92 protein-coding genes, 1 tRNA gene and 6 pseudogenes (1 of these 99 running past the window's edge) are annotated in these 93,477 nt (G+C 70.5%); 80 read left to right on the top strand and 19 right to left on the bottom strand.

The features are described from left to right. Both ACZ60X_RS29895 and ACZ60X_RS29890 read left to right on the top strand, forming a co-directional pair. Positions 1-95 (top strand): annotated as a pseudogene (locus ACZ60X_RS29895) (dehydratase); the annotation flags it as partial. Positions 96-893: 798 nt separating this feature from the next. After that, the gene (locus ACZ60X_RS29890) at positions 894-1,970 is read left to right on the top strand and encodes a UDP-N-acetylmuramate dehydrogenase (RefSeq protein WP_469604900.1); all 1,077 of its coding nucleotides are present in this window, start codon (positions 894-896) and stop codon (positions 1,968-1,970) included. Between the two features lie 185 nt (positions 1,971-2,155). Here ACZ60X_RS29890 and ACZ60X_RS29885 read toward each other — a convergent pair whose 3' ends face one another. Next, on the bottom strand, positions 2,156-2,788 hold the full coding sequence (locus ACZ60X_RS29885) for an NAD(P)-dependent oxidoreductase (RefSeq protein ID WP_469604898.1): 633 nt from the start codon (positions 2,786-2,788) through the stop codon (positions 2,156-2,158). Positions 2,789-2,892: 104 nt separating this feature from the next. On the opposite strand from ACZ60X_RS29885, the gene ACZ60X_RS29880 reads away from it, so the two are divergent. Next, entirely contained in the window at positions 2,893-3,504 is a 612-nt protein-coding gene (locus tag ACZ60X_RS29880) for a TetR/AcrR family transcriptional regulator (protein WP_469604895.1), read from the top strand. A 65-nt stretch (positions 3,505-3,569) separates the two neighbouring features. Here ACZ60X_RS29880 and ACZ60X_RS29875 read toward each other — a convergent pair whose 3' ends face one another. Next, on the bottom strand, positions 3,570-4,610 hold the full coding sequence (locus tag ACZ60X_RS29875; protein WP_469604892.1) for an adenosine deaminase: 1,041 nt from the start codon (positions 4,608-4,610) through the stop codon (positions 3,570-3,572). A gap of 134 nt (positions 4,611-4,744) precedes the next feature. Continuing rightward, the gene (locus ACZ60X_RS29870; RefSeq protein ID WP_469604889.1) at positions 4,745-5,971 is read right to left on the bottom strand and encodes a pyridoxal phosphate-dependent aminotransferase; all 1,227 of its coding nucleotides are present in this window, start codon (positions 5,969-5,971) and stop codon (positions 4,745-4,747) included. Between the two features lie 270 nt (positions 5,972-6,241). Here ACZ60X_RS29870 and ACZ60X_RS29865 point away from each other — a divergent pair. The 10 genes from ACZ60X_RS29865 (at position 6,242) to ACZ60X_RS29820 (ending at position 19,605) form a co-directional block, all read left to right on the top strand. Next, a tRNA-Trp gene (locus ACZ60X_RS29865) sits at positions 6,242-6,314 on the top strand. A gap of 108 nt (positions 6,315-6,422) precedes the next feature. Then, positions 6,423-6,710 carry a preprotein translocase subunit SecE gene (secE, locus tag ACZ60X_RS29860; protein ID WP_071385039.1) on the top strand — a complete coding sequence of 96 codons (288 nt, stop codon included), beginning with the start codon at positions 6,423-6,425 and terminating at the stop codon, positions 6,708-6,710. A gap of 80 nt (positions 6,711-6,790) precedes the next feature. Further along, positions 6,791-7,651, top strand: a complete 861-nt coding sequence (gene nusG, locus ACZ60X_RS29855) for a transcription termination/antitermination protein NusG (protein WP_469604886.1) — start codon at positions 6,791-6,793, stop codon at positions 7,649-7,651. Between the two features lie 170 nt (positions 7,652-7,821). Further along, positions 7,822-8,256 carry a 50S ribosomal protein L11 gene (rplK, locus tag ACZ60X_RS29850; RefSeq protein WP_037858373.1) on the top strand — a complete coding sequence of 145 codons (435 nt, stop codon included), beginning with the start codon at positions 7,822-7,824 and terminating at the stop codon, positions 8,254-8,256. A 101-nt stretch (positions 8,257-8,357) separates the two neighbouring features. Continuing rightward, positions 8,358-9,083, top strand: coding sequence for a 50S ribosomal protein L1 (gene rplA, locus ACZ60X_RS29845; protein WP_469604883.1), 726 nt, complete (start codon positions 8,358-8,360; stop codon positions 9,081-9,083). A 168-nt stretch (positions 9,084-9,251) separates the two neighbouring features. Continuing rightward, positions 9,252-10,187: an SCO4651 family lipoprotein gene (locus tag ACZ60X_RS29840; RefSeq protein ID WP_469604880.1), complete on the top strand. Its 936-nt coding sequence runs from the start codon at positions 9,252-9,254 to the stop codon at positions 10,185-10,187. A gap of 350 nt (positions 10,188-10,537) precedes the next feature. Next, entirely contained in the window at positions 10,538-11,068 is a 531-nt protein-coding gene (gene rplJ, locus ACZ60X_RS29835) for a 50S ribosomal protein L10 (protein WP_469604877.1), read from the top strand. Positions 11,069-11,178: 110 nt separating this feature from the next. After that, the gene (gene rplL, locus ACZ60X_RS29830) at positions 11,179-11,568 is read left to right on the top strand and encodes a 50S ribosomal protein L7/L12 (RefSeq protein WP_469604932.1); all 390 of its coding nucleotides are present in this window, start codon (positions 11,179-11,181) and stop codon (positions 11,566-11,568) included. Positions 11,569-12,117: 549 nt separating this feature from the next. Then, positions 12,118-15,603 (top strand): DNA-directed RNA polymerase subunit beta, encoded by a 3,486-nt coding sequence (rpoB, locus tag ACZ60X_RS29825; protein WP_469604874.1) that lies wholly within the window; start codon positions 12,118-12,120, stop codon positions 15,601-15,603. 102 nt (positions 15,604-15,705) lie between these two features. Then, on the top strand, positions 15,706-19,605 hold the full coding sequence (locus ACZ60X_RS29820; RefSeq protein WP_469604872.1) for a DNA-directed RNA polymerase subunit beta': 3,900 nt from the start codon (positions 15,706-15,708) through the stop codon (positions 19,603-19,605). Between the two features lie 56 nt (positions 19,606-19,661). On the opposite strand, the gene ACZ60X_RS29815 is transcribed toward ACZ60X_RS29820, so the two are convergent. From ACZ60X_RS29815 to ACZ60X_RS29795, 5 genes and pseudogenes are all read right to left on the bottom strand, one after another. After that, positions 19,662-20,900, bottom strand: coding sequence for a M48 family metalloprotease (locus tag ACZ60X_RS29815; protein ID WP_469604870.1), 1,239 nt, complete (start codon positions 20,898-20,900; stop codon positions 19,662-19,664). Between the two features lie 47 nt (positions 20,901-20,947). Then, positions 20,948-22,528: a hypothetical protein gene (locus tag ACZ60X_RS29810; protein ID WP_469604867.1), complete on the bottom strand. Its 1,581-nt coding sequence runs from the start codon at positions 22,526-22,528 to the stop codon at positions 20,948-20,950. Between the two features lie 44 nt (positions 22,529-22,572). After that, positions 22,573-24,852 (bottom strand): hypothetical protein, encoded by a 2,280-nt coding sequence (locus tag ACZ60X_RS29805; protein WP_469604864.1) that lies wholly within the window; start codon positions 24,850-24,852, stop codon positions 22,573-22,575. Next, positions 24,849-25,709, bottom strand: coding sequence for a hypothetical protein (locus tag ACZ60X_RS29800; RefSeq protein WP_469604861.1), 861 nt, complete (start codon positions 25,707-25,709; stop codon positions 24,849-24,851). The genes ACZ60X_RS29805 and ACZ60X_RS29800 overlap by 4 nt, the downstream gene beginning before the upstream one ends. A 1,096-nt stretch (positions 25,710-26,805) precedes the next feature. Beyond that, positions 26,806-27,519, bottom strand: a pseudogene (locus tag ACZ60X_RS29795) (Crp/Fnr family transcriptional regulator); the annotation flags it as partial. A gap of 464 nt (positions 27,520-27,983) precedes the next feature. Between ACZ60X_RS29795 and rpsL the strand changes: the two are divergent. From rpsL to ACZ60X_RS29770, 5 genes are all read left to right on the top strand, one after another. Continuing rightward, positions 27,984-28,355, top strand: a complete 372-nt coding sequence (gene rpsL / locus ACZ60X_RS29790; protein WP_003948652.1) for a 30S ribosomal protein S12 — start codon at positions 27,984-27,986, stop codon at positions 28,353-28,355. Between the two features lie 2 nt (positions 28,356-28,357). Then, complete coding sequence (gene rpsG / locus ACZ60X_RS29785) at positions 28,358-28,828, top strand: 30S ribosomal protein S7 (protein WP_009330725.1); 471 nt, start codon at positions 28,358-28,360, stop codon at positions 28,826-28,828. Between the two features lie 39 nt (positions 28,829-28,867). Continuing rightward, entirely contained in the window at positions 28,868-30,994 is a 2,127-nt protein-coding gene (gene fusA / locus ACZ60X_RS29780) for an elongation factor G (protein WP_469604858.1), read from the top strand. Between the two features lie 156 nt (positions 30,995-31,150). After that, entirely contained in the window at positions 31,151-32,344 is a 1,194-nt protein-coding gene (gene tuf, locus ACZ60X_RS29775; protein WP_469604856.1) for an elongation factor Tu, read from the top strand. A gap of 175 nt (positions 32,345-32,519) precedes the next feature. Next, positions 32,520-35,555 (top strand): glycosyl hydrolase 115 family protein, encoded by a 3,036-nt coding sequence (locus ACZ60X_RS29770; RefSeq protein WP_469604853.1) that lies wholly within the window; start codon positions 32,520-32,522, stop codon positions 35,553-35,555. Between the two features lie 6 nt (positions 35,556-35,561). On the opposite strand, the pseudogene ACZ60X_RS29765 reads toward ACZ60X_RS29770, so the two are convergent. Both ACZ60X_RS29765 and ACZ60X_RS29760 read right to left on the bottom strand, forming a co-directional pair. Further along, positions 35,562-35,846 (bottom strand): annotated as a pseudogene (locus tag ACZ60X_RS29765) (helix-turn-helix domain-containing protein); the annotation flags it as partial. Between the two features lie 126 nt (positions 35,847-35,972). Beyond that, positions 35,973-36,469 (bottom strand): annotated as a pseudogene (locus tag ACZ60X_RS29760) (ATP-binding protein). A gap of 138 nt (positions 36,470-36,607) precedes the next feature. Between ACZ60X_RS29760 and ACZ60X_RS29755 the strand changes: the two are divergent. The 3 genes from ACZ60X_RS29755 (at position 36,608) to ACZ60X_RS29745 (ending at position 38,968) form a co-directional block, all read left to right on the top strand. After that, on the top strand, positions 36,608-37,441 hold the full coding sequence (locus ACZ60X_RS29755) for a helix-turn-helix domain-containing protein (RefSeq protein ID WP_469604852.1): 834 nt from the start codon (positions 36,608-36,610) through the stop codon (positions 37,439-37,441). After that, positions 37,438-37,617, top strand: coding sequence for a DUF397 domain-containing protein (locus tag ACZ60X_RS29750; RefSeq protein ID WP_469604850.1), 180 nt, complete (start codon positions 37,438-37,440; stop codon positions 37,615-37,617). Before ACZ60X_RS29755 ends, ACZ60X_RS29750 begins: the two co-directional genes overlap by 4 nt. Positions 37,618-37,735: 118 nt before the next feature. Then, positions 37,736-38,968: a hypothetical protein gene (locus ACZ60X_RS29745; protein WP_469604847.1), complete on the top strand. Its 1,233-nt coding sequence runs from the start codon at positions 37,736-37,738 to the stop codon at positions 38,966-38,968. Between the two features lie 55 nt (positions 38,969-39,023). Here ACZ60X_RS29745 and ACZ60X_RS29740 read toward each other — a convergent pair whose 3' ends face one another. After that, on the bottom strand, positions 39,024-39,380 hold the full coding sequence (locus tag ACZ60X_RS29740; protein ID WP_469604844.1) for a hypothetical protein: 357 nt from the start codon (positions 39,378-39,380) through the stop codon (positions 39,024-39,026). Positions 39,381-39,611: 231 nt separating this feature from the next. Here ACZ60X_RS29740 and ACZ60X_RS29735 point away from each other — a divergent pair, with 231 nt between their 5' ends. The 34 genes from ACZ60X_RS29735 (at position 39,612) to truA (ending at position 60,479) form a co-directional block, all read left to right on the top strand. Beyond that, positions 39,612-40,001 carry a hypothetical protein gene (locus ACZ60X_RS29735; protein ID WP_469604841.1) on the top strand — a complete coding sequence of 130 codons (390 nt, stop codon included), beginning with the start codon at positions 39,612-39,614 and terminating at the stop codon, positions 39,999-40,001. Positions 40,002-40,049: 48 nt separating this feature from the next. Next, positions 40,050-42,212 carry a hypothetical protein gene (locus tag ACZ60X_RS29730; RefSeq protein WP_469604838.1) on the top strand — a complete coding sequence of 721 codons (2,163 nt, stop codon included), beginning with the start codon at positions 40,050-40,052 and terminating at the stop codon, positions 42,210-42,212. Next, entirely contained in the window at positions 42,212-42,751 is a 540-nt protein-coding gene (locus ACZ60X_RS29725) for a hypothetical protein (RefSeq protein WP_469604835.1), read from the top strand. The genes ACZ60X_RS29730 and ACZ60X_RS29725 overlap by 1 nt, the downstream gene beginning before the upstream one ends. Before the next feature lie 481 nt (positions 42,752-43,232). Further along, positions 43,233-43,541 carry a 30S ribosomal protein S10 gene (rpsJ, locus tag ACZ60X_RS29720; RefSeq protein ID WP_003948644.1) on the top strand — a complete coding sequence of 103 codons (309 nt, stop codon included), beginning with the start codon at positions 43,233-43,235 and terminating at the stop codon, positions 43,539-43,541. A gap of 16 nt (positions 43,542-43,557) precedes the next feature. Beyond that, on the top strand, positions 43,558-44,202 hold the full coding sequence (gene rplC, locus ACZ60X_RS29715) for a 50S ribosomal protein L3 (RefSeq protein WP_014674369.1): 645 nt from the start codon (positions 43,558-43,560) through the stop codon (positions 44,200-44,202). An 8-nt stretch (positions 44,203-44,210) separates the two neighbouring features. Continuing rightward, positions 44,211-44,861: a 50S ribosomal protein L4 gene (gene rplD, locus ACZ60X_RS29710; protein ID WP_469604832.1), complete on the top strand. Its 651-nt coding sequence runs from the start codon at positions 44,211-44,213 to the stop codon at positions 44,859-44,861. After that, the gene (rplW, locus tag ACZ60X_RS29705) at positions 44,861-45,280 is read left to right on the top strand and encodes a 50S ribosomal protein L23 (protein ID WP_030345427.1); all 420 of its coding nucleotides are present in this window, start codon (positions 44,861-44,863) and stop codon (positions 45,278-45,280) included. Before rplD ends, rplW begins: the two co-directional genes overlap by 1 nt. A gap of 38 nt (positions 45,281-45,318) precedes the next feature. Further along, entirely contained in the window at positions 45,319-46,155 is an 837-nt protein-coding gene (gene rplB, locus ACZ60X_RS29700) for a 50S ribosomal protein L2 (RefSeq protein WP_069779215.1), read from the top strand. Between the two features lie 12 nt (positions 46,156-46,167). Then, positions 46,168-46,449 (top strand): 30S ribosomal protein S19, encoded by a 282-nt coding sequence (gene rpsS / locus ACZ60X_RS29695; RefSeq protein WP_030601199.1) that lies wholly within the window; start codon positions 46,168-46,170, stop codon positions 46,447-46,449. 43 nt (positions 46,450-46,492) lie between these two features. Continuing rightward, entirely contained in the window at positions 46,493-46,840 is a 348-nt protein-coding gene (gene rplV, locus ACZ60X_RS29690) for a 50S ribosomal protein L22 (protein WP_019329637.1), read from the top strand. Beyond that, the gene (rpsC, locus tag ACZ60X_RS29685) at positions 46,840-47,658 is read left to right on the top strand and encodes a 30S ribosomal protein S3 (protein WP_055706471.1); all 819 of its coding nucleotides are present in this window, start codon (positions 46,840-46,842) and stop codon (positions 47,656-47,658) included. Before rplV ends, rpsC begins: the two co-directional genes overlap by 1 nt. A 5-nt stretch (positions 47,659-47,663) precedes the next feature. After that, complete coding sequence (gene rplP, locus ACZ60X_RS29680) at positions 47,664-48,083, top strand: 50S ribosomal protein L16 (RefSeq protein WP_009190136.1); 420 nt, start codon at positions 47,664-47,666, stop codon at positions 48,081-48,083. Beyond that, positions 48,083-48,307: a 50S ribosomal protein L29 gene (rpmC, locus tag ACZ60X_RS29675; protein ID WP_007494763.1), complete on the top strand. Its 225-nt coding sequence runs from the start codon at positions 48,083-48,085 to the stop codon at positions 48,305-48,307. The genes rplP and rpmC overlap by 1 nt, the downstream gene beginning before the upstream one ends. Next, positions 48,307-48,591 carry a 30S ribosomal protein S17 gene (gene rpsQ, locus ACZ60X_RS29670; protein ID WP_153539280.1) on the top strand — a complete coding sequence of 95 codons (285 nt, stop codon included), beginning with the start codon at positions 48,307-48,309 and terminating at the stop codon, positions 48,589-48,591. The genes rpmC and rpsQ overlap by 1 nt, the downstream gene beginning before the upstream one ends. A gap of 105 nt (positions 48,592-48,696) precedes the next feature. Then, the gene (rplN, locus tag ACZ60X_RS29665) at positions 48,697-49,065 is read left to right on the top strand and encodes a 50S ribosomal protein L14 (protein WP_003998823.1); all 369 of its coding nucleotides are present in this window, start codon (positions 48,697-48,699) and stop codon (positions 49,063-49,065) included. 2 nt (positions 49,066-49,067) lie between these two features. Next, positions 49,068-49,391, top strand: coding sequence for a 50S ribosomal protein L24 (gene rplX / locus ACZ60X_RS29660; protein WP_086726220.1), 324 nt, complete (start codon positions 49,068-49,070; stop codon positions 49,389-49,391). After that, a complete protein-coding gene (gene rplE / locus ACZ60X_RS29655; RefSeq protein WP_061920719.1) occupies positions 49,391-49,948 on the top strand; it encodes a 50S ribosomal protein L5 in 558 nt (185 codons plus the stop codon). The genes rplX and rplE overlap by 1 nt, the downstream gene beginning before the upstream one ends. A 5-nt stretch (positions 49,949-49,953) precedes the next feature. Beyond that, positions 49,954-50,139, top strand: coding sequence for a type Z 30S ribosomal protein S14 (locus tag ACZ60X_RS29650; protein WP_003948630.1), 186 nt, complete (start codon positions 49,954-49,956; stop codon positions 50,137-50,139). 209 nt (positions 50,140-50,348) lie between these two features. Then, positions 50,349-50,747 (top strand): 30S ribosomal protein S8, encoded by a 399-nt coding sequence (rpsH, locus tag ACZ60X_RS29645; RefSeq protein WP_043503329.1) that lies wholly within the window; start codon positions 50,349-50,351, stop codon positions 50,745-50,747. 23 nt (positions 50,748-50,770) lie between these two features. Next, positions 50,771-51,310 carry a 50S ribosomal protein L6 gene (rplF, locus tag ACZ60X_RS29640; protein WP_469604823.1) on the top strand — a complete coding sequence of 180 codons (540 nt, stop codon included), beginning with the start codon at positions 50,771-50,773 and terminating at the stop codon, positions 51,308-51,310. A 3-nt stretch (positions 51,311-51,313) separates the two neighbouring features. Then, the gene (rplR, locus tag ACZ60X_RS29635) at positions 51,314-51,697 is read left to right on the top strand and encodes a 50S ribosomal protein L18 (protein ID WP_070026312.1); all 384 of its coding nucleotides are present in this window, start codon (positions 51,314-51,316) and stop codon (positions 51,695-51,697) included. A gap of 36 nt (positions 51,698-51,733) precedes the next feature. Then, positions 51,734-52,339: a 30S ribosomal protein S5 gene (gene rpsE / locus ACZ60X_RS29630; RefSeq protein ID WP_030860989.1), complete on the top strand. Its 606-nt coding sequence runs from the start codon at positions 51,734-51,736 to the stop codon at positions 52,337-52,339. Positions 52,340-52,341: 2 nt separating this feature from the next. Next, the gene (gene rpmD, locus ACZ60X_RS29625; protein ID WP_003974250.1) at positions 52,342-52,524 is read left to right on the top strand and encodes a 50S ribosomal protein L30; all 183 of its coding nucleotides are present in this window, start codon (positions 52,342-52,344) and stop codon (positions 52,522-52,524) included. A 2-nt stretch (positions 52,525-52,526) separates the two neighbouring features. Further along, positions 52,527-52,982, top strand: coding sequence for a 50S ribosomal protein L15 (gene rplO / locus ACZ60X_RS29620; RefSeq protein WP_366015822.1), 456 nt, complete (start codon positions 52,527-52,529; stop codon positions 52,980-52,982). Positions 52,983-53,226: 244 nt separating this feature from the next. Further along, positions 53,227-54,540 (top strand): preprotein translocase subunit SecY, encoded by a 1,314-nt coding sequence (secY, locus tag ACZ60X_RS29615; RefSeq protein ID WP_469604818.1) that lies wholly within the window; start codon positions 53,227-53,229, stop codon positions 54,538-54,540. Next, positions 54,540-55,202, top strand: a complete 663-nt coding sequence (locus tag ACZ60X_RS29610; RefSeq protein ID WP_469604815.1) for an adenylate kinase — start codon at positions 54,540-54,542, stop codon at positions 55,200-55,202. Before secY ends, ACZ60X_RS29610 begins: the two co-directional genes overlap by 1 nt. A gap of 102 nt (positions 55,203-55,304) precedes the next feature. Then, complete coding sequence (gene map / locus ACZ60X_RS29605; RefSeq protein WP_469604929.1) at positions 55,305-56,141, top strand: type I methionyl aminopeptidase; 837 nt, start codon at positions 55,305-55,307, stop codon at positions 56,139-56,141. 167 nt (positions 56,142-56,308) lie between these two features. Beyond that, complete coding sequence (gene infA / locus ACZ60X_RS29600) at positions 56,309-56,530, top strand: translation initiation factor IF-1 (protein WP_003948620.1); 222 nt, start codon at positions 56,309-56,311, stop codon at positions 56,528-56,530. A gap of 62 nt (positions 56,531-56,592) precedes the next feature. Then, positions 56,593-56,706 (top strand): 50S ribosomal protein L36, encoded by a 114-nt coding sequence (gene rpmJ, locus ACZ60X_RS29595; RefSeq protein WP_003998809.1) that lies wholly within the window; start codon positions 56,593-56,595, stop codon positions 56,704-56,706. A gap of 192 nt (positions 56,707-56,898) precedes the next feature. Next, positions 56,899-57,279: a 30S ribosomal protein S13 gene (gene rpsM, locus ACZ60X_RS29590; protein WP_023547369.1), complete on the top strand. Its 381-nt coding sequence runs from the start codon at positions 56,899-56,901 to the stop codon at positions 57,277-57,279. A 65-nt stretch (positions 57,280-57,344) separates the two neighbouring features. Then, complete coding sequence (rpsK, locus tag ACZ60X_RS29585) at positions 57,345-57,749, top strand: 30S ribosomal protein S11 (RefSeq protein ID WP_003956432.1); 405 nt, start codon at positions 57,345-57,347, stop codon at positions 57,747-57,749. A gap of 151 nt (positions 57,750-57,900) precedes the next feature. Beyond that, positions 57,901-58,923, top strand: a complete 1,023-nt coding sequence (locus ACZ60X_RS29580; protein WP_003966937.1) for a DNA-directed RNA polymerase subunit alpha — start codon at positions 57,901-57,903, stop codon at positions 58,921-58,923. Positions 58,924-59,040: 117 nt separating this feature from the next. Then, entirely contained in the window at positions 59,041-59,541 is a 501-nt protein-coding gene (gene rplQ, locus ACZ60X_RS29575; protein ID WP_469604811.1) for a 50S ribosomal protein L17, read from the top strand. A gap of 74 nt (positions 59,542-59,615) precedes the next feature. After that, positions 59,616-60,479 (top strand): tRNA pseudouridine(38-40) synthase TruA, encoded by an 864-nt coding sequence (truA, locus tag ACZ60X_RS29570; protein WP_469604808.1) that lies wholly within the window; start codon positions 59,616-59,618, stop codon positions 60,477-60,479. Positions 60,480-60,617: 138 nt separating this feature from the next. On the opposite strand, the gene ACZ60X_RS29565 is transcribed toward truA, so the two are convergent. Further along, on the bottom strand, positions 60,618-61,490 hold the full coding sequence (locus ACZ60X_RS29565) for a hypothetical protein (RefSeq protein ID WP_469604805.1): 873 nt from the start codon (positions 61,488-61,490) through the stop codon (positions 60,618-60,620). A 298-nt stretch (positions 61,491-61,788) separates the two neighbouring features. Between ACZ60X_RS29565 and rplM the strand changes: the two genes are divergently transcribed. The 3 genes from rplM to glmM all read left to right on the top strand — a co-directional run bounded on the left by rplM (position 61,789) and on the right by glmM (position 64,297). Beyond that, positions 61,789-62,232 (top strand): 50S ribosomal protein L13, encoded by a 444-nt coding sequence (rplM, locus tag ACZ60X_RS29560; protein WP_014674395.1) that lies wholly within the window; start codon positions 61,789-61,791, stop codon positions 62,230-62,232. A 42-nt stretch (positions 62,233-62,274) separates the two neighbouring features. Next, complete coding sequence (rpsI, locus tag ACZ60X_RS29555; protein ID WP_067055812.1) at positions 62,275-62,787, top strand: 30S ribosomal protein S9; 513 nt, start codon at positions 62,275-62,277, stop codon at positions 62,785-62,787. A 151-nt stretch (positions 62,788-62,938) separates the two neighbouring features. Continuing rightward, a complete protein-coding gene (gene glmM / locus ACZ60X_RS29550) occupies positions 62,939-64,297 on the top strand; it encodes a phosphoglucosamine mutase (RefSeq protein WP_469604800.1) in 1,359 nt (452 codons plus the stop codon). 60 nt (positions 64,298-64,357) lie between these two features. Here glmM and ACZ60X_RS29545 read toward each other — a convergent pair. Beyond that, positions 64,358-65,280: pseudogene (locus ACZ60X_RS29545) on the bottom strand (DUF389 domain-containing protein); the annotation flags it as partial. A gap of 21 nt (positions 65,281-65,301) precedes the next feature. Further along, a complete protein-coding gene (gene coaA, locus ACZ60X_RS29540) occupies positions 65,302-66,285 on the bottom strand; it encodes a type I pantothenate kinase (protein WP_469604797.1) in 984 nt (327 codons plus the stop codon). Positions 66,286-66,697: 412 nt separating this feature from the next. Between coaA and ACZ60X_RS29535 the strand changes: the two are divergent. Continuing rightward, a pseudogene (locus ACZ60X_RS29535) lies at positions 66,698-67,157 on the top strand (ATP-binding protein); the annotation flags it as partial. 75 nt (positions 67,158-67,232) lie between these two features. Further along, positions 67,233-69,080, top strand: a complete 1,848-nt coding sequence (gene glmS / locus ACZ60X_RS29530) for a glutamine--fructose-6-phosphate transaminase (isomerizing) (RefSeq protein WP_469604794.1) — start codon at positions 67,233-67,235, stop codon at positions 69,078-69,080. 9 nt (positions 69,081-69,089) lie between these two features. Here glmS and ACZ60X_RS29525 read toward each other — a convergent pair whose 3' ends face one another. Beyond that, the gene (locus ACZ60X_RS29525) at positions 69,090-69,869 is read right to left on the bottom strand and encodes an SDR family NAD(P)-dependent oxidoreductase (protein WP_469604792.1); all 780 of its coding nucleotides are present in this window, start codon (positions 69,867-69,869) and stop codon (positions 69,090-69,092) included. 222 nt (positions 69,870-70,091) lie between these two features. On the opposite strand from ACZ60X_RS29525, the gene ACZ60X_RS29520 reads away from it, so the two are divergent. From ACZ60X_RS29520 to ACZ60X_RS29490, 7 genes are all read left to right on the top strand, one after another. Next, complete coding sequence (locus ACZ60X_RS29520) at positions 70,092-70,463, top strand: holo-ACP synthase (RefSeq protein ID WP_469604789.1); 372 nt, start codon at positions 70,092-70,094, stop codon at positions 70,461-70,463. 80 nt (positions 70,464-70,543) lie between these two features. After that, positions 70,544-71,974, top strand: a complete 1,431-nt coding sequence (locus tag ACZ60X_RS29515) for an NAD(P)H-hydrate dehydratase (protein ID WP_469604787.1) — start codon at positions 70,544-70,546, stop codon at positions 71,972-71,974. Between the two features lie 108 nt (positions 71,975-72,082). Beyond that, positions 72,083-72,985, top strand: a complete 903-nt coding sequence (locus tag ACZ60X_RS29510; RefSeq protein WP_469604784.1) for a L,D-transpeptidase family protein — start codon at positions 72,083-72,085, stop codon at positions 72,983-72,985. 47 nt (positions 72,986-73,032) lie between these two features. Beyond that, positions 73,033-74,202 carry an alanine racemase gene (alr, locus tag ACZ60X_RS29505; RefSeq protein ID WP_469604779.1) on the top strand — a complete coding sequence of 390 codons (1,170 nt, stop codon included), beginning with the start codon at positions 73,033-73,035 and terminating at the stop codon, positions 74,200-74,202. A gap of 149 nt (positions 74,203-74,351) precedes the next feature. Then, the gene (locus ACZ60X_RS29500; protein ID WP_469604776.1) at positions 74,352-75,620 is read left to right on the top strand and encodes an alpha/beta fold hydrolase; all 1,269 of its coding nucleotides are present in this window, start codon (positions 74,352-74,354) and stop codon (positions 75,618-75,620) included. Continuing rightward, entirely contained in the window at positions 75,577-76,098 is a 522-nt protein-coding gene (gene tsaE, locus ACZ60X_RS29495; RefSeq protein WP_469604773.1) for a tRNA (adenosine(37)-N6)-threonylcarbamoyltransferase complex ATPase subunit type 1 TsaE, read from the top strand. Before ACZ60X_RS29500 ends, tsaE begins: the two co-directional genes overlap by 44 nt. Before the next feature lie 135 nt (positions 76,099-76,233). Then, the gene (locus tag ACZ60X_RS29490; protein ID WP_469604771.1) at positions 76,234-76,410 is read left to right on the top strand and encodes a hypothetical protein; all 177 of its coding nucleotides are present in this window, start codon (positions 76,234-76,236) and stop codon (positions 76,408-76,410) included. A gap of 493 nt (positions 76,411-76,903) precedes the next feature. Here the strand turns inward: ACZ60X_RS29490 and ACZ60X_RS29485 are convergent, their stop codons facing one another. Beyond that, entirely contained in the window at positions 76,904-77,467 is a 564-nt protein-coding gene (locus ACZ60X_RS29485; RefSeq protein ID WP_469604768.1) for a hypothetical protein, read from the bottom strand. A 129-nt stretch (positions 77,468-77,596) separates the two neighbouring features. Here ACZ60X_RS29485 and tsaB point away from each other — a divergent pair, with 129 nt between their 5' ends. Genes tsaB through ACZ60X_RS29465 form a run of 4 tightly spaced genes read left to right on the top strand, consistent with a single transcriptional unit; the run spans position 77,597 to position 80,109 of the window. After that, positions 77,597-78,253, top strand: coding sequence for a tRNA (adenosine(37)-N6)-threonylcarbamoyltransferase complex dimerization subunit type 1 TsaB (gene tsaB, locus ACZ60X_RS29480; protein ID WP_469604765.1), 657 nt, complete (start codon positions 77,597-77,599; stop codon positions 78,251-78,253). A gap of 17 nt (positions 78,254-78,270) precedes the next feature. Then, positions 78,271-78,762 (top strand): ribosomal protein S18-alanine N-acetyltransferase, encoded by a 492-nt coding sequence (rimI, locus tag ACZ60X_RS29475; RefSeq protein ID WP_469604926.1) that lies wholly within the window; start codon positions 78,271-78,273, stop codon positions 78,760-78,762. Beyond that, complete coding sequence (tsaD, locus tag ACZ60X_RS29470) at positions 78,755-79,855, top strand: tRNA (adenosine(37)-N6)-threonylcarbamoyltransferase complex transferase subunit TsaD (RefSeq protein ID WP_469604763.1); 1,101 nt, start codon at positions 78,755-78,757, stop codon at positions 79,853-79,855. Before rimI ends, tsaD begins: the two co-directional genes overlap by 8 nt. Then, positions 79,852-80,109: a hypothetical protein gene (locus ACZ60X_RS29465; RefSeq protein WP_469604761.1), complete on the top strand. Its 258-nt coding sequence runs from the start codon at positions 79,852-79,854 to the stop codon at positions 80,107-80,109. Before tsaD ends, ACZ60X_RS29465 begins: the two co-directional genes overlap by 4 nt. A 214-nt stretch (positions 80,110-80,323) precedes the next feature. Here the strand turns inward: ACZ60X_RS29465 and ACZ60X_RS29460 are convergent, their stop codons facing one another. Together ACZ60X_RS29460 and ACZ60X_RS29455 are read right to left on the bottom strand one after the other, a co-directional pair. Further along, positions 80,324-81,217 carry a COG4705 family protein gene (locus tag ACZ60X_RS29460; RefSeq protein WP_469604758.1) on the bottom strand — a complete coding sequence of 298 codons (894 nt, stop codon included), beginning with the start codon at positions 81,215-81,217 and terminating at the stop codon, positions 80,324-80,326. Between the two features lie 140 nt (positions 81,218-81,357). After that, complete coding sequence (locus ACZ60X_RS29455) at positions 81,358-83,670, bottom strand: beta-xylosidase/alpha-l-arabinosidase (RefSeq protein ID WP_469604756.1); 2,313 nt, start codon at positions 83,668-83,670, stop codon at positions 81,358-81,360. 170 nt (positions 83,671-83,840) lie between these two features. Between ACZ60X_RS29455 and ACZ60X_RS29450 the strand changes: the two genes are divergently transcribed. The 5 genes from ACZ60X_RS29450 to ACZ60X_RS29430 all read left to right on the top strand — a co-directional run bounded on the left by ACZ60X_RS29450 (position 83,841) and on the right by ACZ60X_RS29430 (position 89,243). Further along, positions 83,841-84,863, top strand: a complete 1,023-nt coding sequence (locus ACZ60X_RS29450; RefSeq protein ID WP_469604754.1) for a LacI family DNA-binding transcriptional regulator — start codon at positions 83,841-83,843, stop codon at positions 84,861-84,863. Between the two features lie 102 nt (positions 84,864-84,965). Then, entirely contained in the window at positions 84,966-86,321 is a 1,356-nt protein-coding gene (locus ACZ60X_RS29445; RefSeq protein WP_469604751.1) for a glycoside hydrolase family 10 protein, read from the top strand. Positions 86,322-86,442: 121 nt separating this feature from the next. Then, a complete protein-coding gene (locus tag ACZ60X_RS29440; protein ID WP_469604923.1) occupies positions 86,443-87,450 on the top strand; it encodes an LCP family protein in 1,008 nt (335 codons plus the stop codon). Between the two features lie 102 nt (positions 87,451-87,552). After that, a complete protein-coding gene (locus ACZ60X_RS29435) occupies positions 87,553-87,909 on the top strand; it encodes a YciI family protein (protein WP_469604749.1) in 357 nt (118 codons plus the stop codon). Between the two features lie 44 nt (positions 87,910-87,953). After that, positions 87,954-89,243: an RNA polymerase sigma factor gene (locus ACZ60X_RS29430; RefSeq protein WP_469604746.1), complete on the top strand. Its 1,290-nt coding sequence runs from the start codon at positions 87,954-87,956 to the stop codon at positions 89,241-89,243. Here the strand turns inward: ACZ60X_RS29430 and ACZ60X_RS29425 are convergent. Then, the gene (locus ACZ60X_RS29425) at positions 89,240-90,457 is read right to left on the bottom strand and encodes a class I SAM-dependent methyltransferase (protein ID WP_469604744.1); all 1,218 of its coding nucleotides are present in this window, start codon (positions 90,455-90,457) and stop codon (positions 89,240-89,242) included. The two genes, ACZ60X_RS29430 and ACZ60X_RS29425, sit on opposite strands and share 4 nt — an antisense overlap. Positions 90,458-90,547: 90 nt before the next feature. Here ACZ60X_RS29425 and ACZ60X_RS29420 point away from each other — a divergent pair, with 90 nt between their 5' ends. The 4 genes from ACZ60X_RS29420 to groL form a co-directional block, all read left to right on the top strand. Then, on the top strand, positions 90,548-91,486 hold the full coding sequence (locus tag ACZ60X_RS29420; RefSeq protein WP_469604741.1) for a polysaccharide deacetylase family protein: 939 nt from the start codon (positions 90,548-90,550) through the stop codon (positions 91,484-91,486). A gap of 347 nt (positions 91,487-91,833) precedes the next feature. Further along, the gene (locus ACZ60X_RS29415) at positions 91,834-92,673 is read left to right on the top strand and encodes a polysaccharide deacetylase family protein (RefSeq protein ID WP_469604738.1); all 840 of its coding nucleotides are present in this window, start codon (positions 91,834-91,836) and stop codon (positions 92,671-92,673) included. A 213-nt stretch (positions 92,674-92,886) separates the two neighbouring features. Next, positions 92,887-93,195, top strand: a complete 309-nt coding sequence (gene groES / locus ACZ60X_RS29410; protein ID WP_067050959.1) for a co-chaperone GroES — start codon at positions 92,887-92,889, stop codon at positions 93,193-93,195. A 122-nt stretch (positions 93,196-93,317) separates the two neighbouring features. Beyond that, a protein-coding gene (gene groL / locus ACZ60X_RS29405; protein ID WP_469604735.1) for a chaperonin GroEL crosses the window boundary here: on the top strand, positions 93,318-93,477 show its beginning. 1,469 nt of this gene lie beyond the right edge of the window; the window shows 160 of its 1,629 coding nt (coding positions 1-160); it begins with the start codon at positions 93,318-93,320; the stop codon falls past the right edge of the window.

Raw genomic sequence — 93,477 nt, 5'->3', positions numbered from 1 at the left:
AGCTGGACGGCAACACCGTCCGCGTGGACCTGACGGCGACCAGCGGCGGCCAGAAGGTGCTCGGCATGTCCCGGGCGCTCGTACGACTGGCCTGACGGCGGCGAGAAAATCGCGTGCGGTGCTGGGGCAACCGGCACACCGGCACTGGACCGCTGCGGTAAGGGGCGCCCTCTTTGGTGGGGCGCCCCTCACCTGCATCCGGGTGTCCCGGCACGCGTCGGCGGCCGACCGGTCGTCGCCGCCGGACTGTTCCTCCAGGCGGTCGGACTCGGCTGCGTGAGGTGGGTGGCGCGCCGGGCATCGCCGTGATGTCGTCGGTCTCCTCCGCGCGGGGCGGCTACCAGAGCGCCCAGAGCTTCGTGGACGGCCCGCGGCCGCCCTGGTCACCGGCTCGGCGGTGGTCGCGGCCGCCGCGCCGGCGGCTCTGGTGATCCCGGCGCGCCGGGCTGTTCCGGGCGATGCGGACGACGAGGAGCGGGCGTCCGGCCAGGTCCCGGCAGCCGCCTTTCTGGAAGCCCCCGCCCCCCGACCCGGGACCGCACGCCTGAGGAGCCCGCGCTGCCCGTGTCTCCCCGGGCCACGCCGACCGAGTCGACCGCGGGGACCATGCCTCCGCGGGACGCCGACGCATACGTCTCCGCCTCTCTCGTCCGTACCCCTGAGGTATGGGTTCGGGGCCGCCACGCGCGCGGTGCCTACGGCGCCGCTCTCGGGGCACGGCCGCCGAGCCGTCGGCCCGGAGGGCGCCATGTGAACGGCGTGCGGACCGCACCGCGGGGCCCCGGGCCGAACCGGGCGGGCTCTCGCTGCCGACGTGACGTAGGGCGTGGGTGGCCGGTGAGCTTCCCGCGGCCCGTGCCGGGCTGTCCGGGGCGTCTCGTAGTCTTGGGCCCGTGCAGGTACTCCACGACGCCCCCCTTGCCCCGCTGACCACGTTCCGCCTGGGTGGTCCCGCGACGCGGCTGGTGACCGCCGAGACCGATGCCGAGGTGATCGACGTCGTCCGCGAGGCCGACGACAGCGGGACTCCGCTGCTGGTCATCGGTGGTGGGTCGAACCTGGTCATCGGAGACAAGGGCTTCGACGGCACCGCCCTGCGCATCGCCACGCGCGGTGCCGAGCTGCGCGGTACGACGCTGGAGCTGGCCGCCGGTGAGGTGTGGACGGACGCCGTGGCCCGCACCGTCGAGGCCGGGCTCGCCGGGATCGAGTGCCTGGCCGGCATCCCGGGCTCCGCCGGAGCCACCCCGATCCAGAACGTCGGTGCCTACGGCCAGGAGGTCTCCTCCACCATCACCGAGGTGATCGCCTACGACCGGCGCGCCGGCGAGACGGTCGCGCTGACGAACGAGGAGTGCGCCTTCTCGTACCGCCACAGCCGTTTCAAGGCCGACCCCGCGCGCTATGTCGTGCTGCGCGTCCGCTTCGGGCTGGAGGACGCCGACGGGCTGTCGGCGCCGGTGAAGTACGCCGAGGCCGCCCGCGCGCTCGGTGTCGGGCCCGGGGACCGGGTCCCGCTGGCCGATGCCCGCGAGACCGTGCTGAAGCTGCGGGCCGGCAAGGGCATGGTCCTCGATCCTGAGGACCACGACACCTGGTCGGCCGGGTCCTTCTTCACCAACCCCATCCTCACCGACGAGCAGTTCTCCGCCTTCCACGCGCGCGTGCGCGAGCGGTTGGGGCAGGGCGCCGAGCCGCCCGCGTACCCCGCGGGTGAGGGCCGTACGAAGACCTCCGCTGCCTGGCTGATCGACAAGGCCGGCTTCACCAAGGGCTACGGCACCGGGGCCGCCCGCATCTCCACCAAGCACACCCTCGCCCTCACCAACCGCGGCGACGCCACCACCGAGGACCTGCTGGCGCTGGCCCGCGAGGTCGTCGGCGGTGTCCGGGAGGCCTTCGGGATCACCCTGGTCAACGAACCGGTCACCGTGGGCGTCAGCCTCGATGGCTCCGGCGCAGGGGCCTAGTGCCCGGGCAGGCGACGTTCGCCGCGTCGCGACGCCCGGCACGCTCCCCCGCCGCGCGGGAGGTGCCCCTACTCGCCGCACCGGCCGATAGCCCAGGTACGCCCAGTACGAGGACTTCCGGCCGGCACGCCGACAGCACGCACCGGACGCCGCTCCTTGACGGGTAAGCGTTGCCTGCCGGGGCACTAGTAGGCCACGCCGACGCCCTGCTTCACCGTCCCTTCGTCGCGGATCATCGACAGCATCGCGTGCGCCACGTCCGCGCGCGCGATGAAGCGGCCGCCTCGCGGGAAGCCGCCGACGGCGGTGCGGTAGCGGCCGGTGAGCGGCTTGTCCTGCAGGCGCGGGGGCCGTACCGACGTCCAGTCCGTGCCGCTGCGGGCCAGCTCGGCCTCCATCGCGGTGAGGTCGGCGTAGACGTCCTTCAGGGCGGCCCTCACCAGGCCCCGCACGGCGCGGTCCAGGACGCCGTCGTCCACGGGCGCGGGGCCGACCGGGCCGGCGCTGACCACCAGCAGCCGCCGTACCCCCTCCGCCTCCATGGCGCGCAGGACCGTGCGGGTCAGCCGCGCGGCGACCCCGGCGTCCTTGCGGCTGCGCGCGCCCAGGCCGGACAGGACCGCGTCCCGGCCCGCGACGGCGGCACGCAGCCGCTCGGGGTCGCCCAGGTCGGCCTGGAACACCTCCAGCGCGCCGCCCGTGACGGCCAGCCGGGCAGGATCACGGACGACGGCGGTGACGCGATGGCCGGCGTCGAGCGCCTGCCGGACGAGCTCCCGGCCGATGCCGCCGGTGGCGCCGAAAACGGTGAGGTTCATGAGTGCTCCCGTACTCGGGATGGGTGGGTGAGTGTTCACTCACCTCTGTGTCCCTCTAGAGTGAGTAAGCACTCACCCACTCGTCAAGCCCGATAGGACGCCCCATGGAGCCCAAGCCGGCGCGCGTGCGCATCCTGGACGCCGCACACGAGCTGATGCTCACCGTCGGACTCGCCCGCGCCACCACCAAGGAGATCGCGCGCGCGGCCGACTGCTCGGAAGCGGCCCTCTACAAGTACTTCGACAGCAAGGAAGAGCTGTTCGTGCGCGTGCTCAGAGAGCGGCTGCCCCGCCTCACGCCGCTGCTCGGCAGCCTGGCCGCCGAACCGGGACAGGGCACCCTGGAGGGCAACCTCACCGAGATCGCGCGCCAGGCCGCCCTCTTCTACGAGCAGAGCTTCCCGATCGCCGCCTCCCTGTACGCCGAGCCCCAGCTCAGGGAGCGCCACTTCGAGGTCCTGCGCGAGCTGGGCTCCGGCCCGCACCGGCCCATCGAGGACCTGGCCGCCTATCTGCGCGCCGAACAGGCCGCGGGCCGGGTCCGCGGCGACACCGACACCTTCGCGGCCGCCTCGCTGCTGCTGGGGGCCTGCGCCCAGCGGGCGTTCGCCTACGACGCGACCGTCACGGGGGAGCGGCCCCCGGTCGACGACTTCGCCGCGCGGCTCGCGCGGACCCTGCTGGGCGGCATCGCCGTCGCGCCGGCCTCCGGATGAGCGACCACGGGCCACGCCGGGAACACGGCCGGTTCGCCGGGCCCCCGCGCCTCCGGGAGGGCCTGTCAGGTGGCCGGGCGGGCGAGCCAGTCGTCCACGCCGGCCAGCAGCCGTGTCCTGACGTCCTCCGGGGCGGCCGAGCCGCGTACCGACTGCCGTGCCAGCTCCGCGAGTTCGGCGTCCGTGAAGCCGTGCGTGTGCCGGGCGATCTCGTACTGGGCCGCCAGCCGGGAGCCGAACAGCAGCGGGTCGTCGGCGCCGAGCGCCATCGGGACGCCCGCCTCGAAGAGCGTGCGCAGCGGCACGTCCTCGGGCTTCTCGTACACGCCGAGCGCCACGTTGGACGCCGGGCAGACCTCGCAGGTCACCTGCCGGTCCGCCAGCCGCTTCAGCAGCCGCGGGTCCTCCGCCGCGCGCACCCCGTGCCCGATCCGGTGGGCGTGCAGGTCGTCCAGGCAGTCGCGCACCGACGCCGGACCGGTCAGCTCACCGCCGTGCGGGGCCGACAGTAGGCCGCCCGTGCGCGCGATGTGGAAGGCCCGGTCGAAGTCCCGCGCCATGCCGCGCCGTTCGTCGTTGGACAGCCCGAAGCCCACCACCCCCCGATCCGCGTACCGCACCGCCAGCCGGGCCAGGGTGCGCGCGTCCAGCGGGTGCTTCATCCGGTTGGCGGCGACCAGGACGCGCATGCCGAGCCCGGTCTCGCGGGCGGTGGTGTCCACGGCGTCCAGGATGATCTCCAGGGTCGGGATCAGACCCCCCAGCCGGGGTGCGTACGACGTCGGGTCCACCTGGATCTCCAGCCAGCCCGAGCCGTCCCGCAGGTCCTCCTCGGCCGCCTCTCTGACCAGCCGCTGGATGTCCTCCGGCGCGCGCAGGCAGGAGCGCGCCGCGTCGTACAGCCGCTGGAAGCGGAACCAGCCCCGCTCGTCCGTGGCCCGCAGCCTCGGCGGCTCGCCGCTCGTCAGCGCGTCCGTCAGGGCGTCGGGCAGCCGTACGCCGTACTTGTCGGCCAGTTCCAGCACGGTGCCCGGTCGCATCGAGCCGGTGAAGTGCAGGTGCAGATGGGCTTTCGGCAGCTCAGAGAGGTCACGTACACGCTCCATCCCAGGATCCTGCCGTACGCGGCCGTCCCACCGGTAGCCGTTTCCCCGTTCGTGGTCTTGCTCGCACACAGGAGCGGGCCGCCTCCCCGCAGGGAAGACGGCCCGCACGCGCGCGTGGAACGCAAAGACGGGACCTAGTCCCGGGCCTCCGCCAGCAGCTTCTGGATCCGGCTCACGCCCTCGACGAGGTCCTCGTCGCCGAGCGCGTACGACAGCCGCAGGTAGCCCGGCGTGCCGAAGGCCTCGCCCGGGACGACCGCGACCTCGGCCTCCTCCAGGATCAGCGCGGCCAGCTCGACGGTGTCCTGCGGACGCTTGCCGCGGATCTCCTTGCCGAGCAGGGCCTTCACCGACGGGTAGGCGTAGAAGGCGCCCTCCGGCTCCGGGCAGACCACGCCGTCGATCTCGTTGAGCATCCGCACGATCGTCCTGCGGCGGCGGTCGAAGGCCTCGCGCATCTTCTCGACGGCCGTCAGGTCCCCGGAGACGGCCTCGAGCGCGGCGACCTGGGCCACGTTGGAGACGTTGGAGGTGGCGTGCGACTGGAGGTTCGTCGCGGCCTTGACGACGTCCTTCGGGCCGATGACCCAGCCCACGCGCCAGCCGGTCATGGCGTACGTCTTCGCGACACCGTTGACCACCACGCACTTGTCGCGCAGCTCGGGCAGCAGCGCCGGCAGGGACACGGCGGCCGCGTCGCCGTAGACGAGGTGCTCGTAGATCTCGTCGGTCAGCACCCACAGGCCGTGCTCCACGGCCCAGCGGCCGATCGCCTCGGTCTCGGCCTCGGAGTACACCGCGCCGGTCGGGTTGGACGGGGAGACGAAGAGGACGACCTTGGTCTTCTCCGTGCGCGCCGCCTCCAGCTGCTCCACGCTGACGCGGTAGCCGGTGGTCTCGTCGGCGACGACCTCCACCGGGACACCGCCCGCGAGGCGGATCGACTCGGGGTACGTCGTCCAGTACGGCGCCGGGACGATGACCTCGTCGCCCGGGTCGAGGATCGCCGCGAAGGCCTCGTAGATGGCCTGCTTGCCGCCGTTGGTGACGAGGATCTGCGAGACGTCGGGCTCCCAGCCGGAGTCGCGCAGCGTCTTCGCGGCGATGGCGGCCTTCAGCTCGGGCAGGCCGCCCGCCGGCGTGTAGCGGTGGTACTTGGGGTTCTTGCAGGCCTCGACGGCCGCCTCGACGATGTAGTCCGGGGTCGGGAAGTCGGGCTCGCCGGCGCCGAAGCCGATCACCGGACGCCCGGCGGCCTTCAGGGCCTTGGCCTTGGCGTCCACGGCGAGGGTGGCGGACTCGGAGATCGCGCCGACTCGGGCGGAGACCCGGCGCTCGGTGGGTGGGGTTGCAGCGCTCATGCGGCCCATCGTTCCAGACCGGAAATGTCCCCGGCACGCGGGTTTCACAGACTGAACAGCCAGGGGTCGGCACGTGAACACGGGTCCGAATCCGGGTCCCGTCCGCCCTCCGGCCAGGACGATCTTCGGTCGTCCCACCCCGGACGGGCGCTTTCTGTTCGACGCCGGGCCGCGGACCACGTACACTCACACCTCGTTGGCCTTCAGCAGCCGCCGCCACCGGTGCACACCCCGCACCCGGCCGGATGCGGTACGTTGGGGGACACACAAAGGGTCGTAGCTCAATTGGTAGAGCACCGGTCTCCAAAACCGGCGGTTGGGGGTTCAAGTCCCTCCGGCCCTGCTACACACACCGCCAGGATGTGTGCGCATGTACGTACAGCAATGCACCGCCGTGCGGCTCCAGAAACCGGGCGCGGCACGGCCAGGACCCGGGACCAGGTGAGGATGCATGACGGACGCCGTGGGCTCCATCGACACGCCTGACGCCCAGGACGAGGTGTCCGAGTCCAAGAAGAAGGCCCGCAAGGGCGGCAAGCGCGCCAAGAAGGGCCCGCTGAAGCGCCTCGCCACCTTCTACCGCCAGATCATCGCGGAACTCCGCAAGGTCGTCTGGCCGACTCGCAACCAGCTGACGTCGTACACCACCGTGGTGATCTTCTTCGTCGCCATCATGATCGCTCTGGTGACCGTGATTGACTATGGGCTCAACCACGCGGCCAAGTACGTCTTCGGCTGAGCCAACAGCGAAGGGCGCCGTGGTACCGGCGCCCGTTTTCGCATGTTCCACCCCTATGTATCCAGGAAGAAGCAGCCACCGTGTCTGACCAGAACCTGAACGACGCCATCGAGCCCCACGGCCAGGACGTCGAGTCCGTGGACGACGAGCTCGACATCGTCGAGGGTGCGGACGAGGACCTGGACGAGGTCGAGGCTGCCGACGCCGAGGCGGGCGAGCCGGCCGAGGAGAGCGCGCTGCACGTCGAGGACGAGGACGGCGAGGAGGCCGAGGGCGGCGAAGAGCCCGTCGCCGAGGCCGCCGAGGAAGAGCCGGCCGCGCCGGTCGACCCCGTCCAGGCCCTGCGCGAGGAACTGCGCACCCTGCCCGGCGAGTGGTACGTCATCCACACCTACGCCGGTTACGAGAACCGCGTGAAGACCAACCTGGAGCAGCGCGCCGTCTCGCTGAACGTCGAGGACTACATCTTCCAGGCCGAGGTGCCGCAGGAAGAGGTCGTCCAGATCAAGAACGGCGACCGCAAGACGATCAAGCAGAACAAGCTGCCGGGTTACGTCCTGGTCCGCATGGACCTGACCAACGAGTCCTGGGGCGTCGTCCGCAACACCCCGGGTGTCACCGGCTTCGTCGGCAACGCCTACGACCCGTACCCGCTGACCCTGGACGAGATCGTCAAGATGCTCGCTCCGGAGGCCGAGGAGAAGGCCGCCCGCGAGGCCGCCGAGGCCGAGGGCAAGCCCGCCCCGCAGCGCAAGGTCGAGGTCCAGGTGCTCGACTTCGAGGTCGGCGACTCGGTCACCGTCACCGACGGCCCGTTCGCCACGCTCCAGGCGACCATCAACGAGATCAACCCCGACTCCAAGAAGGTCAAGGGTCTGGTGGAGATCTTCGGTCGCGAGACCCCGGTCGAGCTGTCCTTCGACCAGATCCAGAAGAACTAGCTCCTTCTGGAACCACCGCTTCCGAAACAGGTCAGGCGGGCTGCCTCAGCCCCGTCTGACCTGCTCGGTTTTAAGCCGTGCATCCATACCCGCTATCGTTGTGCGGTATGCCTGCGTCAGGATTCGCTCCGCGCGCGGGCATGGACCCGAATGAAAGGACCCGGAGAGCAATGCCTCCCAAGAAGAAGAAGGTCACGGGGCTCATCAAGCTCCAGATCAACGCCGGTGCGGCGAACCCGGCCCCGCCGGTCGGCCCCGCGCTCGGTCAGCACGGCGTCAACATCATGGAGTTCTGCAAGGCGTACAACGCCGCGACCGAGTCGCAGCGTGGCTGGGTGATCCCGGTGGAGATCACGGTCTACGAGGACCGCTCCTTCACCTTCGTCACCAAGACGCCGCCGGCCGCGAAGATGATCCTCAAGGCCGCTGGTGTCGAGAAGGGCTCCGGCGAGCCGCACAAGACCAAGGTCGCCAAGATCACCGAGGCGCAGGTCCGCGAGATCGCCCAGACGAAGCTCCCCGACCTCAACGCCAACGACCTGGACGCCGCGTCGAAGATCATCGCCGGCACCGCCCGTTCCATGGGCATCACGGTCGAGGGCTGACCTCACCCACCCAGCAGTCATGCGGCCGTGACCGGTCGCACGTGGCAGGGCCTGCTCGGCCCAGGGACCACGACTCCTTTCAGAACACACAGGAGCAAGTTGTGAGCAAGCGCAGCAAGGCTCTCCGCGCTGCGGACGCCAAGGTCGACCGGGAGAAGCTGTACGCCCCGCTCGAGGCCGTCCGTCTCGCCAAGGAGACCTCCACGACCAAGTTCGACGCCACCGTCGAGGTCGCCTTCCGTCTGGGTGTCGACCCGCGCAAGGCCGACCAGATGGTCCGTGGCACCGTGAACCTTCCGCACGGCACCGGTAAGACCGCCCGGGTCCTGGTCTTCGCGACCGGTGACCGTGCCGAGGCCGCGCGTGCCGCGGGCGCCGACATCGTCGGCGCCGACGAGCTGATCGACGAGGTGGCGAAGGGCCGTCTGGACTTCGACGCCGTCGTCGCCACCCCGGACCTCATGGGCAAGGTCGGCCGCCTCGGCCGCGTCCTCGGCCCGCGTGGTCTGATGCCGAACCCGAAGACCGGCACCGTCACCCCCGACACCGCCAAGGCCGTCACCGACATCAAGGGCGGCAAGATCGAGTTCCGCGTCGACAAGCACTCGAACCTGCACTTCATCATCGGCAAGGCGTCCTTCGACGACGCCAAGCTGGTGGAGAACTACGGCGCCGCGCTGGAGGAGATCCTCCGTCTGAAGCCGTCCGCCGCCAAGGGCCGCTACCTCAAGAAGGCCGCGGTCAGCACCACCATGGGCCCCGGCATCCCGGTCGACCCGAACCGCACCCGCAACCTCCTCGTCGAGGAGGACCCGGCCGCCGTCTGAGTCTCCCGCTCAGCCCGGTAGCCGCGTCACGGACGCGTCGAACAGAGGGCGGACCCCGCAACCTTCACGGTGCGGGGTCCGTCCTTTCTGTGTACGGCCTTGTCCGTGACTGTCAGTGCCCTGGGCTACGGTGCAGGGCACACGAAATCGCTCCAGGGGTGGGACCACATGAAGAGCACGATCGTCCGTCGTACGACCCTTTCCATAGCGGCTGCAGCCGCGCTGACCTCGGTGGCGGCCTGCGGCTCCTCCTCCGGCTCCGGCAAGGACGACAAGGCGGCCGGTGGCGGCGCGATCCACGTCAGCCCCGTCGCCGCCGTGCTGCGCACCGCCGAGCAGTCGACGGACAAGGCGGAATCGGCGAAGGTGCGCTCCACCATGTCCGTCGGCGACGTGATGACGGTGTCGTCGAGCGGCGCCGTGCGCTGGGGCAGTGGCCTCGAGGGTGACCTCACCCTCTCCTACACCGGCGGCACGCTGGCCGAAGCCATGCAGAAGGCCGGTGACGGGGCGACGATGCATGCCCGCTACCTGCCGGACGCCATGTACGTGAACATCGGCGGCACGTCCGCCGAGCACATGGCAGGCAAGCACTGGATCAAGTACGCGTACGACGACCTCGCCAAGTTCGGCGGCGCCTCCGGGGCGTACACGAGGGACCAGCTGCGCACCGCCACGCCCAACCAGTCCGTGAAGATGCTGCTGGCCTCCGGCGACGTGAAGCAGGTGGGCGAGGAGACGGTCTTTGGCGTCCACACCAGGCACTACTCGGGCTCGGTGAACGTCGCCGACCTCGCGGGCAAGAACAGCAACCTCAGCGCGGCCCAGCTGACGGCCCTGAAGGAGCAGCTCGACAAGGCGGGCATCACCACCGAGACCATCGACCTCTGGATCAACGACCAGAACCTGCTGGTCAAGAAGACCGAGAAGGGCGACACGGCCAAGGGCCTCATGACCAACACGGCCTACTACAGCGACTACGGCACGCAGGTCTCCGTCCAGGCACCCCCGGCCGGGGACACCAAGGACTTCAAGGACCTGATGAAGTCCCTCGGCACCCCGGGCTCGGGCAACACGGCGAGCGGCTCCGCCGGTGTCTCCTGAGGCCGGGCCTGCACCTCGCCGGTCGGCGCCCGAGCCCGGGCCGGCACTGAGCCCGGGCGGTCCGGGCCGCCGGATTTGCTCCCGTGCGGCCCGTTCCCGTACTCTCTTCCCGAAGCCAAAGACCGCTGGTCGTTGCCGTGCGCTCCCACGAGGGCGCGGTGGCCGAAGGATCCGCTGAAAAGTGGGCGACCCGCGCAGGTGACAGTGGAAGCACTCCCGGCAGTGCGCGCGCCACGCGCGCGTGCGGCCGGTCGAGTCCGCCCCGTGCGCCTGCGCCGGGGCGTTTCGTTTTACCCAGTCCTCCTTCGGGTCCGCGCGGTCAGAATCACCCGGAAGGAGGCCGAGGCTCTATGGCGAGGCCCGACAAGGCTGCCGCGGTTGCCGAGCTGACGGACAAGTTCCGCAGCTCCAACGCCGCCGTGCTGACCGAGTACCGCGGTCTCACCGTGGCGCAGCTCAAGACGCTGCGCCGGTCGCTCGGTGAGAACGCCCAGTACGCCGTGGTGAAGAACACGCTGACCAAGATCGCGGCCAAGGAGGCCGGGATCACGCTGGAGGACCAGCTCTTCGCTGGCCCGACGGCCGTCGCCTTCGTCACCGGTGACCCGGTGGAGTCGGCGAAGGGTCTGCGTGACTTCGCCAAGGACAACCCGAATCTCGTCATCAAGGGCGGTGTCCTTGATGGCAAGGCGCTGAACGCCGACGAGATCAAGAAGCTTGCGGACCTCGAGTCCCGCGAGGTTCTGCTCTCCAAGCTGGCCGGTGCCTTCAAGGCGAAGCAGTCCCAGGCTGCCTCCGTCTTCCAGGCGCTGCCGTCGAAGCTCGTCCGCACCGTGGACGCGCTGCGCGCCAAGCAGGACGAGCAGGGCGGTGCCGAGTAATTCGGCTCGCATCATGACCGCCGCCTGATCCCGGGCAGCGGTCGTAGCGGGCCAACGTACGCCCGCCAGACATGTACATCCGGCACCTGCCGACTTAGTGGAAGGAAGCCATCGTGGCTCTCACCCAGGACGAACTGCTCGCCGAGTTCGAGAACATGACCCTCATCCAGCTTTCCGAGTTCGTGAAGGCGTTCGAGGAGAAGTTCGACGTCACCGCCGCTGCCGCCGCCCCGGTCGTCGTCGCCGGCGGTGCCGCCGGTGGCGCCGAGGCCGCCCAGGAGGAGGAGAAGGACGAGTTCGACGTCATCCTCACCGGCGCCGGCGACAAGAAGATCCAGGTCATCAAGGTCGTGCGTGAGCTGACCTCCCTCGGCCTGAAGGAGGCCAAGGACCTGGTCGACGGCACCCCGAAGCCGGTTCTGGAGAAGGTCAACAAGGAGGCCGCCGACAAGGCCGCCGAGGCCCTCAAGGGCGCCGGTGCCTCCGTCGAGGTCAAGTAAGACCTTCGCGACCGCAGGAGCGGCCCGGTAGGGCTGTAACGCGAACGCACCGCAGGGCGATCATCCAACCGGGTGGTCGCCCTGCGGCGTTCCCCGGGGTGCGGCCCGGGCTGCCTTGCACCTGTGTTCGTGAGGGGTAAGGTGATCTTCGTCGTGTCTCCGGATGCCTGGTTCGGGCAAGGGGGGCCTTGACGAACCGCACGCAGCGCGCAATTCTCAGGACGCGTCGTCACAAGGATCCGAATCCGAGGCATGGATCGACGACGAAGAGGGCAGTATCAACGTGCGTTGAGGGCAGCATGCCGAGGGCGTTGACGAAGGCGTTGAGAACAACGAGGGTCTCCAAAACCCGGGACTGGACATCAGTGGGCCAAGTGGCTACACTGACCCTTTGCGCTGCCTGTTAGCTGTCCCCTGCCCGTCACCAGGGGTCTGCCCTCACTCGAGCATCGATGACAAAAGCTCCCATGACCTGGGGTTTCTGTCTCCGTGTACGGGAGAGGGGCCGGTACGCGCGTAGTGAGTCCGAGCCCTCGGAAGGACCCCCTCTTGGCCGCCTCGCGCAATGCCTCGACCGCGAATACGAACAACGGCGCCAGCACCGCCCCGCTGCGCATCTCCTTTGCAAAGATCAAGGAGCCTCTCGAGGTTCCGAACCTGCTCGCGCTGCAGACCGAGAGCTTCGACTGGCTGCTCGGCAACACCGCTTGGCAGAGTCGGGTCGAGGAGGCTCTGGAGAACGGTCAGGACGTCCCCACCAAGTCCGGTCTGGAGGAGATCTTCGAGGAGATCTCCCCGATCGAGGACTTCTCCGGGTCGATGTCCCTGACGTTCCGGGACCACCGCTTCGAGCCGCCGAAGAACTCCATCGACGAGTGCAAGGAGCGCGACTTCACGTACGCCGCCCCGCTCTTCGTCACCGCCGAGTTCACCAACAACGAGACCGGTGAGATCAAGTCCCAGACGGTCTTCATGGGCGACTTCCCGCTCATGACGAACAAGGGCACCTTCGTCATCAACGGCACCGAGCGTGTCGTTGTGTCTCAGCTGGTCCGTTCCCCCGGTGTCTACTTCGACTCCACCATCGACAAGACGTCCGACAAGGACATCTTCTCCGCCAAGATCATCCCGTCCCGGGGTGCCTGGCTGGAGATGGAGATCGACAAGCGCGACATGGTCGGTGTCCGCATCGACCGCAAGCGCAAGCAGTCGGTCACCGTGCTGCTGAAGGCGCTCGGCTGGACCACCGAGCAGATCCTCGAGGAGTTCGGCGACTACGAGTCGATGCGCGCCACCCTGGAGAAGGACCACACCCAGGGCCAGGACGACGCGCTGCTCGACATCTACCGCAAGCTGCGCCCGGGCGAGCCCCCCACGCGCGAGGCCGCGCAGACGCTGCTGGAGAACCTCTACTTCAACCCCAAGCGCTACGACCTCGCCAAGGTCGGCCGCTACAAGGTCAACAAGAAGCTCGGTGCGGACGAGCCGCTGGACGCCGGCGTGCTCACCACCGACGACATCATCGCCACCATCAAGTACCTGGTGAAGCTGCACGCCGGCGAGGCCGAGACGGTGACCGAGACCGGTCGCACGATCATGGTCGAGACCGACGACATCGACCACTTCGGCAACCGCCGTATCCGCAGCGTCGGTGAGCTGATCCAGAACCAGGTCCGTACGGGTCTCGCCCGTATGGAGCGCGTCGTGCGCGAGCGCATGACCACCCAGGATGTCGAGGCGATCACGCCGCAGACCCTGATCAACATCCGGCCGGTCGTCGCCTCCATCAAGGAGTTCTTCGGCACCAGCCAGCTGTCCCAGTTCATGGACCAGAACAACCCGCTGTCGGGGCTGACGCACAAGCGTCGTCTGAACGCCCTCGGCCCGGGTGGTCTCTCCCGTGAGCGGGCCGGCTTCGAGGTCCGCGACGTGCACCCGTCGCACTACGGCCGTATGTGCCCGATCGAGACGCCGGAAGGCCCGAACATCGGTCTGATCGGCTCGCTCGCCTCCTACGGCCGGGTCAACGCGTTCGGTTTCGTCGAGACGCCGTACCGCAAGGTCGTCGACGGCCAGGTCACCGACGAGGTGGACTACCTGACCGCCGACGAGGAGGACCGCTTCGTCATCGCGCAGGCCAACGCGCCGCTGACCAGCGAACTCCGCTTCGAGGAGAGCCGCGTCCTGGTCCGCCGTCGTGGCGGCGAGGTCGACTACGTCGGCCCCGAGGACGTGGACTACATGGACGTCTCGCCGCGCCAGATGGTGTCGGTCGCGACCGCCATGATCCCCTTCCTGGAGCACGACGACGCCAACCGTGCCCTCATGGGCGCGAACATGATGCGCCAGGCCGTGCCGCTGATTAAGTCGGAGGCCCCGCTCGTCGGCACCGGCATGGAGTACCGCTCCGCGGTCGACGCCGGCGACGTGGTCAAGGCCGAGAAGGACGGTGTGGTCCAGGAGGTCTCCGCGGACTACATCACCACCGCCAACGACGACGGCACGTACATCACGTACCGCCTGGCCAAGTTCTCCCGGTCCAACCAGGGCACCTCGGTCAACCAGAAGGTCATCGTCAACGAGGGCGACCGCGTCATCGAGGGCCAGGTCCTCGCCGACGGCCCGGCCACCGAGAACGGCGAGATGGCCCTCGGCAAGAACCTGCTCGTGGCGTTCATGCCGTGGGAGGGTCACAACTACGAGGACGCGATCATCCTGTCGCAGCGCCTCGTGCAGGACGACGTCCTCTCCTCGATCCACATCGAGGAGCACGAGGTCGACGCCCGTGACACCAAGCTCGGCCCCGAGGAGATCACCCGGGACATCCCGAACGTCTCCGAGGAGGTCCTCGCCGACCTCGACGAGCGCGGCATCATCCGCATCGGTGCCGAGGTCATCGCCGGTGACATCCTCGTCGGCAAGGTCACGCCGAAGGGTGAGACCGAGCTGACGCCCGAGGAGCGCCTGCTGCGCGCGATCTTCGGCGAGAAGGCCCGTGAGGTCCGTGACACCTCGCTGAAGGTGCCGCACGGCGAGACCGGCAAGGTCATCGGCGTGCGCGTCTTCGACCGCGAGGAGGGCGACGAGCTGCCGCCGGGCGTGAACCAGCTGGTCCGCGTCTACGTCGCGCAGAAGCGCAAGATCACCGACGGTGACAAGCTCGCCGGCCGTCACGGCAACAAGGGTGTCATCTCCAAGATCCTGCCGATCGAGGACATGCCGTTCCTGGAGGACGGCACCCCGGTCGACATCATCCTCAACCCGCTGGGTGTGCCGTCCCGAATGAACCCGGGACAGGTCCTGGAGATCCACCTCGGCTGGCTCGCCAGCCGCGGCTGGGACGTCTCCGGCCTCGCGGACGAGTGGGCCCAGCGCCTGCAGGCCATCGGCGCCGACCAGGTCGCCCCGCGCACCAACGTCGCGACCCCGGTCTTCGACGGTGCCCGCGAGGACGAGCTGGCGGGTCTGCTGCAGCACACCATCCCGAACCGCGACGGCGAGCGCATGGTGCTCCCGTCCGGCAAGGCGCGGCTGTTCGACGGCCGCAGCGGTGAGCCGTTCCCGGACCCGATCTCGGTCGGCTACATGTACATCCTGAAGCTGCACCACCTGGTCGACGACAAGCTGCACGCCCGCTCGACCGGTCCGTACTCGATGATCACCCAGCAGCCGCTGGGTGGTAAGGCCCAGTTCGGTGGCCAGCGCTTCGGCGAGATGGAGGTGTGGGCCCTCGAGGCCTACGGCGCCGCGTACGCCCTCCAGGAGCTGCTGACCATCAAGTCCGACGACGTCACCGGCCGCGTGAAGGTCTACGAGGCCATCGTCAAGGGCGAGAACATCCCTGAGCCCGGCATTCCCGAGTCCTTCAAGGTGCTCATCAAGGAAATGCAGTCCCTGTGCCTCAACGTGGAGGTGCTGTCCTCGGACGGCATGTCCATCGAGATGCGCGACACCGACGAGGACGTCTTCCGCGCTGCGGAGGAGCTCGGTATCGACCTGTCCCGGCGCGAGCCGAGCAGCGTCGAAGAGGTCTGACGGGAGTCCGGTAGGGGTCTCGCCACCGTGCGAGGCCCCCGCCGACCCCCAGGCCCCCGTTTCAGACCACAGACTTACGACCCTGAGAGGGATTGACGCATAGTGCTCGACGTCAACTTCTTCGACGAGCTCCGGATCGGCCTGGCCACCGCTGACGACATCCGTCAGTGGAGCCACGGTGAGGTCAAGAAGCCCGAGACCATCAACTACCGCACCCTGAAGCCGGAAAAGGACGGACTCTTCTGCGAGAAGATCTTCGGTCCGACCCGGGACTGGGAGTGCTACTGCGGCAAGTACAAGCGCGTCCGCTTCAAGGGCATCATCTGCGAGCGCTGTGGCGTCGAGGTCACGCGCGCCAAGGTGCGCCGTGAGCGGATGGGCCACATCGAGCTGGCCGCGCCCGTCACGCACATCTGGTACTTCAAGGGCGTCCCGTCCCGCCTGGGCTACCTGCTGGACCTCGCCCCGAAGGACCTGGAGAAGGTCATCTACTTCGCGGCGTACATGATCACGTACGTCGACGAGGAGCGCCGCACCCGCGACCTGCCCTCGCTGGAGGCGCACGTCTCGGTCGAGCGCCAGCAGATCGAGAACCGCCGCGACGCCGACCTCGAGGCCCGCGCCAAGAAGCTCGAGTCCGACCTGGCCGAGCTGGAGGCCGAGGGCGCCAAGGCCGACGTGCGCCGCAAGGTGCGCGAGGGTGCCGAGCGCGAGATGAAGCAGCTGCGCGACCGCTCGCAGCGCGAGATCGACCGTCTCGACGAGGTCTGGAACCGGTTCAAGAACCTCAAGGTCCAGGACCTGGAGGGCGACGAGCTGCTCTACCGCGAGCTGCGTGACCGCTTCGGCACGTACTTCGACGGCTCGATGGGTGCCGCGGCGCTGCAGAAGCGCCTGGAGTCCTTCGACCTGGAGGAGGAGGCCGAGCGGCTCCGCGAGATCATCCGCACCGGCAAGGGCCAGAAGAAGACCCGCGCCCTGAAGCGGCTGAAGGTCGTCTCCGCGTTCCTGCAGACGTCCAACAGCCCCAAGGGCATGGTCCTGGACTGCGTCCCGGTCATCCCGCCGGACCTGCGTCCGATGGTGCAGCTGGACGGTGGCCGCTTCGCGACCTCCGACCTGAACGACCTGTACCGCCGTGTCATCAACCGCAACAACCGCCTGAAGCGCCTTCTCGACCTCGGTGCGCCCGAGATCATCGTGAACAACGAGAAGCGCATGCTCCAGGAGGCCGTCGACGCGCTCTTCGACAACGGCCGTCGTGGTCGCCCGGTCACGGGCCCCGGCAACCGTCCGCTGAAGTCCCTCAGCGACATGCTGAAGGGCAAGCAGGGTCGATTCCGTCAGAACCTGCTCGGCAAGCGTGTCGACTACTCGGCGCGTTCCGTCATCGTCGTCGGCCCGCAGCTGAAGCTGCACCAGTGCGGTCTGCCCAAGGCCATGGCGCTGGAGCTGTTCAAGCCGTTCGTGATGAAGCGCCTGGTCGACCTGAACCACGCGCAGAACATCAAGTCGGCCAAGCGCATGGTCGAGCGCGGCCGCACCGTCGTGTACGACGTCCTCGAAGAGGTCATCGCCGAGCACCCGGTGCTGCTGAACCGTGCGCCCACCCTGCACCGCCTCGGCATCCAGGCCTTCGAGCCGCAGCTGGTCGAGGGCAAGGCCATCCAGATCCACCCGCTCGTCTGCACCGCGTTCAACGCGGACTTCGACGGTGACCAGATGGCCGTGCACCTGCCGCTGTCCGCGGAGGCGCAGGCCGAGGCCCGCATCCTGATGCTGTCCTCGAACAACATCCTCAAGCCGGCCGACGGCCGCCCGGTGACGATGCCGACCCAGGACATGGTCCTCGGTCTGTTCTTCCTCACCACCGACGGCGAGATGCGGGGCGTCAAGGGCGAGGGCCGTTCGTTCGCGTCCGTGGCCGAGGCGATCATGGCGTTCGACGCCGGCGAGCTGTCGCTGCAGTCGCGCGTGGACATCCGCTTCCCGGTGGGCACCATCCCGCCGCGCGGTTGGACCCCGCCGGCGCGCGAGGAGGGCGAGCCGGAGTGGCAGCAGGGTGACAGCTTCCGGCTGAACACCACGCTGGGCCGCGCGCTCTTCAACGAGCTGCTGCCCGAGGACTACCCGTTCGTCGACTACGAGGTCGGCAAGAAGCAGCTCTCCGAGATCGTCAACGACCTCGCCGAGCGCTACCCGAAGGTCATCGTGGCGGCGACGCTCGACAACCTGAAGGCGTCCGGCTTCTACTGGGCCACCCGTTCCGGCGTCACCGTCGCCATCTCCGACGTCGTCGTTCCCGAGGCGAAGAAGGAGATCGTCCGCGGTTACGAGGCGCAGGACGAGAAGGTCCAGAAGCAGTACGAGCGCGGTCTGATCACCAAGGACGAGCGCACGCAGGAACTCATCGCGATCTGGACCAAGGCGACCAACGAGGTCGCCGAGGCGATGAACGACAACTTCCCGAAGACCAACCCGATCTTCATGATGGTGAACTCGGGTGCGCGAGGCAACATGATGCAGATGCGTCAGATTGCCGGTATGCGTGGTCTGGTGTCGAACGCGAAGAACGAGACCATCCCGCGTCCGATCAAGGCGTCCTTCCGTGAGGGCCTGTCCGTGCTGGAGTACTTCATCTCCACGCACGGTGCCCGTAAGGGTCTGGCGGACACCGCCCTTCGTACCGCCGACTCGGGTTACCTCACCCGTCGTCTCGTGGACGTCTCGCAGGACGTCATCATCCGCGAGGAGGACTGCGGCACCGAGCGCGGCCTCAAGCTGCGGATCGCGGAGCGGGGCGCGGACGGCGTGCTGCGCAAGGCGGACGACGTCGAGACGTCCGTGTACGCGCGCTGCCTCGCGGAGGACATCGTGGTCGAGGGCCAGGTCCTGGCCCCGGCCGGCACCGACCTCGGTGACGTCCTCATCGACGAGCTGGTCGCCCGCGGCGTCGAGGAGGTCAAGACCCGCTCGGTCCTGACCTGCGAGTCCGCCGTCGGCACCTGCGCGATGTGCTACGGCCGTTCGCTGGCCACCGGCAAGCTGGTGGACATCGGCGAGGCGGTCGGCATCATCGCCGCCCAGTCCATCGGTGAGCCCGGTACCCAGCTGACGATGCGTACCTTCCACACCGGTGGTGTGGCCGGTGACGACATCACCCAGGGTCTGCCGCGTGTCGTCGAGCTCTTCGAGGCCCGTACCCCGAAGGGTGTCGCCCCGATCTCCGAGGCCTCCGGCCGCGTGCGGATCGAGGAGACGGAGAAGACGAAGAAGATCATCGTCACCCCGGACGACGGCAGCGACGAGACGGCGTTCCCGATCTCCAAGCGCGCCAAGGTCCTGGTCCGCGAGGGCGACCACGTCGAGGTGGGCCAGCAGCTCACCGTGGGTGCCACCAACCCGCACGACGTGCTGCGCATCCTGGGTCAGCGTGCCGTCCAGGTCCACCTGGTCGGCGAGGTCCAGAAGGTGTACAACTCGCAGGGTGTGTCGATCCACGACAAGCACATCGAGATCATCATCCGGCAGATGCTCCGCCGTGTGACGATCATCGAGTCCGGCGACGCCGAGCTGCTGCCCGGCGAGCTGGTCGAGCGCTCGAAGTTCGAGACCGAGAACCGTCGTGTGGTCCAGGAGGGCGGTCACCCGGCCTCGGGTCGTCCGCAGCTGATGGGTATCACCAAGGCCTCGCTGGCGACGGAGTCCTGGCTGTCGGCCGCCTCCTTCCAGGAGACGACCCGAGTCCTGACGGACGCGGCGATCAACGCCAAGTCCGACAGCCTCATCGGCCTCAAGGAGAACGTCATCATCGGTAAGCTCATCCCGGCCGGTACGGGCCTGTCCCGTTACCGCAACATCCGGGTCGAGCCGACCGAGGAGGCCAAGGCCGCGATGTACTCGGCCGTCGGCTACGACGACATCGACTACTCGCCGTTCGGCACCGGCTCCGGCCAGGCCGTTCCGCTGGAGGACTACGACTACGGTCCGTACAACCAGTAAGCGAGCAGCATGAAGGGCGGCCACTCCCTCGCGGGGGTGGCCGCCCTTCGGCGCGTTCAGGGCGTGGGCGGCTGCGGGTGCGGCTGGAGGTACGGCTGGAGGTGGTGCAGCCGGGTGGTGTGGTCCGGATGGGAGGAGAGCAGCCGGGCCAGTGCGCCCTCCTCGACGGGCCGGCCGCCGCCCTGGGCGACCAGTTGGGCCTGCTCCCACTGCTCCTGCTGGTGCAGCTTGTGCAGGACGGCTGCCAGCATCGGCGCGAAGCCGAGGGCGGCGGCGTGCTCGTCGGCCCGCAGCTCGGCCCGGCGGCCCACGGCGGCCAGGGCGTACGGCACGGCCAGCACCAGCAGCGGCAGCCCGTACAGCGTGGCGACGGTGGCCATCGTGACAGCGCCGACGACGCCCACGAGGGCGAGGCCGCCGACGCAGCCGAAGGCGCGCGAGACCTTGAACAGGAAGCCGGAGCACACCTTCAGCACGCGCCAGGCGATCCGGCCGGGCAGCGCGTACCAGTAGCCGAGCAGCGAGGACCAGGCGTGGCCGCCGACATGGTGGCCCAGCTCGTGCGCCATGACGGCGGCCAGTTCGCCGTTGGGCAGGCTGTGCAGGGCGAAGCGGGTGACGCCGACGATGTGGCCGGCGGCCGCTACCGCGTTGAGGCTGTCGCTGTCCTCCACCCATAGTTCGTAGTTCCGGCCCTCGACTCCGGCACGGGCCGTGACCTCGCGCCAGACCGGTTCGAGAGTGGCGCGTTCCTGCGGCGTGGGGTGGCGCAGCCGGAGCACATGGCGCGCGAGGGCTCTTTCGGCGGGCCGGTGGAACACGAGTGCGCCGCTGATGAGCCAGGCGAGTATGACGAGGACGCCGAAGCCGCCGAAGAACAGGGAGAACAGGGCGACGACGAAGAGGCTGCACACGAAGTTGGGCACGTGCAGCAGCAGGTTCCCCACGGCCGTGGCGTCCGTCCTGCGCTGCTTGTCGGAGAGGAAGACGCGGCCGCGGTCGGTGTTGATGTGGTGCGGGTGCTGGGCCGGATCCGGCGGGCCCGGCGGCAGCGGCGGCGCGGCGGGCGGCGCCACCGTCGGGTACGGCGGGGCGGTTCCCGGGTACTGCGGCGGGAGGGACGCGGTTGCCCGCGGGTACGCCGGTGCCTCCTGCGGGTACGCGGGCGCGGCTTGGGGGTACGCGGGGGGGGCTGCCTGCGGGTACTGCGGGTACCGCGGGGGCTCCGGGTGGGGCGGTGGCGTCTGGGCGGCCGGTTCGGGCTGGTCCGGGGGTGACGCGGGTGGTGAGGTCATGGCGGTCGTTCGTTCCTTCGGGTGGGGTGGGGACGGCGGTGGGCCGGTCAGGTGCCGCTTGCTTCGCCCGCGCCGCCGTCGCTGGGCGCGGGTGCCTGTGGTGGCTTCGCGTCCTCGGGTTCCGCCGCCGCACGCGCGTCCGGCACCGTCGGCGTCGTGCCGTACCCGGGAGGCGGCTGCCACGACGGGGACGGCGGTGCGTAGGCGGGCGGAGGCGGCGGGGCCGGGAAGCCGGGGGCGGCGTACGGACCGGGCAGGCCCGGCGGGGTGAAGGCGGGCGGGGTGAAGGCGGGCGGGGGGAAGGGCGGCACCGGCGGCGGTGGGCTCCCGGGCACGGCAGGCGCGGCGGTGGTGCCCGCGGGCGGCGCGGGCTGGGCCGGGAAGGCCTCCGTGGGCACCCCTTCCGTCGGTACCGCCTCCCAGGCCGCCGGCTGGGGGGCCGGGGTCTGTGCGGCCGGTGTCCGCGGGGCGCCGTGGTCACCCGCTCCAGGCACCGGCGGTGGCAGCAGCGGGGGGTTCTGGGGGACGCCCGGGAGGCGTTGGTTGAGGATGTCGCTGACGGTGCGCAGGGCCAGCTGCTTGGGACCCTCCAGTTCGTAGTTCTCGGCCGTGTCGCCGCTCAGCAGTTGCTTCACCAGGTCCATCTGGGCCTGGATCATGCGCAGCTGGTCCTCGCGCATGCTGGACATCACCAGGCGGGAGTCCTCGGGGTGCTGGGCGAGGTGGAGGGCCCAGGAGTGCACGCCGCCCTGCTGGAGGTGGTACTCGTAGAACGCGATCTTCTGGGCCTCGATCTGCTGCAGCTCGATCTGCTGGCGCCCCTGCTGGAGGGCGAGTTCATGGTGCTGGCCGCCGGCGAGCATGGCCTGCTCGTGCTGCCAGCGCTGCTGCTGGAGGAGCAGCTCGTGCTGCTGTGCGCCGTACGTGGCGGCCCGCTCGATCTGCAGGGCGTCCTGCTGGCGCAGCCGGCGGTCCACCTCGACGTCGACCTCCATGCCCCGCTGCGCGGCGAAGGTCTGCTCGGTGGCGGAGTGGTCGATGGCCCGCAGCCGCTGCTGGTGCTCGATGTCGGCCTGGTCGCGGCGCAGCCGCAGGGTCCAGGTGACCTGGAGGCCCGCCGTCGCCCCGAGCGGCCCCAGCACGCTCACCGCCTGGAGCAGCTCCCGCTCGGCCGTGGCGCTCTGTGCGACCCGGAAGCGCCGGGTGACCGGCCGCGCCGCCTGCTGGAGTTCGCCGAGCACCAGCGCGGGCACGTCCCGGTGCCCGCTCGCGACGAACCGGGCGGGATCGAGCACCTGCCAGTTCAGGTCGACCTCGGCGGTGAACTCGAAGGCGTCGTTGTCACTCGGCAGTGTCAGCGTGGACGTGTGCGGGTGGACGCCCATGTCCACCTCGTAGACGGCGGAGTACCGCCTGGCGGTGATCTCGGCGCGCGTCGGCCGGTGCGGGGGCAGATAGGGCTCGTAGGTGCCCTTCGGGGTGGAGAAGACGAGCGCGTGGTCGATGCGGACGAGGGAGCGGAAGTTGAACTCGAAGCGCGACAGCTGCCGCACGGTGAGCACCGGGTCGACCAGCGCGGTGTGCCGGTCGGCGGGCTGCTGCCACTCGGGTTGCCGGAAGGAGGGCATGGTGTGTCTTCCCGGGGTCGGTCTCAGATGACGGTACGGGTGGGTCAGTGGGCGGACAGCACGGTCAGCAGGCGGGCCGCGACCTCGGGCGGGGGAGTGCCGTCCTCGCCCGGCATCGTGCGCAGCAGATGGCTCAGCCGCTCGTGCTCGGTGGCCGTGGTGACGAGCCTGGGCAGCAGCGCGGCCAGGGCCCACTCGACGGCCTGCGACCGGTCGGCGATCAGCACCCACCCGCCGAGGACCTTCAACGCCTCCCGCGTGCTGCCCAGGTGGTTCAGCGCGGCCCGCCACAGGAAGGGCACCCCCTGCGCGGCGGGGCCGCCGTCGGCGCTCGCGCGGGCGAACCAGTCGAGGACCAGCGGACGGCCGTACCGCTCGTCGTCCTCGGTGCGCCGGCACGCCCCGACGAAGCCCGCGAGCGTCATGGTGCGTACGGCCATGTCGTCGTCGAGGTGGGCGCGCAGTTCGCCGAGGACCCGCTCGCTCGCCGCCGACAGCAGCAACAGCTCCACGGTCTCGGTCAGCTCGCGGGCGAGCTCGCCGTCGGTGCCGTCGGGCTGGTCCTCGTACAGCCGTCGTACGGCGCGGCGCAGGGCGGCCAGGGCCTGTTCCGGGCGCTCGGCGCCGATCAGCCCGTACGCCCGTACGGCCACCCAGCTCAGCCTCGGGTCGTCGCCCTCGCACCAGGCGTCGAGGACGCGCGGGATGTTGGGGGTGCCGACGAGGTGGGCCAGCGCGAGCGCGTTGACCGCCACGAGCCGGTGCCGGTACCGCCTGGAGGTGCCCCACGGCTCGATGACGAGCGCCATCGCGGACGGCAGGTCGGTGCGGGCGAGGACAGCCACCGTCGAGGCGGCCCGGGTGCGCACCAACGGGCGCCCGTCGTCGGCCAGTTGGCGCAGCCAGTCGATCAGTGCCGGGCGGGCGGAGGGGTGGCCCGTCCACACCTCGCGCAGCAGCACCAGCGCGGCGCGCTCGTCGCGGAACGCGGCCTTCTGCTGGTCGACCGGTCCCCACTCGGTGTGCTCGGGCTCCCAGTACAGCTTCGCCCGGGCCAGTTGCAGCCGCTTGCCGACGTGCGTGCCGAAGACGGGCACCTCGGGGACGCGCAGGCGGTTCTCGGTCTCCTGGAGGTGGCGGTAGAGCAGGTCGCTCAGTTCGGCGGTGAGCGCGTACGGCCCTCCGTCGAAGGCGGCGAGGGCGACGAGGAACGCCTTGTCCCGCAGGTGGAGTTCGGACTCCTGGGCCTCGAACCACTCCTGGACCTGGCTCTCCAGGGACACCAGTGAGAAGCCCGCCACCGCGTCCTCGGCGACCTCGCCGCGCGCGTACCGCACGAGCAGCCGGGCGAACTCGGCCGTCTCGCGCGGCTGGTGGCTGTGCTCCAGGAACTCGGTCACCTGCGGCAGGCCGAGGAGCTTGACGGCTGTCTCGTCGTCGGTGCCGGCGCGCAGCCCGGCGGCGAGCATGTCGGCGGCGGACGGCGGGCGCCACTCCTCGGGGGTCACGTCGTCCAGCGCGGCGCCGGGGTCGAGGGTGACGACGAGGTAGGCGTCCTTCTCGACGAGCCGCTCGCGGACGGCGAGCAGATGGGTCCAGCGCAGCGGCTGGTCGCGGCGCGGGGCGAAGTCGCACAGCACGTGCCCGCGCGCCGCGCTCCGGCCCGGTGCGCCCGGCTCGGCCGACGCGGTCTGCCCGTCGCCGAAAGGGTCGCCGGACGGGTCGCCGAACTGGTCGGCGAGGCTGCCGACGGCGGTGTCGCGGACCAGGGTGCGCACGGGCAGGGCGCCGACGCGGCGCAGCAGCATCAGCGCGGCCGTACGCCGGCCGGTGAAGCGGCCGCCGGACAGCACCAGGACCCGCTCCGCGCGCAGCCGCCGCAGCAGGCGGTCCATCAGCCGCTCGTCGGCCGCGAAGCCGCGCTCCAGCTCCGCGAGGGTGGCCTCGGGCACCTCGCCGGAGGCCGGGGCGGTGCTGCCGGTGGGCACGGCGAAGCGGTAGACCTCGGTCTTGCCGCCCAGGAAGACATCGCCGGAGAAGTGCCCGCCGCTGATGCCGCCGTGCTGGTCACCGCCGAGGAGGCCGCCGCTGATACCGGTCCGGGCGCGGACGTTCATGGTGCGCGGACTGTGGTCGACCAGGTCGCGCCGGGCCGACCAGGCGTCCTGCGGCTGGTCCCGCTCCTCGGCTTCGTCCGGGGCGGGGCTGCCGTCTGCGGGCCGGGCCTCGTCCGTGGCGGCCGGTTCCGGGGACGGGGCGGCTGCCGGTGCCGATGCCGGGCCGCCGGCCGGGTGGGGTGGTGCCTGTGCCTCGGACGCGTTCATGCGCCTTCACCCCGGCGGTCGCGTGGGCGGTCGTGTCCGCGTTCGCCGAAGGTGACGTTCCCGCTGAAGTGGCCGCCGCTGATGCCGCCGTACTGGTCGCCGCCGAGTACGCCGCCGCTGACGGTGCCGCCCTGGATGGTGATGGTCGTGCCGGTGTCGCGGGTGCCGGGCGCGGGGGCGCTGTCGGCGGGGGCGCCCGGTGCGGCCGGCCCCGGTGCCGGGCGGTCCCCCGAACCGCCCGGCACCTCCCCCGTGTCACCGTGGTCGTGACGCCGGTCGCGGCCGACGGGGAGCGGCCCGTGCAGCCAGGCCTTCAGCGGGCCGTTCTTGCTGTCGACCGTCACCGGGCGGAAATCGTCGGCGGGGACGCCCGGGTGGTCGTGGCGCACCACCCCGGCGTACAGGGCGTCCGAGACGCACAGCGCGAAGTCGTCGGACCGTTCGCGCAGGGCCTGGCGCAGCAGGCCGGCGTCCAGCAGCCGGCAGGCGTGGTTCAGGTCGGAGCCGACCCAGCCGTCGTGTTCGTCCACGGCGACGTAGCCGGTGGCGACGACGCCGCGCAGCCGCATCTGCGCGGAGCGGGACGCCATGCGGTTGACGGCGCGCAGCTCGGCCGGGACCTCGCTGAGCAGGACGCGCAGCAGGGCGGTGACGGAGGCGCCCGCGTCGATCAGTTCCATGACCGCGTCCCCGCGGTCGGCCCGCAGCCGCCGTGTCTCGTCGATGCCCGCCCGCTCCAGGGCACGGTCGGCGAGGTCGTAGAGCATGCGCCGCAGATACGCCTGCTCCACGTCGTCTCGGTCGCTGAACCTCTCGATGTCCAGCAGGAGGATGGTCCGGCTCACGGGGTCGGTCATGGTCGCCTCTCGGGGGGTTCCGCCGTGCAGAGCAGCAGAGTGACCGCCCGGCGCGGCCCACCGTGAGGGCGGATGACGCAGTCGAAGTGTGACCGTGTGCACAGAGTGACCCCGGGGACCGCAGTCGCCGCGAGGGCGCAGACGGGGGACGGGCGCGCTGAGGGCCGCGCGGTGGGCGCGGCGGGCTACCGGCACCGGCACCGTCTCCGGGGTGCCGGAGGCGGCCGCGGCACCGGTCGGCGCGGGCGTTGTGGGCGGTGAAGGGATCCAAGGGATCCAGGGGCTGAGGGGGGGGGCGGTCGGCGTTGGCCAGCTGCTCGACGGCCTCGTTTGACGGCCGTCGGCCATCGCCTGTGCTCCGGTTGCCGCGAGACGGTGGGGGCGGTCGGCGCCGGGGTCCTGCGCGGACAGCACATCAGTCCCCGGCACCGTCTCCGGGGCGCGGGAGCCGGCCGGCCGTGGTCAGCTGCCCGCCGACCACGGCCGACCGCCGGCCTCCGGGGTCACCGCCGACCTTGCGCGGACAGCACACCAGTCCCCGGCACCGTCTCCGGGGGGCGGGAGCCGGCCGCCGGGGTCACTGCCGACCTCGGCCGGATGGCCCCGCTGTCCTCGGCCGATCGCCGCCGGCCTCCGGCGGCACCGCCGACCGTCGTCCCTCCTCCGGCGGCCCCGGCGGGGAGGGGATCCACGGGGCGGAGGGGAACCCGCTCGGCGCCGGCCCACCCTGCGCGGACGGCAGGGCGCCCCCCGGCGTTCCCGGCGCGGGTGACGTGGCGGTACCCGGCCCGGACGCCCCCGCAGTGTCCGGCATACCCCGCGCGGGCGCCCCCGCGGCGCCCGGCGTTCCCGCGGCGCCCGGCGTTCCCGGCACGGGCGCCCCCGCCGTGTCCGGCGCGGCCGTCAGGGCAGTGTCCGGCGAGGGCGCTCCCGCAGTGCCCTGCCCACCCGGCCCCGACCCCGCCCCAGTGCCCGGCCCACCCGGCCCCGACCCCGCCGCAGTGCCCTGCCCAACCTGCCCGGACCCCACCGCAGTGCCCCGCGGACTCGATGTCCCGCCCGGCACGTCACGGCCCGCGGGGGCGGTCGTTCCCGATGTCTCCGACGCTATCCGGCGCAGGATGTCGGGGCGGTGGATCAGGAGGGTCCGGCGGCCTGTGGTGACCGCCTGCTTGTCGCGGAGTTCCTTCAGCAGGCGCTGGACCATCTCCCGGGAGGCGCCCACCGAGCCGGCCAGTTCCTGTTTGCTCAGCGGGACGGAGACCTCGATGCCCTCCTCGGTGCGGCGGCCGTGGGTGCGGGCCAGCTCCAGCAGGAGGACGGCGAGGCGTTCGCGCACGTTCATGGAGGCGAACTCCAGGCGGCGCCGGTCCGCGGCCCGGGTGCGGTCGGCGGTGAGGCCGAGCAGGGCGAACGCGGCGGCGGGGGAGTGCCGCAGGAAGTCGCGGAACCGCTCGTGCTCCACGGCCAGCGAGCGCACCGGCTCCAGCGCGGTCACCGTGGCCGACCGCGGCCGTCCGGTGAGCGCCGACGACTCGCCGACGATGTCTCCCGGACCGCGCAGCGCGAGCAGCGCCTCGTAGCCGTTGGCGGCCGCCGCCGTCACCTTGGTCCAGCCCTGCACGAGGAAGAGCACGTGCGAGGACGGCTCGTGCTGGTGGATCAGCACCGTCCGGGCCGTGAACGCCAGCTCCCGGCCGAGCGCGAGCAGCGTCGCCCGGTCCTCCTTCTCCAGCCGGGCCAGAAAGGGCACCCTGTCGTCCAGGCCGCCGTCGTCCCGCGCCGAGGCGGTCGTCCACGCGCTCGTCATGCCGCTCCCCCGAATTGTTCACCCGCAGCGGACGGATCAACGTACTGAAAGCCCACCACCCCCACCCCCGGCAAGAGCGGAAACCGGCCAGGATTGTCCGAACGGCGTCCGCGACCGGTCCCACCGCTGCGACCAGGCGTCACGCGGTGCCCGTGCGGCCGTTCGCCGGCCGGTGGACAACCGGGACGAAACCTGGCTTACGAGGTGAGAAGTCCGGCGTGTCGGGCCCCGCTCCATTTGTTTTGACCGAAGTCCGTGAGGTAGGTACGCTCAGACCTTGTGCCTGGGGTGTGCCCTGGCTCTCGTGCGTGCCTTCAACCGCACGTCGAGCCGTGATATGGCCACCGTGATCTGCGCCCTTCTCGCCTTGCGGCAGGGTCTGCCGGATTCGACACACCCGACCGCGTGGGTCGGCGACGTTCCAGGTTAGCTGTACCCATCGGCACACAGAAACCGGAGAAGTAGTGCCTACGATCCAGCAGCTGGTCCGTAAGGGCCGGCAGGACAAGGTCGAGAAGAACAAGACGCCCGCACTCGAGGGGTCCCCTCAGCGTCGTGGCGTCTGCACGCGTGTGTTCACGACCACCCCGAAGAAGCCGAACTCGGCCCTGCGTAAGGTCGCGCGTGTGCGTCTGACCAGCGGCATCGAGGTCACCGCTTACATTCCGGGTGAGGGACACAACCTGCAGGAGCACTCCATCGTGCTCGTGCGCGGCGGCCGTGTGAAGGACCTGCCGGGTGTTCGCTACAAGATCATCCGCGGCTCCCTCGACACCCAGGGTGTCAAGAACCGCAAGCAGGCCCGCAGCCGTTACGGCGCCAAGAAGGAGAAGTAAGAATGCCTCGTAAGGGCCCCGCCCCGAAGCGCCCGGTCATCATCGACCCGGTCTACGGTTCTCCTCTGGTGACCTCCCTGATCAACAAGGTGCTGCTGAACGGCAAGCGCTCCACCGCCGAGCGCATCGTCTACGGCGCCATGGAGGGCCTGCGTGACAAGACCGGCAACGACCCGGTCATCACGCTCAAGCGCGCTCTTGAGAACATCAAGCCGACCCTCGAGGTCAAGTCCCGCCGTGTCGGTGGCGCCACCTACCAGGTCCCGGTCGAGGTCAAGCCCGGCCGTGCCAACACCCTGGCGCTGCGCTGGCTGGTCGGTTACTCCCGCGCCCGTCGCGAGAAGACCATGACCGAGCGTCTCCTCAACGAGCTTCTCGACGCCTCCAACGGCCTCGGTGCGGCCGTGAAGAAGCGCGAGGACACCCACAAGATGGCCGAGTCCAACAAGGCCTTCGCGCACTACCGCTGGTAGTCGCTACCCACATCGAGACCGAGAGAAGACTGAAGCCTTATGGCTACCACTTCACTTGACCTGGCCAGGGTCCGGAACATCGGGATCATGGCCCACATCGACGCGGGCAAGACGACCACCACCGAGCGGATCCTGTTCTACACCGGCGTTTCGTACAAGATCGGTGAGGTCCACGACGGCGCTGCCACCATGGACTGGATGGAGCAGGAGCAGGAGCGTGGCATCACGATCACCTCTGCTGCCACCACCTGTCACTGGCCGCTGGAGAACGTCGACCACACCATCAACATCATCGACACCCCGGGTCACGTCGACTTCACCGTCGAGGTGGAGCGCTCCCTGCGTGTGCTCGACGGTGCCGTGACGGTGTTCGACGGCGTCGCCGGCGTCGAGCCCCAGTCCGAGACGGTGTGGCGTCAGGCGGACCGCTACGGCGTTCCGCGCATCTGCTTCGTGAACAAGCTCGACCGCACGGGTGCCGAGTTCCACCGCTGCGTCGACATGATCGTCGACCGCCTGGGCGCGCAGCCGATCGTCATGCAGCTGCCGATCGGTGCCGAGGCGGACTTCAAGGGCGTCGTCGACCTGGTGACGATGAAGGCCTTCGTGTGGTCCGCCGAGGCCACCAAGGGCGAGATGTACGACGTCGTCGACATCCCGGACACCCACACCGAGGCTGCCGAGGAGTACCGCGGCAAGCTGATCGAGGCCGTGGCCGAGAACGACGAAGAGATCATGGAGCTGTACCTGGAGGGCGAGGAGCCTTCCGTGGAGCAGCTGTACGCCGCGATCCGTCGTATCACCATCGCCTCCGGCAAGGGCGGCGGCACCACCGTCACCCCCGTGTTCTGCGGTACCGCGTTCAAGAACAAGGGCGTCCAGCCCCTGCTCGACGCGGTCGTGCGCTACCTGCCGTCCCCGGTCGACATCGAGGCCATCGAGGGCCACGCTGTCAACAACCCGGAGGAGGTCGTCAAGCGCAAGCCGTCCGACGACGAGCCGCTGTCGGCGCTGGCGTTCAAGATCATGAGCGACCCGCACCTGGGCAAGCTCACCTTCGTCCGCGTGTACTCCGGCCGTCTGGAGTCCGGCACCGCCGTGCTGAACTCCGTCAAGGGCCGCAAGGAGCGCATCGGCAAGATCTACCGCATGCACGCCAACAAGCGTGAGGAGATCGAGTCGGTGGGCGCCGGCGACATCGTCGCCGTCATGGGCCTGAAGCAGACCACCACCGGTGAGACGCTCTGCGACGAGAAGAACCCGGTGATCCTGGAGTCCATGGACTTCCCGGCGCCGGTCATCGAGGTCGCGATCGAGCCCAAGTCCAAGGGTGACCAGGAGAAGCTGGGTGTCGCCATCCAGCGTCTCGCGGAGGAGGACCCCTCCTTCCAGGTGCACACCAACGAGGAGACCGGCCAGACCGTCATCGGCGGTATGGGCGAGCTGCACCTCGAGGTGCTCGTCGACCGCATGAAGCGCGAGTTCAAGGTCGAGGCCAACGTCGGCAAGCCGCAGGTGGCCTACCGCGAGACGATCCGCAAGGCCGTCGAGCGCGTCGACTACACGCACAAGAAGCAGACCGGTGGTACCGGTCAGTTCGCGAAGGTGCAGATCGGCATCGAGCCGATCGAGGGCGGCGACACCTCGTACGAGTTCGTGAACAAGGTGACCGGTGGTCGCATCCCGAAGGAGTACATCCCTTCGGTCGACGCCGGTGCGCAGGAGGCCATGCAGTTCGGCATCCTCGCCGGTTACGAGATGACCGGTGTCCGCGTGATCCTGCACGACGGTGCCTACCACGAGGTCGACTCCTCCGAGCTCGCCTTCAAGATCGCCGGTTCGCAGGCCTTCAAGGAGGCCGCGCGCAAGGCTTCGCCCGTGCTCCTCGAGCCGATGATGGCCGTCGAGGTCACCACGCCCGAGGACTACATGGGTGAGGTCATCGGCGACATCAACTCCCGCCGTGGCCAGATCCAGGCCATGGAGGAGCGGGCTGGTGCCCGCGTCGTGAAGGGCCTCGTGCCCCTGTCGGAGATGTTCGGCTACGTCGGCGACCTCCGCAGCAAGACGTCGGGTCGCGCAAGCTACTCGATGCAGTTCGACTCCTACGCCGAGGTTCCGCGGAACGTCGCCGAGGAGATCATCGCGAAGGCCAAGGGCGAGTAACGCTCCGCGTTCACACGCCGTAGGCTTGACTCCGGAGCCTCAAGGGGCATTCCGCCGTAAACGCGGAGGAATGCCCCCGGTTCCGGGCCTTTACAGCAAAGATCACCTGGCGCCGATGAAGTAAGGCGTACAGAACCACTCCACAGGAGGACCCCAGTGGCGAAGGCGAAGTTCGAGCGGACTAAGCCGCACGTCAACATCGGCACCATCGGTCACATCGACCACGGTAAGACGACCCTCACGGCCGCCATTACCAAGGTGCTGCACGACGCGTACCCGGACCTGAACGAGGCCACCCCGTTCGACAACATCGACAAGGCGCCCGAGGAGCGCCAGCGCGGTATCACCATCTCCATCGCGCACGTCGAGTACCAGACCGAGGCGCGTCACTACGCCCACGTCGACTGCCCGGGTCACGCGGACTACATCAAGAACATGATCACCGGTGCCGCCCAGATGGACGGCGCGATCCTGGTGGTCGCCGCGACCGACGGCCCGATGCCGCAGACCAAGGAGCACGTGCTCCTGGCCCGCCAGGTCGGCGTTCCGTACATCGTGGTCGCCCTGAACAAGGCCGACATGGTGGACGACGAGGAGATCCTGGAGCTCGTCGAGCTCGAGGTCCGTGAGCTCCTCTCCGAGTACGAGTTCCCCGGCGACGACGTTCCGGTCGTCAAGGTCTCCGCTCTCAAGGCCCTTGAGGGCGAGAAGGAGTGGGTGGACTCCGTCCTCAACCTGATGAACGCCGTCGACGAGTCGATCCCGCAGCCGGAGCGCGACGTCGACAAGCCGTTCCTCATGCCGATCGAGGACGTCTTCACGATCACCGGTCGCGGTACGGTCGTCACCGGCCGTATCGAGCGTGGTGTCCTGAAGGTCAACGAGACCGTCGACATCATCGGCATCAAGACCGAGAAGACCACCACCACGGTCACCGGCATCGAGATGTTCCGCAAGCTGCTCGACGAGGGCCAGGCCGGTGAGAACGTCGGTCTGCTGCTCCGCGGCATCAAGCGCGAGGACGTCGAGCGCGGCCAGGTCATCATCAAGCCGGGCTCGGTCACCCCGCACACCGAGTTCGAGGCGCAGGCCTACATCCTGTCCAAGGACGAGGGTGGCCGCCACACGCCGTTCTTCAACAACTACCGCCCGCAGTTCTACTTCCGTACGACGGACGTGACCGGCGTCGTGACCCTCCCCGAGGGCACCGAGATGGTCATGCCGGGTGACAACACCGAGATGAAGGTGGAGCTCATCCAGCCCGTCGCCATGGAGGAGGGCCTGAAGTTCGCCATCCGTGAGGGTGGTCGCACCGTGGGCGCCGGCCAGGTCACCAAGATCGTCAAGTAAGTTCCGCTTGCTTGAGGGTCATCGCCTGACCTAGCGAAGAGGCCCGTACGACTTCGGTCGTACGGGCCTCTTCCGCGTTGTCGAAAGTATTCGTCGCGTACGACCGGTTCCCTCCGCGGTCCGCCCCGCCCACTATTTGTCATGCCGCTGAGCAAATAGGGAGCGGAGGGGACGCATGTCCGTGGCGCGTAGAACGGTGCTGGGTGCGGGGCTGGCCGGTGTGCCGGTGTGGGCCTCGGGGGCCCCGTTCGCAGCTGGTGCCGGCGGTGGTCCGCTGATCACGGACCCGGGGGCGTACATCTCCTTCACGGGCGGGGCGTTCTCCCTCGTCGGCGCCCCCGTGGTGGTCAGCCCGGAGGATCACCCCGGAGTCGTGCGGGTGGCGGGCGACCTGCGCGAGGACCTCGCCCGCGTGACGGGCGTCCGGTCCGGCGCGGCGCTCGGACGCTTCCCGGTGCTGGTCGGCACGATCGGCCGCAGCCCGCTCATCGACGGCCTGGTCGGCTCGGGAAAGCTGGACGTGACGGGTGTGCGCGGCCGGTGGGAGACCTCCCTCCAGACGGTCGTGGACCATCCGATGGCCGGGGTGGAGCGGGCGTTCGTCATCGCGGGCAGTGATCCGCGGGGCACGATCTTCGGGGCGTACGACGTCTCGTACGGCATCGGCGTCTCACCCTGGCACTGGTGGGACGACGTGCCGCCGGTGCGCCGGTCCGCGGTGTGGGTGCGGCCGGGCCGGTACACCCAGGGCACCCCTGTGGTGAGGTACCGCGGCTTCTTCGTCAACGACGAGAATCCCGCGCTCGGCACCTGGGCCCCGGCGTACTTCGGCCCGGGGAAGGCTCCGGGATACCCCGGAGGTTTCACCTCGGCGTTCTACGCGAAGGTCTTCGAAGTCCTGCTCCGCCTGAAGGGCAACTACCTCTGGCCGGCGGTCTGGGGCCGGGCCTTCGCCGAGGACGACCCGGAGAACCACCGGCGGGCCGCCGAGTACGGCATTGTCATGGGCACATCCCATGAGGCGCCGATGATGCGGGGCATCGAGGAGTGGAACCGCCACGCCTCTCCCGGACACGACCCCTACGGGGGCACCGGCGAATGGTCGTACCGCCGCAACGCCCCGGCGATCAGGGCGTACTGGCGGGCCGGCATCCAGCGCATGGTCGACCAGGGCTTCGAGGGCGTCGTCACGCTCGGCATGCGGGGCAACGGCGACACGGGCCTGCCCGACGGCGACGGCATCGAGCTGATGGAGCAGATCATCGCCGACCAGCGGCGGATCATCGAGGACGTGACGGGCAGGCCCGCCGCCGAGACCCCGCAGGTGTGGACCCTCTACAAGGAGGTGCAGCGCTACTGGGACCGGGGCCTGCGCGCCCCCGACGACGTCACGGTGGTCCTCACGGACGACAACTGGGGCAACATCCGCAAGCACCCGGACGGCGCCCGCACCGGCGGCTTCGGCCTCTACTACCACTTCGACTACGTCGGCGCGGGCCGCAACTACAAGTGGGTCGACACCGCCGACCTCCGCAACGTCTGGGAGCAGCTCCACCAGGCCCACGCCTACGGCAACCACGGCCTGTGGGTGGCGAACGTCGGCGATCTGAAGGGCAACGAGCTGCCGGCGGAGTTCTTCCTGTCGTACGCCTGGAACCCGCGGGCGTGGCCGCTGGAACGGCTCGGCACGTGGGAGGAGCGCTACGCCCGCCAGAACTTCGGCGAGGCGCAGGCGAAGGAGATCGCCTCGCTGCTGGCGGCGTACGGCCGCCTCCAGGCCCGCCGCAAACCGGAGCTGCTCAACCGCCGCATCACGCTGTCCGGCGGGAAGGTGGTGTACGACGACCGGCAGACCCCGTACTACTTCGCGCACCGCGAGCTGGAGCGGGTGACCGAGGAGTGGCGGGAGCTGGGCGCCCGGGCGGAGCGCGTCGCGCGCCGGCTCCCGCCCGCACTCCAGGACGCCTGGTACGAACTGGCGGGCTACGAGGTGACGGCGACGGCGAACCTGTACGCGCTGCGGGCGGCCGAGTTCACGAACCTCCTGTACGCCGCCCAGGGCAGAGCGGCGACGAACGACCGCGCGGCGGCGGCGGAGGCGGCCCTGGCCAAGGACTTCGCCCTCGCCGACCGCTTCAACTCCCGGGTGGTGGGCGGCAAGTGGAAGGGCTTCCAGACCCAGCCGCACATCGACTACGGGGACGTGGACCGCTACGGCCCGGACGCGGGCTGGCAGCAGCCGGAGAAGGACAACGTGGCGCTGCCGGACGTGCTGTTCCCGGCGGTGCGGCGGATCGAGGTGCCGGAGGGGGCCGAGCTGGGAGTGTCGGTGGACGGTGCCGAGGACGCGGGGCAGTGGTGGCCGGGCGGTGCGGCCGGGCAGGCCTCGCTCCCGTCGTTCAGCCGGTACCAGACGCGTCCGCCGCAGTACGTGGAGATCTTCAACAGGGGGCGGGCGGCCTTCGACTACGAGGTGCGCTCGTCTGTGCCGTGGCTGGTGGTGGACCGGCCCCGGGGGCGGGTGGCGCGGCAGGTGCGGGTCGAGGTCCGGGTGGACTGGGGGAGGGCTCCGGGGGGCCGGGCGGAGGGGACGCTGACGGTGACGGGCGCCGGGACGTCGGTGGCGGTGAGGTGCGTGTCGGAGGGGGCGAGGGCTCCGGGCGCGCGCGGCTTCGTGGAGGCCGGCGGCTACGTGGCGATCGACGCGGAGCACTACGACCGGGCGGTGGGCGACTGGCGCCGCCTCGACGGCATCGGCCGCACGGGAGCGGGCATGACCCCGTGGCCGGTGACCGCGCCGAGCGTGGTGCCGGGAGGCGCGTCGCCGCGTCTGGAGTACGAGGTGACCCTGCTGTCCGGCCCCGGTGAGGTGACGGTGTGGGCGTACGTCTCCCCCCGTAACCCGGCGCTGCCGGGGGTCACGGGGCTGAGCTACGGGGTCTCCCTGGACGACGGTCCGATCCGGACGGTGGACATCACGGCGGGGGCGGACGACGGGGCGCTGAACGCGGTGTGGGCCCGCAACACGTCGGACAACGTCAACCGGTCCTCGACGGTCCACTCCGTGGGCTCGGCCGGGGTGCACCGGCTGAGGTTCTGGATGGTGGATCCGACGGTGGTGGTGCAGCGGCTGGTGATCGACGCGGGCGGGATGCCGGAGTTGTACCTGGGGCCGGTGGAGAGCCGGCGGGTGGCCGAGGGTCACCCGTAGAGCATGCTAGGCGGCCTTGAGGAGATCGGTTCGGCAGTCGCGGCAGCGGCCGGGGTGTGGAGCGCGGAAGGCGCGGTCGCAGCCGTCGCAGGTCTGGAGCGGGTGCCGTACGGGTGGCGCGGCGGTCGGGGCGCGGAGCGGGGGCGGGGGCGGCAGCTGGGCGGTGAGGCGGTGGGCCAGGAGGGCGGCCGGGCGGCACAGGGGTGCGTCGGGCAGGCCGGTGGTCAGGGCGTGGCGTACGGCGGCAGGGCTGACGTCGCGTTCCAGCCAGGCGGCGACGCCCTGGACGAGCCCGCCGGAGGGGGCGGCGGCCTGGGGCCCCGGTTCGGGTGTTTGTCGCCCGCAAGACCGGACTGGGCGTGCGGGCGCGCTAAGGTGCTGGGTGTCCATCGGGGAAGTCCTTACCTTCCTCGGTGGTCACGCCCTCGCAACGGGATGCCAGTCCCGGCGAGGGCCGTCGCATGTCTGCGGTGGTGTCGCGCTGAGCGTCGGTGTCGCTTCCGGTGCCCCATCCGTTTCCCGGACGGTGATCTCGGCCCAGACCGTCTTGCGCGGCGTGGGGCCCTCCGCCACTCCCCACCGGTCGGCGAGCGCGGCCACGAGGAGCAGGCCGCGGCCCGACTCGGCGTCGGGGGAGGCGGGTCGCACGCAGGGCAGACAGTCACCGCGCGCGTCGGTCACCTCGAGGCGGAGCGTCGCGCCGACGACGTAGAGCGTGAGCCGGAAGTCCCGTCCGTACACCTTGCCGTGGGTGGCGGCGTTGGCGGCCAGTTCGGCGACGATGTGCTCCGCGGCCTCCAACGGGAGCTTCACTCCCGGAGTTGTGCGGCGACGAGGAGCCGGGCGAGGCGGGCGCCGCGAGGCGTGGGGGACAGCAGCACCGTGAAGTGGGGGATGGAGGTTTCTTGGTTCACATCACTCAGCGTGGCCGAGTGTGCTTGCTCGGGTAGGCGACAAGGTCATTGCGGCCCGTGACTGTCCCCGCTTTGTCTCGGCTGTCTCGGCTGTCTCGGGCGTTGGCACGGGTACGAGGGCGAGGCGAAGGAGGAGGCGTGGACGAGGCGGGCTGGGACGTCGAGCCGGGCGACGAGATCGAGCCGGTCGTACAGGCGGTGGGGCGTCTGTTCAAGGTGTGCCGGGAGGCGGCGGGGGTGAGCGCGGCCGAGTTGGGGGTGGCCCTCGGGTACGGCGAGCACACGATCCGCAAGATCGAGCGCGGGGCGCGGATTCCCCAGCCGGAGTGCCTGGACAAGGCGGACACGATCCTGAAGGCGCAGGGGCACTTGAGGGCCTTCATGGAGGACATGCGGAGGGCTCGGTATCCGAAGAAGGTGCGGGAGCTGGCGGATATGGAAGGGCGGGCGGTGGAGATGCTGATGTATGGCAACCACAACATCCATGGCCTGTTGCAGACGGAGGAGTACACCCGAACGATCTTCGAGATGCGGCAGCCCGCGCTCGCCGAAGACGTCGTGGAGCGGGAGACCGCAGCGCGCGTGGCTCGTAAGACCGTCTTCGAGCGGGAGCCCGCCCCGACGCTCGGTTTCGTCCAGGAACAGGTGACGCTCGAACGCCCCTGCGGTGGGAGGGTGGTGCTGCGCCGTCAACTCGAACACCTCTTGGAGGTAAGCAAGTTGCGGAACGTCACGCTCCAGGTTATGCCGACCGATCGCGAGGAGCACGCCGGAGCGGCAGGCATGATCGAGGTGCTGAAGTTCGCCGATGGCACAGCAATCGGGCGTTCCGACGGCGCGTTCAACGGCCGCCCGGTCTCAAGCCCCAAGGGCCTCCGGATCCTTGAACTGCGCTATGGCATGATCCGGGCGCAGGCTCTCACTCCGAGGGAGTCTCAGGCCTTCATCGAGCGAGCGCCGGAGAGACTGTGAGCACCGCCGAACTGCACTCGTTCAAGAGCAGCTACAGCAGTAGCAACGAACCCGGCGACTGCCTCGAGGTCGCCGAAGCCCCCACCACCATCCACATCCGCGACTCCAAGAACCCCACCGGCCCCCGCCTCGCCCTCGCGCCGGAGGCCTGGGCGGAGTTCGTGCGGACGATCTGACGCTGACGGACCGGTTCCATCACGGCTTACGCACAATCCGGCGCACCCTCTGTGCAAGGCCCGCGTCGGAGGAGAACACTGCCCCGTCCAGTGATCTTGTGCGACCGAAAGCGAACCCGTGAGCACCGTCCCGCCCCCGGACCACTCCGACGAGTCCTCCATACCCGACGAGCAGTGGGAGGCGTTCCTGCGCGAGGCCGCCGAGGACGGTGGCGGGAACGCGCCGAAGGAGCCGTCCGCGCGGGCGCGCATGGTGGCGAACCGGCTGCGGGTGATCGAGGGTGAGGGCGAGCGCGGCGACCGGCGGCGCTGGTGGCGGCGGAAGAAGTCGCCGCAGGCACAGGGGCAGGCGTGGACGCCGCCGGGCTGGCGCACCGGTCCGGCCTGGCGGGAGATGAACGGGCGCGGCAGCCGGCGCCGTACCGTGGGCTCGGTGATCGGGGTCGTGCTGGCGGTGGCGCTCGCCGTCGTCGCCGTACGGCCGTCGCTGCTGCTGGACCGGCTGCCGGGGCACGGCCATGACTCCGCCGCCTCTTCCTCCACGCCATTGCCCGGCGAGACGGCGCTGCCCTCCGGCGCGCCCGGTTCGGTCGACCAGGCGGGACCGCCCACGCGCAAGGACCCCTTCCGCGGCTCGCCCGCCCTGCGGTGGGCCGACGGAGCGGACGCCATCGAGGTGCCGCAGGCGAAGGCCGTGAGCTGGATGAGCCAGAGCGCCGTGGCCAAGTCCCTGCGCCGCGTGAAGGAGTTCCTGGTCGACACCAACCTGGACCCGGCCGTGCTGCGCGGCGGACAGCCCGACGCGGCGCTGGCCCTGCTCGATCCGCAGGAGCCCCATGTGCTCCCGGACCTGCGGCGCTCGCTGCGCACCCCGGACGCCCAGCACGACCCCCTGCGACTGGTGACCCGCTTCGACCCGGCGGAGGCGGCCCCCGCCGGTGACGTGGTCAAGGTGCGCGGCCACATGACGTACGCCGCCGCCGGGGCGGGCGAGGTGCGGGTGCACGCGGACTACACCTTCGTCTACCCGCTGGTCCGGGCCGGCGGAAAGGGCGGCGGTGCCGGTGCCGGTGACGTCGTGGCGCGGACGATCATCCGCCGCGACCTGACCATCGCCCTGCTCGACCCGGCCAAGTGGCTGGCGACCGACGGCAAGCTCACGATCCGGTCGTCCGAGAGCGAGTTCTACAACACCGAGTGCGGCGTCCATGACGGCTACTACCACCCCGTCTTCCCGGACACCTCCCCCACGGGCGCCCCGGCCACGGGCCCCGTCACCGACCCCTACGACCGCAGCAAGTCCCTGACGCCGGACAACACCAAGGGCTGCGGGACGGTCTCGCGGACCTGAGGCCCTGCGCGGTCTGTCAGCCCAGGCGTGACCCTTTCCGGCGGGGCCGCCCTCGTCATGCGCGCCGCCGCAGGCCGACCGCCCACGCCGCCAGGGCAACGGCCATGAGCGCCGCCCCCGTCGCCGGCACGGCCGCCCACCCGCCGAACCGGTATGCGGTGACGCCGAGCGCCGAGCCCGCCGCGCCACCGAGATGGTAGGACGTCATGTACACGGACGCGATACGGGCCCGGGGGTGGTCCGGAAAGGCGTAGACGACGCTCATGTTCAGCAGATGGACGCCCTGCACCACGGCGTCCATCACCAGTACCCCGGCCACCAGCCAGGCCAGGCTCCGGCCGCCCGGCCACATCGCGTCGTCCGTCGGCAGCGGGTTCTGACCGGTTCTCTCGGGCGGGGCGGGGACAGTCATGCACGAACACGCTAGGCAACTCCTGAGGCCACCCCAAGATCCCATCCCGGCTGCTGCGAGTGAGCCAATCGGAGCCGTCGGTATCAACCCCGGTCTCGTAAAGAGAACATCAAAGACCGCAGCTCAACCGGCCGGAGCGATATGTCCTGTTGCTAGCGTGACGAGTGCACGCCAGATCAGCAAACGGGGGTTGGCAGCATGGCAGGAAGTGGCGGCGGACACGCCGTGGGCATGCGTTTGGACCACGTGGCGGACGACGTGGGCGGTGGCGGGCCGGATCTCGCGCACTGTCCGGACGAGAAGAAGGGCGCGGCGGACGCGCTCCAGAAGGACATCGAGCCGGACACCAAGAAGGCGGGTGCCTGGGCGGACGAGGAGACGGGCGCCGTGGTGAAGGCGTTCGACGCGAAGGACGGGCACGGCTGGCTCACGTCCGGCGCCGTGGCCAAGGCGCACAAGACCTGGGGTGAACAGGTCCAGAGCCTTCTGAGCAAGCTGGCGGGTGACGAGTCCGCGCTGCGGCAGAACAACACCCTGCTGACCGGAACGGACCTCGGAGTGGCCGGCACGACACGCAAGGTGTCGGTCTTCGACGCGTACTCACCGCCGACGGGGCAGTGACCGACAGCCGCGCCTTTCGCACGCCACCGGAACCACCGACGGGGACCCATGCCGACGTATCACGAGATCCTGACGACCGACCTGTCCACCCTCACCACGGCCGCCGAACGCTGGGACGGCATGGCCGGGGAACTCCACAAGCAGGAGACCGCGTACCAGCGCGACGTGCACGGGATCACCCTGCGCCCGACGTTCGTGGGAGAGAGCCAGCAGGCTGCCAACGCGCGCTTCGGGACAAGGCTCACCGAGTTGCGGAACGCCCAGATCGAGGCCAAGGCGATCGCCTCGCTCCTGCGCGACGCCCACACCCAGTTCGTTGACCTGCGCAAGAAGCTGGAGTCGGCGCGGGACGACGCCGTCGCCCAGGGGATGAAGGTCTCGGACCAGGGCGTCGTCTCGTACGACACGGGCAAGCTCAGCCAGGGGGACAAGCAGGCGCTCGCCCACGATCCGGACTACCAGGACAGCATCCGCAAGGCCGTCGCCTCCTGGCAGGCCCGCATCGACCAGTGCGTGAAGGACGTGGACGACGCCGACAAGGGCGTCGAGGTGGCGTTCACCGGCGTCGTGCAGGGCCCTGACCAGGGCTTCGGTACAGTCCCCGACTTCAACGGCAAAGCTCAGGGCGACATCGAGAAGTACGAGGCGGACGAGGTCAGGGACATCGCGCAGCGCGTCAACTCCGGCACGGCCTCGGCGGCCGACTACCAGGAGCTGCAACGCGTCTTCCGCGACAACTCCGGCGACAAGGCGTTCAGCCAGACCCTGCTGGACGAGCTGGGCGCCAAGGGCACCCTGCAGCTCTCCAACAGCCTCGACGGGCTCGCCTACCACGGCGACAAGCAGCACAGCGGGCAGTACCTGGACATCCAGAAGGGGCTCGCCATGACGCTGGCGACCGCCACCCAGGACCCGAACTCGGACTTCTACAAGAGCTTCCGCGCCGACATGCAGAAGGCCGGGACCGAGCAGTTCAAGGTCGACGGCCTCAGCCCCATCCCGGACGAGAAGGTCCGCGGCTACCAGAGCCTCGTCACGCTGATGCAGCAGGGACACGGCTACAACGGCAGGTTCCTGGAGGACACCGCCGACGACATCCGGCACGCCGAGGAGTCGTACATGCCGAAGGGGGACAACCCGACCGGGTCCATTTGGGCCCTGCGGGACAAGTTCAGCGGCAAGGACCGCGGCTGGTTCGCCAACGACCCGCTCGACGGCGTGCTCGGGATCATGTCCCACGACCCGAAGACCAGCGCGGAGTACCTGGACCCGGCGCACAACGACAACCTTGACTATCTGCTCCACGGGCGAGACTGGAAGATCGTCGAGGACCACTTCGCGACCCCGCCCGGCGGTACGACGACCGGCATTCCGGTGATGGCGGAGGACGGCGACAACCGGAAGGGCTTCGGAGACGCCCTGGCCGCGGCAGCAACAGGCGTTGACCCGAACGGCCCGCGTCCTATGAGCCCGACGTCGCACACCGACGCCAACAACCGGGTGTTCGTGCACGCGCTGGACGTTCTTTCCAAGCAGGGAGACGACATGCCGGCCTCGCTGCGCGACGACATGGCGAAGATCATGGTCAACCACGGCCAGGAGACATACGTGGCGATGAGCGACCCGAGCGGCGGCCGGCACCCCGCCGATGGCCCGTACCTGGACCGTGACCAGGTCCTGGAGATGACGAAGCAGATCTCGCGGAGCCAGGACTCGTACAACATGCTGCACGAGGGCATGAACTACGCGATCACGGCCGACATCCATGATCCATCGCGCCGTCCGGAGGACACCCTGCACTCCGCCGGCGCCGCGATCGGCTTCATGGAGGAGGGCCGGTACCTCGCACTCAAGGGGGACCAGCACGACTACACCTGGGACAAGACGTGGAGCTACCACGCGACCGGGACATTCCTGAATTTCATCCCGGTGTACGGGGACATCGCCCAGCGCGGTGCCGACGCGCTCACCACGGCGTGGGTCATGGACGAACAGCGCGATCAGGCGGCCAAGCTGACCAGTGACAGTCAGGCGACGTTCCACCTGCGTCAGAACCAGCTCAACGCAATCGCCGACAAGTGGTACGCGGCCAACTCGCACTGGGCTGACAGCCACACCGACTACTCTCACGACCAGGGCATATACGACCAGATCAACGGGGCGGCCAACGACGGCAACGCACGCGCCCGTGGCATGGCGGGAGCGCAGTGATGAGGACGGGAACGAGGCGTGGGGCGGCGGCCCTGATGTGTGCCGCCGCCCTGGCAGCGGCGGCGGGCTGCAGCGGCAGCACGACCCAGGCCAGCACCTCCGCCGAGTTCTGCAAGGTCCCGGTGCCGAAGGAGGCCCTGTCACCGCTCATCCCGCAAGGCGGATCGGTGAAGCAGACGTACACGGCCCTCGAGGCACAACCGGGTGCGGCCTGCGCCCTGAGTGCCGACGGTCACCGGGTGCTCTATGTCGATATCACGCGCTGGGACCGGGCGCCGGACCCGGTGAACTGGAAAACGGAGGGCTCGTCGTACAAGTACGCCGCCGAGCGGACCGTCTCCTTCCCGGGACACGCGTCCATCGGAAGCGACCGCGCCGTGGTCCAGGCGACCTGCTCCTCCCGGAACGCATACATGATGTTCGGGGTCTATTTCTTCGGCGATCGCGTCGAGAACACTCCTGCCGGCTACACGAAGCTGCAGCGGTTCATCGATGCCTTCGTACCGAAGGAAACCAAGCAATTCGGCTGCACAAAGTAGTCACTCGATAACGTTGCGTGGAAACTCGTGGCGCCCCCGTACGGGCGTCTCTCCGCCCCCGGTTTGACCTACGTCACCCTCCGGGTAATCTCTTCGGCCCGATTGGCGCCCCGCCTGCCCCATATGGCAGACTGTCCGAGTTGCTCGGTCGAGTGTTGATGCTGCGCGCCTCCCGCCGGGGGGACCGGAAGCGAGTCCCACAGTACTCGTCGCCCTAACTGCCTGCGGGCAGCGCTGGGGCGGACGTACGGGAATCTTCCGGGAAGTGCGGTGCGGCACCGGCCAGGCGCCCGGTGGGCCTTCGCCCCCGGCTTGCGGTTCCGGAAGGGCCGTGTGCATTCCCCTGCAGGGATGTTCGAACAAGGGACATCTGTGTCAGCGAGAGTGCGACACGCCCGACCGCGTGGGTCGGAGGAACGAAGGCAGCAGAAGGAATCCGCCGGGTTCCAGAGCGTAAGAGAGACAGGACTACTGAGTAGCCATGGCGGGACAGAAGATCCGCATCCGGCTCAAGGCCTACGACCACGAGGTCATCGACTCCTCGGCGAAGAAGATCGTCGAGACGGTGACCCGCACTGGTGCGTCGGTCGCGGGCCCGGTGCCGCTGCCCACTGAGAAGAACGTGTACTGCGTCATCAAGTCGCCGCACAAGTACAAGGACTCGCGCGAGCACTTCGAGATGCGCACGCACAAGCGCCTGATCGACATCCTCGACCCGACCCCCAAGACCGTTGACTCTCTGATGCGACTCGACCTCCCGGCCGGTGTCGACATCGAGATCAAGCTCTGAGGCTGGTGGGCTGAGAATGGCTAAGCAGATCAAGGGCATCCTGGGCGAGAAGCTCGGCATGACGCAGGTGTGGGACGAGAACAACCGTGTTGTTCCGGTCACCGTCGTCAAGGCCGGCCCGAACGTCGTCACCCAGGTCCGCACGAACGACGTGGACGGCTACGAGTCCGTTCAGATCGCCTTCGGCGAGATCGACCCGCGCAAGGTGAACAAGCCCCTCAAGGGCCACTTCGCCAAGGCCGACGTCACCCCCCGTCGCCACCTCGTCGAGATCCGCACCGCGGACGCCTCCGAGTACACGCTGGGCCAGGAGATCACCGCCGAGGTGTTCGAGGCCGGCGTGAAGGTCGACGTGACCGGCAAGAGCAAGGGCAAGGGCTTCGCCGGTGTCATGAAGCGCCACAACTTCCGTGGCCTCGGCGCCGGACACGGCACCCAGCGCAAGCACCGCTCGCCCGGTTCCATCGGTGGCTGCGCCACCCCGGGCCGCGTGTTCAAGGGCCTCCGCATGGCGGGTCGCATGGGCAACGAGCGGGTCACCACCCAGAACCTGACCGTCCACGCCGTTGACGCGGAGAAGGGTCTGCTGCTCATCAAGGGCGCGGTTCCCGGTCCGAACGGCGGCCTCGTCCTGGTCCGCACCGCGGCCAAGGGGGCCTGAGGTAACCGATGAGCACTGTTGACATCCTTTCGCCGGCGGGCGAGAAGGCCGGTTCCGTCGAGCTCCCCGCGGAGATCTTCGACGCCAAGGTCAGCGTTCCGCTGATCCACCAGGTCGTCGTCGCGCAGCTGGCCGCTGCCCGCCAGGGCACGCACAAGACCAAGACCCGCGGTGAAGTCCGTGGTGGTGGCAAGAAGCCGTACCGCCAGAAGGGCACCGGTCGCGCCCGTCAGGGTTCGACCCGCGCGCCGCAGTTCGCCGGTGGTGGCGTCGTGCACGGTCCCGTGCCGCGCGACTACTCGCAGCGCACCCCGAAGAAGATGAAGGCCGCCGCCCTGCGCGGTGCCCTCACCGACCGGGCGCGTCACAACCGCATCCACGTCGTCTCCGGCGTGGTCGAGGGTGACATCTCCACGAAGGCCGCCAAGACGCTGTTCGGCAAGATCTCGGAGCGCAAGAACCTGCTCCTGGTCGTCGAGCGCTCCGACGAGGCCGCGTGGCTGTCCGCCCGCAACCTGCCCCAGGTCCACATCCTGGAGCCGGGCCAGCTGAACACGTACGACGTTCTCGTCTCGGACGACGTGGTCTTCACCCAGGCCGCTTTCGAGTCCTTCGTGTCTGGCCCCAAGGCCGCTGACACCGAAGGGAGCGAGGCCTGATGGCTATCCGTCACCCCGCTATCGCCTCGAAGGCCGCCAAGGCCGCCAAGGCCGCGCGCGTCGCCAAGGCGCGTCGCCACGCCACCGAGGGCAAGAACACCGTCGAGACCCCGCTGAGCAAGTCGTACACGGACCCCCGTGACGTCCTGCTGAAGCCGGTCGTCTCCGAGAAGAGCTACGCGCTCCTCGACGAGAACAAGTACACGTTCATCGTCGACCCGAACGCCAACAAGACCCAGATCAAGCAGGCCGTCCAGGCGGTCTTCGACGTCAAGGTCACCGGGGTCAACACGATCAACCGACAGGGCAAGCGCAAGCGGACCCGCACGGGCTTCGGCCAGCGTGCCGCCACCAAGCGCGCGATCGTGACCCTCGCCGAGGGCGACCGTATCGACATCTTCGGCGGTCCGACCGCGTAAGCGGGTCGGATCGTCCGATATCGGACGAGGACTGAGAAATGGGAATCCGCAAGTACAAGCCGACTACGCCGGGCCGTCGTGGCGCCAGCGTCGCCGACTTCGTCGAGGTCACGCGGTCCACGCCGGAGAAGTCGCTGGTCCGTCCCCTGCACAGCAAGGGCGGCCGTAACAACGCCGGTCGTGTGACCGTTCGCCACCAGGGTGGCGGACACAAGCGCGCCTACCGAGTGATCGACTTCCGTCGTCACGACAAGGACGGCGTGCCGGCGAAGGTCGCGCACATCGAGTACGACCCCAACCGCACCGCGCGCATCGCGCTGCTGCACTACGCCGACGGCGAGAAGCGCTACATCCTCGCCCCGCGCAACCTGCAGCAGGGTGACCGCGTCGAGAACGGTCCCGGGGCCGACATCAAGCCGGGCAACAACCTGGCGCTCCGCAACATCCCGGTCGGTACCACGATCCACGCGATCGAGCTCCGTCCCGGTGGCGGTGCCAAGTTCGCCCGCTCCGCCGGTGCCTCCGTGCAGCTGCTCGCGAAGGAGGGCGCCTACGCCCACCTGCGCATGCCGTCCGGTGAGGTCCGCCTGGTCGACGTCCGCTGCCGCGCCACCATCGGCGAGGTCGGCAACGCCGAGCAGAGCAACATCAACTGGGGCAAGGCCGGCCGTAAGCGGTGGCTGGGCGTTCGCCCGACCGTCCGTGGTGTCGTGATGAACCCGGTCGACCACCCGCACGGTGGTGGTGAGGGCCGGACCTCCGGTGGCCGCCACCCTGTGTCCCCGTGGGGCAAGAAGGAAGGCCGTACTCGTTCGCCCAAGAAGGCGTCGAACAAGTACATCGTCCGCCGCCGCAAGACGAACAAGAAGCGCTAAGGACGGGTTGAGATGCCTCGTAGCTTGAAGAAGGGGCCCTTCGTCGACGACCACCTGATCAAGAAGGTGGACGCCCAGAACGATGCCGGCACCAAGAACGTCATCAAGACCTGGTCCCGTCGCTCGATGATCGTCCCGGCCATGCTCGGCCACACGATCGCGGTGCACAACGGCAAGACCCACATCCCGGTGTTCGTCACCGAGTCGATGGTCGGCCACAAGCTCGGCGAGTTCTCGCCGACCCGCACCTTCCGGGGCCACGTCAAGGAAGACCGGAAGTCGAAGCGCCGCTAGTAGCGGATCGCATTCAGACACGTAAGTAACTGAAGGGACAACCATGGAAGCCAGGGCCCAGGCGCGGTACATCCGCGTCACGCCCATGAAGGCCCGCCGCGTGGTGGACCTCATCCGTGGCATGGACGCCACGGAGGCCCAGGCTGTTCTGCGATTCGCTCCGCAGGCAGCCTCCGTGCCGGTCGGCAAGGTGCTCGACAGCGCCATCGCCAACGCCGCGCACAACTACGACCACACCGACGCCGACAGCCTCTACATCTCCGAGGCGTACGTCGACGAGGGTCCGACCCTGAAGCGGTTCCGTCCGCGTGCCCAGGGCCGTGCCTACCGGATCCGCAAGCGGACCAGCCACATCACCGTGGTCGTCAGCAGCAAGGAAGGAACCCGGTAATGGGCCAGAAGGTTAACCCGCATGGGTTCCGGCTCGGTGTCACCACGGACTTCAAGTCCCGGTGGTACGCCGACAAGCTGTACAAGGACTACGTCAAGGAAGACGTCGCCATCCGTCGGATGATGACGTCCGGCATGGAGCGCGCCGGCATCTCCAAGGTCGAGATCGAGCGCACCCGTGACCGTGTCCGCGTGGACATCCACACCGCGCGTCCGGGCATCGTCATCGGCCGCCGTGGCGCCGAGGCCGACCGCATCCGCGGCGACCTCGAGAAGCTCACGGGCAAGCAGGTCCAGCTGAACATCCTCGAGGTCAAGAACCCCGAGACCGACGCTCAGCTCGTGGCCCAGGCCGTCGCCGAGCAGCTCTCCTCCCGCGTCTCCTTCCGCCGTGCCATGCGCAAGAGCATGCAGTCGGCGATGAAGGCCGGCGCCAAGGGCATCAAGATCCAGTGCGGTGGCCGCCTCGGCGGCGCCGAGATGTCCCGCTCGGAGTTCTACCGCGAGGGCCGCGTGCCCCTGCACACGCTCCGCGCGAACGTGGACTACGGCTTCTTCGAGGCCAAGACGACCTTCGGCCGCATCGGTGTGAAGGTCTGGATCTACAAGGGCGACGTCAAGAACATCGCCGAGGTCCGCGCCGAGAACGCTGCGGCCCGTGCGGGTAACCGCCCGGCCCGTGGCGGTGCCGACCGCCCGGCCCGTGGTGGCCGCGGTGGCGAGCGGCGCGGTCGCAAGCCGCAGCAGGCTGCCGGCGCCGAGGCCCCCAAGGCCGAGGCTCCCGCCGCTCCGGCTGAGAGCACCGGAACGGAGGCCTGACCGACATGCTGATCCCCCGTAGGGTCAAGCACCGCAAGCAGCACCACCCGAAGCGCAACGGTATGTCCAAGGGTGGCACGCAGGTTGCGTTCGGCGAGTACGGCATCCAGGCGCTGACCCCGGCGTATGTGACGAACCGTCAGATCGAGGCCGCTCGTATCGCCATGACGCGTCACATCAAGCGTGGTGGCAAGGTCTGGATCAACATCTACCCGGACCGTCCCCTCACCAAGAAGCCTGCCGAGACCCGCATGGGTTCCGGTAAGGGTTCTCCGGAGTGGTGGATCGCCAACGTCAAGCCCGGACGCGTGATGTTCGAGCTGTCGTACCCCAACGAGAAGATCGCCCGTGAGGCGCTGACCCGTGCGGCCCACAAGCTGCCGATGAAGTGCCGGATCGTCAAGCGCGAGGCAGGTGAAGCGTGATGTCGGCCGGTACCAAGGCGTCCGAGCTGCGCGAGCTGGGCAACGAGGAGCTTCTGGCGAAGCTCCGCGAGGCCAAGGAAGAGCTGTTCAATCTCCGCTTCCAGGCGGCGACGGGCCAGCTCGAGAACCACGGCCGTCTCAAGGCGGTCCGCAAGGACATCGCGCGGATCTACACCCTGATGCGCGAGCGTGAGCTGGGCATCGAAACGGTGGAGAACGCCTGATGAGCGAGAAGAACGTGACTGAGAACACCGAGGCGCGCGGCTTCCGCAAGACCCGCGAGGGTCTCGTCGTCAGCGACAAGATGGACAAGACCGTCGTCGTCGCAGTCGAGGACCGCGTCAAGCACGCGCTGTACGGCAAGGTCATCCGCCGTACGAACAAGCTCAAGGCGCACGACGAGCAGAACGCCGCGGGTGTCGGCGACCGCGTCCTCCTCATGGAGACCCGGCCGCTGTCCGCGACGAAGCGCTGGCGCGTCGTCGAGATCCTCGAGAAGGCCAAGTAATTCCTGCGGGGCTAACCCCGCAGGTCAGTTCCGCCAGGCTCGGCAGGGGCTCATCCTGAGAAGGAGAGCCCCTGCCGGGAACCGGCAGACGATCAGGAGATAGACGTGATCCAGCAGGAGTCGCGACTGCGTGTCGCCGACAACACTGGTGCGAAGGAGATCCTTTGCATCCGTGTGCTCGGTGGCTCCGGTCGCCGCTACGCGGGCATCGGTGACGTCATCGTCGCCACCGTCAAGGACGCGATCCCCGGTGGCAACGTGAAGAAGGGTGACGTCGTCAAGGCGGTCATCGTTCGCACCGTCAAGGAGCGCCGCCGTCCGGACGGCTCGTACATCCGCTTCGACGAGAACGCCGCCGTCATTCTGAAGAACGACGGCGACCCTCGCGGCACCCGCATCTTCGGCCCGGTCGGCCGTGAGCTGCGCGAGAAGAAGTTCATGAAGATCATCTCGCTCGCGCCGGAGGTGCTGTAAGCATGAAGATCAAGAAGGGCGACCTGGTCCAGGTCATCACCGGTAAGGACAAGGGCAAGCAGGGCAAGGTCATTGCCGCTTACCCGCGCGAGGAGCGTGTCCTGGTCGAGGGTGTCAACCGGGTCAAGAAGCACACCAAGGCCGGCCCGACCGCCAGCGGCTCCCAGGCCGGCGGCATCGTGACCACCGAGGCCCCCATCCACGTGTCCAACGTTCAGCTGGTCGTGGAGAAGGACGGTCAGAAGGTCGTCACGCGTGTCGGTTACCGCTTCGACGACGAAGGCAACAAGATCCGCGTTGCCAAGCGGACGGGTGAGGACATCTGATGGCTACCACCACCACTCCGCGTCTGAAGCAGAAGTACCGCGAGGAGATCGCGGGCAAGCTGCGTGACGAGTTCAAGTACGAGAACGTCATGCAGGTCCCGGGCCTCGTCAAGATCGTGGTCAACATGGGTGTCGGCGACGCCGCCCGTGACTCGAAGCTGATCGAGGGCGCGATCCGCGACCTGACCACCATCACCGGTCAGAAGCCGGCCGTCACCAAGGCCCGCAAGTCCATCGCGCAGTTCAAGCTGCGTGAGGGCCAGCCGATCGGTGCCCACGTCACGCTCCGTGGCGACCGCATGTGGGAGTTCCTGGACCGCACCCTGTCGCTCGCGCTGCCGCGCATCCGCGACTTCCGTGGTCTGTCCCCCAAGCAGTTCGACGGCCGTGGCAACTACACCTTCGGTCTCACGGAGCAGGTCATGTTCCACGAGATCGACCAGGACAAGATCGACCGTACCCGGGGCATGGACATCACCGTGGTCACCACGGCGACCAACGACGCTGAGGGCCGCGCGCTCCTTCGTCACCTCGGCTTCCCGTTCAAGGAGGCGTGAGCGAGATGGCGAAGAAGGCTCTGATTGCCAAGGCTGCTCGCAAGCCCAAGTTCGGTGTGCGTGGCTACACCCGCTGCCAGCGCTGCGGCCGTCCGCACTCCGTGTACCGCAAGTTCGGCCTGTGCCGCGTGTGCCTTCGTGAGATGGCTCACCGTGGCGAGCTGCCGGGCGTGACCAAGAGCTCCTGGTAATCCCCTTCTTCAGGGATTCCGGAAGCTCTCGGTAAGCATCTGGTCGGCAGAGGCCCTCCCTCGCATGCCTTAGGCTTGTGGGGTTGGGCGTCTGCCGCCCGTACGACTTACTACGCCGTAGGTCCACCGCGCCGCACCCGTCCCGTCTCGGATCGGGGAGAGGGATGGCGCACCAGGAAACCCCGGCGAGAGAGGCCGAAGGCCAATTCATGACCATGACTGATCCGATCGCAGACATGCTGACGCGTCTGCGGAACGCGAACTCGGCGTACCACGACTCGGTGTCGATGCCGCACTCCAAGATCAAGTCGCACATCGCGGAGATCCTCCAGCAGGAGGGCTTCATCACGGGCTGGAAGGTCGAGGACGCCGAGGTCGGCAAGAACCTCGTCCTGGAGCTGAAGTTCGGCCCCAACCGTGAGCGCTCCATCGCGGGCATCAAGCGGATCTCCAAGCCCGGTCTCCGGGTCTACGCGAAGTCCACCAACCTGCCGAAGGTGCTCGGCGGCCTCGGCGTGGCGATCATCTCCACGTCCCACGGTCTGCTCACCGACAAGCAGGCGCAGAAGAAGGGCGTGGGTGGGGAAGTCCTCGCCTACGTCTGGTAACGGAAGGGAACGGAGGAAACAGCATGTCGCGCATCGGCAAGCTCCCCATCCCGGTTCCCGCCGGCGTGGACGTCACCATCGACGGCCGTACGGTCAAGGTCAAGGGCCCCAAGGGCGAACTGACCCACACCGTTGCCGCGCCGATCGACATCGCTAAGGGCGAGGACGGCACCCTCCAGGTGCTCCGCCCGAACGACGAGCGGCAGAGCAAGGCCCTGCACGGCCTGTCCCGCACGCTGGTGGCGAACATGATCACCGGTGTGACCACGGGATACGTCAAGAAGCTCGAGATCAGCGGTGTCGGTTACCGAGTCACCGCCAAGGGTTCCAACCTGGAGTTCGCTCTCGGTTACAGCCACCCGATCGTCGTCGAGGCGCCCGAGGGCATCTCGTTCAAGGTCGAGTCGCCGACCCGTTTCTCGGTCGAGGGCATCGACAAGCAGAAGGTCGGCGAGGTTGCGGCCAACATCCGCAAGCTGCGCAAGCCTGACCCGTACAAGGCCAAGGGCGTCAAGTACGAGGGCGAAGTCATCCGCCGCAAGGTCGGAAAGGCGGGTAAGTAAGCCATGGCATACGGGCAGAAGATCCTCAAGGGCGACGCCTACAAGCGCGCCGCGATCAAGCGCCGTCACATCCGGATCCGCAAGCGGATCTCCGGTACGGCGGAGCGCCCCCGTCTGGTCGTGACCCGCTCCAACCGCCACATCGTGGCGCAGGTGATCGACGACCTCAAGGGCCACACCCTGGCGTCGGCGTCCACGCTGGACGCGTCGATCCGCGGCGGCGAGGGCGACAAGTCCGCGCAGGCCAAGCAGGTCGGTGCCCTGGTCGCCGAGCGCGCCAAGGCCGCCGGTGTCGAGGCCGTCGTGTTCGACCGTGGTGGTAACCAGTACGCCGGCCGCATCGCGGCTCTGGCGGACGCCGCCCGCGAGGCCGGGCTCAAGTTCTGAGCCGCTTGTAGCTAGCGGAAAGAGAGAGGTAATCCAATGGCTGGACCCCAGCGCCGCGGTGGCGGTGCCGGTGGCGGCGAGCGGCGGGACCGGAAGGGCCGTGACGGCGGCGCTGCTGCCGCCGAGAAGACCGCGTACGTTGAGCGCGTCGTCGCGATCAACCGCGTCGCCAAGGTTGTGAAGGGTGGTCGTCGCTTCAGCTTCACCGCGCTGGTCGTGGTGGGCGACGGTGACGGCACCGTGGGTGTCGGTTACGGCAAGGCCAAGGAGGTGCCGGCCGCCATCGCCAAGGGCGTTGAGGAGGCCAAGAAGCACTTCTTCAAGGTCCCCCGTATCCAGGGCACCATCCCGCACCCGATCCAGGGTGAGAAGGCTGCCGGCGTCGTGCTGCTCAAGCCCGCGTCCCCCGGTACCGGTGTTATCGCCGGTGGCCCGGTGCGTGCCGTGCTCGAGTGCGCCGGTATCCACGACGTGCTGTCGAAGTCGCTCGGCTCCGACAACGCGATCAACATCGTGCACGCGACCGTGGCGGCCCTGAAGGGTCTGCAGCGTCCCGAGGAGATCGCGGCCCGCCGTGGTCTGCCCCTGGAGGACGTCGCTCCCGCGGCTCTGCTCCGTGCGCGTGCCGGGGCGGGTGTGTGATCATGGCGCAGCTGAAGATCACGCAGGTCAAGTCCTACATCGGCAGCAAGCAGAACCACCGTGACACCCTGCGCTCCCTTGGCCTCAAGGGCATCAACACGCAGGTCGTCAAGGAGGACCGCCCCGAGTTCCGCGGCATGGTGCACACCGTCCGCCACCTCGTGACGGTCGAGGAGGTCGACTGATCATGGCGGAGCAGAACCCGCTGAAGATCCACAACCTCCGTCCCGCCCCCGGCGCCAAGACCGCCAAGACCCGTGTCGGTCGTGGTGAGGCGTCGAAGGGTAAGACGGCCGGTCGTGGTACGAAGGGCACCAAGGCCCGCTACCAGGTTCCGGAGCGCTTCGAGGGCGGCCAGATGCCGCTGCACATGCGCCTCCCGAAGCTGAAGGGCTTCAAGAACCCGTTCAAGACCGAGTACCAGGTCGTGAACCTCGACAAGCTGGCCGCGCTCTACCCCGAGGGTGGCGAGGTCACGGTCGAGGGTCTGGTGGCCAAGGGTGCCGTTCGCAAGAACAGCCTCGTCAAGGTCCTCGGCCAGGGCGAGATCTCCGTGGCGCTGCAGGTGACGGTCGACGCCGTCTCCGGCTCCGCCAAGGAGAAGATCGCCGCTGCCGGCGGTACGGTCACCGAGCTGGTCTGAGTCCCTCAGGTCCCTCGATGACGTGAACGATCCCGACCGGGGATACCCCACATATGGGGTATCCCCGGTCGGTCGTTCCTAGGAAAGTGCTGTCGCCGGTAAGGTGGCCAGCACTGCCCACTTTCATTGGGTGCTCCCCATGGGGCACCCTGAGCGGCAGTTGACCGTTAGTAATTCGTCTGTATCCGTCGAACCTCAAGACCGTCACCCTTGACGCAGTTGCGCGGGGGTCGCAGGAGGCACCGTGCTCACCGCGTTCGCCCGGGCGTTCAAGACGCCCGACCTGCGCAAGAAGCTGCTCTTCACGCTGGGCATCATCGTGGTCTACCGCGTCGGTACCCACATCCCGATCCCCGGCGTCAACTACAAGGCCGTCCAGCAGTGTGTGAGCGAGGCAGGGGCCAACCAGGGCCTGTTCGGCCTCGTGAACATGTTCAGTGGTGGCGCGCTGCTCCAGATCACGGTCTTCGCGCTCGGCATCATGCCGTACATCACGGCCAGCATCATCCTTCAGCTGCTGACCGTGGTCATCCCGCGCCTGGAGGCCCTGAAGAAGGAGGGCCAGGCCGGCACGGCGAAGATCACGCAGTACACCCGGTACCTGACCGTGGCGCTCGCCATCCTCCAGGGCACCGGCCTCGTCGCCACCGCCCGCAGCGGCGCGCTCTTCAACGGCTGCTCCGTCGCGTCGAGCATCGTGCCGGACCAGGCGATCTTCGCCACGATCACGATGGTCGTCTGCATGACCGCCGGCACCTGTGTCGTGATGTGGCTCGGTGAGCTGATCACCGACCGCGGCATCGGCAACGGCATGTCGATCCTGATGTTCATCTCGATCGCCGCGACCTTCCCGTCCGCGCTGTGGGCCATCAAGAAGCAGGGCACCCTGGCAGGCGGCTGGATCGAGTTCGGCACCGTGATCCTGGTCGGTCTGGTCATGGTCGCGCTGGTCGTCTTCGTCGAGCAGGCCCAGCGCCGCATCCCGGTGCAGTACGCCAAGCGCATGATCGGCCGCCGGTCCTACGGTGGTACATCCACGTACATCCCGCTCAAGGTGAACCAGGCGGGTGTGATCCCGGTCATCTTCGCCTCCTCGCTGCTCTACATCCCGGCGCTCGTAGCGCAGTTCGCGGGGGGCAACTCGGGCTGGAAGCAGTGGATCCAGACCAACCTGACCAAGGGCGACCACCCGATTTACATCACTCTGTACTTCTTGCTCATCGTTTTCTTCGCGTTCTTCTACGTGGCGATCTCCTTCAACCCCGAGGAAGTCGCCGACAACATGAAGAAGTATGGTGGCTTCATCCCGGGCATCCGGGCTGGCCGACCGACCGCTGAGTACCTCAGCTATGTGCTCAACCGGATCACCTGGCCGGGTTCGCTGTATCTGGGTCTGATCGCTCTCGTACCGACAATGGCGTTGGTCGGCTTCGGGGCAAGCCAGAACTTCCCCTTCGGCGGGACCAGCATCCTGATCATCGTGGGTGTCGGCCTCGAGACGGTGAAGCAGATCGAGAGCCAGCTCCAGCAGCGCAATTACGAAGGGTTCCTCCGCTGATGCGTATCGTCCTCGTCGGGCCGCCGGGTGCCGGTAAGGGAACGCAAGCCGTCCGCCTCGCCGCGGAGCTGAAGATTCCGCACATCTCCACGGGCGACCTGTTCCGGGCCAACATCAGCCAGCAGACGGAGCTGGGCAAGCTCGCGAAGTCGTACATGGACCGCGGTGAGCTGGTGCCGGACTCGGTGACCATCGACATGGCCAAGGACCGCATGGAGCAGCAGGACGCCGAGGGCGGCTTCCTGCTCGACGGCTTCCCGCGCAACGTGGACCAGGCCGAGGCGCTGGACGGGCTGCTGAAGGACGAGGGCATCAAGCTGGACGCCGTCCTGGACCTGGAGGTCCCGGAGGACGAGGTCGTCAAGCGCATCGCCGGCCGCCGCATCTGCCGCAACGACTCCTCGCACGTCTTCCACGTGACGTACAGCCCGCCGAAGAAGGAGGGCGTGTGCGACGTCTGCGGCGGTGAGCTGTACCAGCGCGACGACGACTCCGAGGAGACCGTGCGCACGCGGCTGGAGGTCTACCACACGCAGACCGAGCCGATCATCGACTACTACAAGACGCAGGGCCTGGTCGTGACGATCTCGTCGCTGGGCCCCGTGGAAGAGATCACGCAGCGGGCGCTGGACGTCCTGGGGCGCGAGAAGGACGACCAGTAGTCCGACGGCCCGTTCCGGCCGCGTCGCCCTCTCGGGGCGCCGCGGCCGTAGTGTTGTACAGATAACCGAGTCGACGTGAGTGACGGAGAGCGCAGGCTTCCCATGGTGCAGATCAAGACGCCCGAGCAGATCGCCAAGATGCGTGCGGCGGGCCTGGTCGTCGCCGCCATCCACGCGGCCACCCGCGAGGCCGCGGTGCCCGGCGCCTCCACCAAGGACCTGGACGAGGTCGCCCGCAAGGTGCTGGCCGAGCACGGCGCGAAGTCGAACTTCCTCGGCTACGGCGGCTTCCCTGCGACCATCTGCACCTCCGTGAACGACGTGGTCGTCCACGGCATCCCCTCCGAGGACGTCGTCCTGAAGGACGGCGACATCATCTCCATCGACTGCGGCGCGATCGTCGACGGCTGGCACGGCGACGCGGCCTACACGGCGTTCGTGGGCTCCGGTCACGCTCCCGAGCTGGTCGAGCTGTCCCGGGTGACCGAAGAGTCGATGTGGGCCGGCATCGCGGCCATGAAGCAGGGCAGCCGCCTGGTGGACATCTCCCGGGCGATCGAGACGTACATCCGTCGGCAGCCGAAGCCGGGCGGCGGCAAGTACGGGATCATCGAGGACTACGGCGGCCACGGCATCGGCACCGAGATGCACATGGACCCGCACCTGCTGAACTACGTCGACCGCCGGCGCGGCAAGGGGCCCAAGCTGGTGCCCGGCTTCTGCCTCGCGATCGAGCCGATGGTCTCCCTCGGCACCCCGCGCACGGAGGTCCTGTCGGACGACTGGACGGTCATCACGACGGACGGCACGTGGTCGTCCCACTGGGAGCACTCGGTCGCCCTGACGGCACAGGGCCCGCTGGTCCTGACCGCGCCCGACGGGGGCAGGGCCAAGCTGGCCGAGTACGGCATCCAGGCCGCTCCCGACCCGCTCGGCTGAGAAACGCACCCGCTCGCTTAACGATCTCCCTCGTAGGGCAGACTTCCTCGATTCGCCTTTCCTGGTGCGCCGACGTAGACTGACTCGTCGGCTCTTGTGCACCCTCATGCCTGCGTGCGTGCGCGTGCGGCGGAGCCGATCAAGGTAGTCGATTCGAAGGGCGAAGCGTGGCCAAGAAGCAAGGTGCCATCGAGATCGAGGGCACTGTCGTCGAGTCTCTGCCGAACGCCATGTTCAAGGTCGAGCTCCAGAACGGCCACCAGGTCCTGGCACACATCAGCGGCAAGATGCGCATGCACTACATCCGCATCCTCCCTGACGACCGGGTCGTGGTGGAGCTGTCTCCGTACGACCTGACGCGTGGCCGGATCGTCTACCGGTACAAGTAGATCTTGCCCAAGCCCCGCGGTGACGCGGGGGTGCCGGCAACTGACCCGGAGAACCTCACCCAATGAAGGTCAAGCCGAGCGTCAAGAAGATCTGCGACAAGTGCAGGGTGATCCGCCGTCACGGCCGGGTCATGGTCATCTGCGAGAACCCGCGCCACAAGCAGCGCCAGGGCTGACGCACGACCATCCCCCTCTGCACCGCTATCGCAGAGTTTCGCGCGACGCGAGCTGAATATGTTCATACGCAGGACCCGAGCCAGCCAGCTCGACACCCCCGGTTCGGAGGCCGGGGACCCGGTTCGTACCTCGTACGGCGGCCGGGAGCCGGTCCTGCGGAAGACCTCCGAAAGATCACCAGGAGCCATTGAATGGCACGCGTTTCCGGTGTTGACATCCCGCGCGAAAAGCGCGTGGAGGTCGCCCTCACCTACGTGTTCGGCATCGGCCGGACCCTCTCGAAGGAGACGCTGGCTGCGACCGGCGTCGACCCGAACACCCGCGTTCGTGACCTGACCGAAGAGCAGCTGGTCGCGATCCGCGAGTACGTCGACAACAACATCAAGACCGAGGGTGACCTCCGTCGCGAGATCCAGGCCGACATCCGCCGCAAGGTCGAGATCGGCTGCTACCAGGGTCTGCGTCACCGTCGCGGTCTGCCCGTCCGCGGTCAGCGCACCAGCACCAACGCCCGTACCCGCAAGGGCCCGCGTCGCGCCATCGCCGGCAAGAAGAAGCCGGGCAAGAAGTAGTCCGCAGCGGACCTCTGTCCACGGTCTTCGCTGTAGGACCGACCACCTCCCGTAGGAGTTAGTAGATGCCCCCCAAGGGTCGTCAGGGCGCTGCCAAGAAGGTGCGCCGCAAGGAAAAGAAGAACGTCGCTCACGGCCACGCGCACATCAAGAGCACGTTCAACAACACGATCGTCTCCATCACGGACCCGTCCGGCAACGTGATCTCCTGGGCCTCCGCCGGCCACGTCGGCTTCAAGGGCTCCCGGAAGTCCACGCCGTTCGCCGCGCAGATGGCCGCCGAGTCGGCCGCCCGCCGCGCCCAGGAGCACGGCATGCGCAAGGTCGACGTGTTCGTCAAGGGCCCGGGCTCCGGTCGTGAGACCGCGATCCGCTCCCTGCAGGCCACGGGCCTCGAGGTCGGCTCCATCCAGGACGTCACCCCGACCCCGCACAACGGCTGCCGTCCGCCGAAGCGCCGCCGCGTCTGACGCACGGCCTTCGTCTGGCTCAGGGTCCGGGCGGTACGGCTCCGTAAGGGCCGTGCCGCCCGTACCCTTGCAGTACCCGCACTTCTCACGGGTGCGGTTTCCGTCGGACGTCAAATAGCGGGCGTCCACGAGAGAAGGATCTGATCAACAGATGCTGATCGCTCAGCGACCCTCGTTGACCGAAGAGGTCGTCGACGAGTTCCGCTCCCGGTTCGTGATCGAGCCGCTGGAGCCGGGCTTCGGCTACACCCTCGGCAACTCCCTCCGCCGCACGCTCCTGTCCTCGATCCCCGGCGCTGCGGTCACCAGCATCCGGATCGACGGCGTCCTGCACGAGTTCACCACCGTGCCGGGCGTCAAGGAGGACGTCACCGACCTGATCCTCAACATCAAGCAGCTGGTCGTCTCCTCGGAGCACGACGAGCCGGTCGTGATGTACCTGCGCAAGCAGGGCCCGGGTCTGGTCACCGCCGCCGACATCGCGCCCCCGGCCGGTGTCGAGGTGCACAACCCCGACCTCGTCCTCGCCACGCTCAACGGCAAGGGCAAGCTGGAGATGGAGCTGACCGTCGAGCGCGGTCGCGGCTACGTCTCCGCCGTGCAGAACAAGCAGGTGGGCCAGGAGATCGGCCGTATCCCGGTCGACTCCATCTACTCGCCGGTGCTGAAGGTCACGTACAAGGTCGAGGCCACGCGTGTCGAGCAGCGCACCGACTTCGACAAGCTGATCGTCGACGTCGAGACCAAGCAGGCGATGCGTCCCCGTGACGCCATGGCCTCCGCCGGCAAGACCCTGGTCGAGCTGTTCGGTCTCGCCCGCGAGCTGAACATCGACGCCGAGGGCATCGACATGGGCCCGTCCCCCACGGACGCCGCCCTGGCCGCCGACCTGGCGCTGCCGATCGAGGAGCTGGAGCTGACGGTCCGCTCCTACAACTGCCTCAAGCGTGAGGGCATCCACTCCGTGGGTGAGCTGGTCGCGCGCTCCGAGGCCGACCTGCTGGACATCCGCAACTTCGGTGCGAAGTCCATCGACGAGGTCAAGGCGAAGCTGGCCGGCATGGGCCTGGCCCTGAAGGACAGCCCGCCCGGATTCGACCCGACCGCCGCCGCCGACGCCTTCGGCGCGGACGACGACGCGGACGCGGGTTTCGTGGAGACCGAGCAGTACTGATCTCCACCACCTCCGGGGTTCGCGTCAGCGGACCCCGGATCTCCGACGGGCAACCGCCCGCTCGGATACTGACCCCGGTACCTGACACGGCCGGGGCAGACACACAGGAGAAGAACCATGCCGAAGCCCACCAAGGGTGCCCGTCTGGGCGGCAGCGCCGCGCACGAGAAGCTGCTCCTCGCGAACCTCGCGAAGAGCCTCTTCGAGCACGGCCGTATCACCACCACCGAGGCGAAGGCCCGCCGCCTGCGGCCGTACGCCGAGCGTCTGATCACCAAGGCGAAGAAGGGCGACCTTCACAACCGCCGTCAGGTGCTCCAGGTCATCACGGACAAGGGCGTCGTCCACACGCTCTTCACCGAGATCGGCCCGCGGTACGAGAACCGTCCGGGTGGCTACACCCGCATCACCAAGATCGGTAACCGCCGTGGCGACAACGCGCCCATGGCCGTCATCGAGCTGGTCGAGGCGCTGACGGTGCAGCAGAAGGCCGTCGGTGAGGCCGAGGCCGCCACCAAGCGTGCGGTCAAGGAGGCCGAGGAGGCCACGGTCGAGGAGACCAAGGTCGAGGAGACCGAGGCCGCCGAGGCCGGTGCCGAGGAGTCCAAGGACGCCTGAGGCTCCGCCTGACGCCGGGAGCGGGTTCGCCCTTCGGGGCGGACCCGCTTTCGCGTACCTGAGAGGATGCCCACGTGAGTGACGAAGTACAGCCCGGGCACGTCCGCGTCCGTCTCGACCTGTCCTACGACGGCACCGGCTTCCACGGGTGGGCCAAGCAGGCCGGTGGCAAGCGGACCGTGCAGGGGGAGATCGAGGACGCGCTGCGGACCGTCACCCGGTCCCGGGAGACCTACGACCTGACCGTGGCCGGGCGGACCGACGCCGGGGTGCACGCGCGCGGCCAGGTGGCCCATGTCGATCTGCCCCGGGAGGTCTGGGCGGAGCAGAGCGGGAAGCTGCTCAAGCGCCTCGCCGGGCGGCTGCCCAAGGACGTACGGGTATGGGCGCTCCGGGAGGCACCCCGCGGCTTCGACGCCCGGTTCTCGGCCGTCTGGCGGCGCTACGCCTACCGGGTGACGGACAATCCCGGGGGAGTGGACCCCCTGCTGCGGGGCCATGTCCTGTGGCACGACTGGCCGCTCGACGTGGACGCCATGAACGAGGCGGCGCGGCACCTGCTCGGCGAGCACGACTTCGCCGCCTACTGCAAGAAGCGGGAGGGGGCGACGACCATCCGCACCCTGCAGGAGCTGAGCCTCGTGCGCGGGTCCGACGGGATCATCACCGCGACCGTGCGCGCCGACGCCTTCTGCCACAACATGGTGCGCTCGCTGATCGGCGCGCTGCTGTTCGTCGGGGACGGGCACCGCGGACCGCAGTGGCCCGGGAAGGTGCTGGCCGCGGGGGTGCGGGACTCCGCCGTCCATGTCGTACGGCCGCACGGGCTGACGCTGGAGGAGGTCGGCTACCCGGCCGACGAGCTGCTGGCGGCGCGCAACAAGGAGGCGCGGAACAAGCGCTCGCTCCCCGGTGCGTCGGGATGCGAAACCTGTTAGGCCGTCCACGCCGAAGGCCGTACGCGCCGGGCACCGGGCCGTCGAGATCCCGATCCGGTGCGCCGAGCGCGCCGAGGGCTCCACGATGATCCCGCGTACCCGGCTGGAGTCGGCGGTGTGCCGTGCCGGACCGCCCGGCTAGCCGTTCGAGGCGGCCGATGCCTGGGCCTGGCCGCGGCGGTAGATCTGGTTGAAGGTGAACTGCTGCAGGTCGTTGCCGGTGTCGAAGACCTTCGAGTCCTTGCTGGTGACGTTCTTGCCGTCGGTGAAGCCGACCGTCGTGAAGTAGGCGTAGCGGCCGACGGAGTTCGCGGTGGTCAGGCAGACCGCGGAGTCGCAGAAGTTCCCCACGCCCTTGCCGGGCAGGGAGCGCACCATGGCGTTCTTGGCGGCCTGCTTCTTGGCCTGGGTGGCCGCGTCCTGGGTGTCGAACAGGGCGACGCCGACGGTGACCGCGATGCCGTCCCTGGTGTAGGTCGCGCGGATCAGGCGGGTGCAGCCGTTCGCGCTGAGGATCTGCGGCAGCTTGCCGCCGGCGGCGGAGGCGCAGGTGGTGGTGTCGGCCGTGGCGCCCTTCTTGTACACGCGGTTGCCCATGGTCAGCTGGGTGCCCGGGAAGAGGGTGTCGGCGCTGAGCGGGGCCTTGTCCTTCTTGGCGCTGGATATGAACTCCTTCGGGTCCAGCGGCGGCGGGGCGCTGGTGGGGGCGAAGGAGGGCGCGGCCGAGCCGCTCCGCGAGGCGCTGACGGGCAGGTTCGTCGGGTTGCCCGAGGCGCTGTTCTTGCTGTTCGCGGACACCACGGCCATGGCCACGGCGGTGCCGACGGCGATCGTGGCGAGCGCGCCGCCGCCGACGAACAGCAGCTTGCGGCGCTTGTTGCGGGTCTCGGAGGCCTCGGCGAGCGCGGCCCAGTCCGGGGTCCCGTCGTCACCGCCGCTGCTCCAGGGCTGCTGGGAATGCGGTTTCCAGGGATCCCACTGAGACTGGGGTCCCCCCTGCCCGTAACTCATGGGGCGCATCTTAGACGGGGCGCCGGGGGCCCAGGAGCGCGTCGGGCGGCATGTGGTGTTTGTCCGCCGGAGGGCCGGGGAAGAGGGTCGTTTTGACCCTGCCGGGGGCCTGCGGGTAACCTGCTTCTTCGTTGTGTATTGGCTTGCTCATTCTCACGGGACGGGCCCTTACACCGGTCCACCGGGCCGATGACCAGCGACCAGCACGCGGTTTGCGTCACCGCGGTGCGGTCAAGGCTGTCGTGATCGTTTCGGTGACCTGTTCAGGACCATTCACTCGAAGCGAAGGCTACGAACCGTGCGTACGTACAGCCCCAAGCCCGGCGATGTGACGCGCCAGTGGCACGTCATCGACGCTCAGGACGTCGTCCTGGGCCGTCTCGCCACCACCGCAGCGACCCTCCTCCGGGGCAAGCACAAGCCGATCTACGCGCCGCACGTCGACGCTGGTGACTTCGTCATCATCATCAACGCCGACAAGGTGCACCTCTCCGGCAACAAGCGGACCCAGAAGATGGCCTACCGCCACTCCGGCTACCCGGGTGGTCTGCGCTCCGTCCGTTACGACGAGCTGCTCGACAAGAACCCCGAGAAGGCCATCGAGAAGGCCGTCAAGGGCATGCTCCCGAAGAACTCCCTGGGCCGTCAGATGCTCTCGAAGCTGAAGGTCTACAAGGGTGACCAGCACCCGCACGCTGCCCAGCAGCCGGTGCCGTTCGAGATCACCCAGGTCGCGCAGTAAGTCCGGCCACCCCCTAAGACTGAAGAGAATCTGAGGAGAATCGTGGCCGAGACCACTGCCGAGCAGCCGCTCGAAGAGCTTGACATCGACAGCTACACCACCGAGTCCGAGGTGCCGCTGGAGGGTGAGTACACCTCCGAGTCCCTCGCCTCGCGCTTCGGTGAGCCCCAGCCGGCCGCCGGCCTGGGCCGCCGGAAGAACGCCATCGCCCGTGTCCGGATCGTCCCGGGCACCGGCAAGTGGAAGATCAACGGCCGCACCCTCGAGGACTACTTCCCGAACAAGGTGCACCAGCAGGAAGTCAACGAGCCCTTCAAGGTGCTTGAGCTGGAAGGCCGTTACGACGTCATCGCCCGCATCGCGGGTGGCGGTGTCTCGGGTCAGGCCGGTGCGCTCCGTCTCGGTGTCGCCCGCGCGCTGAACGAGGCGGACGTCGACAACAACCGCGGCCCGCTGAAGAAGGCCGGCTTCCTCAAGCGCGACGACCGTGCGGTCGAGCGCAAGAAGGCCGGTCTGAAGAAGGCCCGCAAGGCCCCGCAGTACAGCAAGCGCTAAACAGCAGCTGCCTGCTCGTACTCCGAACGCCCCGGCGGCACGCCACATGTGCCGTCGGGGCGTTCGTTTACCCCAGCCAAGGGCGTATAACGACACAAGACGCTCAGCCGCTAGGCGGCTTGTGTGATCGGAAGTTTCCTCAGGAGGACAAGTGGGACGACTCTTCGGCACGGACGGCGTGCGCGGTGTCGCCAACGCGGATCTGACCGCGGAGATGGCGCTCGGCCTCTCCGTCGCCGCGGCGCACGTGCTGGCAGAGGCGGGCACTTTCGAGGGCCACAAGCCGACGGCGGTGGTCGGCCGGGACCCGCGCGCGTCCGGGGAGTTCCTGGAGGCGGCCGTGGTCGCCGGTCTCGCGAGCGCCGGCGTCGACGTACGGTGCGTGGGAGTGCTGCCGACCCCCGCCGTCGCGCACCTGACGGGCGCGCTCGGCGCCGACCTGGGCGTGATGCTCTCCGCCAGCCACAACGCCATGCCGGACAACGGCATCAAGTTCTTCGCCCGCGGCGGCCACAAGCTCGCCGACGAGCTGGAGGACCGGATCGAGGCGGTGTACGAGTCGCACCGGCACGGCGAGCCGTGGCAGCGGCCGACGGGCGCGGGCGTGGGGCGCGTGCGCGCCTACGAGGAGGGCGCCGAGAGCTACGTCGAGCATCTGCTGGCGGCGCTGCCCAACCGGCTCGACGGACTGAGGATCGTCCTGGACGAAGCGCACGGCGCGGCCTCGGGGGTCTCGCCGGAGGCGTTCTCCCGGGCGGGCGCGCAGGTCGTCACGATCGGTGCCGCGCCGGACGGCCTCAACATCAACGACGGGTGCGGCTCCACGCATCTGGACCAGCTGAAGGCCGCGGTCGTCGAGCACGGCGCGGACCTCGGCATCGCGCACGACGGCGACGCCGACCGCTGCCTGGCCGTGGACCACACCGGCGAGGAGGTCGACGGCGACCAGATCCTCGCCGTGCTGGCGCTGGCCCTGCGGGAGCGCTCCGCGCTGCGGGCCGACACCGTGGTGGCGACCGTGATGTCCAACCTCGGGTTCAAGCTGGCGATGGAGCGGGCCGGGATCCGGCTCGTGCAGACGGCCGTGGGCGACCGGTACGTGCTGGAGGAGATGAAGGAGCACGGGTACGCCCTCGGTGGCGAGCAGTCCGGGCACGTGATCATCCTCGACCACGCGACGACCGGTGACGGCACGCTGACCGGGCTGCTGCTGGCCGCGCGGGTGGCGCAGACCGGCCGTTCGCTGCGGGAGCTGGCGTCGGTGATGGAGCGGCTGCCGCAGATCCTCATCAACGTGCCCGATGTGGACAAGGCGCGGGTGCGCACGTCGGCCGACCTCGCCGCCGCCGTCGCCGAGGCGGAGCGGGAACTCGGGGAGACCGGGCGGGTGCTGCTGCGCCCGTCGGGTACCGAGCCGTTGGTCCGGGTGATGGTGGAAGCGGCGGACATCGAGCAGGCGCGGACGGTTGCCGGGCGGCTGGCCGATGCCGTGAAGTCGGCGTTGGGGTAGTTCGCCGGTTCGGGCCGGGGGTGCGGGGCTGTGCGGGGGCACGGCCCCGCACCCTTGGGCACGTTGTCGTTGCCGCTTCCAGAAGTACTTCTGGGCCACCAGCGTGAGCGTTCCCGCCAGGACGACGCCCAGCAGGTTCAACAGGAGTTGGGCCGTGGAACCCCAGGCCTGGCAGGCTCGGTGTAGGTGAAGGCGACCGCCGCGTTCGCCGCCGCCGGGACCGTCGTCACCGAGATGGCCACGCCGACCAGGGCGCCGGACTTGGCGGAGGTCAGGGAGAGCGTGCCCGCGACGCCGGCCAGGACGGCGACGACGAAGGAGAACGCGTCCGGGCGGTAGATGAAGTTGGTGTTCGAGCGCTCCGCCTCCAGCCGGACCTTCGTGAACAGCTCCAGTGCGTCCATGAGGTAGGTGAAGCCCACCGTCGCCGTCATCGCCACCGCGAAGCCCACCAGCAGCGCGGTCAGTGAGCGCGGCGCGAGGCGGGGGTGCCGCTGGACGAGGGCCGTGCACAGGCCCGCCAGCGGGCCGAACTCCGGGCCCACCGCCATCGCGCCGACGATCAGGATCGCGTTGTCCAGGACCACACCGCAGGCCGCGATCATCGTGGCGAGGGCGATGAACGCGAGGTAGGTGACCGACAGGGCCGACTCCTCGTGCGTGGCCTCGGTCAGGCCCTCCCACAGCACCGCGTCGGCGCCCTCGCCCGGCGCCTCCCCCTCGGCCTTGTCGGCGCGCCGGGACAGGGACAGGTCGATGTTCGCCACCGCGATGGAGCCGGTGTCGTCCAGGCCCGACCGCCGCAGCCCGCTGATGAGTTCGTCCCCCGCTTCGCGTGCCGCGTCGCACAGCACCACGTCTCCGGCGGGATTGCGGGCGGCGGCCGGCAGGACCACGAGATGGGCCGTGCCGACCGTGCTCTCGATCAGCCGGACCACCTCGTCGGTGCGGTCCGCCGGGGTGATCAGGCGCAGATGCAGCATGCGCCCGTCCAACCCGACCGGTTACAGCTTGCGCAGCCGCAGGCGCTGCACCTTGTGGTCGGGGCCCTTGCGCACCACCAGGGTGGCCCGGCCGCGGGTGGGGGCGATGTTCTCGACCAGGTTGGGCTTGTTGATCGTGCGCCACAGGGTGCGGGCGTAGTCGAGGGCCTCCTCCTCGGAGACCTGGGTGTACGTGCGGAAGTACGAGTTGGGGTTCTGGAACGCCGTCTGGCGCAGCTTCTTGAAGCGGTTGAGGTACCAGCGCTCGATGTCCTCGGCGCTCGCGTCGACGTAGACGCTGAAGTCGAAGTAGTCCGCGAGGCCGACCCGGGTGCGGCCGTCCTTGCCGGGCAGGGCGGGCTGGAGCACGTTGAGGCCCTCGACGATGAGGATGTCGGGGCGGCGCACGGTGAGCCGCTGGTCGGGGACGATGTCGTAGATGAGGTGGGAGTAGACGGGGGCGGTCACCTCGTCCTTGCCGGCCTTGATGTCGGCGACGAAGCGGGTGAGGGCGCGGCGGTCGTAGGACTCGGGGAATCCTTTCCGCGACATCAGGCCGCGGGCCTCCAGCTCCCGGGTGGGCAGCAGGAAGCCGTCCGTCGTGACCAGCTCGACGCGCGGGTGTTCCGGCCAGCGGGAGAGCAGGGCCTGCAGCAGGCGGGCGACCGTGGACTTGCCCACGGCCACCGAGCCGGCGACGCCTATGACGAACGGGGTGCCGGACTGGGAGCCCTGCTCGCCGAGGAAGGTGTTCAGGGCACCGCGCAGGCCGTCCGTGGCGCCCACGTAGAGGTTGAGGAGCCGGGAGAGCGGGAGGTAGACGTCGCGCACCTCGTCGAGGTCGATGACATCGCCCAGACCGCGCAGCTTCTCCACCTCCTCGGCGGTGAGCGGCAGCGGCGTCTTCTCGCGCAGCGCGCTCCACTCGGCGCGGGTGAGGTCGACGTAGGGAGTCGCCTCCGGCCTGTGCCGGTGGGCGCTCCTGGGGGAGACCGGAGAGATCACAGTCCATTGTTAACGGAGTTTGAACAGGCGGGAGGGTGGGCTCCGTCACGCGCGGCCGGCGGCCACTAAAATTCGAGGTGGGTCCGCTTTCCGGACTGCTGCCGCCGCTCGGCGGCGGCGAAGTGTGGGGCACGCATGGCGGACACGGGCCGGCGGGGCAGGCGCGCGCCACGGGTCTGGTCGCGCTGACGGCGGTGACAGGGCCCTGCTCGCCCTGCTGGTCGCGGTTGGTCGCGGTCGCCTTCGGGGTGCTGTTCTGGTCGATCCACGGCATGCGGCAGGCGAGCCTCGCCGAGCGGCATTCCGTGGCCGCGGAGAACCAGGCGAGGCTGGTCGACAACCTCGTCCTCGACATCGAGACGTACCAGCGCGGCTACGTCATCTCCCGGCGGGGCGCGTTCCTCGGCCCCTGGAAGACGGCTCAGATGACGTCACCCTGTTGCTCGCCCGGACCCGCGTGTTCTCGTCCGACCAGGTCGTCACCTGGGACGTCCGGCGCCGACCCGGAGCACCTCCCCCGGGTCCGGGCCCTGACCACCGGGCAACTGGACGCCTGGCGGCTGGAGGAGTCGTCCTTCGTCACCGAGCTGGTCGTCAGCGAGCTGGTGCCCAACGCCATCCGTTGTTACGGCGCCCCGCCGATCCGGCTGCGGCTCATCCGTACCAGGGCGAACGGCGACTCCGCCGAGGGCGCGCTCATCCGCGAGGTCTCCGACGGCAGCAACACCGCGCCGCACCTGCGCCGGGCCCGGATCTTCGACGAGGGCGGACGCGGGCTGCTCCTGGTCGCCCAGCTGTCCGACCGGTGGGGCACCCGGCACCGCGCGGCCGGCAAGACCATCTGGTGCGAGCAGCTGATCAAAGACAGCTGAAAATTTCCGAATTCGGGCAGACGGGAGCGGGTTGGGGCGGTGATCGGGCGGCGGCCGGGCCGTAGGCTGCCGCGCATGTGCGGAATCGTGGGATACGTAGGGGCGCAGTCGGCGCTCGATGTCGTGATGGCCGGGCTGAAGCGGCTGGAGTACCGGGGGTACGACTCGGCGGGGGTCGCCGTGCTCGCGGACGGCGGGCTGGCCGCGGCGAAGAAGGCGGGCAAGCTGGTCAACCTGGAGAAGGAGCTGGTCGAGCGGCCGCTGCCGACGGGCGCGACGGGCATCGGTCACACCCGCTGGGCCACGCACGGCGGACCGACCGACGCCAACGCCCATCCGCACCTCGACAACGCCGGGCGCGTCGCCGTCGTGCACAACGGCATCATCGAGAACTTCGCCCTCCTGCGCGCCGAACTCGCCGAACGCGGCCACGAGCTGGCGTCCGAGACGGACACCGAGGTCGTCGCCCACCTCCTCGCCGAGGAGTTCTCCTCCTGCGCGGACCTCGCGGAGGCCATGCGGCTGGTGTGCCGGCGGCTGGAGGGCGCGTTCACGCTGGTCGCGGTGCACGCCGACGAGCCGGACGTGGTCGTGGGCGCGCGGCGCAACTCGCCGCTCGTGGTGGGCGTCGGCGAGGGCGAGGCGTTCCTGGCCTCCGACGTCGCCGCGTTCATCGCGCACACCCGCTCGGCGATCGAGCTGGGGCAGGACCAGGTGGTGGAGCTGCGCCGCGGCGGCGTCACCGTCACCGGGTTCGACGGCCGCCCGGCCGAGGTACGCAGCTACCACGTGGACTGGGACGCGTCGGCCGCCGAGAAGGGCGGCTACGACTACTTCATGCTCAAGGAGATCGCCGAGCAGCCCAAGGCGGTCGCCGACACCCTGCTCGGCCGGATCGACCCGTCCGGCTCGCTGACGCTGGACGAGGTCCGCATCGCGCCCTCGGAGCTGCGCGAGATCGACAAGGTCGTCATCGTCGCCTGCGGTACCGCCTTCCACGCCGGGCTGATCGCCAAGTACGCCATCGAGCACTGGACGCGCATCCCGTGCGAGGTGGAGCTGGCCAGCGAGTTCCGCTACCGGGACCCGATCCTGGACAACCGTTCCCTGGTCATCGCCATCTCCCAGTCCGGCGAGACCATGGACACGCTCATGGCCCTCAGGCACGCCCGTGAGCAGGGCTCGAAGGTGCTGGCCATCTGCAACACCAACGGCTCGACCATTCCCCGCGAGTCGGACGCCGTGCTCTACACGCACGCCGGTCCCGAGGTCGCCGTCGCCTCCACCAAGGCGTTCCTGACCCAGCTGGTGGCCTGCTACCTGGTGGCGCTGTACCTGGGCCAGGTGCGCGGCACCAAGTGGGGCGACGAGATCCAGGCCGTGATCAAGGACCTGTCCCGGATCTCGGAGGAGGTCGAGCGGGTCCTGGAGACCATGGAGCCGGTACGGGCGCTCGCGCGGACGCTGGCGCAGAAGAACACCGTGCTGTTCCTGGGCCGGCACGTGGGCTACCCGGTGGCGCTGGAAGGCGCGCTCAAGCTCAAGGAGCTGGCGTACATGCACGCCGAGGGCTTCGCGGCGGGCGAGCTGAAGCACGGGCCGATCGCGCTGATCGAGGAGGACGTGCCCGTCGTCGTGGTCGTACCCTCCCCGCGCGGCCGCTCGGTCCTGCACGACAAGATCGTCTCCAACATCCAGGAGATCCGGGCCCGCGGCGCCCGCACGATCGTGATCGCGGAGGAGGGCGACGAGGCGGTGGTGCCGTACGCCGACCACCTCATCCGCATCCCCGCCACCCCGACCCTGCTCCAGCCGCTGGTCGCGACCGTGCCGCTGCAGGTCTTCGCCTGCGAGCTGGCCACCGCGCGGGGCAACGAGGTGGACCAGCCGCGCAACCTGGCGAAGTCGGTCACGGTCGAGTAGCCGGCCGGCTCAGTGCACTGACAGACCGCCGTCCACGAAGATCGACTGGCCGGTGACATAGGCGGAGGCGCGGCTCGCGAGGAAGACGGCCGCGCCTTCGAAGTCCTCGGCCAGCCCGTTGCGCCCGATCATCGTGCGCGCGGCCAGGGCGGCCACCTTCTCGGGGTCGGACGAGAGCCGCCGGTTCAGCGCGGTCATCACGAAGCCGGGCACCAGTGTGTTCACGGTGACGCCGTACGGCGACCACGCCTCGGCCTGGGACCGGGCCAGCGACTCCAGACCGCCCTTGGAGACGCCGTAGGCGCCGCTCTGCACGAAGGCGCGGTGGGCCTGCTGCGAGGTGATGTGGATGATCCGGCCGAAGCCGCGCTGCGCCATACCGGGCCCGAAGCGCCGGCCCAGCAGGAAGGGCGCCTGAAGGTTCACCGCCATCGTGGCGTCCCACACGTCGTCGCCCAGCTCGTCCATCGGCGGCCTGAGGTTGATCCCGGCGGAGTTGACCAGGATGTCCGGCTCGCCGAACACCGCGGCCGCCTCCTCGGCGGCGGCGCGTACCCCGTCCCGGCTGCCCAGGTCGCCCGCGACCCAGGCCGCCCGCGCGCCCGCGTCCGTCAACTCGGCGACAGTGTCGGCCAGTTGCCCCTTGCCGCGGGCCACGACCACCACCCGGGCGCCGGCCCGCGCCAGCGCCCTGGCGATGGCCCGGCCGATGCCGGAACTGCCCCCGGTCACCACGGCGGTGCGGTCGTCCAGCGCGAACAGGTCGGAGAGATAGGCCTCGGAAGTCATGGGCGGAGCCTAAGCGCTCCGCCGGGAGCGCCGTGCCGTGCCGCCGGGCGGCCGCGGTCCGCCGTGGCCGGTCGCGCCCACGCGGCGGAGCCGCACATCGGCCCAGCCCCGCGCCCCTTCGGGGCGCTGCCGAACCGCACCGGACTCCGCCGAACCCGCCTGGCCGGGGCACGCCCGGCACCACACCGCGCGCCGGTGCCGCGCGACCGTAGGCTGCCCGGCATGAGCATCATCGGAGTGGGGATCGACGTCGCCGAGGTCGACCGGTTCCGGGTGTCGCTGGAGCGCACCCCCGGGCTGGCCGAGCGGCTTTTCGTGGAGTCGGAACTGCTGCTGCCCAGCGGGGAGCGGCGCGGGATCGCCTCGCTCGCGGCCCGGTTCGCGGCCAAGGAGGCGCTGGCGAAGGCCCTGGGCGCGCCGCCCGGACTGCACTGGACCGACGCCGAGGTGTACGTCGAGGACAGCGGGCAGCCCCGGTTGCGGGTGCGGGGGACCGTGGCGGCGCGGGCCGCCCAACTCGGCGTGCAGTCCTGGCACGTGTCGCTCAGCCATGACGCCGGTGTCGCCTCGGCCGTGGTGGTCGCCGAGGGCTGAGCGTCCCGGGGCGGCGGCCCGGCCGGGCCACGGCCGGTTACGGGTGTGGCCCGCGCCGGTTCCGGGGCAGACTCGGTGCCATGCGTACTGCGTACAGCGTGGAGACGGTAAGGGCGGCCGAACGGGCCCTCATGGCACGGCTGCCGGAGGGCGCGCTGATGCAGCGGGCCGCCGCGGGACTGGCCGCGGCCTGCGCGGAACTGCTCGGCCGGGTGTACGGCAGCCGGGTGGTGCTGCTCGTGGGCAGCGGGGACAACGGCGGGGACGCCCTGTACGCGGGGGCGCGGCTGGCCCGGCGCGGGGCCGGGGTCACGGCCGTGCTGCTCGCGCCCGAGCGGGCGCACGCCGGCGGACTGGCGGCGCTGCGCCGGGCGGGTGGCGCGGTGGCCTCCGGCGGTGCCGAGGAACTGGTGGAGCGCGCGGACCTCGTCGTGGACGGCATCGTCGGGATCGGCGGGAAGGGCGGCCTGCGGCCCGAGGCGGCCGCGCTGGCCGAGGCGGCCGGGCGGTCCCGGGCCGCCGTGGTCGCCGTGGACCTGCCCAGCGGGGTCGAGGCCGACACCGGCGAGGTGCGCGGGGCCGCCGTCCACGCCGACCTGACCGTCACCTTCGGCACGTACAAGCCCGGACTGCTGATCGATCCCGCGCGGGAGTACGCCGGGGTCGTCCGGCTCGTCGGCATCGGGCTCGAACTGCCCGGCGCCGGCGAGCTGGACGCCCTGCAGCACGCCGATGTGGCGCGGCGGCTGCCGGTGCCGGGCGCGGAGAGCGACAAGTACCGGCGCGGCGTCGTCGGGATCGCGGCCGGGTCCGCGCGCTATCCGGGGGCCGCCGTGCTCGCCGTCTCCGGCGCGCTGCGCGGCGGGGCCGGGGCCGTACGGTACGTCGGTCCCGCGGCGGACGCGGTCATCGCGCGCTTCCCGGAGACGCTGGTGTCCGACCGGGGGCCGGCGAAGGCGGGCCGGGTGCAGGCCTGGGTGACCGGCCCCGGTGCGGGGGAGGACGCGGCGACCGTGGCCGAGGTGCTCGGCACGGACGTACCGGTGCTGCTCGACGCGGACGGGCTGCGGCTGGCCGAGCGGGACGCGGTGCGCGGGCGGACCGCGCCGACGCTGATGACCCCTCACGCCGGGGAGGCGGCCGCGCTGTTGGGCGTACGGCGCGAGGAGGTCGAGGGCGCCCGGCTGGCGGCGGTGCGGGAGCTGGCGGCGGTGTACGGGGCGACCGTGCTGCTGAAGGGCTCCACGACCCTGGTCGCCACCGCCGGGGGCGGGCCGGTGCGGGTGAACGCCACGGGCACCTCCTGGCTGGCCACGGCGGGCAGCGGGGACGTGCTGTCCGGGCTCGCGGGGTCCCTGCTGGCAGCGGGGCTGCCGGTGCTGGACGCGGGGAGCGTGGCCGCGTATCTGCACGGGCTGGCCGGGAGGTTGGCGGCGCGCGGAGCGCCGGCGGGGGCGCACGACGTGGCGGCGCGGATCCCGGAGGCGTGGCGGGATGTGACGGCGCCGTAGCCGACCCCGGAGCGGTGCCCCGCCCCCCTTCCCGAGCCGGTAGGCGACACGGGTGATCCCCCCGCGCGGCACCGCCGGTCCGGTGGGGCCGCGCGTTTGGCTGATCGCATGATCAGCAGACGAATGGCGTCCACGGCCGTCGCTGTGCTGCTCGCCACCGCAGTGACCCTCCCGGCCGCGTCCCCGGCCCCGGCCGCCGTGCCCCGGGCCGCCCGGAAGCCGCCCGCTCCCGGACCCGCCCCCGGACTCGTCCCCGGCCAGGCCCTCACCGGTCAGCCCGGGCAGCTCGACACGCCCGACCAGGTGCTGCCCCCGAAGGTCTACGCGCCGCCGCTGCGCGAAGACCGCATCGAGCCCCGGCAGGCGCCCGCGGGGGCGTACGACCTCGTCGAGTACGTGCCGCTCTCCGACGCCGTCGCCAAGGTCTCGTGCAGCAGCCGGACCGGGCCGTACCAGCGCCGGGTGGAGCGGTGGCTGGGGCTGAGGGCGGACGGCCGGCAGTCCGCCGCCGACTGCAGGGCCGTCCGGGCCTTCCAGCTGAAGTACGGGATCAGGCCCGCGAGCGGCTTCGCCGGGCCCGTCACCTGGTCGACCATGACGCTCGTCTCGGCCCGGAAGAACCCGAACGCCGCCGGCAGGTGCCCGGTGCGGTCGTACAAGGTGGCCTGTGTCGATCTGGACCGGCAGCTCACCTGGGTGCAGAAGGGCTCCGAGGTGCTGTTCGGGCCGGTGCCGATGCGCAGCGGACGCAAGGGGCACGTCACCCGCGAGGGCTGGCACACGGTCTACTGGCGGCACAAGAACCACGCGTCGCCCCTCTACAACCAGCCCATGCCGTATGCCCAGTTCTTCGACGGCGCCGAGGCCTTCCACGCCGTCTACGGCAGCATCCACACCACCGTCGGCTCCTGGGGCTGCGTCAATCTCAGGCTCGGGGACGCGCGCACGCTGTGGAACGTGGTGGGGAAGGGCGACCATGTCTACGTATGGGGGCGCAGGCCGGGTACCTGAGACTGCGACCGGGGCCCGCCGAGCCCTGATGAGACACTGGGGGCGCCATGAGTGAGACAGCAGCTGAGCCGACCGCCCCCCTGCGCGCCCGGGCCGAGATCGACCTGGGTGCCCTGCGCGCCAATGCGCGGGCCCTGCGTGCCCGGGCGAAGGGCGCGGCCGTGATGGCCGTCGTCAAGTCCGACGGGTACGGCCACGGGGCGGTGCCCTGTGCCCGCGCGGCCCTCGACGCGGGCGCGACCTGGCTCGGCACGGCCACGCCCGAGGAGGCACTCGCGCTGCGCGCGGCCGGGCTGCCCGGCCGGATCCTGTGCTGGCTGTGGGTGCCCGGCGGGCCCTGGCGGCAGGCGATCGAGGCCGATCTCGACGTGTCCGTCAGCGGGATGTGGGCGCTGCGCGAGGCCGTCGCGGCCGCCCGCGCGGCCGGGCGCCCCGCGCGCGTGCAGCTCAAGGCCGACACCGGGCTCGGCCGTAACGGCTGCCAGCCCGGCGCCGACTGGGCCGAGCTGGTCGGCGCCGCCCTGCGCGCCGAGGCCGACGGGCTGGTGAAGGTCACCGGGCTGTGGTCGCACTTCGCCTGCGCCGACGAGCCCCGGCACCCCTCCATCACCGCCCAGCTCGACCTCTTCCGGGACATGACGGCGTACGCCGAGGAGCGGGGCGTACGGCCCGAGGTGCGGCACATCGCCAACTCGCCCGCCGCGCTGACCCTTCCCGAGACCCACTTCGACCTCGTCCGCACGGGCATCGCGCTCTACGGCATCTCGCCCAGCCCCGAACTGGGCACCCCGGCCGACTTCGGGCTGCGCCCGGTGATGACGCTGCGCGCCTCGCTGGCCCTGGTCAAGCACGTCCCCGGCGGGCACGGGGTCTCCTACGGCCACCACTACGTCACGCCCGGCGAGACCACCCTCGGCCTCGTCCCGGTCGGCTACGCGGACGGCATCCCGCGGCACGCCTCCGGCACCGGCCCGGTGCTGGTCGACGGCAAGTGGCGCACGGTCGCAGGCCGGGTCGCCATGGACCAGTTCGTCGTGGACCTCGGCGGCGACGAGCCGGCGGTGGGCAGCGAGGCCGTGCTGTTCGGGCCCGGCGACCGCGGCGAGCCGACCGCCGAGGACTGGGCGCAGGCCTGCGGCACGATCGCGTACGAGATCGTCACACGCATCGGAACCCGGGTGCCCCGCGTCTACGTGAACGCGGAACGACTCGGGTAACCCGTAGACAGGGCGCGGCAGCGGGGCGCGACCAGGATCACGTGTAACGCCGGTCATACCTGTGACGGCGGCGACGGCGGCACCATCGGTCGCACCCGGCCGGGCGAAATCCGCGACGGCGAGGACGAAACGGCGAAGAGGAGCGGTACGTGAGCGAGAGCAGCGCGGAGGCCGTGGCGGACGTCGTCGCCTCGGCGGCCGCCGCCTCCGCCGCCGGAGCGGTCGGCGGCTGGCGCCGGGCGACCGGCATCGCCGGCGCCGCGATAGGCGTGCTCGCCGCGGGCGCGGCGGCCGGTGTGGCGGTCGAGCGGATGACGGTGGGGCGTGGCATGCGCCGCAAGGCCCGGCTGGCCCTGGACTCCGCCGGGCCCTACGGCACCCTGCGCGGCGCCGCCGGCAAGGCGATCGCCGACGACGGCACGGAGCTGTACTACGAGGTGGACGAGGCCGAGCCCGACAACGGTCCGCACGTCTCCCCGCGCAGGCGCCGGCTCTTCGGCCGCAAGACGCCCGCCCCGGTCACCGTCGTCTTCAGCCACGGCTACTGCCTGAACCAGGACTCCTGGCACTTCCAGCGCGCCGCCCTGCGCGGGGTCGTCCGCACCGTGCACTGGGACCAGCGCAGCCACGGCCGCTCCGGGCGGGGCGTGGCCCAGACGCGGGACCGGGTGCCGCTCACCATCGACCAGCTCGGCCGCGATCTGAAGGCCGTGCTCGACGCCGCCGTGCCCGAGGGGCCGATCGTGCTGGTCGGGCACTCGATGGGCGGCATGACGATGATGGCGCTCGCCGCCCAGTACCCCGAGCTGATCCGGGACCGGGTCGTCGCCACCGCCTTCGTCGGCACGTCGTCCGGGCGGCTCGGCGAGGTCAACTTCGGACTGCCCGTCGCCGGCGTCAACGCGGTGCGGCGGATCCTGCCGGGGGTGCTGAAGGCGCTCGGGCAGCAGGCGGAGCTGGTGGAGAAGGGCAGGCGGGCCACCGCCGACCTGTTCGCCGGGATCATCAAGCGGTACTCGTTCGCCGGGCGCGACATCGACCCGGCCGTCGCGCGGTTCGCGGAGCGGATGATCGAGTCCACGACGATCGACGTGGTCGCCGAGTTCTACCCGGCCTTCACCGACCACGACAAGACCGAGGCGCTCTCCTGCTTCCGGGACCAGCCCGTGCTGGTGCTGGCGGGCGTGCAGGACCTGGTGACGCCCAGCGAGCACAGCGAGGCCATCGCCGATCTGCTGCCCGAGTGCGAGCTGGTGCTCGTGCCGGACGCCGGTCACCTGGTGATGCTGGAGCACCCGGAAGTGGTCACCGACCGTCTCGCCGACCTGCTCACCCGCGCGGGTGCGGTGCCGGCAGGGGCTACGGTTAGTGGCTATGGAACGACCGGCAGCACCAGCAGCACCGCGGGACCCCGCTGAGACCCGGCTGACGATCACTTCCCCCGAGCAGATGCGCGAGCTGGGCCGCCGCCTGGCCAAGCTGCTGCGCGCGGGAGACCTGGTGATGCTCAGCGGGGAGCTGGGCGCGGGCAAGACCACGCTGACCCGCGGTCTCGGCGAGGGCCTGGGCGTGCGCGGCGCGGTCACCTCGCCGACCTTCGTGATCGCCCGGGTGCACCCCTCCCTCGGCGACGGCCCGCCCCTGGTCCACGTCGACGCCTACCGGCTCGGCGGCGGCCTGGACGAGATGGAGGACCTGGACCTCGACGTCTCGCTGCCCGACTCGGTCATCGTCGTGGAGTGGGGCGAGGGCAAGGTCGAGGAGCTGACCGAGGACCGCCTCCAGGTCGGCATCCACCGCGCCGTCGGCGACACGACCGACGAGGTGCGGCACGTGACGCTCACCGGGCTCGGCGAGCGGTGGACGGACGCCGGGCTGGAGACGCTCGCCGCCTGACGGCCACGACCCGACGGGATTCCGACAGGCCGTCGGCAAGATATTGCGCAGGACGTCCCGGGCGTGGTCCCATGGGAGCCAGCCCGTAGTTAGGCGTGCCTAACTACGCCCGCCCCCGCACCTCAGGAGGCGTCCATGACCGCACCCAGCCCGACCGGGATCTCGATGCACGACCTGCTGGCGTCGTGCGCGGCGGCGGACGTCATCTCCCGACCACCGCGCGGCTCCACCCCGTGCCCGCGACCGTCCGCGACGGCGCAGCGGACACCGGACGACCCTCCCCGGCCCCCCACGGAGCGCGAGGCCGCCTGAGCCGGTTCGGCGGAGTGCGGCGCGCGCTCGGTCGCGGCGGTGCGGTGGATGCCGGTCGGGTTTCCCCGGCCGCGCGGGGGGCGCGAGGTGGCCTGGCGGCGGGTTCGGTGGGGCCTGGTGCGGTTCGGCAGCGCTCTGCGGGGGCGGGGAGCCGCGCGACCGGCCGGGTGGCGCGGTCGACGGCGGACGAGTCTCTCCGGCGCCCTCCGGAGCGCGAGGCCGCCTGAGCCGGTTCGGCGCTCGCTCGCGGTGGCGCGGTGGATGCGGGTCGGGTCTCCCGGGCTGCCCGCGGAGTGCGAGGCCGCCTGAGCGGGTCCGGCGGAGTGCGGCGCGCGCTCGGTCGAGGTGGCGCGGTGGATGCCGGTCGAGCCTTCCCGGAGTGCGAGGCCGCCTGAGCGGGTCCGGCGGAGTGCGGCGCGCGCTCGGTCGGGGTGGGCCGCAGCCTCCGACGCGGCAGGTCGCCGCGCTTCCGGCGGAGCGCCCAGCGGAGTGCTCAGCGGATCACGATCACCGGCACGCCGATCGTCGCGAAGTTCCACATCGCGACCCCGTCCGGCCGGCTCTCCCGGATTCCGCCCGTGCGCACCGTCGGATCGGCCGAAGACTGGGCGGCGATCGCCGCGCTGAAGCCGATCGCCAGCCCGTCGACGCTGGTGAACCGCACGACGTGCTCGACCGGCGTGCCGTCGGTGCCGGTGACCGCGCTGGAGCGGGAGGTGACCCAGTACGAGCCGGGCGGCGGGCCGATCGTGCCCGGCGTCACCTGGAAGGTGCGCTCCACCCGGTTCGCGCGGTCGACCAGCCAGACCCGGTCGTCGGCCAGCGCGTACACGACCCGCTCCCCCCTCCCGGAGCCGGCCGGCAGGGCCGTGGTGTCACGGCGGTCCCGCTGCGCCTCGCCGGCGGACACCGAGGGCGACGCCGGTGACGCCGTCGCGCCGGGGCGGCCGGACACGCTCGCCGGTGCGTTCGCACGGGCCTGGTAGGCGAGGAAGCCGACGGCACCGAGGGCCACCGCGGTCAGGCCGGCCACGATTCCCGAGCTGGTCCCTGCCACGTGTCCCACCTCTGCCTCGTCGCCTCATCTGCTTCATGCGATATGTCGTACTTCGTACAGACCGTAGCAGCCGGTGACCGTCCGACCCGGACGGCGATGCACGAGCCGTGGGCGCCGTAGGCTGTTCGCGTGCTCTTGCTCGCTCTGGATACCGCCACCCCCGCCGTCACCGTCGCGCTGCACGACGGCACGGACGTCGTCGCCTCGTCGAGCCAGGTGGACGCGCGCCGGCACGGAGAGCTGCTGCTGCCGGCCGTCGACCGTGTGCTCACCGAGGCCGGGATCGCGCTGGACGCCGTCACCGGGATCGTCGTCGGCGTCGGGCCCGGCCCCTACACCGGCCTGCGCGTCGGCTTGATGACCGCCGACACCTTCGGCCTCGCGCTCGGCGTCCCGGTGCACGGCGTGTGCACCCTGGACGGCCTCGCCTACGCCGCCGACATCGAGAAGGGCCCCTTCGTCGTGGCGACCGATGCCCGGCGCAAGGAGGTCTACTGGGCGACGTACGCCGACTCGCGTACCCGGCTCACCGACCCGGCGGTGGACCGGCCGGCCGACATCGCCGAGCAGGTCGCGGGCCTGCCCGCGGTCGGCGCGGGCGCGCTGCTCTACCCGGAGACGTTCCCGCGCGCCCACGAGCCCGAGCACGTCTCGGCCGCCGCCCTCGCCTCGCTCGCCGCGCACAAGCTCGCCGCCGGCGAGGAACTGGCGGCGCCCCGGCCGCTGTACCTGCGCCGCCCGGACGCCCAGGTGCCCAAGAACTACAAGGTGGTCACGCCGAAGTGACCGTGCGACTGCGCGAGATGCGCTGGTGGGACATCGACCAGGTCCTGGAGCTGGAGAAGGAACTGTTCCCCGAGGACGCCTGGTCGCGGGGCATGTTCTGGTCCGAGCTGGCCCACGCCCGCGGCGCCGGGGCGACCCGCCGCTATCTCGTGGCCGAGGAGGACACCGGCGGCGCCGGGTCCGGCCGGATCGTCGGGTACGCGGGCCTCGCCTCCTCCGGCGACCAGGCGGACGTGCAGACCATCGCCGTCGCCCGCGACCTCCAGGGCACCGGCCTCGGCCGGCTGCTGCTGACCGAGCTGCTGCGCGCGGCGACCGCGTTCGAGTGCCACGAGGTGCTGCTGGAGTGCCGGGTGGACAACCTGGCCGCCCAGAAGCTCTACGAGCGCTTCGGTTTCGAGCCGATCGGCTTCCGGCGCGGCTACTACCAGCCCGGCAACGTGGACGCCCTGGTCATGCGCCTGACCGACCCTTCATCCTCAGTACAAGGAACCGAGATCAATGGCTGACGAACCTCTCGTCCTCGGCATCGAGACCTCCTGCGACGAGACCGGCGTCGGCATCGTCCGCGGCACCACCCTGCTGGCGGACGCCGTCGCCTCCAGCGTCGACGAGCACGCCCGCTTCGGCGGTGTCGTCCCCGAGGTGGCCTCCCGCGCCCACCTGGAGGCGATGGTCCCCACCATCGACCGCGCGCTGAAGGAGGCGGGCGTCTCGGCCCGGGACCTCGACGGCATCGCCGTGACCGCCGGTCCCGGGCTCGCGGGCGCGCTCCTCGTCGGCGTCTCCGCGGCCAAGGCGTACGCATACGCCCTCGGCAAGCCCCTGTACGGCGTCAACCACCTCGCCTCGCACATCTGCGTCGACCAGCTGGAGCACGGCCCGCTGCCCGAGCCGACCATGGCCCTGCTGGTCTCCGGCGGCCACTCCTCGCTGCTGCTGTCGACGGACATCACCTCCGACGTCCGGCCGATGGGCTCGACCATCGACGACGCGGCCGGCGAGGCCTTCGACAAGATCGCCCGCGTGCTGAACCTGGGCTTCCCCGGCGGCCCGGTCATCGACCGGTACGCGCGCGAGGGCGACCCCGAGGCGATCGCGTTCCCGCGCGGGCTGACCGGCCCCCGCGACCCCGCCTACGACTTCTCCTTCTCGGGTCTGAAGACGGCCGTGGCCCGCTGGATCGAGGCCCGGCGGGCGGCCGGCGAGGAGGTCCCGGTCCGCGACGTGGCCGCCTCCTTCCAGGAGGCCGTCGTGGACGTGCTGACCCGCAAGGCCGTGCGCGCCTGCAAGGACGAGGGCGTCGACCACCTGATGATCGGCGGCGGCGTCGCGGCCAACTCCCGGCTGCGTGCTCTCGCCCAGGAGCGCTGCGAGGCGGCCGGCATCCGGCTGCGCGTGCCGCGCCCCAAGCTGTGCACGGACAACGGCGCGATGGTGGCCGCCCTCGGCGCCGAGATGGTGGCCCGTCGCCGCGCCGCCTCCGGCTGGGACCTGTCCGCCGACTCCTCCCTGCCGGTGACCGACCCGCACGTGCCCGGCGAGCACGGCCACGACCACGACCACGTGCACGAGGTCAGCAAGGAGAACCTGTACTCGTGACCGTCGCGCTGATGTGGGAGGCCCGGGCCGTGGCGGGCCGGGGCGGGGAACTGCTGGCCTGGGTGCGGGAACAGCCGCTCGCCGTCGAGCCGTTGCGCCGCGAGACCCTGCGGGCGCCGCAGGACCGGGTGCTGGTCATCACGTGGTGGGACGCGCCGTACACCGCCGAGCTGCCCGAACTGCCCGAGCCCGACCCGGAGTTGGTGACCCGGGCGGTGCACCGCTGGCGGTTCGAGGCGGTCGCCGGCGACTGAGTTGAGACGCCCGGCCGAACTGCGCTATGATCATCACACAGCGAACGGCAGGAACCGGGAAACCGGAACCCCGGCCGAATCGCAGTGCGTTGGTGGTCCAAGGAAAGACGCCCCGCTTCCTGCGGGGAGATGCAGGTGCAAGGCCTGCCCGGCGCTCTCGACCGAAAACCGCCCCGGATGTCCGGGGCGGTTTTCGCCGTTGCGGGGGCCGCCGTCACCGGTGGCCGGCTCGCTGCGGCTGGTCCGCCTTCGCCTTCGCGGTCCCGCCCGCGGCCGCCGGGGCCGTCGCCGCCCGCCGCTCCTTGCGCCGCGCGTACGCCATCAGGCCGAACAGCACCGTCAGCAGCACCGCCGAAGAGCCCGCCGTACCGAGGTCCAGCCCGCCCTTGGCGGTCGGCTTGGTCAGGAAGTCGCCGGCCGTGGCGCCGAGCGGGCGGGTCAGCACGAACGCGATCCAGAACAGCAGGACGTTCGGCACAGCCGGAACCCGCATCAGGGCGACGAGGAGCAGCAGGACGCCGGTCACCAGCGAGGCGCCGCCCAGGTAGCCCAGGCCCGAGCTGTCGGAGAGGAAGTCGCCCATCGAGGTGCCGAGGGTGTTGGACACGAGGATCGCCGACCAGAACAGGGCCTCGCCCCGGAAGGTGACGATCTCGGTGATCTGGAAGGTCATCCCGCTCAGCTTCCAGGCGAGGAAGATCAGCAGCAGGAGCGAGACCAGGATCGCGGCGCCCTCCGGATAGCCGAGGCCGAGGCCCTGCGGGCCCCAGCCGAGCGAGGTGGCGCCGCCGGAGAGGTACGCGGCGCTGGCGTCCCGGTTCATGAAGTCGGACAGGGTGGTGCCGGCCATGGAGGTCGACAGGATCACCGTCCAGTAGAAGAACGGGTTGTAGCGCGTCGAGCGGAGCTGGATCACGAGCGTCACCACGAAGACGCCGAACAGGGCGATCGTGGTGAGGAAGTAGCCGAGCTTCAGTGTCTGGGAGAACAGGTCGCCCGCGGTCTCGCCCAGGGTCGTCGCCGCGATCTTCATGATCCAGAACGCGAGGGTGACCTCTGGCAGCTTCTTCATGACGGATGTCGTCGTGGTCAAGGGCGTGGTCGTCACGGGGTGCGCTCCTGTGGGGGGAGTGGGGTACGGCCCGACCCTCCCAGGAGCGACCTGAACGCGTCATGAACACGCGCGGCACAGGGGTCGGTTTTTGCCCGCGTGGCGCCCCCTGGGCCCACACCTCCGCCGGGCGGCGTTCAGACCTCCTGCTCGCGCACCTCGCAGCGCAGCCGGCGCCGCGCCCCCACCACCCGCACCGGGCCGGTCAGTTCGAGCCGGGCCGTGTGCCGCACGTCCGCGCTCGACGCCGCCAGCCGCAGCTCCAGGGCGCCCGGCTCCACCACGCGGGTGCCCGTGCGGTCCGTGAAGGACGACAGGTCCGGATGGAAGCGGAAGGTCAGCCGGCGCCGGGCGCCGGGGGACAGTTCCACGCGCCGGTAGCCGATGAGCCGTACGTCGGGCCGGGTCACGCTCGCCACAGGATCGTGCAGATAGAGCTGGACGACCTCGGCGCCCGCCCGGTCGCCGGCGTTGCGGACGGTCAGCGACAGCTCGTACCAGCCGTCCGTGGTGATCTCGGCCGCGGGCGCCTCGACGTCCTCCCAGGCGAACGTCGTGTACGAGCGGCCGTGCCCGAACGGGAACAGCGGGGTCGGGTCCAGGCTGCTGACGTCGCCGGCCAGGCCCAGCGGCGGCTGGAGGTAGGTCCAGGGCTGGCCGCCGGGCACCCGGGGCACGCTCACCGGGAGCCGGCCGGAGGGGTTCACCCGGCCGGACAGCACCCCGGTGACGGCGGGGCCGCCCTCCTCGCCGGGGAAGAAGGCCTGCACGACCGCGCCGAGTCGGCCCTGCCAGCGGCCCAGCGCGTACGGCCGGCCGGTCAGCAGGACGAGGACCACGGGGACGCCCGTCGCCACCAGCGCGTCCAGCAACGCCGCCTGGACGCCCGGCAGTTCGAGGTCGGCCACGTCGCAGCCCTCGCCGGAGGTGCCCCGGCCGAACAGGCCCGCCCGGTCGCCGAGCACCGCCACGCACACGTCCGCCTCCGCCGCCTGGGCCACCGCCTCCGCGAAGCCGCCCGTGTCCGGGTCGTCGACCCCGCAGCCCGCCGCGAACGTGACCTTGGCGTCCGGGAGTTCGGCACGCAGCGAGTCGAGGACGGTCGGGATCTCGATGCCGAGCGGGACCTCCGGGTGGTGGGTGAGGACGTGGGAGGGGAAGGAGTAGCAGCCGAGCATGGCGAGCGCGTCCGCCGCGCGCGGGCCGACCACCGCGATCCGGGTGTCGGGGGCGAGCGGCAGCATCCCGTCGGGGTTGTCCAGCAGGACCACCGACTCCTCGGCCAGTTTCCGGGCCAGCGCCCGGTTCTGTGCCGAGTCCGGCTCCAGCCGCCCCTCCGGCTCCGGCCGCCAGCCCTCGTCCAGCAGGCCCAGCTCGCACTTCTGCTTCAGGACCCGGCGGGCCGCGCGATCCACCAGTGACTCCGGGACGCGGCCCTCGCGGACGGCGGTGACGAGCGGGATGCCGTAGCACTTGACGGTCGGCAGCTCGACGTCGAGGCCCGCCGCCAGCGCCAGACGGGCCGCCTCCGCCTCGTCCCCGGCGACCCGGTGCCGGCTCTGCAGGAACCCGACGCCGAAGTAGTCGGCGACCACCGTGCCGGTGAACCCCCACTCCCCGCGCAGCAGGTCGGTCAGCAGCCACGGGTCGGCGGAGGCGGGCACGCCGTCGGTCTCGGTGTAGGCGGCCATCACCGAGCGGGCCCCGCCCTCGCGCACCGCCATCTCGAAGGGCACCAGCGTGACGTCCGCGAACTCCCTGGTGCCCGCGCGCACCGGCGCCAGATTGCGGGCGCCGGCCGAGGAGGCGTACCCGGCGAAGTGCTTGAGCGTGGCGACCACCCCGGCCGACTCCAGGCCGCGCACATAGGCGGTGCCGATGGTGCCGACCAGGTACGGGTCCTCGCCGATCGTCTCCTCGACCCGCCCCCAGCGCGGGTCGCGGACGACGTCCAGGACGGGGGCGAGGCCCTGGTGGACACCGCAGGCGCGCAGGTCCTGGCCGATGCGCCGGCCCACCTCCTCGACCAGCGGCGGGTCGAAGGCCGCGCCCCAGGCGAGCGGCACCGGGTACGCCGTCGCGCGCCAGGCGGTGAACCCGGCCAGGCACTCCTCGTGCGCGACGGCCGGGATGCCGAAGCGGCCGGCCACCACGATCCGGCGCTGGGCGCGGGCCAGTGCCTGCGCGCCCAGCGCCGGGTCCACGGGGGCGGTGCCGAAGGAGCGGGTCAGCTGGCCGAGGCCGCGGGTGATCAGCTCGTCCCAGTCATCGGCGGTGGCGTCGGCCGTCATCTCGCGCTGGAGCGGTGCGACGCCGTCGCCGTCCGTGGCGGCGCCCACCCACACGCCGTACAGCTGGGCGGCCTTCTCCTCAAGGGTCATCCGGGAGAGCAGGTCGGCCACGCGGGCGTCGGCGGGCAGGGCGGGGTCGCGCCAAGGAGCGATGGTCATGGGACTCCCGTCAGACTCGGCTGGCTCGGCTGGCTCGGCTGGCTCGGCTGGCTCGGCTGGCTCGGCTGAATCGCGTGCGCGAATGTTTCGTAGAGTATTCCGAATGTTCCGGGAACCTATGGCGGGCACAGGCCTTCGTCAAGAGGTCCGGCGGGGATACGATCCCGGGCATGAAACCTTCGAAGCCCACAGAAACGCAGACGGCGACGCTCGCCGAAATCGCCCGTGAGGCCGGGGTGTCCGCTCCGACTGTTTCGAAGGTGCTCAACGGCCGCGCCGATGTCGCCCCGGCGACCCGCACCCGGGTCGAGGAACTGCTGCGCGCCTACGGCTACCGGCGCCGGCGCGCCGAGGCCTCCCGCTCCCCGCTGATCGACCTGGTCTTCCACGAGCTGGAGAGCGCCTGGGCGATGGAGGTCATCCGGGGCGTGGAGAACGTGGCCCGCGACGCGGGGCTGAGCGTCGTGCTCTCGGAGTCGGCCGGCCGGCTCACCCCGGGCCGCACCTGGGCCGACCAGGTCGCCGCGCGCCGTCCGCACGGGGTGGTGCTCGTGCTGTCCGGGCTCGACGAGTCGCAGCGGGCCCTGCTGCTGAGCCGGTCCATCCCGTTCGTGGTGATGGACCCGGCCGGCGACCCGGGCCCGGACGTGCCCTCCATCGGCGCCACCAACTGGCAGGGCGGCCTCGCCGCCACCCGCCACCTGATCGAACTCGGCCACACCCGGATCGGCGCGATCAGCGGCCCGTCCCGGATGATGTGCAGCCGCGCCCGGGTCGACGGCTACCGGGCCGCGCTGGAGACGGCCGGGCTGCCCGTCGACCCCTCGCTGATCGTGGGCGGCGACTTCCACCACGACGCCGGCTACCGGCTCGGCCTGGAGCTGCTGCGCCGCCCCGACCGGCCCACCGCCGTCTTCGCGGGCAACGACCTGCAGGCGCTCGGCCTGTACGAGGCGGCCCGCGAGCTGGGGCTGCGCATCCCGGAGGACCTCAGCGTGGTCGGCTTCGACGACCTGCCGGTGGCCCGCTGGGTGGGCCCGCCGCTGACGACCGTACGCCAGCCGCTGACCGAGATGGCCGAGGCGGCCGCCCGGCTGGTGCTGGAGCTGGGGCGCGAGCAGCAGGAGCCGGCGGCGACGCGCGTGGAGCTGGCGACGAGCCTGGTGGTGCGGTCGAGCACGGCGGCGCCGTGACGCCGGTGGCCGGAAGGTGACGTATTGACGGGTGGGGTGCGCGCGCCCACACTCCTCCGAAGCCAATCGGTTGCTGGACCGAAACTTTCGGAGGTATTTCCCGTGAGATCTCTGAGAATCGGCTTACCGCTCGCTTCCCTGCTGACCGGTGCGGCGCTGCTGCTGACGGCGCCCGCGGCGCACGCCGCCGACACTCCCTTGCGCGACCTCGCCGCCGCGCAGGGCAAGGTCGTCGGCACCGCCGTCACCGGCTCCGAGCTCACCGGCACCTACGGCGACATCGCCGGGGCCCAGTTCGGTTCGCTGACCCCCGGCAACGCCATGAAGTGGGGGACGGTCGAGCCCGTCCGGGGGACCTTCGACTGGACGGAGGCGGACCGGATCGTCGCCTTCGCCCAGGCCCACCACCAGCAGGTGCGCGGCCACACCCTGGTCTGGCACAGCCAGAACCCGAGCTGGCTGACGAACGGCAGCTGGACCCCCGCGCAGCTCAGCGGCCTGCTCCAGAACCACATCAGCACCGAGGTCGGCCGCTACAAGGGCGAGATCGCCTCCTGGGACGTGGTCAACGAGCCCTTCAACGAGGACGGCAGCTACCGCTCCACCCTCTGGTACGACGGACTCGGCCCGGGCTACATCGCCGACGCCCTGACCTGGGCGCACGCGGCCGACCCGGCCGCCAAGCTGTACATCAACGACTACAACGTCGAGGGCCTGGGCGCGAAGTCCGACGCCCTGTACAACCTGGTCAGGTCGCTGAAGGCGCAGGGCGTCCCGATCGACGGCGTCGGCCTCCAGGCCCACCTGATCCTCGGCCAGGTGCCGGCCACGCTCCAGCAGAACATCCAGCGCTTCGCCGACCTCGGCGTGGACGTGGCGATCACCGAGCTGGACATCCGCATGCAACTGCCCGCCGACGGCACGAAACTCGCCCAGCAGAAGGCCGACTTCCACTCCGTAATCGCCGCCTGCGCCGCCGTGACCCGCTGCGTCAACGTCACGGTGTGGGGCTTCACCGACGCCGACTCCTGGGTGCCGGGCACCTTCCCGGGGTACGGGGCGGCGACGCCGTACGACGAGAACTACCAGCCGAAACCGGCGTACTACGGCATCGCCACCGCCCTCGGGGGCGGCGACGCGGGCGGGGGCACCCCTCCGCCGACCGGTGCCTGCACCGCCGCCTACAGCGTGAGCAGCCAGTGGAGCACCGGCTTCACCGGCCAGGTGACCATCTCCTGCACCGGGGCCTCGCTGTCGTCCTGGAAGGCGGACTGGACCTTCGGCGCGGGCCAGCGGATCACCCAGGCATGGAACGCCACCTGCACCCAGACGGCGGCGGCGGTCTCCTGCGCGAACGCCCCGTACAACGGGACCGTCGCGGACGGGAGTTCGGTGACGTTCGGCTTCAACGGGTCCTGGAGCGGCAGCAATCCGGCACCCACGGTGACGCTGGGATGAGAAATTCCGAAGAAAACCGTTTCTCACCGCTTCCGCTCACACTCCCCTAACAATTCGGACTTACGTTCCTGTCGTGACGCGACTTGAGGAGCGGGGCGAGCGGGACGGCACGGGCGGACGGGTGGGCCGACGGTCGAGCGCGCTGAAGACCGTCGGTCTCGCCCTGGCGGGGTTCCTGGTGCTGGGCGCGGCTGTCACCGGCTGGGCGTACTGGCACCTGGACCACAACATCAAAGGCGTCGACATCAACACCGCGCTCGGCGACGACCGGCCCGCCAGGGCGGTGACCACCCCCGCCGCGACGGCCGCCTCCCCGCTGCCGTCCGGCTCGCTGAACATCCTGGTCCTCGGCTCGGACTCGCGCAGCGGCAAGGCCGACCAGGAGCTGGGCGGCGGCGACAGCTCCGGCGCCCGCTCGGACACGGCGATGGTCGTGCACGTCGACGCGGGCCGCACCCGGGCCACCGTGGTCAGCATCCCGCGCGACACCCTCGTCACCCGCCCGTCCTGCCCGCTGTCCGGGGGCCGCGGCACGGCGGTGGCGTACGGCGCGATGTTCAACACCGCCTACGAGGTGGGCGGGCCGGTGTGCGCCGTGAAGACCGTCGAGTCGATCACCGGCGTCCGCATGGACCACTTCATCGGGGTCGACTTCTCCGGCTTCGCCCGGCTGGTGGACGCGCTCGGCGGGGTCACCGTCACCACCGACCAGGACATCCACGACGTCGACAGCCACCTCGACCTGAACGCCGGCACCCACCATCTCGGCGGCACGCAGGCCCTGGCCCTCGCCCGCACCCGGCACGGCATAGGCGACGGCAGTGACCTCGGCCGGATAGGGCTCCAGCAGAAGCTGGTCAAGGCGCTGCTGGCGCAGATGGCGCACACCAGCCTGCTCACCGACCCGGCCGAGCTCTACCGGGTCGCCGACGCGGCCACCGCGAGCCTCACCACCGACACCGGTCTGGACTCGCTGAACGCGCTCATGCGGCTCGGCCAGAGCCTGAAGGGCCTCACGGCCGACCGGGTGACGACGGTGATGATGCCGGTCGTCACCGCCCCCTCCGACCCCAACCGGGTGATTGCGAAGGAACCGGCGGCGGGCGAGCTGTGGGCGTCGCTGCGCTGAAGAAGAATTGTTTTCCGGGGACGTGTCGATCCCGGGCCCTCCCGATCGACGCACGGGTGAGCGGCGGGGACGGACCCCGCTGCCTGACCCGAGGGAGTCACCATGCCCCGCTACCTGTCGATCGTGCGCGTCGACGAGACCACCGCGCCCCCCGAGGGCCCCAGCCCCGAGCTGAGGGAGCGGATGGGCGCCCTCATCGAGGAGATCACCAAGGCCGGCGTCATGCTCGACACGGCCGGGCTGACCCCGCAGAGCCAGGGCAAGCGCGTGCGCTGGGAGGGCGGCCGGCTCACCGTCACCGACGGGCCGTTCACCGAGTCGAAGGAGGTCATCGGCGGCTACGCCATCACCCAGTGCAAGGACATGGACGAGGCCCTGGAATGGACCAAGCGGTTCGTGAAGACCCACGAGGAGTACTGGACGGTGACCTGCGAGGTGCGGCAGATCGCCGAGGGCTGAGCGGTCCTGGCGCGGGGCCGGCCGGGGGTGTTGCATGGTGGGCTGTGGAAGCACAGCCCGCCGTGGCCCCGCCCGGCACCCCGGACGCGGCCGTGGCGCACGCCATCGAGACCGTCTTCCGGCTGGAGTTCCCCCGTGTCGTCGCCGGTGTCGCCCGGCTCGTCCGGGACGTCGGCATCGCCGAGGAACTGGCCCAGGACGCCCTGGTCGCCGCCCTGGAGCGCTGGACGCGCGACGGGGTGCCCGACAACCCAGGCGCCTGGCTCACGGCCACCGCCCGGCACCGCGCCGTCGACCTGATCCGGCGCCGCGAGACCTACGCCCGCAAGCTCGCCGAGATCGGCCGGGACCTTCGGACGGCGCCTCCTTCGTACGACGCGCCGGCCGACCCGGAGGACATCGACGACGACCTGCTCCGGCTGGTGTTCACCACCTGTCACCCCGTGCTGTCCCCCGAGGCCCGCACCGCGCTCACCCTGCGCATGGTCGGCGGCCTGACCACGGCCGAGATCGCCCGCGCCTACCTGGTCCCGGAGCCGACGGTCGCCCAGCGGATCGTCCGCGCCAAGCGCACCCTGGCGAAGCGGAACGTCGCCTTCGAGGTGCCCTACGGCCCCGACCGCGCCGCGCGCCTCGGCTCGGTCCTGGACGTCATCTACCTGGTCTTCAACGAGGGGTACGCGGCCACGGCCGGCGACGACTGGCTGCGCCCCGGCCTGTGCGAGGACGCGCTGCGCCTGGCCCGCCTCCTGTCCGCGCTGATGCCCGAGGAGCCCGAGGTGCACGGCCTGACCGCGCTGCTGGAGTTCCAGGCCTCCCGCACGGCCGCCCGCACGGGCCCCGGGGGCGAGCCGGTCCTGCTGGAGCACCAGAACCGCCGCCGCTGGAACCGGCCGCTCATCGCCCGCGGCGTCAGCGCCCTGGACCGCGCCAGGGCCACCGCGAGCGGACCCCCCGGCCCGTACGCCCTCCAGGCGGCCATCGCCGCGTGCCACGCGCGCGCGTACCGCTACGAGGACACCGACTGGCGCGCGATCTCCACCCTGTACGCCCTGCTCGCCGCCCGCGCCCCCTCGCCGGTGGTCGAACTGAACCGCGCGGTCGCCGTGGCCATGGCGGACGGCCCGGCACAGGGCCTGGAACTGGTGGACACCCTGAGCGCCGACCCCGCGCTGCGCGACTACCACCTGCTCCCCAGCGTCCGCGCCGACCTGCTCCGTCGTCTCGGCCGCACGGCGGAGGCCCGCGCGGAGTTCACCCGGGCGGCGGGGCTGGCGCGCAACGAGAGGGAGCGGGAACTGCTGCGGCGCCGGGCGGACGAACTGCCGGCCTAGGCGGGCCGGCCGACCAGCATCGTGGGCGCCCCCGCCACCCGGGTCAGGAACACCGTCGCCGCGTTCGGGCCCTGGGGCTTGACCTTCTTGCGCAGTTCCTCCGGCTCCACCGCCGAGCCGCGCTTCTTCACGGTCAGCGTGCCGACCTCCCGCTCGCGCAACAGCGCTTTCAACTTCTTGACGTTGAAGGGGAGCCGGTCGGTGATCTCGTAGGCGGTGGCGTACGGCGTCGGGCGGTGCGCGTCGGCGGTGACGTAGGCGATGGTGGGGTCGATCAGCCCGCCGGACAGTTCCTGCGCCACCTCGGCCACCAGGTGCGCCCGGATCACGGCGCCGTCGGGCTCGTACAGGTACCGGCCGACCGGCCGTACCGCGGGGTCGGGCAGGCCGCGGCCGAGGAGGGTGCGCGGGCCGGGCAGCAGGGTGGCCCGCACGGCGCCGGGCGCGCCGGTGCCGAACCACAGCACCGCCTCCTTCACGTCCCCGCCGTCGGAGATCCACTCGGCCTCGGCGTCGGTGGGGACCGCCTCGTGCGGGACGCCGGGGGCGATCTTCAGGGCGGCGTGCGGTGCCGTACGTGCGGCGCCGATCGCCCAGGACAGCGGCGGTGAGTACGCCTCGGGATCGAAGATCCGCCCGCCCGTCGCCCGGCCACCGCCCCTCACCGACGTGCTTCGCGCGGCCCCGCCTGGTCCGCCGCCGCGCCGCGCGGGATCCGCGAACACGGCGTCGTACCCGGCGGTGTCCACCTCCGTCACATCGGCCTCGCGGACCTCGATCAGCTCATGGAGCCCCAGCGCCTCGGCGTTCGCCCGCGCGACGGCCGCCGTCGCCGGGTCCCGGTCCACGGCGAGCACCCGGATCCCGGCCCGCGCCAGCGCGATCGCGTCCCCGCCGATGCCGCAGCACAGATCGGCGACGGACGTCACGCCGAGGGCCTTGAACCGCTCGGCGCGGTAGGCCGCCACGGCGGCTCGGGTGGACTGCTCGACCCCGTTCGGGGTGAAGAACATCCGCCGCGCGTCCGCCGCCGCGAACTTCGCCGCCGCCCGCTGCCGCAGCCGGGCCTGGCCCAGCGCGGCCGACACCAGGTCGGCCGGATGGTCGCGGCGCAGACGGGTGGCGACGGCGAGTTCGTCGGCCGGGGCGATGTCGCGGACCTCGTCGAGGAGGGCGCGGCCTTCGGGGGTGAGCAGGAGAGCGAGGTCGTTCACCGGCTCATTGTGGGCCAGCCGGTGGATGAGGCGCCCGCGGCGGAGGTGTCGGCCGGGGTTCCGGAGGGGGGCCTGGGAGGATCCGGCACCATGCGCACAGTAGGACGAAATGAAAAAAATGCGGCCGAAGCCGGCTCCCGTGACCGGTCCCGCCTCGACCACGCGGCCCTCGGCTGCACAGCCGCCGTCCTGGCCTGCGCCGCCGCCCTCCTCTCCGGCTGCGCCGGGCCCACCGAGACCCGCCCCGCACCCGGCCCGCGCGGCCTCGGACAGGCCCTGAGCCCGCAGGCCCGCGAGGCCGCCGAACACGCCCGCCTCGTGGCCGCCGCCAAGCGCTGGGGTCTGGACCAGGTCCCGCTGACGCCCCCGCCGCCGCCCAGGCAGAAGCCCAGGATCACCGCCCGGCCCGGCTTCGAGGTGGACCACCAGGAGGACTGGCACCTGCCCCCGGTCTTCACCACCGTCCCCACCGACAAGAAGATCGTGTTCCTCACGATCGACGACGGCTCGGAGAAGGACCCGAACTTCCTGCGGATGATGCGGGAGCTGAAGATCCCGTACACCGCCTTCCTCAGCAACTACGTGATCGAGGACGACTACGGCTACTTCCGCGCCATGCAGGCGCAGGGCCACACCCTGAACAACCACACCCTGCACCACCCCTACCTGCCGGGCATGTCGTACGAGCAGCAGAAGGACGAGATCTGCGGCATGCAGCGGATCATGAAGAAGCAGTTCGGCAGGGCACCCACCGTCATGCGCTTCCCCTACGGCGACTACAACCAGGACAGCCTGCGCGCCGCCAAGGCCTGCGGCATCAAGTACGCGCCGATCTGGAACGAGGAGGTGTACGTCGACCACTGGGAGTACCGCGAGGACGACCAGAAGATGCGCCGGGGCGACATCGTCCTGACCCATTTCCGCGGCCGCTCCGAGTGGAACGGCACGATGGCCGACGACATGCGCCGCTTCCTGAACAAGGTCACGCGCGAGGGCTACGCCGTGGCCCGCCTGGAGGACTACCTGTGACGCGCGGGAGGAGCCCGTGGGTCCCGCCCCGCCGGCGAACTCCCGCCCCCCGCACCGAGCCCCCGCCCAGCCCCCGCGAGGGCGCGATCCCGGCCCCCCGAAACCCCGCACCCCAAGTCCTCGCCGCGCGCGCGAGGCGTGCCCCCGGGACGGACGACGCAAGCGTGCCGGCCGCGCGGGGGCGCGGCCACACGGCCGGTCCCGGGCAGCGCCCGCGCCGGCCCGTGGCCGCCGTTGTCCTCCGTGCCGTCAGTCGCTGGTGGGACAGCGTCTGTGGCGGGTGTACCGGGGCTGGACGTGTGCCGTGCGGGGGCCTGGGTCCGGTGTGTCGGGAGGCCGGGCTCGCGGTGGCCGCTGGGCGTGGTCGGTGCCGGGTTCTGGCCGGTGTACTCCTGGCCGCCCTTTTCCTCGCCGGTTGCGCGCAGTCCGTCGACCCCATCGAACGCCTCGGGAGGAAGGCCGCCGAACAGGTCCGGTCGCATGCCCCGCACCGCTCCGCCGCGGACCAGGGGTACCGCCGCTGGGGCCTCGCCGAGCCCCTGGCCCGGCCGCCCCGGCCGGCCGCCCGCGGCCTCGCCCTCACCCCGCACAGCGCGGGCCACTCCCTGCCCCGGGTCCTGGACCACGTCCCCACCCGTGACCCGGTCGTCTTCCTCACCTACGACGACGGCGCCGACAAGGACCCCCGCTTCGTCGACATGGTCCGCGACCTGCGGCTGCCGGTCAGCCTGTTCCTCACCGACAGCGTGGCCGGACCCCGCTACGACCACTTCGCCCGGCTGCGCGCACTGGGCGCCGGCATCCAGAACCACACCCTCGACCACCACGCGCTGGCCGGACTGCCCTACGCCGGCCAACGCGCCGAGATCTGCGGCCAGCAGGACCGCCTCCGCTCCAGCCTCGGCCTGCGCCCCCGCCTCTTCCGCCCGCCCTACGGCACGTACGACACCACCACCCTGCGCGCCGCCGCCGACTGCGGCATCTCCGCGCTCGTCCTGTGGCGCGTCGTCACGACCCCGACCGACCTGGCCTACACCCGCGGCGAACACCGTCTGGGCCCCGGCGACATCGTCCTGGTCGGCCCGGGCGGGGCGAGCGGCCGGATCCTGCGCGACCGCACGGTCAGGGTGCTGCGCCGGGCGCAGAAGAGGGGGCTGACGGTGGGGCGGCTGGAGGACTACCTGTAGGCGGCCTGGGGACCGTCTTCGGCCGACGCGCCGTGCGCATTGGCACTCCGCTTGACCGAGTGCTAATCGCGGTCATAGTCTCGGCTCTGGCACTCGACGCGTGAGAGTGCCAACAAAAGCGACGGGCAGGTCCGGCACCCGCGACGACGGATCCTCCTGGTCGCCACCTCAGACAGTTAACCCCGTGAGATCTCCGAAGGGGGAGGTCGGATCGTGACGACCACCAGCTCCAAGGTTGCCATCAAGCCGCTCGAGGACCGCATCGTGGTCCAGCCGCTCGACGCCGAGCAGACCACCGCCTCTGGCCTGGTCATCCCGGACACCGCGAAGGAGAAGCCCCAGGAGGGCGCCGTCCTCGCCGTGGGCCCGGGTCGCTTCGAGAACGGCGAGCGCCTGCCGCTCGACGTCAAGGTCGGCGACGTCGTCCTCTACAGCAAGTACGGCGGCACCGAGGTGAAGTACAACGGCGAGGAGTACCTCGTCCTCTCGGCCCGCGACGTCCTCGCGGTCATCGAGAAGTAATCACCCCGAGCGAACCTCTGCTCCTGAGCTGCGCCCCTGGCCCCCGCGACCGATAACGAAGCCGGGCGCCCGGGGCGCAGTCGTCTTTACACCCACAGATTTCCGAGAGGGCTTCCGCTGTCATGGCGAAGATTCTGAAGTTCGACGAGGACGCCCGTCGCGCCCTTGAGCGCGGCGTCAACAAGCTGGCCGACACGGTGAAGGTGACGATCGGCCCCAAGGGCCGCAACGTCGTCATCGACAAGAAGTTCGGCGCCCCCACCATCACCAACGACGGTGTCA

The sequence above is a fragment of the Streptomyces sp. NPDC104106 genome (genome assembly GCF_055584345.1).
Note: the sequence above shows the minus strand (reverse complement) of the source record. Positions and strands in the feature narration are given on the sequence as shown.

Excerpts from the sequence above, each read along its gene's own strand:
- ACZ60X_RS29885 (WP_469604898.1), bottom strand. The coding sequence starts at position 2,788 with ATGAACCTCACCGTTTTCGGCGCCACCGGCGGCATCGGCCGGGAGCTC.
- ACZ60X_RS29880 (WP_469604895.1), top strand. The coding sequence starts at position 2,893 with ATGGAGCCCAAGCCGGCGCGCGTGCGCATCCTGGACGCCGCACACGAG.
- ACZ60X_RS29875 (WP_469604892.1), bottom strand. The coding sequence starts at position 4,610 with ATGGAGCGTGTACGTGACCTCTCTGAGCTGCCGAAAGCCCATCTGCAC.
- ACZ60X_RS29870 (WP_469604889.1), bottom strand. The coding sequence starts at position 5,971 with ATGAGCGCTGCAACCCCACCCACCGAGCGCCGGGTCTCCGCCCGAGTC.
- secE (WP_071385039.1), top strand. The coding sequence starts at position 6,423 with ATGACGGACGCCGTGGGCTCCATCGACACGCCTGACGCCCAGGACGAG.
- rplK (WP_037858373.1), top strand. The coding sequence starts at position 7,822 with ATGCCTCCCAAGAAGAAGAAGGTCACGGGGCTCATCAAGCTCCAGATC.
- ACZ60X_RS29840 (WP_469604880.1), top strand. The coding sequence starts at position 9,252 with ATGAAGAGCACGATCGTCCGTCGTACGACCCTTTCCATAGCGGCTGCA.
- rplJ (WP_469604877.1), top strand. The coding sequence starts at position 10,538 with ATGGCGAGGCCCGACAAGGCTGCCGCGGTTGCCGAGCTGACGGACAAG.
- ACZ60X_RS29815 (WP_469604870.1), bottom strand. The coding sequence starts at position 20,900 with ATGACCTCACCACCCGCGTCACCCCCGGACCAGCCCGAACCGGCCGCC.
- ACZ60X_RS29810 (WP_469604867.1), bottom strand. The coding sequence starts at position 22,528 with ATGCCCTCCTTCCGGCAACCCGAGTGGCAGCAGCCCGCCGACCGGCAC.
- ACZ60X_RS29805 (WP_469604864.1), bottom strand. The coding sequence starts at position 24,852 with ATGAACGCGTCCGAGGCACAGGCACCACCCCACCCGGCCGGCGGCCCG.
- ACZ60X_RS29800 (WP_469604861.1), bottom strand. The coding sequence starts at position 25,709 with ATGACCGACCCCGTGAGCCGGACCATCCTCCTGCTGGACATCGAGAGG.
- rpsG (WP_009330725.1), top strand. The coding sequence starts at position 28,358 with ATGCCTCGTAAGGGCCCCGCCCCGAAGCGCCCGGTCATCATCGACCCG.
- fusA (WP_469604858.1), top strand. The coding sequence starts at position 28,868 with ATGGCTACCACTTCACTTGACCTGGCCAGGGTCCGGAACATCGGGATC.
- ACZ60X_RS29770 (WP_469604853.1), top strand. The coding sequence starts at position 32,520 with ATGTCCGTGGCGCGTAGAACGGTGCTGGGTGCGGGGCTGGCCGGTGTG.
- ACZ60X_RS29740 (WP_469604844.1), bottom strand. The coding sequence starts at position 39,380 with ATGACTGTCCCCGCCCCGCCCGAGAGAACCGGTCAGAACCCGCTGCCG.
- ACZ60X_RS29735 (WP_469604841.1), top strand. The coding sequence starts at position 39,612 with ATGCGTTTGGACCACGTGGCGGACGACGTGGGCGGTGGCGGGCCGGAT.
- ACZ60X_RS29730 (WP_469604838.1), top strand. The coding sequence starts at position 40,050 with ATGCCGACGTATCACGAGATCCTGACGACCGACCTGTCCACCCTCACC.
- ACZ60X_RS29725 (WP_469604835.1), top strand. The coding sequence starts at position 42,212 with ATGAGGACGGGAACGAGGCGTGGGGCGGCGGCCCTGATGTGTGCCGCC.
- rpsJ (WP_003948644.1), top strand. The coding sequence starts at position 43,233 with ATGGCGGGACAGAAGATCCGCATCCGGCTCAAGGCCTACGACCACGAG.
- rplC (WP_014674369.1), top strand. The coding sequence starts at position 43,558 with ATGGCTAAGCAGATCAAGGGCATCCTGGGCGAGAAGCTCGGCATGACG.
- rplD (WP_469604832.1), top strand. The coding sequence starts at position 44,211 with ATGAGCACTGTTGACATCCTTTCGCCGGCGGGCGAGAAGGCCGGTTCC.
- rplW (WP_030345427.1), top strand. The coding sequence starts at position 44,861 with ATGGCTATCCGTCACCCCGCTATCGCCTCGAAGGCCGCCAAGGCCGCC.
- rplB (WP_069779215.1), top strand. The coding sequence starts at position 45,319 with ATGGGAATCCGCAAGTACAAGCCGACTACGCCGGGCCGTCGTGGCGCC.
- rpsS (WP_030601199.1), top strand. The coding sequence starts at position 46,168 with ATGCCTCGTAGCTTGAAGAAGGGGCCCTTCGTCGACGACCACCTGATC.
- rplV (WP_019329637.1), top strand. The coding sequence starts at position 46,493 with ATGGAAGCCAGGGCCCAGGCGCGGTACATCCGCGTCACGCCCATGAAG.
- rpsC (WP_055706471.1), top strand. The coding sequence starts at position 46,840 with ATGGGCCAGAAGGTTAACCCGCATGGGTTCCGGCTCGGTGTCACCACG.
- rplP (WP_009190136.1), top strand. The coding sequence starts at position 47,664 with ATGCTGATCCCCCGTAGGGTCAAGCACCGCAAGCAGCACCACCCGAAG.
- rpmC (WP_007494763.1), top strand. The coding sequence starts at position 48,083 with ATGTCGGCCGGTACCAAGGCGTCCGAGCTGCGCGAGCTGGGCAACGAG.
- rpsQ (WP_153539280.1), top strand. The coding sequence starts at position 48,307 with ATGAGCGAGAAGAACGTGACTGAGAACACCGAGGCGCGCGGCTTCCGC.
- rplX (WP_086726220.1), top strand. The coding sequence starts at position 49,068 with ATGAAGATCAAGAAGGGCGACCTGGTCCAGGTCATCACCGGTAAGGAC.
- rplE (WP_061920719.1), top strand. The coding sequence starts at position 49,391 with ATGGCTACCACCACCACTCCGCGTCTGAAGCAGAAGTACCGCGAGGAG.
- ACZ60X_RS29650 (WP_003948630.1), top strand. The coding sequence starts at position 49,954 with ATGGCGAAGAAGGCTCTGATTGCCAAGGCTGCTCGCAAGCCCAAGTTC.
- rpsH (WP_043503329.1), top strand. The coding sequence starts at position 50,349 with ATGACCATGACTGATCCGATCGCAGACATGCTGACGCGTCTGCGGAAC.
- rplF (WP_469604823.1), top strand. The coding sequence starts at position 50,771 with ATGTCGCGCATCGGCAAGCTCCCCATCCCGGTTCCCGCCGGCGTGGAC.
- rplR (WP_070026312.1), top strand. The coding sequence starts at position 51,314 with ATGGCATACGGGCAGAAGATCCTCAAGGGCGACGCCTACAAGCGCGCC.
- rpsE (WP_030860989.1), top strand. The coding sequence starts at position 51,734 with ATGGCTGGACCCCAGCGCCGCGGTGGCGGTGCCGGTGGCGGCGAGCGG.
- rpmD (WP_003974250.1), top strand. The coding sequence starts at position 52,342 with ATGGCGCAGCTGAAGATCACGCAGGTCAAGTCCTACATCGGCAGCAAG.
- rplO (WP_366015822.1), top strand. The coding sequence starts at position 52,527 with ATGGCGGAGCAGAACCCGCTGAAGATCCACAACCTCCGTCCCGCCCCC.
- ACZ60X_RS29610 (WP_469604815.1), top strand. The coding sequence starts at position 54,540 with ATGCGTATCGTCCTCGTCGGGCCGCCGGGTGCCGGTAAGGGAACGCAA.
- map (WP_469604929.1), top strand. The coding sequence starts at position 55,305 with ATGGTGCAGATCAAGACGCCCGAGCAGATCGCCAAGATGCGTGCGGCG.
- rpmJ (WP_003998809.1), top strand. The coding sequence starts at position 56,593 with ATGAAGGTCAAGCCGAGCGTCAAGAAGATCTGCGACAAGTGCAGGGTG.
- rpsM (WP_023547369.1), top strand. The coding sequence starts at position 56,899 with ATGGCACGCGTTTCCGGTGTTGACATCCCGCGCGAAAAGCGCGTGGAG.
- rpsK (WP_003956432.1), top strand. The coding sequence starts at position 57,345 with ATGCCCCCCAAGGGTCGTCAGGGCGCTGCCAAGAAGGTGCGCCGCAAG.
- ACZ60X_RS29580 (WP_003966937.1), top strand. The coding sequence starts at position 57,901 with ATGCTGATCGCTCAGCGACCCTCGTTGACCGAAGAGGTCGTCGACGAG.
- rplQ (WP_469604811.1), top strand. The coding sequence starts at position 59,041 with ATGCCGAAGCCCACCAAGGGTGCCCGTCTGGGCGGCAGCGCCGCGCAC.
- ACZ60X_RS29565 (WP_469604805.1), bottom strand. The coding sequence starts at position 61,490 with ATGAGTTACGGGCAGGGGGGACCCCAGTCTCAGTGGGATCCCTGGAAA.
- glmS (WP_469604794.1), top strand. The coding sequence starts at position 67,233 with ATGTGCGGAATCGTGGGATACGTAGGGGCGCAGTCGGCGCTCGATGTC.
- ACZ60X_RS29525 (WP_469604792.1), bottom strand. The coding sequence starts at position 69,869 with ATGACTTCCGAGGCCTATCTCTCCGACCTGTTCGCGCTGGACGACCGC.
- ACZ60X_RS29520 (WP_469604789.1), top strand. The coding sequence starts at position 70,092 with ATGAGCATCATCGGAGTGGGGATCGACGTCGCCGAGGTCGACCGGTTC.
- ACZ60X_RS29515 (WP_469604787.1), top strand. The coding sequence starts at position 70,544 with ATGCGTACTGCGTACAGCGTGGAGACGGTAAGGGCGGCCGAACGGGCC.
- ACZ60X_RS29510 (WP_469604784.1), top strand. The coding sequence starts at position 72,083 with ATGATCAGCAGACGAATGGCGTCCACGGCCGTCGCTGTGCTGCTCGCC.
- alr (WP_469604779.1), top strand. The coding sequence starts at position 73,033 with ATGAGTGAGACAGCAGCTGAGCCGACCGCCCCCCTGCGCGCCCGGGCC.
- tsaE (WP_469604773.1), top strand. The coding sequence starts at position 75,577 with ATGGAACGACCGGCAGCACCAGCAGCACCGCGGGACCCCGCTGAGACC.
- ACZ60X_RS29490 (WP_469604771.1), top strand. The coding sequence starts at position 76,234 with ATGACCGCACCCAGCCCGACCGGGATCTCGATGCACGACCTGCTGGCG.
- rimI (WP_469604926.1), top strand. The coding sequence starts at position 78,271 with ATGCGCTGGTGGGACATCGACCAGGTCCTGGAGCTGGAGAAGGAACTG.
- tsaD (WP_469604763.1), top strand. The coding sequence starts at position 78,755 with ATGGCTGACGAACCTCTCGTCCTCGGCATCGAGACCTCCTGCGACGAG.
- ACZ60X_RS29455 (WP_469604756.1), bottom strand. The coding sequence starts at position 83,670 with ATGACCATCGCTCCTTGGCGCGACCCCGCCCTGCCCGCCGACGCCCGC.
- ACZ60X_RS29450 (WP_469604754.1), top strand. The coding sequence starts at position 83,841 with ATGAAACCTTCGAAGCCCACAGAAACGCAGACGGCGACGCTCGCCGAA.
- ACZ60X_RS29435 (WP_469604749.1), top strand. The coding sequence starts at position 87,553 with ATGCCCCGCTACCTGTCGATCGTGCGCGTCGACGAGACCACCGCGCCC.
- ACZ60X_RS29420 (WP_469604741.1), top strand. The coding sequence starts at position 90,548 with ATGCGCACAGTAGGACGAAATGAAAAAAATGCGGCCGAAGCCGGCTCC.